The 113649-nt window shown below is 71.5% G+C and carries 99 protein-coding genes and 2 pseudogenes (1 of these 101 running past the window's edge); 43 read left to right on the top strand and 58 right to left on the bottom strand.

The features are described 5' to 3' along the window. From ACWGKT_RS09520 to ACWGKT_RS09510, 3 genes are all read right to left on the bottom strand, one after another. Positions 1-178: the 5' end (the start) of an amidohydrolase family protein gene (locus ACWGKT_RS09520; protein ID WP_453273123.1), read on the bottom strand. Its footprint begins 929 nt before the window's first position; only the first 178 of its 1107 coding nucleotides appear in the window; its start codon is at positions 176-178; the stop codon falls past the left edge of the window. 86 nt (positions 179-264) lie between these two features. Next, positions 265-597, bottom strand: a complete 333-nt coding sequence (locus tag ACWGKT_RS09515; protein ID WP_235456646.1) for a hypothetical protein — start codon at positions 595-597, stop codon at positions 265-267. A gap of 93 nt (positions 598-690) precedes the next feature. Beyond that, complete coding sequence (locus tag ACWGKT_RS09510) at positions 691-1644, bottom strand: heme o synthase (protein WP_356143189.1); 954 nt, start codon at positions 1642-1644, stop codon at positions 691-693. 376 nt (positions 1645-2020) lie between these two features. Here ACWGKT_RS09510 and tkt point away from each other — a divergent pair, with 376 nt between their 5' ends. The 5 genes from tkt to pgl are packed head-to-tail and all read left to right on the top strand — an operon-like array spanning position 2021 to position 8655. Next, positions 2021-4108, top strand: a complete 2088-nt coding sequence (tkt, locus tag ACWGKT_RS09505) for a transketolase (protein ID WP_356143163.1) — start codon at positions 2021-2023, stop codon at positions 4106-4108. Positions 4109-4141: 33 nt separating this feature from the next. Then, on the top strand, positions 4142-5260 hold the full coding sequence (gene tal / locus ACWGKT_RS09500; RefSeq protein ID WP_356143165.1) for a transaldolase: 1119 nt from the start codon (positions 4142-4144) through the stop codon (positions 5258-5260). A 4-nt stretch (positions 5261-5264) separates the two neighbouring features. Further along, positions 5265-6803: a glucose-6-phosphate dehydrogenase gene (zwf, locus tag ACWGKT_RS09495; protein ID WP_453273122.1), complete on the top strand. Its 1539-nt coding sequence runs from the start codon at positions 5265-5267 to the stop codon at positions 6801-6803. Beyond that, positions 6800-7876: a glucose-6-phosphate dehydrogenase assembly protein OpcA gene (opcA, locus tag ACWGKT_RS09490; RefSeq protein ID WP_453273121.1), complete on the top strand. Its 1077-nt coding sequence runs from the start codon at positions 6800-6802 to the stop codon at positions 7874-7876. The genes zwf and opcA overlap by 4 nt, the downstream gene beginning before the upstream one ends. After that, a complete protein-coding gene (pgl, locus tag ACWGKT_RS09485) occupies positions 7873-8655 on the top strand; it encodes a 6-phosphogluconolactonase (RefSeq protein ID WP_453273120.1) in 783 nt (260 codons plus the stop codon). Before opcA ends, pgl begins: the two co-directional genes overlap by 4 nt. 53 nt (positions 8656-8708) lie before the next feature. On the opposite strand, the gene ACWGKT_RS09480 is transcribed toward pgl, so the two are convergent. The 5 genes from ACWGKT_RS09480 to ACWGKT_RS09460 form a co-directional block, all read right to left on the bottom strand. Next, a complete protein-coding gene (locus ACWGKT_RS09480) occupies positions 8709-9548 on the bottom strand; it encodes a carbohydrate ABC transporter permease (RefSeq protein WP_453273226.1) in 840 nt (279 codons plus the stop codon). A gap of 20 nt (positions 9549-9568) precedes the next feature. Next, a complete protein-coding gene (locus tag ACWGKT_RS09475) occupies positions 9569-10933 on the bottom strand; it encodes an ABC transporter permease (RefSeq protein WP_356143173.1) in 1365 nt (454 codons plus the stop codon). 6 nt (positions 10934-10939) lie between these two features. After that, positions 10940-12268, bottom strand: coding sequence for an ABC transporter substrate-binding protein (locus ACWGKT_RS09470; RefSeq protein ID WP_453273119.1), 1329 nt, complete (start codon positions 12266-12268; stop codon positions 10940-10942). Positions 12269-12323: 55 nt separating this feature from the next. Beyond that, positions 12324-13946 (bottom strand): glycoside hydrolase family 13 protein, encoded by a 1623-nt coding sequence (locus ACWGKT_RS09465; protein WP_356143193.1) that lies wholly within the window; start codon positions 13944-13946, stop codon positions 12324-12326. A gap of 220 nt (positions 13947-14166) precedes the next feature. Continuing rightward, positions 14167-15435 carry an ABC transporter substrate-binding protein gene (locus tag ACWGKT_RS09460; RefSeq protein WP_453273118.1) on the bottom strand — a complete coding sequence of 423 codons (1269 nt, stop codon included), beginning with the start codon at positions 15433-15435 and terminating at the stop codon, positions 14167-14169. 128 nt (positions 15436-15563) lie between these two features. Between ACWGKT_RS09460 and ACWGKT_RS09455 the strand changes: the two genes are divergently transcribed. From ACWGKT_RS09455 to ACWGKT_RS09445, 3 genes are read left to right on the top strand one after another with little or no spacing between them, the layout of a single operon-like run. Further along, positions 15564-16079, top strand: a complete 516-nt coding sequence (locus ACWGKT_RS09455; RefSeq protein WP_453273117.1) for a PadR family transcriptional regulator — start codon at positions 15564-15566, stop codon at positions 16077-16079. Then, positions 16076-16825: an ABC transporter ATP-binding protein gene (locus tag ACWGKT_RS09450; RefSeq protein WP_453273116.1), complete on the top strand. Its 750-nt coding sequence runs from the start codon at positions 16076-16078 to the stop codon at positions 16823-16825. The genes ACWGKT_RS09455 and ACWGKT_RS09450 overlap by 4 nt, the downstream gene beginning before the upstream one ends. Positions 16826-16876: 51 nt before the next feature. Then, positions 16877-19159 carry an ABC transporter permease gene (locus ACWGKT_RS09445; protein ID WP_453273115.1) on the top strand — a complete coding sequence of 761 codons (2283 nt, stop codon included), beginning with the start codon at positions 16877-16879 and terminating at the stop codon, positions 19157-19159. Positions 19160-19247: 88 nt separating this feature from the next. On the opposite strand, the gene pgi is transcribed toward ACWGKT_RS09445, so the two are convergent. The 12 genes and pseudogenes from pgi to uvrC form a co-directional block, all read right to left on the bottom strand. Continuing rightward, on the bottom strand, positions 19248-20900 hold the full coding sequence (pgi, locus tag ACWGKT_RS09440) for a glucose-6-phosphate isomerase (protein ID WP_453273114.1): 1653 nt from the start codon (positions 20898-20900) through the stop codon (positions 19248-19250). Between the two features lie 74 nt (positions 20901-20974). Next, positions 20975-22182: pseudogene (locus ACWGKT_RS09435) on the bottom strand (MFS transporter). A gap of 181 nt (positions 22183-22363) precedes the next feature. Beyond that, entirely contained in the window at positions 22364-22699 is a 336-nt protein-coding gene (locus tag ACWGKT_RS09430) for an RNA polymerase-binding protein RbpA (RefSeq protein WP_003976875.1), read from the bottom strand. A gap of 205 nt (positions 22700-22904) precedes the next feature. Beyond that, on the bottom strand, positions 22905-23141 hold the full coding sequence (gene secG / locus ACWGKT_RS09425) for a preprotein translocase subunit SecG (RefSeq protein ID WP_235456625.1): 237 nt from the start codon (positions 23139-23141) through the stop codon (positions 22905-22907). A gap of 98 nt (positions 23142-23239) precedes the next feature. Next, on the bottom strand, positions 23240-24016 hold the full coding sequence (tpiA, locus tag ACWGKT_RS09420; protein WP_356153715.1) for a triose-phosphate isomerase: 777 nt from the start codon (positions 24014-24016) through the stop codon (positions 23240-23242). Positions 24017-24021: 5 nt separating this feature from the next. After that, the gene (locus tag ACWGKT_RS09415) at positions 24022-25233 is read right to left on the bottom strand and encodes a phosphoglycerate kinase (protein ID WP_453273113.1); all 1212 of its coding nucleotides are present in this window, start codon (positions 25231-25233) and stop codon (positions 24022-24024) included. Positions 25234-25377: 144 nt separating this feature from the next. Further along, a complete protein-coding gene (gene gap, locus ACWGKT_RS09410) occupies positions 25378-26385 on the bottom strand; it encodes a type I glyceraldehyde-3-phosphate dehydrogenase (RefSeq protein WP_235456622.1) in 1008 nt (335 codons plus the stop codon). A gap of 251 nt (positions 26386-26636) precedes the next feature. After that, a complete protein-coding gene (locus ACWGKT_RS09405) occupies positions 26637-29591 on the bottom strand; it encodes a M14 family zinc carboxypeptidase (protein ID WP_453273112.1) in 2955 nt (984 codons plus the stop codon). A gap of 149 nt (positions 29592-29740) precedes the next feature. After that, positions 29741-30730, bottom strand: a complete 990-nt coding sequence (gene whiA, locus ACWGKT_RS09400) for a DNA-binding protein WhiA (protein ID WP_453273111.1) — start codon at positions 30728-30730, stop codon at positions 29741-29743. After that, positions 30721-31815: a gluconeogenesis factor YvcK family protein gene (locus tag ACWGKT_RS09395; protein ID WP_453273110.1), complete on the bottom strand. Its 1095-nt coding sequence runs from the start codon at positions 31813-31815 to the stop codon at positions 30721-30723. The genes whiA and ACWGKT_RS09395 overlap by 10 nt, the downstream gene beginning before the upstream one ends. Then, positions 31812-32813, bottom strand: a complete 1002-nt coding sequence (gene rapZ, locus ACWGKT_RS09390) for an RNase adapter RapZ (RefSeq protein ID WP_356153726.1) — start codon at positions 32811-32813, stop codon at positions 31812-31814. Before rapZ ends, ACWGKT_RS09395 begins: the two co-directional genes overlap by 4 nt. Next, positions 32810-34948 (bottom strand): excinuclease ABC subunit UvrC, encoded by a 2139-nt coding sequence (gene uvrC, locus ACWGKT_RS09385; protein WP_356153728.1) that lies wholly within the window; start codon positions 34946-34948, stop codon positions 32810-32812. Before uvrC ends, rapZ begins: the two co-directional genes overlap by 4 nt. Positions 34949-35251: 303 nt before the next feature. Here uvrC and ACWGKT_RS09380 point away from each other — a divergent pair, with 303 nt between their 5' ends. Next, positions 35252-36199 (top strand): hypothetical protein, encoded by a 948-nt coding sequence (locus ACWGKT_RS09380; protein ID WP_453273109.1) that lies wholly within the window; start codon positions 35252-35254, stop codon positions 36197-36199. Positions 36200-36242: 43 nt separating this feature from the next. On the opposite strand, the gene ACWGKT_RS09375 is transcribed toward ACWGKT_RS09380, so the two are convergent. Beyond that, positions 36243-36671, bottom strand: a complete 429-nt coding sequence (locus ACWGKT_RS09375) for a Rieske (2Fe-2S) protein (RefSeq protein ID WP_453273108.1) — start codon at positions 36669-36671, stop codon at positions 36243-36245. Positions 36672-36855: 184 nt separating this feature from the next. Here ACWGKT_RS09375 and ACWGKT_RS09370 point away from each other — a divergent pair, with 184 nt between their 5' ends. Further along, positions 36856-37965 carry a LacI family DNA-binding transcriptional regulator gene (locus ACWGKT_RS09370; protein ID WP_453273107.1) on the top strand — a complete coding sequence of 370 codons (1110 nt, stop codon included), beginning with the start codon at positions 36856-36858 and terminating at the stop codon, positions 37963-37965. Next, positions 37962-38873, top strand: a complete 912-nt coding sequence (locus ACWGKT_RS09365; protein ID WP_453273106.1) for a carbohydrate kinase family protein — start codon at positions 37962-37964, stop codon at positions 38871-38873. The genes ACWGKT_RS09370 and ACWGKT_RS09365 overlap by 4 nt, the downstream gene beginning before the upstream one ends. A gap of 90 nt (positions 38874-38963) precedes the next feature. Here ACWGKT_RS09365 and uvrA read toward each other — a convergent pair whose 3' ends face one another. Next, positions 38964-42002: an excinuclease ABC subunit UvrA gene (uvrA, locus tag ACWGKT_RS09360; protein ID WP_356153743.1), complete on the bottom strand. Its 3039-nt coding sequence runs from the start codon at positions 42000-42002 to the stop codon at positions 38964-38966. Between the two features lie 223 nt (positions 42003-42225). On the opposite strand from uvrA, the gene ACWGKT_RS09355 reads away from it, so the two are divergent. Together ACWGKT_RS09355 and ACWGKT_RS09350 are read left to right on the top strand one after the other, a co-directional pair. Further along, positions 42226-42915, top strand: a complete 690-nt coding sequence (locus ACWGKT_RS09355; protein ID WP_453273105.1) for a maleylpyruvate isomerase family mycothiol-dependent enzyme — start codon at positions 42226-42228, stop codon at positions 42913-42915. A gap of 90 nt (positions 42916-43005) precedes the next feature. After that, entirely contained in the window at positions 43006-43662 is a 657-nt protein-coding gene (locus tag ACWGKT_RS09350) for an MBL fold metallo-hydrolase (RefSeq protein ID WP_235456603.1), read from the top strand. A gap of 437 nt (positions 43663-44099) precedes the next feature. Here ACWGKT_RS09350 and aroQ read toward each other — a convergent pair whose 3' ends face one another. Further along, the gene (gene aroQ / locus ACWGKT_RS09345) at positions 44100-44573 is read right to left on the bottom strand and encodes a type II 3-dehydroquinate dehydratase (RefSeq protein ID WP_235456601.1); all 474 of its coding nucleotides are present in this window, start codon (positions 44571-44573) and stop codon (positions 44100-44102) included. 101 nt (positions 44574-44674) lie between these two features. On the opposite strand from aroQ, the gene ACWGKT_RS09340 reads away from it, so the two are divergent. Both ACWGKT_RS09340 and ACWGKT_RS09335 read left to right on the top strand, forming a co-directional pair. Further along, positions 44675-45721: a S66 family peptidase gene (locus tag ACWGKT_RS09340; RefSeq protein ID WP_453273104.1), complete on the top strand. Its 1047-nt coding sequence runs from the start codon at positions 44675-44677 to the stop codon at positions 45719-45721. Between the two features lie 60 nt (positions 45722-45781). Next, on the top strand, positions 45782-47101 hold the full coding sequence (locus ACWGKT_RS09335; RefSeq protein ID WP_453273103.1) for an MFS transporter: 1320 nt from the start codon (positions 45782-45784) through the stop codon (positions 47099-47101). Here ACWGKT_RS09335 and ACWGKT_RS09330 read toward each other — a convergent pair. The 7 genes from ACWGKT_RS09330 to ACWGKT_RS09300 form a co-directional block, all read right to left on the bottom strand. Continuing rightward, positions 47091-48191: a calcium:proton antiporter gene (locus ACWGKT_RS09330; protein WP_453273102.1), complete on the bottom strand. Its 1101-nt coding sequence runs from the start codon at positions 48189-48191 to the stop codon at positions 47091-47093. The two genes, ACWGKT_RS09335 and ACWGKT_RS09330, sit on opposite strands and share 11 nt — an antisense overlap. A 117-nt stretch (positions 48192-48308) precedes the next feature. Next, on the bottom strand, positions 48309-48623 hold the full coding sequence (locus ACWGKT_RS09325; RefSeq protein ID WP_235459164.1) for a hypothetical protein: 315 nt from the start codon (positions 48621-48623) through the stop codon (positions 48309-48311). Between the two features lie 128 nt (positions 48624-48751). Next, the gene (locus tag ACWGKT_RS09320) at positions 48752-49753 is read right to left on the bottom strand and encodes a TerC family protein (protein WP_453273101.1); all 1002 of its coding nucleotides are present in this window, start codon (positions 49751-49753) and stop codon (positions 48752-48754) included. Between the two features lie 243 nt (positions 49754-49996). Then, positions 49997-51982, bottom strand: coding sequence for a TerD family protein (locus ACWGKT_RS09315; protein ID WP_453273100.1), 1986 nt, complete (start codon positions 51980-51982; stop codon positions 49997-49999). Between the two features lie 49 nt (positions 51983-52031). Continuing rightward, complete coding sequence (locus ACWGKT_RS09310) at positions 52032-52610, bottom strand: TerD family protein (protein WP_356153766.1); 579 nt, start codon at positions 52608-52610, stop codon at positions 52032-52034. A gap of 158 nt (positions 52611-52768) precedes the next feature. Next, on the bottom strand, positions 52769-54916 hold the full coding sequence (gene uvrB / locus ACWGKT_RS09305) for an excinuclease ABC subunit UvrB (RefSeq protein WP_356153769.1): 2148 nt from the start codon (positions 54914-54916) through the stop codon (positions 52769-52771). A 40-nt stretch (positions 54917-54956) separates the two neighbouring features. After that, positions 54957-55835, bottom strand: coding sequence for an MHYT domain-containing protein (locus ACWGKT_RS09300; protein ID WP_453273099.1), 879 nt, complete (start codon positions 55833-55835; stop codon positions 54957-54959). Between the two features lie 277 nt (positions 55836-56112). Here ACWGKT_RS09300 and ACWGKT_RS09295 point away from each other — a divergent pair, with 277 nt between their 5' ends. Then, positions 56113-56985, top strand: coding sequence for a glycerophosphodiester phosphodiesterase (locus tag ACWGKT_RS09295; RefSeq protein ID WP_453273098.1), 873 nt, complete (start codon positions 56113-56115; stop codon positions 56983-56985). Between the two features lie 77 nt (positions 56986-57062). Then, a complete protein-coding gene (locus ACWGKT_RS09290; RefSeq protein ID WP_453273097.1) occupies positions 57063-57617 on the top strand; it encodes a methylated-DNA--[protein]-cysteine S-methyltransferase in 555 nt (184 codons plus the stop codon). 28 nt (positions 57618-57645) lie between these two features. Here ACWGKT_RS09290 and ACWGKT_RS09285 read toward each other — a convergent pair whose 3' ends face one another. After that, positions 57646-58074 carry a VOC family protein gene (locus tag ACWGKT_RS09285; protein WP_453273096.1) on the bottom strand — a complete coding sequence of 143 codons (429 nt, stop codon included), beginning with the start codon at positions 58072-58074 and terminating at the stop codon, positions 57646-57648. 102 nt (positions 58075-58176) lie between these two features. Between ACWGKT_RS09285 and ACWGKT_RS09280 the strand changes: the two genes are divergently transcribed. Together ACWGKT_RS09280 and ACWGKT_RS09275 are read left to right on the top strand one after the other, a co-directional pair. Next, complete coding sequence (locus tag ACWGKT_RS09280; protein ID WP_453273225.1) at positions 58177-59082, top strand: pseudouridine-5'-phosphate glycosidase; 906 nt, start codon at positions 58177-58179, stop codon at positions 59080-59082. After that, entirely contained in the window at positions 59079-59993 is a 915-nt protein-coding gene (locus ACWGKT_RS09275; protein WP_453273095.1) for a carbohydrate kinase family protein, read from the top strand. The genes ACWGKT_RS09280 and ACWGKT_RS09275 overlap by 4 nt, the downstream gene beginning before the upstream one ends. A 41-nt stretch (positions 59994-60034) precedes the next feature. Here the strand turns inward: ACWGKT_RS09275 and ACWGKT_RS09270 are convergent, their stop codons facing one another. Further along, on the bottom strand, positions 60035-60829 hold the full coding sequence (locus ACWGKT_RS09270) for a methyltransferase domain-containing protein (protein ID WP_453273094.1): 795 nt from the start codon (positions 60827-60829) through the stop codon (positions 60035-60037). A 228-nt stretch (positions 60830-61057) separates the two neighbouring features. On the opposite strand from ACWGKT_RS09270, the gene ACWGKT_RS09265 reads away from it, so the two are divergent. Beyond that, positions 61058-62185: a magnesium and cobalt transport protein CorA gene (locus ACWGKT_RS09265; protein ID WP_453273093.1), complete on the top strand. Its 1128-nt coding sequence runs from the start codon at positions 61058-61060 to the stop codon at positions 62183-62185. Between the two features lie 25 nt (positions 62186-62210). Here the strand turns inward: ACWGKT_RS09265 and ACWGKT_RS09260 are convergent, their stop codons facing one another. From ACWGKT_RS09260 to ACWGKT_RS09250, 3 genes are all read right to left on the bottom strand, one after another. Next, positions 62211-62645, bottom strand: a complete 435-nt coding sequence (locus ACWGKT_RS09260) for a CBS domain-containing protein (RefSeq protein WP_235459152.1) — start codon at positions 62643-62645, stop codon at positions 62211-62213. Between the two features lie 97 nt (positions 62646-62742). Continuing rightward, positions 62743-63156: a PPOX class F420-dependent oxidoreductase gene (locus ACWGKT_RS09255; protein WP_453273092.1), complete on the bottom strand. Its 414-nt coding sequence runs from the start codon at positions 63154-63156 to the stop codon at positions 62743-62745. 81 nt (positions 63157-63237) lie between these two features. After that, positions 63238-63879, bottom strand: coding sequence for a uridine kinase (locus tag ACWGKT_RS09250; protein WP_453273091.1), 642 nt, complete (start codon positions 63877-63879; stop codon positions 63238-63240). Between the two features lie 140 nt (positions 63880-64019). On the opposite strand from ACWGKT_RS09250, the gene ACWGKT_RS09245 reads away from it, so the two are divergent. The 3 genes from ACWGKT_RS09245 (at position 64020) to ACWGKT_RS09235 (ending at position 67042) form a co-directional block, all read left to right on the top strand. After that, a complete protein-coding gene (locus ACWGKT_RS09245; RefSeq protein ID WP_453273090.1) occupies positions 64020-64736 on the top strand; it encodes a DUF2293 domain-containing protein in 717 nt (238 codons plus the stop codon). Between the two features lie 217 nt (positions 64737-64953). Continuing rightward, the gene (locus ACWGKT_RS09240; RefSeq protein ID WP_453273089.1) at positions 64954-65433 is read left to right on the top strand and encodes an anthrone oxygenase family protein; all 480 of its coding nucleotides are present in this window, start codon (positions 64954-64956) and stop codon (positions 65431-65433) included. A 121-nt stretch (positions 65434-65554) separates the two neighbouring features. After that, positions 65555-67042, top strand: coding sequence for a glutamate synthase subunit beta (locus ACWGKT_RS09235; RefSeq protein WP_453273088.1), 1488 nt, complete (start codon positions 65555-65557; stop codon positions 67040-67042). 28 nt (positions 67043-67070) lie between these two features. Here ACWGKT_RS09235 and ACWGKT_RS09230 read toward each other — a convergent pair whose 3' ends face one another. Then, entirely contained in the window at positions 67071-67580 is a 510-nt protein-coding gene (locus ACWGKT_RS09230) for a carboxymuconolactone decarboxylase family protein (protein ID WP_356140524.1), read from the bottom strand. A 47-nt stretch (positions 67581-67627) separates the two neighbouring features. Between ACWGKT_RS09230 and pdxR the strand changes: the two genes are divergently transcribed. From pdxR to ACWGKT_RS09210, 4 genes are all read left to right on the top strand, one after another. Continuing rightward, positions 67628-69064, top strand: coding sequence for a MocR-like pyridoxine biosynthesis transcription factor PdxR (gene pdxR / locus ACWGKT_RS09225; RefSeq protein WP_453273087.1), 1437 nt, complete (start codon positions 67628-67630; stop codon positions 69062-69064). 266 nt (positions 69065-69330) lie between these two features. Then, positions 69331-71610, top strand: a complete 2280-nt coding sequence (locus tag ACWGKT_RS09220; RefSeq protein ID WP_453273086.1) for a PEP/pyruvate-binding domain-containing protein — start codon at positions 69331-69333, stop codon at positions 71608-71610. After that, a complete protein-coding gene (locus ACWGKT_RS09215) occupies positions 71607-72521 on the top strand; it encodes a hypothetical protein (RefSeq protein WP_453273085.1) in 915 nt (304 codons plus the stop codon). Before ACWGKT_RS09220 ends, ACWGKT_RS09215 begins: the two co-directional genes overlap by 4 nt. Positions 72522-72617: 96 nt before the next feature. Continuing rightward, positions 72618-73319: a fused DSP-PTPase phosphatase/NAD kinase-like protein gene (locus tag ACWGKT_RS09210; RefSeq protein ID WP_453273084.1), complete on the top strand. Its 702-nt coding sequence runs from the start codon at positions 72618-72620 to the stop codon at positions 73317-73319. A gap of 6 nt (positions 73320-73325) precedes the next feature. On the opposite strand, the gene ACWGKT_RS09205 is transcribed toward ACWGKT_RS09210, so the two are convergent. From ACWGKT_RS09205 to ACWGKT_RS09195, 3 genes are all read right to left on the bottom strand, one after another. Then, a complete protein-coding gene (locus tag ACWGKT_RS09205; RefSeq protein ID WP_453273083.1) occupies positions 73326-74138 on the bottom strand; it encodes an SAM-dependent methyltransferase in 813 nt (270 codons plus the stop codon). Between the two features lie 90 nt (positions 74139-74228). Beyond that, positions 74229-74504 (bottom strand): DUF397 domain-containing protein, encoded by a 276-nt coding sequence (locus ACWGKT_RS09200; protein WP_453273082.1) that lies wholly within the window; start codon positions 74502-74504, stop codon positions 74229-74231. Next, positions 74505-75365 carry a helix-turn-helix domain-containing protein gene (locus ACWGKT_RS09195; RefSeq protein ID WP_453273081.1) on the bottom strand — a complete coding sequence of 287 codons (861 nt, stop codon included), beginning with the start codon at positions 75363-75365 and terminating at the stop codon, positions 74505-74507. A gap of 210 nt (positions 75366-75575) precedes the next feature. On the opposite strand from ACWGKT_RS09195, the gene ACWGKT_RS09190 reads away from it, so the two are divergent. The 3 genes from ACWGKT_RS09190 to ACWGKT_RS09180 all read left to right on the top strand — a co-directional run bounded on the left by ACWGKT_RS09190 (position 75576) and on the right by ACWGKT_RS09180 (position 78984). Beyond that, on the top strand, positions 75576-76406 hold the full coding sequence (locus ACWGKT_RS09190) for an ATP-binding protein (protein ID WP_453273080.1): 831 nt from the start codon (positions 75576-75578) through the stop codon (positions 76404-76406). Further along, positions 76397-76831 carry a hypothetical protein gene (locus ACWGKT_RS09185; RefSeq protein ID WP_453273079.1) on the top strand — a complete coding sequence of 145 codons (435 nt, stop codon included), beginning with the start codon at positions 76397-76399 and terminating at the stop codon, positions 76829-76831. The genes ACWGKT_RS09190 and ACWGKT_RS09185 overlap by 10 nt, the downstream gene beginning before the upstream one ends. A gap of 290 nt (positions 76832-77121) precedes the next feature. Further along, positions 77122-78984, top strand: a complete 1863-nt coding sequence (locus ACWGKT_RS09180) for an ABC transporter ATP-binding protein (protein WP_453273224.1) — start codon at positions 77122-77124, stop codon at positions 78982-78984. 6 nt (positions 78985-78990) lie between these two features. On the opposite strand, the gene ACWGKT_RS09175 is transcribed toward ACWGKT_RS09180, so the two are convergent. From ACWGKT_RS09175 to ACWGKT_RS09160, 4 genes are all read right to left on the bottom strand, one after another. Beyond that, positions 78991-79167, bottom strand: coding sequence for a hypothetical protein (locus ACWGKT_RS09175; RefSeq protein WP_453273078.1), 177 nt, complete (start codon positions 79165-79167; stop codon positions 78991-78993). A gap of 153 nt (positions 79168-79320) precedes the next feature. Continuing rightward, a complete protein-coding gene (locus ACWGKT_RS09170) occupies positions 79321-79965 on the bottom strand; it encodes a DUF899 domain-containing protein (RefSeq protein ID WP_453273077.1) in 645 nt (214 codons plus the stop codon). A 94-nt stretch (positions 79966-80059) separates the two neighbouring features. Continuing rightward, positions 80060-81226 (bottom strand): cytochrome P450 family protein, encoded by a 1167-nt coding sequence (locus ACWGKT_RS09165; protein ID WP_453273076.1) that lies wholly within the window; start codon positions 81224-81226, stop codon positions 80060-80062. 21 nt (positions 81227-81247) lie between these two features. Further along, on the bottom strand, positions 81248-82597 hold the full coding sequence (locus ACWGKT_RS09160) for an amidohydrolase (protein WP_453273075.1): 1350 nt from the start codon (positions 82595-82597) through the stop codon (positions 81248-81250). Positions 82598-82739: 142 nt separating this feature from the next. Between ACWGKT_RS09160 and ACWGKT_RS09155 the strand changes: the two genes are divergently transcribed. Next, positions 82740-83690 (top strand): endonuclease/exonuclease/phosphatase family protein, encoded by a 951-nt coding sequence (locus tag ACWGKT_RS09155; protein WP_453273074.1) that lies wholly within the window; start codon positions 82740-82742, stop codon positions 83688-83690. A gap of 12 nt (positions 83691-83702) precedes the next feature. Here the strand turns inward: ACWGKT_RS09155 and ACWGKT_RS09150 are convergent, their stop codons facing one another. Together ACWGKT_RS09150 and ACWGKT_RS09145 are read right to left on the bottom strand one after the other, a co-directional pair. After that, entirely contained in the window at positions 83703-85652 is a 1950-nt protein-coding gene (locus tag ACWGKT_RS09150) for an FUSC family protein (protein WP_453273073.1), read from the bottom strand. 585 nt (positions 85653-86237) lie between these two features. Next, entirely contained in the window at positions 86238-86969 is a 732-nt protein-coding gene (locus ACWGKT_RS09145) for a DUF7873 family protein (RefSeq protein WP_453273072.1), read from the bottom strand. Between the two features lie 211 nt (positions 86970-87180). On the opposite strand from ACWGKT_RS09145, the gene ACWGKT_RS09140 reads away from it, so the two are divergent. Next, a complete protein-coding gene (locus tag ACWGKT_RS09140; protein ID WP_356140551.1) occupies positions 87181-87594 on the top strand; it encodes a RidA family protein in 414 nt (137 codons plus the stop codon). Next, complete coding sequence (locus ACWGKT_RS09135) at positions 87591-88067, top strand: N-acetyltransferase family protein (protein ID WP_453273071.1); 477 nt, start codon at positions 87591-87593, stop codon at positions 88065-88067. Before ACWGKT_RS09140 ends, ACWGKT_RS09135 begins: the two co-directional genes overlap by 4 nt. Positions 88068-88074: 7 nt before the next feature. Here ACWGKT_RS09135 and ACWGKT_RS09130 read toward each other — a convergent pair whose 3' ends face one another. Next, the gene (locus ACWGKT_RS09130) at positions 88075-88782 is read right to left on the bottom strand and encodes a uracil-DNA glycosylase (RefSeq protein ID WP_453273070.1); all 708 of its coding nucleotides are present in this window, start codon (positions 88780-88782) and stop codon (positions 88075-88077) included. Positions 88783-89014: 232 nt separating this feature from the next. Between ACWGKT_RS09130 and ACWGKT_RS09125 the strand changes: the two genes are divergently transcribed. Then, positions 89015-89608: an RNA-binding S4 domain-containing protein gene (locus tag ACWGKT_RS09125; protein WP_453273223.1), complete on the top strand. Its 594-nt coding sequence runs from the start codon at positions 89015-89017 to the stop codon at positions 89606-89608. A 79-nt stretch (positions 89609-89687) separates the two neighbouring features. On the opposite strand, the pseudogene ACWGKT_RS09120 reads toward ACWGKT_RS09125, so the two are convergent. From ACWGKT_RS09120 to ACWGKT_RS09110, 3 genes and pseudogenes are all read right to left on the bottom strand, one after another. Next, a pseudogene (locus tag ACWGKT_RS09120) lies at positions 89688-90126 on the bottom strand (DoxX family protein). A gap of 134 nt (positions 90127-90260) precedes the next feature. Continuing rightward, on the bottom strand, positions 90261-90941 hold the full coding sequence (locus ACWGKT_RS09115; RefSeq protein ID WP_453273222.1) for a class I SAM-dependent methyltransferase: 681 nt from the start codon (positions 90939-90941) through the stop codon (positions 90261-90263). 114 nt (positions 90942-91055) lie between these two features. Continuing rightward, positions 91056-91994 (bottom strand): acyltransferase domain-containing protein, encoded by a 939-nt coding sequence (locus ACWGKT_RS09110; protein WP_453273069.1) that lies wholly within the window; start codon positions 91992-91994, stop codon positions 91056-91058. 64 nt (positions 91995-92058) lie between these two features. On the opposite strand from ACWGKT_RS09110, the gene ACWGKT_RS09105 reads away from it, so the two are divergent. Further along, positions 92059-92355, top strand: a complete 297-nt coding sequence (locus ACWGKT_RS09105; protein ID WP_453273068.1) for a DUF6343 family protein — start codon at positions 92059-92061, stop codon at positions 92353-92355. A 49-nt stretch (positions 92356-92404) separates the two neighbouring features. Here ACWGKT_RS09105 and ACWGKT_RS09100 read toward each other — a convergent pair whose 3' ends face one another. The 4 genes from ACWGKT_RS09100 to rpsA all read right to left on the bottom strand — a co-directional run bounded on the left by ACWGKT_RS09100 (position 92405) and on the right by rpsA (position 96389). Then, positions 92405-92785 (bottom strand): tetratricopeptide repeat protein, encoded by a 381-nt coding sequence (locus ACWGKT_RS09100; RefSeq protein WP_356140563.1) that lies wholly within the window; start codon positions 92783-92785, stop codon positions 92405-92407. A 62-nt stretch (positions 92786-92847) separates the two neighbouring features. Continuing rightward, the gene (gene coaE, locus ACWGKT_RS09095; RefSeq protein ID WP_356140565.1) at positions 92848-93459 is read right to left on the bottom strand and encodes a dephospho-CoA kinase; all 612 of its coding nucleotides are present in this window, start codon (positions 93457-93459) and stop codon (positions 92848-92850) included. 146 nt (positions 93460-93605) lie between these two features. Continuing rightward, on the bottom strand, positions 93606-94544 hold the full coding sequence (locus ACWGKT_RS09090; protein WP_453273067.1) for a PAC2 family protein: 939 nt from the start codon (positions 94542-94544) through the stop codon (positions 93606-93608). Positions 94545-94895: 351 nt separating this feature from the next. Next, positions 94896-96389 (bottom strand): 30S ribosomal protein S1, encoded by a 1494-nt coding sequence (gene rpsA / locus ACWGKT_RS09085; protein WP_067015219.1) that lies wholly within the window; start codon positions 96387-96389, stop codon positions 94896-94898. Between the two features lie 366 nt (positions 96390-96755). On the opposite strand from rpsA, the gene ACWGKT_RS09080 reads away from it, so the two are divergent. Together ACWGKT_RS09080 and hrpB are read left to right on the top strand one after the other, a co-directional pair. After that, the gene (locus ACWGKT_RS09080; RefSeq protein WP_453273221.1) at positions 96756-97568 is read left to right on the top strand and encodes a class I SAM-dependent methyltransferase; all 813 of its coding nucleotides are present in this window, start codon (positions 96756-96758) and stop codon (positions 97566-97568) included. 49 nt (positions 97569-97617) lie between these two features. Next, a complete protein-coding gene (gene hrpB, locus ACWGKT_RS09075; RefSeq protein ID WP_453273066.1) occupies positions 97618-100164 on the top strand; it encodes an ATP-dependent helicase HrpB in 2547 nt (848 codons plus the stop codon). Here hrpB and ACWGKT_RS09070 read toward each other — a convergent pair. The 3 genes from ACWGKT_RS09070 to ACWGKT_RS09060 all read right to left on the bottom strand — a co-directional run bounded on the left by ACWGKT_RS09070 (position 100154) and on the right by ACWGKT_RS09060 (position 103165). Next, complete coding sequence (locus ACWGKT_RS09070) at positions 100154-101146, bottom strand: DUF3068 domain-containing protein (RefSeq protein ID WP_453273065.1); 993 nt, start codon at positions 101144-101146, stop codon at positions 100154-100156. The two genes, hrpB and ACWGKT_RS09070, sit on opposite strands and share 11 nt — an antisense overlap. Positions 101147-101171: 25 nt before the next feature. Next, a complete protein-coding gene (locus tag ACWGKT_RS09065; protein ID WP_235460035.1) occupies positions 101172-101306 on the bottom strand; it encodes an SPW_0924 family protein in 135 nt (44 codons plus the stop codon). Positions 101307-101458: 152 nt separating this feature from the next. Next, complete coding sequence (locus tag ACWGKT_RS09060) at positions 101459-103165, bottom strand: lytic transglycosylase domain-containing protein (RefSeq protein ID WP_453273064.1); 1707 nt, start codon at positions 103163-103165, stop codon at positions 101459-101461. 328 nt (positions 103166-103493) lie between these two features. On the opposite strand from ACWGKT_RS09060, the gene ACWGKT_RS09055 reads away from it, so the two are divergent. After that, positions 103494-104357 carry a DUF4184 family protein gene (locus ACWGKT_RS09055; RefSeq protein WP_453273220.1) on the top strand — a complete coding sequence of 288 codons (864 nt, stop codon included), beginning with the start codon at positions 103494-103496 and terminating at the stop codon, positions 104355-104357. Here ACWGKT_RS09055 and ACWGKT_RS09050 read toward each other — a convergent pair. Next, the gene (locus ACWGKT_RS09050) at positions 104272-104685 is read right to left on the bottom strand and encodes a hypothetical protein (protein ID WP_453273063.1); all 414 of its coding nucleotides are present in this window, start codon (positions 104683-104685) and stop codon (positions 104272-104274) included. The genes ACWGKT_RS09055 and ACWGKT_RS09050 overlap by 86 nt on opposite strands. A 298-nt stretch (positions 104686-104983) precedes the next feature. Then, entirely contained in the window at positions 104984-107710 is a 2727-nt protein-coding gene (gene polA / locus ACWGKT_RS09045) for a DNA polymerase I (RefSeq protein ID WP_453273062.1), read from the bottom strand. A 268-nt stretch (positions 107711-107978) separates the two neighbouring features. On the opposite strand from polA, the gene ACWGKT_RS09040 reads away from it, so the two are divergent. The 5 genes from ACWGKT_RS09040 to ACWGKT_RS09020 all read left to right on the top strand — a co-directional run bounded on the left by ACWGKT_RS09040 (position 107979) and on the right by ACWGKT_RS09020 (position 113553). After that, positions 107979-110258, top strand: coding sequence for an FdhF/YdeP family oxidoreductase (locus tag ACWGKT_RS09040; RefSeq protein WP_453273061.1), 2280 nt, complete (start codon positions 107979-107981; stop codon positions 110256-110258). A 53-nt stretch (positions 110259-110311) separates the two neighbouring features. Next, positions 110312-110803 carry a PaaI family thioesterase gene (locus ACWGKT_RS09035; protein ID WP_356140581.1) on the top strand — a complete coding sequence of 164 codons (492 nt, stop codon included), beginning with the start codon at positions 110312-110314 and terminating at the stop codon, positions 110801-110803. A 165-nt stretch (positions 110804-110968) separates the two neighbouring features. Continuing rightward, positions 110969-111412, top strand: coding sequence for a hypothetical protein (locus ACWGKT_RS09030; RefSeq protein ID WP_453273060.1), 444 nt, complete (start codon positions 110969-110971; stop codon positions 111410-111412). Beyond that, positions 111409-112041, top strand: coding sequence for a Tat pathway signal sequence domain protein (locus ACWGKT_RS09025; protein ID WP_356140584.1), 633 nt, complete (start codon positions 111409-111411; stop codon positions 112039-112041). The genes ACWGKT_RS09030 and ACWGKT_RS09025 overlap by 4 nt, the downstream gene beginning before the upstream one ends. Before the next feature lie 273 nt (positions 112042-112314). Beyond that, entirely contained in the window at positions 112315-113553 is a 1239-nt protein-coding gene (locus ACWGKT_RS09020) for a branched-chain amino acid ABC transporter substrate-binding protein (RefSeq protein WP_235456932.1), read from the top strand. Positions 113554-113649 lie beyond the last annotated feature (96 nt).

The following is a 113649-nucleotide window of genomic DNA, read 5'->3' as shown; positions in this document are numbered from 1 at the left end:
CGAGCAGCGGGGGGCACCAGCGGCGTACGGCGAAACCCGTCTGGGTGTCGAAGAGCGTGGTGCCGGGCGCGGGCGGACCCTCGGTCCGCGCCAGCTGGGCCTCGAACGTGCCGAGGCCCAGCTCCGTCCTCAGTACGCCGTGGCAGTACTGGTCCACCAGGGACGACGTCTCGATCATCCGGTCACTCCCCGACTGGACCGCGCCCTCTTCAGGCTCTCTCAGGTCCTAACGGGTGAACCGGGTGTCAGGTGTTGCTCCGAGGCTCAGCTGTTGCTCGGGCCGCCGATCTGGATACCGGCCATCCGCTTCCACTCGTACGGGCCCGTCTTCACCTTGGCGGCGAACTCGCCGTCGAAGGACTCGTGGACGGTGATCCCGGACTTCTCCACCGCCTGCTCGGCGATGGCGTAGCTGGGCGCCACCAGGTCGCCCCAGCCGCCGTCCTCGCCGACGAGGACGATCCGGGCGCCGCGTTCGCCGATGTAGGCCACCTGGCCCTCGGCACCGCCGTGCGCCTTCGAGAAGGCGCTGATCTGCCGGGCGAGCCGCGCCACGGTGCGCTCGGCCTTCGGGTCAACCTGCTGCGTGTCTGCCATGGTCAGGATGCTACCGACGGGTAGATCAAACGGCGACGGGCGGGGTGCGTGGCCTTGGCCACGGACCCCGCCCGTCGGGCAAGTCTCGGTCGGTCACCGCAGGAAGGGGTCCACCGCCACCGCCACGAACAGCAGCGACACATAGGTGATGGACCAGTGGAACAGGCGCATCTCCTTGAGCTTCGTGCCCGTCACCTCCGCCTTCGCGCGGTTCTGCAGGGCGTGCGCCTCCCACAGCCACCAGCCGCCCGCGACCAGCGCGACCAGCGTGTAGAACCAGCCCGTGTAGCCGAGCGGGGTCAGCAGCAGCGACACACCGACCATCACCCAGCTGTAGAGCACGATCTGCTGGGCGACGACCTTGTTGGAGGCGACGACCGGGAGCATCGGCACGCCCACGCGCGCGTAGTCGTCCTTCACCTTCATCGACAGCGGCCAGTAGTGCGGCGGCGTCCAGAAGAACATCACCAGGAAGAGGATGACCGGGGCCCACGACATGGAGTTCGTGACGGAGGACCAGCCGATCAGCACCGGCATGCAGCCCGCGATGCCGCCCCACACGATGTTCTGCGACGTACGCCGCTTGAGGATCATCGTGTAGACGACGACGTAGAAGAGGAGCGCTCCGAGCGACAGCCAGGCGGACAGCCAGTTGACGGTCAGTCCGAACAGCAGCGTCGAGACGACCGCCAGCGTGATGCCGAAGGCGAGGCACTCGCGCGGGCTGACCATCCCGGTGACCAGCGGGCGCTGCGAGGTGCGGTCCATGAGCGCGTCGATGTCGCGGTCGATGTACATGTTCAGCGCGTTGGCGCCGCCCGCGGAGAGGTAGCCGCCGACGCAGGTCAGCAGCACCAGGCCCAGGTCGGGCACGCCCTGCTGCGCCAGGAACATCACCGGAACGGTGGTGATGAGCAGCAGCTCGATGATCCGCGGCTTGGTCAGCGCCACGAAAGCCTTGACACGGGCCCCGAACGGCCGGTGGCTCGGGCTCAGGCTCTCCCCGAGCACCCCCGCTGGACGGGATTCGACGGCCGTCACGCACACCCCTGACAGAGACATCCCAGCGAGCCCGCCGTGTGAACCGACGGTAAAGACTCGCGCGTACCACGCCACTGTAGACGTTGCCCAGACCCGGACATTCGCGGGGGTGGGGTCGTGTTGAAGGGCGTCCCGTACGAGCGGTGGGGGAGCCCGATTGAGCAGTCAGATGAGCGGCTCCGTATTCATGTGCCGAATGCGATCCGGAGTGGCCGGGAGGCGGATCCCCGTAAGGCCCGGCAGTCTGGAATGACTCGAAAAAATGCACGTCTTCACGGGGGTAGGCTCAGCGAAGGCCGGTGGGCACCCAGTGCACCGGCAGCCGGTGGGCGCGCGCCCGGAAGACCGGCGACCGACATGTGGAGAGGAGCCCTGACTCAGGGTGAGCACCAAGCCGACCACCACAGACCTTGAGTGGACCGAGCTGGACCAGCGGGCCGTGGACACCGCCCGAGTCCTTGCCGCCGACGCCGTACAGAAGGTCGGCAACGGCCATCCGGGTACGGCGATGAGCCTGGCGCCGGCCGCCTACACCCTCTTCCAGAAGGTGATGAGGCACGACCCGGCCGACCCCGAGTGGGTCGCCCGCGACCGCTTCGTACTGTCCGCCGGTCATTCTTCCCTGACCCTCTACACGCAGCTCTACCTGGCCGGCTTCGGCCTGGAGCTGGACGACCTGAAGGCCTTCCGCACCTGGGGTTCGAAGACCCCGGGCCACCCGGAGTACGGGCACACCAAGGGCGTCGAGACGACGACCGGCCCGCTCGGTCAGGGTGTCGCCAACGCGGTGGGCATGGCGATGGCCGCCCGCTACGAGCGCGGCCTGTTCGACCCGGACGCCCCGCAGGGCGAGTCCCCCTTCGACCACTTCATCTACTGCATCGCCGGTGACGGCTGCCTCCAGGAGGGCATCTCCGCCGAGGCGTCCTCGCTGGCCGGCCACCAGGAGCTCGGCAACCTGATCCTGCTGTGGGACGACAACCACATCTCGATCGAGGGCGACACCGAGACCGCCGTCTCCGAGGACACCGTCAAGCGCTACGAGGCGTACGGCTGGCACGTGCAGCGCGTCGCCCCGAAGCCGGACGGCGACCTGGACCCGCACGCCCTCTACAACGCGATCGAGGCCGCGAAGAAGGTCACGGACAAGCCGTCCTTCATCGCGATGCGCTCGATCATCGCCTGGCCCGCCCCGAACGCGCAGAACACCGAGGCCGCGCACGGCTCGGCGCTTGGCGACGACGAGGTCGCGGCCACCAAGCGCGTCCTCGGCTTCGACCCGGAGCAGTCCTTCGAGGTCGCCGACGAGGTCCTGGCCCACACCCGCCAGGCCGTCGAGCGCGGCCGCTCGTTCAAGGCGGACTGGGAGAAGTCCTTCCAGCTCTGGCGCGACGAGAACACCGAGCGCGCCACCGAGTTCGACCGCATCAGCAAGGGCGAGCTGCCCACCGGCTGGGAGGAGAAGGTCCCGGTCTTCGAGCCCGGCAAGGGCATCGCGACCCGCGCCGCCTCCGGCAAGGTGCTGCAGGCGCTCGGCGCGGTCGTCCCCGAGCTGTGGGGCGGCTCCGCCGACCTCGCCGGGTCGAACAACACGACCATCGACAAGGACAGCTCGTTCCTGCCGGCGGACAACCCGCTGCCGGAGGCGAACCCGTACGGCCGGACCATCCACTTCGGCATCCGCGAGCACTCCATGGCCGCGGAGATGAACGGCATCACGCTGCACGGCAACACCCGTGTCTACGGCGGTACGTTCCTCGTCTTCTCCGACTACATGCGCAACGCGGTGCGTCTGTCGGCCCTGATGCACCTGCCGGTGACGTACGTGTGGACGCACGACTCCATCGGCCTCGGTGAGGACGGCCCGACGCACCAGCCGATCGAGCACCTGGCCTCGCTGCGCGCCATCCCCGGTCTGAACGTCGTCCGCCCGGCGGACGCCAACGAGACCGCCATCGCCTGGCGCGAGATCCTCGGCCGCTACACCAAGGAGTTCGGCAAGGGCGCTCCGCACGGCCTCGCGCTGACCCGTCAGGGCGTGCCGGTGTACGAGCCCAACGAGGACGCGGCGCGCGGCGGTTACGTGCTGTTCGAGGCCGAGGGCGGCAACGCCCAGGTCATCCTGATCGCCACCGGTTCCGAGGTGCACGTGGCCGTCGAGGCCCGCGAGCAGCTGCAGGCCGAGGGTGTCCCCACCCGGGTCGTGTCCATGCCGTCGGTGGAGTGGTTCGAGGAGCAGGACCAGGGGTACCGGGACTCGGTGCTGCCGCCGTCCGTGAAGGCCCGTGTCTCGGTCGAGGCGGGAATCGGCCTCACCTGGCACAAGTACGTCGGGGACGCCGGACGCATCGTTTCCCTGGAGCACTTCGGTGCTTCCGCCGACGGCAAGGTGCTCTTCCGCGAGTTCGGCTTCACTGCCGAGAATGTGGCCGCCAAGGCCCGGGAATCCATCGCCGCCGCGCAGCGCTGACGCTCATATACGACACGTAGGAGATGTAATTCCATGACAGACGCACTCAAGCGCCTCTCCGAAGAAGGCGTCGCGATCTGGCTGGACGACCTGTCGCGCAAGCGGATCACGTCCGGCAATCTCGCCGAGCTGATCGACCAGCAGCACGTCGTGGGCGTCACCACCAACCCGACGATCTTCCAGAAGGCGATCTCTTCGGGTGACGGTTACGAGCAGCAGGTCTCGGACCTCGCCGCCCGCAAGGTCACCGTCGACGAGGCCATCCGCATGATCACCACGGCGGACGTCCGCGACGCCGCCGACATCCTGCGCCCCGTCTTCGACGCCACCGACGGCCAGGACGGCCGTGTGTCGATCGAGGTCGACCCGCGCCTCGCCCACAACACCAAGGCGACGATCGCCGAGGCCAAGCAGCTGGCCTGGCTGGTCGACCGCCCCAACACGCTCATCAAGATCCCGGCCACCAAGGCGGGTCTGCCGGCGATCACCGAGGTCATCGGCCTCGGTATCAGCGTCAACGTCACGCTGATCTTCTCGCTGGAGCGTTACCGCGAGGTCATGGACGCGTACCTGGCCGGCCTGGAGAAGGCCAAGGAGCGCGGCCTGGACCTGTCGCTGATCCGTTCGGTGGCGTCCTTCTTCGTGTCCCGTGTGGACACCGAGATCGACAAGCGGCTGGACGCGCTCGGCACCCCCGAGGCCAAGGCGCTGCGCGGCAAGTCCGCCGTCGCCAACGCGCGCCTCGCCTACCAGGCGTACGAGGAGGTCTTCTCCTCCGACCGCTTCAGCGCCCTGGACAGGGCGGGCGCCCGCAAGCAGCGTCCGCTGTGGGCGTCGACCGGCGTGAAGGACCCGGCGTTCCGGGACACCATGTACGTCGACGACCTGGTGGCGCCGAACACCGTGAACACCATGCCGGAGGCCACGCTGCTGGCCACCGAGGACCACGGCAACATCACCGGTGACACCGTGACCGGCGGCTACGAGCAGGCCCGCGCCGACCTCGACGCCGTCGAGAAGCTCGGGATCTCGTACGACGACGTGGTCCAGGTCCTGGAGGACGAGGGCGTCGAGAAGTTCGAGGCGTCCTGGAACGACCTTCTCAAGTCGACCGAGGCCGAGCTGGAGCGCCTCTCCCCTTCGGAGGGCTGACATCTTGTCCCCCTTTGCCGGTTCCGGAGCGAACCCGCTCCGTGACCCCGCAGACCGACGGCTCCCGCGTATCGCGGGGCCGTCGGGCCTGGTCATCTTCGGCGTCACGGGCGATTTGTCGCGTAAAAAGCTGATGCCCGCCGTGTACGACCTCGCCAACCGGGGTCTGCTGCCGCCGGGCTTTTCGCTGGTGGGCTTCGCCCGCCGCGAGTGGGCGCACGAGGACTTCGCGCAGGAGGTCCACGACGCCGTCAAGGCGCACGCCAGGACGCCGTTCCGTGAGGAGGTCTGGCAGCAGCTCATCCAGGGGATGCGCTTCGTCCAGGGCACCTTCGACGACGACGACGCGTTCGAGCGGCTGCGCTCCACGATCGAGGAACTGGACAAGGCACAGGGCACGGGCGGCAACTTCGCCTTCTACCTGTCCGTACCGCCGCGCTCCTTCCCGGTGGTCATCCAGCAGCTGAAGAAGCACGGCCTGGCAGACCAGCAGGGCGGCTCCTGGCGCCGCGCGGTGATCGAGAAGCCGTTCGGCCACGACCTGAAGTCGGCCGAGGAGCTCAACAAGGTCGTGCACGAGGTGTTCACTCCGGACCAGGTGTTCCGGATCGACCACTACCTCGGCAAGGAGACCGTCCAGAACATCCTGGCGCTGCGCTTCGCCAACACGATGTTCGAGCCGATCTGGAACCGGTCCTTCGTGGACCACGTGCAGATCACGATGGCCGAGGACATCGGCATCGGCGGCCGGGCCGGCTACTACGACGGCATCGGCGCCGCCCGTGACGTCATCCAGAACCACCTGCTCCAGCTGATGGCACTCACCGCCATGGAGGAGCCCGCCTCCTTCGACGCGGACGCGCTGGCCGCGGAGAAGGAGAAGGTGCTGGGCGCGGTGCGGCTGCCCAAGGACCTGGGCCGCAGCACCGTGCGCGGGCAGTACGCGGGTGGCTGGCAGGGTGGCGAGAAGGTCATCGGCTACCTGCAGGAAGACGGCATCGACCCGCAGTCGAAGACCGACACCTACGCGGCCATCAAGGTGGGGATCGACAACCGCCGCTGGGCGGGCGTCCCCTTCTACCTGCGCACCGGCAAGCGGCTGGGCCGCCGGGTCACCGAGATCGCGGTGGTCTTCCAGCGGGCCCCGCACTCCCCCTTCGACCACACGGCGACGGAGGAGCTCGGGCAGAACGCGGTGGTCATCCGCGTCCAGCCCGACGAGGGCATCACGGTCCGCTTCGGCTCCAAGGTGCCGGGCACCTCGATGGAGATCCGGGACGTGTCCATGGACTTCGCCTACGGCGAGTCGTTCACGGAGTCCAGCCCGGAGGCGTACGAGCGCCTGATCCTGGACGTGCTGCTCGGCGACGCCAACCTCTTCCCGCGCACGGAGGAGGTCGAGCTGTCCTGGAAGATCCTCGACCCGATCGAGGAGTACTGGGACAAGCACGGCAAGCCCGCGCAGTACCCGTCGGGCACGTGGGGTCCCGCGGAGGCCGACGAGATGCTCGCACGAGACGGACGGAGCTGGCGCCGGCCATGAAGATAGACCTCACGGACACCACGGCCAGCAAGGTCAACAAGGCGCTCGTCCAGGGCCGCCGGGCCATCGGCACGCCGGCCGTCGGCATGGTGCTGACCCTCGTCATCGTCACCGACGAGGAGAACGCCTACGACGCCCTGAAGGCCGCCAACGACGCCTCGCGCGAGCACCCCTCGCGCACGCTGGTGGTCGTCAAGCGCGTCTCCCGCTCGCCCCGCGACCGCACCACCTCGCGTCTGGACGCCGAGGTGCGGGTGGGCGCGGACGCGGGCACCGGCGAGACGGTGGTGCTGCGGCTGTACGGCGAGGCCGTCGACCACGCCGACTCGGTCGTCCTGCCGCTGCTGCTGCCGGACGCCCCGGTCGTCGTCTGGTGGCCGGTGAACTCTCCGCTCGACCCGGCCAAGGACCCGCTGGGCGCCCTCGCCCAGCGCCGGGTCACCGACACCTACGCCGCCGAGCAGCCGGTACGGGAGCTGTCCGCCCGCGCGGACACCTATACCCCCGGCGACACGGACCTGTCGTGGACCCGCATCACGCCCTGGCGCTCGATGCTGGCCGCCGCGCTGGACCAGGTCACCTGCGAGGTCGAGGCCGTCGAGGTGGAGGGCGAGGAGTTCAACCCGAGCTGCGAGCTGCTGGCGATGTGGCTCGCGGACCGGCTGAGCGTCCCCGTGAAGCGCTCGCTGTCCTCGGGCCCCGGTCTGACGGCGGTCCGCATGGACACGAGCTGCGGCCCGATCGCCCTGGACCGGGCGGACGGGGCGCTGGCCACGCTCACGATCGAGGGTCAGCCCGACCGGGCGGTCGCGCTCAAGCGGCGTGACACGGCCGAGCTGATCGCGGAGGAGCTGCGCCGGCTCGACCCGGACGACACCTACGCGTCGGCGCTTCGGTTCGGGGTGGACCGGCTGGGCGGCGTGCCCGAGCAGCCGGCCGCGGCCGGGGAACCCGCCTCGGCCGACGAGCCCGCCGCGGCCGGGGAACCGGTCGCGCGGGCCGAGCCGGCGCCCGCGAAGAAGGCGGCCGCCAAGAAGGCCACGGGCGCGGCGAAGAAGGCGGCGGCGAAGTGAGCACCCCGCAGCTGGTCGTGCACCGCGACAAGGAACTGATGGCACAGGCCGCCGCGGCCCGCCTGATCACCAAGATCGTGGACGCGCAGGCCTCCCGGGGTCACGCGTCCGTAGTGCTCACCGGCGGCCGCAACGGCAACGGGCTGCTGACCGCCCTGGCGGCCGCCCCGGCCCGGGACGCCGTCGACTGGGGCCGGCTGGACGTGTGGTGGGGCGACGAGCGGTTCCTCCCCGAGGGGGACCCGGAGCGCAACATCACCCAGGCCCGCGAGGCGCTGCTGGACGCCGTACCGCTGGACCCGAAGCGCGTGCACGCCATGCCCGCGTCGGGCGGAACGTACGGCGCGGACGTGGACGCGGCGGCCGAGGCCTACGCGGTGGAGCTGGCGCAGGCCGCCGGCATCGAGAACCACGGCGCGGTGCCCACCTTCGACGTCCTGCTCCTGGGCGTCGGCCCGGACACCCACGTGGCCTCGCTCTTCCCGGAGCTGCCCGCGGTCCGGGAGACGGAGCGCACGGTGGTGGGTGTCCACGGCGCGCCCAAGCCCCCACCGACCCGGGTGACCCTCACCCTGCCGGCGATCCGGGCGGCCCGTGAGGTGTGGCTGCTCGCCGCCGGCGAGGACAAGGCGAACGCCGTGGCGATCGCCCTGTCGGGCGCGGGCGAGATCCAGGCTCCGGCGGCCGGCGCGTACGGCCGCCAGCGCACCCTGTGGCTCCTGGACTCGACGGCGGCGGCCCAGCTGCCCCGCTCGCTGTATCCGCCGGCCTCACCGTGACCGAAGGGGCGGCGGCCCCCCGCGCCGCCGCCCCTGCTTCACGTTCTCGGCCGCTATTTCACGGATCCGGCCATCACTCCCTGCACGAAGTGCCGCTGGAAGGCGAAGAACACCACCACGGGCACGATCAGCGACAGGAACGCCCCGGGTGCCAGGACGTCGATGTTGCTGCCGAACTGACGGATCTGGGACTGGAGTTCCACGGTCAGCGGCTGGGACGAGCTGTCGGCGAAGAGCAGGGCGACCAGCATGTCGTTCCAGACCCACAGGAACTGGAAGATCGCCAGGCTGGCGATGGCCGGCCGGCCCACCGGCAGCACCAGGCGCGTGAAGATACGCCATTCGCTGCCGCCGTCCATGCGGGCGGCCTCCAGCATCTCCTTCGGCATCTCGGCGAAGTAGTTGCGCAGCAGGAACACCGCGAACGGCAGTCCGTAGGCCACGTGGAAGAGCACGACGCCGGGAATCGTGCCGAACAGGCCCAGCTGGCCGAAGAGTTTGGCGACCGGCAGCAGGCCGATCTGGACCGGCACCACCAACAGGGCGACCACCAGCAGGAAGATAGGCTCGCGCCAGGGGAAGTCCAGCCACGCGAAGGCGTAGCCGGCGAGCGCCGCGATGCCGACGACCAGGGCCGTCGTCGGCACCGAGATCAGCACGGTGTTCCAGAAGGCCTGCGTCATGCCGGCGTTCTTCAGCAGGGCCGAGTAGTTGTCGAAGGACAGCTGGCCCGGACTCGCCAGGGCCGTCCACCAGCCGCCCTTGGCCGTGTCCTGGGCGGACCGCATCGACGACACGAACAGCCCGGCCAGCGGGGTCAGCCAGATCAGGCCGATCACCACCAGGAACGCCTGCACCAGGCCGTTGCCCAGGCCGCGCCTGACCGTGTTCATCACCGGGTTCGTCGCCGGGTTCATCGCTGGCTCCTTCGAAAGCGGCGGACGTTGAAGACCATCGCGGGGATCACCAGGAGCAGGAGCAGCACGCCCAGCGCGCTGCCGAGGCCCTGGTTGTTGCCACCGCCGAAGGACACCAGCCACATCTGGGTCGCGAGCACGGTCGCGTCCTCCTGGACCGGGCCGGGCGCGATGATGTAGACGAGGTCGAAGACCTTCATCACGTTGATGACGAGGGTCACGAAGACCACGGTCAGCACGGGGGCGAGCAGCGGGACCGTGATCCGGCGGAAGATCTGCCACTCGTTCGCGCCGTCCATCCGGGCCGCCTCCAGCGCGTCCCGCGGCAGGGCCGCGAGGCCCGCGCCGATCAGCACCATGGCGAAGCCGGTCCAGATCCACAGGTACGCCCCGATGATCGCCGGTGTGACCAGCGCCGGGCCGAGCCAGGAGACGCCCTGGTACGGCGGTGCGAAGTTCGACGCGGGCAGCTTCAGCGTGTACGTGCCCTGGTCGAGCCCGGAGAAGCGGAAGGAGCCGTCGGAGGCGGTCGTCGCGCTCGCGACGGACCGTCCGTCGCGGACCGCCTCGACCTTCATGCCGGGCAGCCCACTCTCCTTCGGGTCCACCTTGCCCTGCTTGCCTCCCCCGCCGGGCGTGAAGTCCAGGTAGACGACACCGCGCAGTTCGTCGGGGGCGGCCGTGCGGGAGGCGGCCGGGTAGGCGGACGCGGCGCCCCGGGGCAGGTCCTTGGGCAGGACGCCGACCAGCCCGAGGGCCGCCGAGTCACCCGGGGACAGGCCGGCGCCCGTCAGGTAGGAGCCGTCCTGGCCCCGGGTGAGTCCCTGTCCGTCGCGGGCCCGTGCCGTCGGGTAGGACGACGTGCCCTGGAAGGCGTCGTGGACCGAGACGACGGCGGCGTTCAGCACGCCCTTGTCGGGGTCCTCGTCGTAGGCGAGCCGGAAGATGATGCCGGCGGCCAGGAAGGACACCGCCATCGGCATGAAGAGCAGCAGCTTGAACGCGGTGGCCCAGCGGACCTTCTCGACCAGCACGGCCAGGATCAGCCCGAGGCCGGTCAGCAGCGCCGGGGCGACGACGACCCAGATCGCGGTGTTGCGGATGGCCTTGAGCGTCGCCGGGTCGCGGAACATCTCGGTGTAGTTGTCGCCGCCGACGAACCGGTTGCCGGAGGCGTCGAAGAAGCTGCGGCCGACGGAGAACAGCACCGGGTAGACGACGAGCGCGCCGAGCAGGACCAGGGCGGGCAGGACGAACAGGAGGGCGATGATCCGTCCCCGCCGCCGGGTGCGGCGCTTGCGCGCCGCACCCGGGGCGGCCGACGGGCCCGCCGCTTTGTCAACGAGCGTGGTGGCGGTCATGGCAGGTCAGTCCTGGTATGCCTTGGCCGCAGCGGCCTCCAGGCCGGCCGCGGTCCCCTTCGGGTCGGACGGGTCGCGCAGGAAGTCCTGGAGGAGCTTCCACTCCCCCGCGCCCTTGGTGCCGCCGAAGGCCGCGGGCGCCTGGTCGGACATGTCGAAGCGGACCGAATCGCCCGCCTCGACCAGGGACTTGGCGGTGGCGCGGGTGACATCGTCGCTGTAGGAGGCGAGGTCGAGCTTCTTGTTCGGGGACAGGAAGCCGCCGGCCTTCGCCCAGACGGCCGCGGCCTCGGGGCTCGCGAGGTACTCCATGAGCTTCATGCCGGCCTTGGCGTTCTTGCCGTCCTTGAGGACCACCGCCGCGTCGCCGCCGCTGACGACCGGTGCCGTACCGCCGTCGACCGCCGGGAAGGGGAAGAAGTTCGCGTCCGTGCCGATGGTCTTGCCGAACTGGTCGTGTGCCACGCCGGCCACGAAGTCGCCCTCGTAGACCAGGCCGGCCTCGGGCTTGGGGCCGAACACCTTCTCCACGGAGCCCGGGAAGTCGGTGTTGAGGGCCCCCTTCTGGCCGCCCGCGATCAGCTGCTTGTCCTTGAACAGCTTGCCGAGCGTGGTGAGCGCCTTGACCACGCTCGCGTCGGTCCACTTCAGCTTGTGGGCCGCGAGGGCGTCGTACTTCTCGGGTCCGGCCTGGGAGAGGTAGATGTTCTCGAACCAGTCGGTGAGCGTCCAGCCGTCCTGTCCGGCGACCGAGAAGGCGGCGAGCCCGGAGTCGGAGACGGTGTGCCCGGCCTTGAGCATCTCGGCGTAGGTCGTCGGAGGCTTGACGCCCGCCTGCGCGAGGGCGTCGGGGCTGTACCAGACCGTCGACTTGTGGGCGGCCTTGAAGTAGAGGCCGTAGAGGGTGCCGTCGACGCTGCCGTACTTCTTCCACACGGGCGCGAAGTCGGCGTCGACCGTCTTCTCGGTGGCCGGGGACAGCGGCTTGAGCCAGCCCTTCTTCGCGAACTGCTGGAGCACGCCGACCTGCGGGACCATGACGACGTCGGGGGCGTTGCCGCCCTCGATCTTGCTGCCGACGACGGTGGAGACGTTGTCACCGGTGGACACGAACTGGGTCTTGGCGCCGGTCTTCTCGGAGAAGGCGTCCAGCACCTTCTGGAAGTTCTTCTGCTCGCTGCCGGACCAGACGCCGGCCACGGTGACCGTCTGGCCGTCGAGCGCCTTGTCGCCGCCGCCGGCGGAGACCGGGCCGCTGCCGCCACAGGCGGTCGCGCCGAGGGCCAGGGCGAGGGCGGTGCAGCCGGTGAGCAGGGTCGTACGTCGTCGCATCATCGTTGATGTCCCTTCGGGAGGTGGGAGTTGACGGCTGTTTCGGGATGCGGGGTGATCAGAGGTCGTTCAGCCACCAGGCCGCGGTCGAACCGGGCAGCACCCCGGCCGGACACGGACCGCTGGACAACAGGGGGGTGCCGGAGACCGGCGCGGGTGTGGGGGACGTACCGAAGTTGACGGCGCAGACCAGGTCGTCGCCGCGGGCGAAGGCCAGCACGCCGGGCGGGGCGTCCAGCCAGCGCAGCGTGCCCTCGCCGAGTTGGGGCAGGGCGGCGCGCAGTTGGAGGCCGTCGCGGTAGAGGTGCCAGAAGGAGCGGGTGTCGGCGAGGGCCCGGTCGGTGGCGTGCTCGGCGAACCACGCGGGCTGCGGCAGCCAGGGCTTCGCACCCTCCGCGCCCGAGGTGAAGCCGAACGGGGAGGCCTGTCCCGACCACGGCAGCGGCACCCGGCAGCCGTCCCGGATCCGGGCCCGGCTGCCGGTGCGGCGGAAGATCGGGTCGGTGAGCACGTCGTCGGGCAGGTCGACGACCTCGGGCAGGCCGAGCTCCTCGCCCTGGTAGATGTACGCGGCTCCGGGCAGCGCCAGCATCAGCAGCGCGGCGGCGCGGGCGCGGGCGGCACCGATGCCGCTGCCCTCGGTGGCGGGTTCTCCGTAGCGGGTGACGGTGCGGACCTGGTCGTGGTTGTTGAGGACCCAGGTGACCGTCGAGCCCGTGCCGGCTATGTCCTGCATGGCCTCGGCGATGACCTTGCGGAAGGCGTCGGCGTCCCAGGGGGCGCCGAGGAGGTCGAAGAAGAAGGCCTGGTGGAGTTCGTCCGGGCGGACGTAGCGGGCGTGTTCGCGGGCCGTGGGCACCGAGACCTCGCCGACCAGGAGGCGCTCGCGGCCGTCGCGGGCGGTGTACTCCTCGCACACCGAACGCCAGTGCCGCCACACGTCGTGGACCTCGGGCCGGTTCCAGGCGAGCGGGTTGACCGAGTCGCGGGTGCGGGCGTCGGCCTCCGGGTCCGGGGAGTCGGGCAGGTCCGGGTGCTTGAAGAGGCCGGCGGCGACGTCGATGCGGAAGCCGTCGACGCCCCGGTCCAGCCAGAAGCGCAGGACGCGGTCGAACTCGGCGGGGATCTCGGGGGTGCGCCAGTTCCAGTCGGGCTGCTCCGGCGTGAACATGTGCAGGTACCACTGGCCGGGGCGGCCGTCGGACTCGGTGACCCGGGTCCAGGCCGGGCCGCCGAACATGGCGTGCCAGTTGTTGGGCGGCTCGGCGCCGTCCGGGCCGCGGCCGTCGGCGAAGTGGAAGCGGGCGCGGGCCGGGCTGCCCGGCTCGGCGGCGAGCGCTTCGCCGAACCACGGGTGCTCGCTGGAGCAGTGGTTGGGGACGACGTCCAGCAGCACCTTGATGCCCAGCCGCCGGGCGGCGGCCACCAGCAGGTCGAACTCGGCGAGGTCGCCGAAGAGCGGGTCGACGCCGCAGTAGTCGGCGACGTCGTAGCCGTGGTCGTGCTGGGGCGAGGGGTAGAAGGGGCTCAGCCAGATGCCGTCGACGCCGAGCTTCTTGAGGTACGGCAGTCCGGCCCTGACCCCTGCCAGATCGCCGATTCCGTCGCCGGTGCTGTCCAGGAAACTGCGGACGTACACCTGGTAGATCACCGCGTCGCGCCACCAGTGGTGGGTGCGGATGTGCTTGGGACTCACCCCGTTGACCTGTCTGTGCGTGCCAACCGTTATGCATGCATGTTAAGTAGGTGTGTCGCGAGGGTGTCAATGAACTGTCCGCAAGCTACCGCGCAGTTGGGGATGTATGTCCCGATTTAATGGGGCACGGGGGAGCGAGATGAGACGTCCGCGTTACCTAACATGTAACTAGAGGATTCCGATAGAAGGGTCGGACGCGAGGGCTCTAGCGGTGGGAGACGGCCGCGAGTTCGCGGGCCAGCCGCCGTACCGCGCTCTCGGGCGTCTCCCGCCCGGTCAGCGCGTCGTGGACGACCGCCTGCACCACCAGGCTGACCTGGTCGTAGTGCGGGCTCTTGGGGCGCGGGGCGGCCGAGAGCACGGCGGTGCGCAGGGTCGGCAGATAGGGGAACCGTCGGACGAGCGCGGGATCGTCGTAGAGCGAGGCGCGTACGGGGGGCAGCGCGCCACGGGTGAGGACCTGGCGCTGGACGCGCTCGCTGGTGAGGTACGCGATGAGGCGCGCGGCCGAGTCGGGATGGCGGGCGTGCGCGTTGACGGCGAGGTTCGAGCCGCCGAGCACACTCCTGCCGCGTCCGTCCGGTCCGGGCAGCGGTACGGCGCCGATCTTCCCGGCGACCGGGGAGCCCGGGGCCGAGGCGACGGCGTACGCGTACGGCCAGTTGCGCAGGAAGAGCAGCCGGCCGTCCTGGAAGGCCTGCTTGGACTCCTCCTCCTTGTACGTCAGGGCCCGCTTCGGTATCCAGCCCTCGCGCACGCCGCGCGCGAGGAACCCGATGCCCTCGCGGGCCGCGTCGGAGTTCACGGTGACGCGCTCGCCCTCGTCGCCGAGGATGCTCCCGCCCGCCGAGTACACCGCCTCGGCCGCGTTCACGGTGAGGCCCTCGTACGGCAGGAACTGGCCCGCGTAGCCGTCGAGCCCGTACTTGGGCGCGATGGTCTTCGCGTCACGCTCCAGCTCGGCCCAGGTGCGCGGCGGCGGCACGCCCTCCTTGTCGAGGACGTCCTTGCGGTACAGGAGCAGGCCGGCGTTGGTGACGTACGGGACCGCGTACAGGCGCCCGTCGTAGGTGGCCGTGTCGACGACCGGCCGCAGGAAGCCGCTCAGCGGGAAGCCGTCGCGCGGCAGCGGGCGGATCCAGCCGGCCGCGGCGAACTCCGAGGTCCAGTTGACGTCGATGTTGAGGACGTCGAAGCGGCCGCCGTCCCCGCCGCGCAGGTCGGTGATCATCTGCGCGTGGGTCTCGTCGGCGGAGTCCGGGAGCTCGACGAGGGTGACCTTCTCGGCGGGATGGGCGCGGTTCCAGCCGTCCAGCAGCGGGCCGAGGTAGCCGGTCAGGTCCCCCGCGGTGGCCAGGGTGAGCGGGCCGCGGCCGTCGACGCCCTCGTCGGCGTGCGCGCCGGAGGCCACGTACCCGGTGAGGACCACGGCGAGAACGAGGAGCCCCCTACCGGCGGCGTGCATCCACCGCATAGGTTCCTCCCTAGCACGTACACCCGGCCACGGGCACCCTCGCCCGACGGTCAGAGGCCATGTATACCTGTTAGGTATGGGCGATACTAGGGCCTGGAGCACATTGAGCAGACAGGAGGACAGCACGAGTGCGCCTGCCCCTCCTGGCACTCCTCGCGCGCGGCCCCGCCCACGGGTACGAGCTGAAGCAGGACCTTGAGCAACTGCTGGGCTCCGCGTACCCTCAGCCGAACGTCGGCCAGATCTACGTGACCCTCGGTCGCCTCGAAAAGTCGGGACTGATCGAGGGCGAGGACGTCGAGCAGTCCAGCCGACCCAACAAGAAGGTCTACCACCTCACCGATGCCGGGCGTGAGGCGCTGCGCGCCTGGTTCGAGGTGCCCGAGGACGAGCCACGGGTCCGGGACGAGTTCTTCATGAAACTGGCCCTCGCCCCGCGGACCGGTCTCGCCGAACAGATCGCCCTCATCAACAGACAGCGGCGCCAGTACCTCAACACCATGCGCGACCTGTCGAAGCTGGCCGCCACCGAGAACCGGGACAACCACATCGCCCACCTGCTGATAGAGGGCGCCATGCTGCATCTGCAGGCCGACCTCGACTGGCTGGAGCGGTGCCAGGAGGAGCTGGAGGAGCTGGAGTGAGCGACACCCCCACTCCTCTGCTGCGTGCCGAGGGCCTGGTCAAGACCCACTACGGCGAGGGCGCACCCGCCCATGCCGTACGCGGGGTGGGCCTGTCCGTCGCACGGGGCGAGTTCGTCGCCGTCACCGGCCCCTCCGGCGCCGGGAAGTCCACGCTCCTGCACCTGCTCGGCGGGCTGCAGCGGCCGGACGCCGGCCGCATCTGGCTGGACGGCGAGTGCGCCGACTCCTACTCCGAGGCGCGCTGGGCGGTGGAGCGCAGGAAACGCATCGGGATCGTCTTCCAGTTCTTCAACCTGGTCTCCAATCTGTCGGTCGCCGACAACGTCGAGCTGCCGGCCCTGCTCGCCGGTGTCCCGCCGAAGCGGGCGCGGGTCGAGCGGGAGGAACTGCTGGCCGAGCTGGGTCTCGTGGGCAAGGAGCGCAGCATGCCGGGCGAGCTGTCCGGCGGTGAGCAGCAGCGCGTGGCACTGGCCCGGGCCCTGGTCAACCATCCCGCACTGCTGCTGGCGGACGAGCCCGCGGGCAGCCTCGACAGCAAGGGCACCCGCGAGGTGATGCGGCTGCTGTCCCGCTTCCACCAGCGCGGCCAGACCATCGTGCTGGTCACCCACGACGCCCGGCTGGCCAGCGCCGCCGACCGCGTCATCAGCTTCTTCGACGGCCGCATCGCCGACGACGCCACCCTCGACGGCACGCCGTCCCGGGGCGCCGGCATCTCGGGCGTGCTGGAACTGAGGGACTGAGGGACTTGGCCGCTGTGTACGACGCGTTGTCGCGGGCAAGGGGCTGAGGGCGTGCGGGCCACGTTGCGCTGGGCGCATTCGGATCTGCGCACGCACCGCGGCGAGGCGCTGTTCATGGTGCTCGCGACCGCCGGGATCGTCGCCTCGCTGCTGCTGGCCACGGCACTCTTCGGCTATGCGACCAACCCCTGGCAGCGGGTCTTCGCACAGGCCCGCGGCGCCCACGTGTGGCTGCACACCACCGCGTCCGCGGACACCGGCAGACTGATCGGCCTGGACGGCGTCCAGACCGTCGCGGGCCCCTACTCCACCGAGTCGGTCACCGTCGCCGACCGCGGCACCCGCGCCTTCGTCGAGCTGCGTGCCACGGCGGGCCGGCCCACCGTCGGCCGCCCGCTGCTCACCACCGGTCGCTGGCTGGATGCGAGCGACCCGGACGGGGTGGTCCTGGAGAGCCGCCTCGCCCGGTCCCTGCTGGCCGAGCCCGGCGACAGCCTGACGCTGCCCGGCACGGCCCGGACCCTGACCGTCGTCGGCATCGCCGAGAGCGCCGAGCCCCGCTACAGCCCGGGTGACCGGCCGGGGCTGGTCTGGGCGTCGCCGGCCGCCGTGCGCGCCCCCGGCGGCCGGGTGGTCGGGCTGCGCCTGACGGACCCGGACGACACCGACTACGTCGTCCAGCGCGCCGTCACGCTGCTGGGCGCCGGCGCGGTCAGCGAGGTCTCCACCTGGCAGCAGGCGCGCGGCGAGGCACAGGGCGACAACCGGCTCCTCGGCCAGATACTCGGCCTGTTCGGGCTGGGCGCGCTGCTCGCGGCCGGGTTCGCCGTGCACGGCGCCATCGCCACCCGGATCCGCGGCCATCTGCGAGACATCTCGGTGCTGAAGACGATCGGCTTCACGCCCGCCCAGGTGGTCCGGATCTTCCTGCTCCAGCACGTGGCGTACGCGCTGCTCGGCGCCGTCGCCGCGGCGGCGCTCACCTGGGGGCCGGGCAGCCGGCTCCCGGGACGCCTGGGCGACGCGGTCGGAGTGTGGCACGGGCTGCCGGGACACACCGCCGCGCTGGTCGCCGTACCGGTCGGCGCCGTGCTGTTCATCGGCGCGGTCACCGGGCTCGCGGCCTGGCGGGCGGGGCGGGTGCCCCCGGTGCCGGTGCCCCGCTCGGCGGCTCCGGCCGGCGGGCGGTTGACCTCTCTCGCGCGCCGGGCCCTCGGCCTGCGGGTGCCGCCCGCGCTGGTCCTGGGCTGGCACCGGGCGTTCCCGCGCCGCCCCCGGACGCTGGCCACGGTCGGCCGGCTCGCGCTGCCCCTGCTCCTGATCGTGGTCGCGATGAGCGCGTGGACCACCATCGACCGCTTCCAGAGCACTCCGGAGCGGATGGGCCTGCCGGCGTCACTCACCGTCCGCACCGACGGCGGTATCGGCGACCAGGAGACCCGCGCCCTGCTGGACCGCGCCCCGCGGGTCGCCGCCGCCTACCCGGGCGTCGAGGTGGCCGCCCTGGTCCCCGGCCAGACCGCCACGATCGCCCTGCGCGGTCTCGGCACCCACCGGGACCCGTACCCCTACACGGTCGCCGAGGGCCGGGCCCCGCGCGGCCCCGACGAGGCGGTGGCCGGGCAGGGCCTGCTCGACCTTCTCGACGTGCACGTGGGCGACTGGGTGCGGATGACCGTCGGCGACCAGCCGCAGATCCTGCACATCGTGGGCCGCAGCATCGAGCCGGAGAACGCGGGCCGGGTCATCTCGACCTCGCTCGACACCCTCCAGGACAACGACCCGAAGCTCGCCCCGACCCTGTACCAGCTGCGGCTGCGGCCCGGCGCCGACCCGCACGCCGTCGCCGGGGCGCTGGCCGCGGCAGGCCTTGGCCACCTGGACGTGCATCCCGTGACCAACCCGGCCGACGGGCTGTCCCCGCTGCGCGGTGTCGTCGTCGGGCTGATCGCGGTCCTCGCGCTCATCGGGCTCATCGAGCTGCTGACGGCGATCGGCGGCACCGTCCGCGAGAGCGAGCGGGACCTCCCGGCGCTCAAGGCGATCGGGCTGTCCCCGCGACAGATCACGGCGATCACCGTGACGGCGACCGGCTGCACCGCGCTGGCCTCGGCGCTCGTCGGCACGGCCGTGGGGCTCCCCCTCGCCCACTGGCTGATCGACGCCCAGGGCCACTCCAGCGGGATCGGCGCCGGGATCGCCCAGAGCCCCTCCTGGCGCCTGGTCCTGCTGCTGGGGTCGGCCGCCGTCCTGGGCGCCGTCGCGCTGTCCGCCCTCCCCGCGGCCAGGGCGACCCGGCGCCGGCTGGCGGACACCCTGAGCGCCATGGCCTGACCGGCCGCGCGGGGCGCCATGGTCTGACCGGCCGCGCGGGGAGCCCCTCGGGGAACTCCCCGCCACGGCCGGGCGGGACGGGCAGGGCCTAACGCCCGCGCAGCTCCCGGTACTTCGCGACCAGCGCCTTCGTGGACTCGTCCAGGCCGGCGACCTCCGCGCCCTCGGTCAGGGCCGGCTCCACCCGCTTGGCCAGCACCTTGCCCAGCTCGACACCCCACTGGTCGAAGGAGTCGATGTTCCAGATCGCGCCCTGGACGAACACCTTGTGCTCGTACAGCGCGACGAGTTGCCCGAGCACCGACGGGGTCAACTCGCGCGCGAGGATCGTGGTCGTCGGCCGGTTGCCCAGGAACCTCTTGTGCGGCACCAGCTCCTCCGCGACGCCCTCCGCGCGCACCTCGTCGGCGGTCTTGCCGAAGGCGAGCGCCTGCGTCTGGGCGAAGAAGTTGGCCATCAGCAGGTCGTGCTGGGCCTTGAGCTCGTCGGCGAGCTCGGCCACCGGCTCGGCGAAGCCGATGAAGTCCGCCGGGATCAGCTTCGTCCCCTGGTGGATGAGCTGGTAGTAGGCGTGCTGCCCGTTGGTGCCAGGCGTGCCCCAGACCACCGGACCGGTCTGCCAGTCGACCTCCTGCCCGTCCCGCGTGACGTACTTGCCGTTGGACTCCATGTCCAGCTGCTGCAAGTAGGCGGTGAACCTGGACAGATAGTGGCTGTAGGGCAGGACGGCGTGCGACTGGGCGTCGTGGAAGTTGCCGTACCAGATGCCCAACAGGCCGAGCAGGAGCGGCACGTTGGACTCGGTCGGCGCGGTGCGGAAGTGCTCGTCGACGAGCCGGAAGCCGTCGAGCATCTCCCGGAACCGGTCCGGGCCGATCGCGATCATCAGGGACAGGCCGATCGCCGAGTCGTAGGAGTACCGGCCGCCGACCCAGTCCCAGAACTCGAACATGTTGGCCGTGTCGATGCCGAAGTCCGCCACCTTCTCGGCGTTCGTCGACAGGGCCACGAAGTGCTGGGCGACGGCGTCCTGGCCGGCCTTCAGCTCGGTGAGCAGCCAGTTGCGGGCGGAGGTCGCGTTGCTGATCGTCTCGATCGTGGTGAAGGTCTTGGAGGCGATGATGAACAGCGTCTCCGCCGCGTCCAGGTCGCGGGTGGCCTCGTGCAGGTCGGCGCCGTCCACGTTCGACACGAAGCGGACCGTGAGGTCGCGGTCGGTGAAGCTGCGCAGCACCTCGTGGGCCATGGCCGGGCCCAGGTCGGAGCCGCCGATGCCGATGTTGATCACGTTCTTGATGCGCTTGCCGGTGTGCCCCGTCCAGGCGCCCGAACGGACCCGCTCGGCGAAGCCGCTCATCTTGTCGAGCACCGCGTGCACCGCCGGGACGACGTTCTCCCCGTCGACCTCGACCACCGCGTCGGGCGCGGCCCGCAGCGCGGTGTGCAGCACGGCCCGGTTCTCGGTGACGTTGATCTTCTCCCCGCGGAACATCGCGTCCCGCAGGCCGAAGACGTCGGTCGCGGCGGCCAGCTCGCGCAGCAGCCGCAGCGTCTCGTCGGTGACCAGGTGCTTCGAGTAGTCGACGTACAGATCACCGACCTGGAGCGTGTAGCCCGCGCCGCGCCCCGGATCGGCGGCGAACAGGTCCCGCAGATGAATGTCGGCGAGCTGTTCCCGGTGCTTGGCCAGAGCGGTCCACTCGGGCGTCTGGTTGAGCCTGGTACGGCCGTCTGCGTTCATTTCCGACGTCAGCCTTCTTTCCTACACCTGTCTTGCTGCGTACCTTGCCCCGCTGCCGGTCCCAACCTAATTGATCAGCGTGGGGCATCGCCTGTCGCCGCCCTGTCCCGCGGCGCAACAACAGGTACGTCCGGCTTGCGAGCCGGTATCAACGAGATGACGGCCGGCCCGAAGAGGGCGGCCGCCAGCAGAGCCGGGCCGTTCAGCCGTACGCCCGGGCCACGACTCCGCCGAGGAGGGCGCCGAGCGGGGCGCCGGACGTCGAGGCGGTGCGGAAGGCGGAGGCGATGCGGCCCACCATGGAATCCGGGCCGCGCTGCTGCATCAGCGTGACCTGGTTGACGTTCCACACCATGTTCATCGCGCCGAGCAGCAGCATGCCCGCGACGAGCGCCGGCAGCTGCCGTACGGAGCCGATGAGCAGCAGGGACGCCGTCTGGACGCCGCCGGCGACCAGCAGGGCCCGCGCCCGCCCGGTGCGGCGCGCGATCCGCTGCGCCAGGAAGCCGCCGGCGAGGCTGCCCACCGAGTACGCCGTCATCGCGGCCGCGTACCCGGCGGTGCCCGCGTGCAGCCAGCGGGTCACGTGCAGCACGAGCGTGGCGATCAGGGCGCCCATGCCGATGTTGCACAGCAGGGTGGCCGCGCAGACCGCGCGCAGCACACGGTCGTGCCACAGGGCGCGCAGTCCCGCGCCGATCTCCGCGCGCAGGGTGCTGCCGGCCGGGCGCGGCTCCCGCTCGGGCGGTCGTATCCGCAGGGACGCCACGAGGGCAGCGGCGGCCAGATAGGTGCCCGCGTCCGCCGCGAACGGCACGAAGGCCCCGGCCGTCAGCAGCAGCGGTACGAACGGGACCGCCAGCAGGCCGCCGGCGAGTTGCTGACCGGTCATCAGACGGGCGTTGGCGCCACCCAGGGTCTCGCGCGGCACCAGGGCGGGCAGCAGGGCCGTGGCGGCGTTGTCGAAGAGCGTCTGCAGGGTGGTCAGCGAGAACGCGAGGGCGAGCAGCAGGGGCACGGAGGCGTGTCCGAGGCCCACCGCCAGCGCGAAGGCGGCGACGAGCAGGCCCCGCACGGCGTCCACGGCCCACATCGCCCGCCGCTGGTCCACGCGGTCCGCCAGCGCGCCGCCGAGCAGCCCGAACAGCAGCCACGGGAGGTACCCGCACGCGGTCACGGAGGCGATGACGAGCGGCTCGTCGGTCAGGCGTACGGCGAGCAGGGGCAGGGCCGACGTACGCAGGGCGTCTCCGAACCGGGAGACCACGGCGGCGGTCCACAACCGCCCGAATCCCCCGCGCCAGGTGGGTGTGCCCACGCCTGCCGTCTCCACCGCCGTCACGCGTCCCCCTCACGATGCGTCGATGCACACACCGTAAAGGGAGCCACTGACAACGGGGCGTCGGTGACCGCGCGAAACAGCTCCGGCCAGACGCCCTTGGGCGCCCGGCCGGTCACAACTTCTAGATTTCGCCCCGCAGTTTGGCGAGCGCCTCGGCGAGGATCGCCTCGCCGTCCGCGTCGCTGCGCCGCTCCCGTACGTACGCGAGGTGCGTCTTGTACGGCTCGGTGCGCGGCGGGTCCGGCGGGTTGTCCCGGTCCTGTCCGGCCGGGAAGCCACAGCGCGGGCAGTCCCAGGTCTCGGGAACCTGCGCGTCGCTGGCGAAGCTCGGCTGCGTCTCGTGCCCGTTGGAGCACCAGAAGGAGATGCGCAGACGCGGCGCGGACTCGCCGCGCTCGGCCTCGCCCATCGGCCCCGCCCCGACCCGGCTTCCTCGGATCGCGTTGCCACTTGCCACGGTCGTAACTCCCTGCGTGATGGTGCCGCGAAGCGAGTCGGCGTTTCGCTCCGCTGCGAGCGCCTCAGTCTACGTAAGGCCCAACGCGCGTCCAGTGATTGGAGTTACAACCCTCACACCTAGACGCAAGCCCCATGATAGGCCGCGCTCAGGGGCGCGTACCGAACATGGGGCCTTACGTACGGAATGTGCGTACGGGACGTGATCAGCTGCTCGTCTTCATCAGCAGGCCGAGGACGACGATGCACGCGAACCACAGCAGACCGACCACCAGCGTGATGCGGTCGAGGTTGCGCTCGGCGACGGAGGAGCCGCCGACGGACGACTGCATGCCGCCACCGAACATGTCGGAGAGGCCGCCGCCCTTCCCCTTGTGCATCAGCACCAGCAGCATCAGCAGCAGGCTGAAGACGATCAGGGCGATCGAGAACCCCAAAACCACGGCTGGACCAACTTCCTCGGATTCGGATGGACGACGGGGACACGGTGGCGTACCACCATGCCCCCGCAAGGGTACGACGGATCCCCGCTACCGCATACTCACTGGTCGCGGAAGCGGACGATCTTGACGAACTCGTCCGCGTCCAGCGAGGCACCGCCCACCAGGGCGCCGTCGATGTCGGCCTGGGCCATGATCTCGGCGACGTTCCCGGACTTTACGGAGCCGCCGTACTGGACGCGGACCTTGTCGGCCACGTCCTGCGTGTACAGCTCGGCGATCTTGCCACGGATGGCGGCGCAGACCTCCTGGGCGTCCGCGGCGCCGCAGACCTTGCCGGTGCCGATGGCCCACACCGGCTCGTAGGCGATCACCACGGTCTCGGCCTGCTCGGCCGTGACGTCCTTCAGACCGCCCTCGACCTGGGCGAGCGTGTGCGTGACGTGGTCGCCGGCCTCACGGACGTGCAGTTCCTCGCCGACGCACAGGATCGGGGTCAGGCCGTGCTTGAAGGCGGCCTTGACCTTGGCGTTCACGAGCTCGTCGGTCTCGTTGTGGTACTGGCGGCGCTCGGAGTGGCCGATGACCACGTACGTGCACTTCAGCTTGGCCAGCATGGGGCCCGAGATCTCGCCGGTGAAGGCGCCCGAGTCGTGCGCCGAGAGGTCCTGGGCGCCGTACTTGATCTTGAGCTTGTCCCCGTCGACCAGGGTCTGTACCGAGCGCAGGTCGGTGAAGGGCGGCAGGACGGCGACCTCGACGGCCTCGTAGTCCTTGTCGGCCAGGGCGAAGGCGAGCTTCTGGACGTGGGCGATGGCCTCCAGGTGGTTGAGGTTCATCTTCCAGTTGCCCGCCATGATCGGCGTGCGCGTGCTCATCGAGGTCAGTCCTCCAGTGCGGCGAGGCCGGGGAGCGTCTTGCCCTCGAGGTATTCGAGGGAGGCGCCGCCACCGGTCGAGATGTGACCGAATGCGTTCTCGTCGAAGCCGAGCGTACGCACGGCAGCGGCGGAGTCACCGCCGCCGACGACGGTGAAACCGTCCGCTTCGACGAGAGCCTGGGCGACCGCCCTGGTGCCCTCGGCGTAGTCGGGGTGCTCGAAGACGCCCATGGGACCGTTCCAGAAAACGGTCTCGGCGTCGGCGAGCTTCGCGGCGTACAGCTCGCGAGTCTTCGGGCCGATGTCCAGGCCCTCCTGGTCGGCGGGGATCTTGTCCGCGTCGACCACGGTGTGCTCGGTGGGAGCCTTGGCCTTCAGGTCCGGGAACTCCCGGGCGACCACGACGTCCAGGGGGAGAAGCAGCTCGACGCCCTGCTTCTGCGCGCGCTCCATGTACTCGGTGACGGTCGGGACCTGGTCCTCCTGGAGGAGGGAGATGCCGACCTCGTAGCCCTTGGCCTTGAGGAAGGTGTAGGCCATGCCGCCGCCGATGAGGAGGCGGTCGGCCTTGCCGAGCAGCTCGTCGATGACGGCGAGCTTGTCGGAGACCTTGGCGCCGCCGAGGGCGACCACGTAGGGGCGCTTGACGTCCTGGGTGAGCTTCTTCAGGACGCCGACCTCGGTGGCGATGAGGTAGCCGGCGTAGTGCGGCAGGCGGGCCGGGAGGTCGTACACGGAGGCGTGCTTGCGGTGGACCGCGCCGAAGCCGTCGCCGACGTAGACGTCCGCGAGGGCGGCCAGCCGGTCGGCGAACTCGCCGCGCTCGGTGTCGTCCTTGGCGGTCTCGCCGGCGTTGAAGCGCAGGTTCTCGATGACCGCGACCTGGCCGGGCTGAAGACCGTTCACGGCGTCGTGGGCGGCGGGGCCGACGGTGTCCTGGGCGAAGGCGACCGGGGCGCCGAGGAGTTCACCGAGCCGCTCGGCGGCGGGCAGCAGCGAGAAGGTGAGGTCCGGAGCGCCCTTGGGGCGGCCCAGGTGCGAGGCGACGACCACCCTGGCGCCCGCCTCGGCGAGGGCCTTGACGGTGGGCAGGACGGCGCGGATGCGGCCGTCGTCGGTGATGACGCCGTCGGCGAGCGGCACGTTGAGGTCGGCGCGGACGAAGACCCGCTTGCCGTCCACGCCTTCCGCGAGAAGTTCGTCGATGGTCTTCATGAGGGGACTCCTGAGGAGGGCTCTTGATCGTACGAGGGCTGATCGACCGTACATAGAGGGTCGATCCGCACGTGCGTCAGGGCTCGGGCAGCGCGACGGTGCGCTGCCCGAGCCCTGCTGCACATCAGGTGCCTGCTCTGCCGATCAGAGCTGGTTGCCGACGAAGACCGTCAGGTCGACGAGGCGGTTGGAGTAGCCCCACTCATTGTCGTACCAGCCGATGACCTTCACGTTCTTGCCCTCCTGGACCATGGTCAGGGAGGAGTCGAAGGTGCAGGACGCCGGGGCGTTGACGATGTCGGAGGAGACGATCGGGTCCTCGGTGTACTCGAGGATGCCCTTGAGCTCGCCCTCGGCGGCCTTCTGGAAGGCGGCGTTGATCTCTTCCTTGGTGACCTCGCGGCCCAGCTCCAGGACGAGGTCGGTGACCGAGCCGGTCGGGACCGGGACGCGCATGGCGATGCCGTCCAGCTTGCCCTTGAGCTGCGGGAGGACCAGGGCGGTGGCCTTGGCCGCACCCGTGGTGGTCGGGATGATGTTCTCCGCGGCGGCACGCGCGCGGCGCAGGTCCTTGTGCGGGAAGTCCAGGATGCGCTGGTCGTTGGTGTACGCGTGCACCGTGGTCATCAGACCCTTGACGATGCCGAAGTTCTCGTCGAGGACCTTCGCCATCGGCGCCACGCAGTTGGTGGTGCAGGAGGCGTTGGAGATGACGTGGTGGTTCGCCGGGTCGTACTTGTCCTGGTTGACGCCCATCACGATGGTGATGTCCTCGCCGGAGGCCGGAGCCGAGATGAGGACCTTCTTGGCGCCACCGGCGATGTGCTTCGCGGCGTCTTCCTTCTTGGTGAAGATGCCCGTCGACTCGATGACGATGTCGACGCCCAGCTCGCCCCACGGAATGTCGGCGGGGTTGCGCTCGGAGAGGACCTTGATGGTGTGGCCGTCCACGGTGATCGTGTCGGCGGTGTGGGTCACCTCCTGCTTCAGACGACCCAGGATGGTGTCGTACTTCAGCAGGTGCGCGGTGGTCGCGGTGTCACCCAGGTCGTTGACAGCCACGATCTCGATGTCTGCGCCCTGCTCCAGCAGCGCGCGGAAGTAATTGCGACCGATACGACCGAAGCCGTTGATGCCTACGCGGATCGTCACGAACCGATCTCCTCGTTGGTACGCCGGCCATGCGGTGCCGGCGAGCTGTATTTGGGATGTCCCCGACCACCCCCGACCCTACCTCTCTGAGGCTCCCGAGGTGACATCCAGATGCCTCATACGCGGCAGGGCGGTCCGTACCCGTCAGTAGGGGTACGGACCGCCATTCTTCGGGGGGTTGATCGCCCCGCCATGTCAGGAAATGACGATGCCTTGCGGCGATGTTGTCACTCGTTCGTGAGCGGGTCGGCTCACTTGTCGAGTGACGCCAGCGCCTTCTTGACCAGTGCCGTCCGGTCGGCCGCCGCGGGGACCTGCTCCAGGCCGAAGCCCAGCAGCACCGTGTCCTTCGTGGTGACCGCTCCGTACGTCTTGAACAGGACTCCGGTGCGGGTCCAGTCCTTCAGGACCGCCGGGCTGCCGGCGGGCGGTCCGGCCACGCTCCAGGGACCCAGTGACGACTCGAAGCCCTCGGTCTCCTTGGCCGTGCCGCCGACCACGAGCGAGGCGTCGTCGGCGAGGACGCCGTGGCCGCCGCTGCCGGGGTCGGTGATGTAGCTGATCGAGACCTGGACGGACTTGCCCGCGTAGGCGCTCAGGTCGAAGCCGACCTGCTGCCAGCCGCTGGAGCTGCCGGTGAGGCTGTTCCAGGAACCGGTGGTCCCGGTCGCCGCGCAGGCGTTGTCCGCGAGCGTCAGATAGTGCTTGAGCCACGGGTGCTCGCCGATCAGGAATCCGGCCCCGCACTCCGCCGGGACGGCGGTGCTGGTGGCGCCGCCCGTCTCCGGGAGGGTCGTCCAGTCGTCGGCGCCGACGGTGTGCGCCTCGACCACGGCGTGGTCGTAGCCGGGCTCGGTGTCCCACAGCAGCCGGGTGCTCAGGGTCGGCTTGTCGGCTGCGCCGACGCCGGTCAGGTCGATGGTGCGGGTCAGGCGCTTGTAGGCGTCGTCGGTGTGGACCGCGGCGGCCATGGCCGAGCCCGCGAACGGTCCGTACGGGTTGACTGTTCCGGCGAACTGGCCCGCGCCCGCGCTGGCGAACTGCGGGTACTTGGCCACGGACAGCTCGTCGGAGGTGACGCCGTAGGTCCCTGCCTTGTCGAGCGCGTTGCCGGGAGCGTCGCCGAGGGCGCCGGTGAAGCCGTCGAGGTTGCCGGAGCCGGTGAAGCCGGTGGCTCCGGGGGTCGAGGTGCGCGAGTAGGCGCCCAGGTAGTACTGGCTGAAGTCGTCCGACGGGGTGCCGTCGGCGAGTTTCACGCTGCCGCCGGCCAGTTCGCCGGCCTCGATCAGCCTGCCGCCCTCGTTCAGGTAGGCGCGCAGTTGGAGCTGGGTGTCGTTGCCGGGGCCGGTCGCGCCCGAGTAGTGCACGACGGTCCTGAAGTACTTGAGCACGGCAAGCGCGTCGGGCGCGCCCTGGGTGGCGACGTCCCAGACGATCGCCCTGCGGCCGTTCGCCTTCAGCGCGTCCACGTACTTCTGGGCCTGTGTGGCGGCCGCGCCCTCCTCGGCGACGACGAGGGTGTCCGCGCGGGGCCGTTCGGCGACGGTGTAGGTGAAGTGCGTGCTGGAGACCTTCTTGCCGCCCGTGGACCGGCCGGTGAACCACACCTCGACCTTGTCGCCCGGCTCACCGTCCTGCACCTTGGCCCGGTACTCGTCGAAGTAGAGGTTGTCCTCGCCGCCGTAGGTCTCGCCGCCCTTCCAGGGCCGCAGCGCCCGGTCCTGCGTACGGCCGCCGTTGACGCGGTACTTGAGCTCCTTGTCGCGCACGGACTTCCGTACGACGACCGAGACCTGCTGGTCGGCGCCGCGCGCGTACGACGTGGAGAACGTCGCCGGGGTGAAGTCGGCGGCGCTCAGGCCGACCGAGGAGACCGGCCGGTCGGGGTGGGCGGCGGTCTCGGCGACGGAGAGCGCGAAGGGGACGTTCTTCTGGAACTCCTGCTGGATCAGCTTCTCGTCGTCGGGGAAGTTGAAGACCGACTGGCAGTCGGAGGCCTTCCAGGCGTCGTTCGGGTCGAGGTTCGAGGCGGTCTGACAGGTCGACATCTCGGGGGTGAACATCGACATGCCGTTGACGTTGGACGCGTGGCCGTCCGCCTCGCCGTTGGTGGTGTACAGCTCCGAGGAGACCTGCGGGTGGTAGCCCGGGACCGCGGAGTGCTCGGGGGTGCCGGCGAGCGCCCTGTACAGGACGTCGTCCGGGGTCGGGGTGGCCACCTGCCAGCCGACGCCGTAGAGGAGCAGTTCGGCGGCCGAGTGGTAGTTGATGCCGTACGTGAAACCGACGCGCTTCTCGAAGGCGTCCAGCGCCCGGGTCTCCGGCTCGGACCCGGGGCTCGCGCCCCGGTAGGTCTGGCTGGTCGGGTTGGGGGACGAACCCTCGTCGTCGTAGCCCCACTTGTAGGCGAAGTTGCGGTTGAGGTCGACGCCGTCGCCGGTGGAGATGACACCGTCGCCGTTGACGTCCCTGAGGTTCTTGCGCCACAGGCGGGTGTCGGAGTTCTTGAAGGTGTAGTCGTAGCCGTCGGGGTTGGCCGAGAGGACGAACCACAGCTCGGTCGAGTCGACGATCTTCTTGATCCGCTTGTCCGTCTTGTAGTTGTCCAGGTAGTAGTGCATCAGACGCCGGGTCATCTCCGGCGTGATCCACTCGCGCGCGTGCTGGTTGGACACGTACAGCACGGCGGGCTTCGAGCCGTCCTTCGACTTCTTCGCGTTCCGGGTCAGTTTGAGCGCGAGGATGTCCTGGCCGTCGACGGTCCTGCCGATGGACTCGACCTTGGTGAGATCCGGGTGGGCCCGACCGGTGCCGACGATCTCCTGCTCCAGACCGCCGCTTCCGCCGTACGGGCGGAACACGCCCTGGGCGGCGTCCTCGACGCGCGCCTCGGCCTTGGCCGAAATCGTGTGTTCGGTGAGGTCGACGCCCTGCTTCCGCAGTTTCCCGGCCTGTTGGTCGGTGAGGTAGACCTCGACGACGCTCCGGCCGTTCCCGGCCGGCCGTTCGTCCAACTCGTGGCCGTCCTGGCCCGCCTGGAGCAGCAGGGGTACCTGCTTCTGGGTGACTTCGGCACGGAAGACCTTGACCTCGTCGGGGTCGGACGGGGAGGAACTTCCGCTCTGCGCCTGGGCTATGGGCGCAAGGCTCGCTCCGCCGAGCAGGAGCGCGCCGACAGCGAGGATCGATCTCGCTCTGTGTCTCATGAACCCCCCTAGCGGTGGTCCGCCACGGCGGCGAACAGGTTGCCAGGCTCATGTCAGTCCATGATCGAGTCAAGAGCGCCTCAAAGACACACGAACGCCGGTGCCGACACCCAAACGGGCGTCGGCACCGGCCAGTTGTCCTGCTTCGCTCACCCCGCCAGGTTGTCGGCGAACTCCTCGGAGAGGTTGGCCTCCGTGCCCGGGATGCCCAGGTCGGAGGCGCGCTTGTCGGCCATCGCGAGCAGTCGGCGGATCCGGCCCGCCACGGCGTCCTTGGTCAGCGGCGGGTCGGCGAGGGCGCCCAACTCCTCCAGGGAGGCCTGCTTGTGCTCCATGCGCAGCCGGCCGGCGGCCGCGAGGTGCTCGGGGACCTCGTCGCCGAGGATCTCCAGAGCGCGCTGCACGCGGGCACCGGCGGCGACGGCCGCGCGCGCGGAGCGGCGCAGGTTGGCGTCGTCGAAGTTGGCGAGCCGGTTGGCCGTGGCACGGACCTCGCGGCGCATCCGGCGCTCCTCCCAGGCGAGCACGGACTCGTGCGCGCCGAGGCGGGTCAGCAGGGCGCCGATCGCGTCACCGTCGCGGACGACGACCCGGTCCACTCCGCGCACCTCGCGGGCCTTCGCGGCGATCGACAGCCGGCGGGCGGCGCCGACCAGCGCGAGCGCGGCCTCGGGACCGGGGCAGGTCACCTCCAGGGAGGAGGAGCGGCCGGGCTCGGTGAGCGAGCCGTGCGCCAGGAACGCCCCGCGCCAGGCCGCCTCCGCGTCACAGGTGGCCCCGGAGACCACCTGCGGGGGCAGGCCCCGGATCGGCCGGCCGCGACCGTCGACGAGACCCGTCTGGCGGGCCAGCTGGTCGCCGCCCGCCACCACGCGCACCACGTAGCGCGAGCCACGGCGCAGCCCGCCGGGCGCCATCACGATCAGCTCGGAACTGTGCCCGAAGATCTCCAGGATGTCCCGCTTGAGCCGCCGGGCCGCCATCGCGGTGTCCAGCTCCGCCTCGATCACGATGCGCCCGCTCACCAGGTGAAGGCCGCCGGCGAACCGCAGGATGGCGGAAACCTCCGCCTTCCTGCAGCAGGTCCGGGTGACGGGGAGCCGGGAGATCTCGTCCTTCACCGCTGCCGTCATCGCCATGGGCCGATCCTTCCATGCATCCGAAAAATACGGTCGTACGCGGCGGCCAGCAGCTCCGGGTCGTGCCGGGGGCTTCCGTCGGTCCGGGCCACCGGCGCCAGCTCGACCGCGGCTCCGAGCCGCTTGGCGGCCTCGGTGAGCAAGTCGCGGTCGGGCACCGCGGCCTCGTCGGCCAGCACCACGTCCAGGGCGAGTTTAGGGGCGTGTCGCCCCAAAACCTCCAAATGACGCTGCGGGGAGAAGCCCTCGGTTTCTCCGGGCTGCGGGGCGAGGTTCAGCGAGAGCACCCGGCGCGCCTTGGTCTGCGTGAGCGCGTCCAGGAGCTCGGGCACGAGCAGGTGCGGGATGACCGAGGAGAACCAGGAACCGGGGCCGAGGACCACCCAGTCGGCGTCCAGGACCGCGGCGACGGCCTCGGGGACCGCGGGCGGGTCGTGCGGCACCAGGTGCACAGACTGCACCTCGCCGGGGGTCAGGGCGACGGTGGCCTGCCCGCGGACGGTGTCCACCTCCTCCGGCCGCTCCGGGTCGTGCCCCTTGACCAGGGCCTGGAGCTCCAGCGGCACGGCGGACATGGGCAGCACGCGCCCGTGCGCGCCGAGCAGCTTGCCGACCAGGTCGAGGGCCTGCACATGGTCGCCGAGCTGCTCCCACAGGGCGACGATCAGCAGGTTGCCGACCGCGTGGTCGTGCAGGTCGCCCTTGGAGTGGAAGCGGTGCTGGATGACCCGGGCCCAGGTCTGGCCCCAGTCGTCGTCGCCGCACAGCGCGGCCAGCGCCTTGCGCAGGTCGCCGGGCGGCAGCACGCCCAGCTCGTCACGCAGGCGCCCGCTGGAGCCGCCGTCGTCGGCCACGGTGACGACGGCGGTGAGGTCGCCGGTGATCCGGCGCAGCGCGGCGAGCGAGGCGGACAGGCCCATGCCGCCGCCCAGGGCGACCACCTTGGGCTGAGCGCCGCGGCGGCGTGCCCGGCCGCCGCGGGCCTCGACCGGGCGGGCCGTCCGGGTCTCGGACCCGGTGCGGACCGGGCGTGCCTCGGGGACCATCCGGCGCAGCCTGCCCAGCCGCGGAGTGCGTTGCGTCATTCCCGTCCCATGTCCCGGTGCACGACCACCGTCTCCACGCCTTCGGCCGCGAGCCGCGCGGCGAGCTTCTCCGACATGGCGACCGAGCGGTGCTTGCCGCCGGTGCAGCCGATGGCGATGGTCACATAGCGCTTGCCCTCGCGCCGGTAGCCGGCCGCGATCAGCCGCAGCAGCTCGGCGTAGCGGTCGAGGAACTCCTTGGCTCCGGGCTGGTTGAAGACGTAGGCGGCGACCTCCTCGTTGAGGCCGCTGTACGGGCGCAGCTCTGGAACCCAGTGCGGGTTGGGCAGGAACCGCATGTCGGCGACCAGGTCGGCGTCGACCGGCAGGCCGTACTTGAACCCGAAGGACATCACGGTGGCCCGCAGCTCCGGCTCCTCCTCGCCGGCGAACTGGGCGTCCATCTTGGCCCGCAGCTCGTGCACGTTGAGGCTGGAGGTGTCGATCACCAGGTCGGCGTCGCCGCGCAGCTCGCGCAGCAGCTCGCGCTCGGCGGCGATGCCGTCCACGATGCGGCCGTCGCCCTGGAGGGGGTGCGGGCGGCGCACCGACTCGAAGCGTCTCACCAGGGCCTCGTCGGAGGACTCCAGGAAGACGATGCGGCGCGTGACGCTCTTCGCCGCCAGGTCCGCGAGGGAATCGCGCAGGTTGTCGAAGAAGCGGCGGCCGCGTACGTCGACGACGACCGCGATCCGCGCCACGTTGCCCTGGGAGCGGGCGCCGAGCTCCACCATGGTGGGGATCAGGGCGGGCGGCAGGTTGTCGACGACGAACCAGCCGAGGTCCTCCAGACACTTGGCCGCCGTCGACCGGCCGGCTCCGGACATGCCGGAGATGATCACCAGCTCGGGGATGGCCGCCTCGGGGACCCCGGCCGGGGTGGTGTCCGTGCTCACCTGGTCTCCGTTTTCCTGAACCGCCTGCTGCGGCTGATCCTCTCCCGTTTCCCTGGGTGCCTGATCTCGCTCGGCTGTGGGCTGTGCGTCGTGCTCGGTCATGTCTCCTGCCCCCGTCGTTCGTCCCGGGTGCCCGCGGTCACGGGCTCCCCCGAGGAACCCGCCGTCGTATCGGGTTCCTCGTCATCCATGATCTCTCCAGTCGCCGTGTTCACGGCGGGCGCGGCCGGAGCCGCCTGGGCGAGGGCCGCGGCGATGGTCTCGGCCGTCTTGCGGCCTATCCCGGGCACCTCCTGGATCTGGTCGATTGTCGCGGACCGCAGCTTCTTCACCGAGCCGAAGTGCTTGATCAACGCCTGTTTGCGTGTCTCGCCGAGGCCCGGCACGGCGTCCAGGGGACCGGCCCGGAAGCGCTTGGCCCGCTTGGTGCGCTGGTACGTGATCGCGAACCGGTGGGCCTCGTCGCGGACACGCTGCAGCAGATACAGGCCCTCGCTGGTGCGCGGCAGCACCACCGGGTCGTCCTCCCGCGGCAGCCAGACCTCCTCCAGGCGCTTGGCGAGGCCGCAGACAGCGATGTCGTCGATGCCGAGATCGTCCAGGGCGCGCTGAGCAGCGGCGACCTGCGGCTGCCCGCCGTCGACGACGACGAGCTGGGGCGGGTAGGCGAACTTCCGGGGACGGCCGTCGTCGTCCTTGAGGCCGTTGGTCGAGCCGTCGGAGTCCTGGAGGCCGCCGTTCGTCGAGCCTTCACCGCCCTGGAGACCGACGGCCGAGCCGTCACCGTCCTGGAGACCGTTGGTCGAGCCGGTCTCGTCCACCCACTCGCCGGTCCTCTCCTTCTCGGCGAGGTAGCGCCGGAAGCGGCGGGTGATCACCTCGTGCATGGAGCGGACGTCGTCCTGCCCCTCGAAGCCCTTGATCTGGAAGCGGCGGTACTCGCTCTTGCGCTGCAGCCCGTCCTCGAAGACGACCATGGAGGCCACGACGTCGTCGCCCTGGAGATGCGAGATGTCGTAGCACTCGATCCGCAGCGGGGCGCTGTCCAGGTCCAGGGCCTCGGCGATCTCCTCCAGGGCGCGCGAGCGCGTGGTGAGGTCGGAGGCGCGCTTGGTCTTGTGCAGGGCGAGGGACTGCTGGGCGTTGCGCTCGACGGTCTCCATCAGGGCCCGCTTGTCGCCGCGCTGCGGGATGCGCAGCGACACGTTCGAGCCGCGTCGGCCGGTCAGCCACTCCTGCACCGGCTCCACGGGGTCGGGCAGGGCCGGGACCAGGACCTCCTTGGGGACGGCGTCCCCGGTCTCCTCGCCGTACAGCTGCTGGAGGGCGTGCTCGACGAGGGCGGCCGTGGTGACCTCCTCGACCTTGTCGGTCACCCAGCCGCGCTGACCGCGCACCCGCCCGCCGCGCACGTGGAAGATCTGGACGGCCGCCTCCAGCTCGTCCTCGGCGACCGCGATCAGGTCGGCGTCGGTCGCGTCGGCGAGCACGACCGCGCTCTTCTCCATGGCCTTCTTCAGGGCCCCGATGTCGTCGCGCAGGCGGGCGGCCCGCTCGTACTCCATCGCCTCGGCCGCCTCCGTCATCTGCCTTTCGAGACGGCGGAGGTACGTGCCCGTGCGTCCGGCCATGAAGTCGCTGAACTCCTCGGCGAGTTCGCGGTGTTCCTCGGCGGAGATCCGGCCCACGCAGGGCGCGGAGCACTTGCCGATGTAGCCGAGCAGGCATGGGCGGCCGGTGCGGGCGGCGTTCTTGAAGACACCCGCCGAGCAGGTGCGCACGGGAAAGACGCGCAGCAGCAGATCGACCGTGTCGCGGATCGCCCACGCGTGCCCGTACGGGCCGAAATACCGGACGCCCTTCTTCTTGTGACCGCGCATCACCTGTACGCGCGGGAACTCCTCGTTCATCGTCACCGCGAGGTACGGGTAGCTCTTGTCGTCGCGGTACTTGACGTTGAACCGGGGGTCGAACTCCTTGATCCAGGAGTACTCCAGCTGCAGCGCCTCGACCTCGGTGGACACGACGGTCCACTCGACGGACGCGGCGGTGGTGACCATCGTCCGGGTGCGCGGGTGCAGGCTCGCCAGGTCCTGGAAGTAGTTCGCCAGGCGCTGGCGCAGGCTCTTCGCCTTTCCGACGTAGATCACCCGGCGGTGCTCGTCGCGGAACCTGTAGACCCCGGGAGAGTCCGGGATCTCTCCCGGCCTGGGGCGGTAGCTGGAGGGGTCGGCCATGTCTCACACCCTACTGGCGAGCGGTGACACTCCGGCGGGCCTGTGGACAACGCCGGACAGCCGGGCGCGGGCGGCCCCGCGCGAAGGGGTAGCGGCTCGGCCAGGTGCGCGGCCCCCTTGGGCACGAGGTGTTGTCGGGGCTTGGTCAACACGCTTCAATGCGGGGGAACTCGGGCCGTGAACGACGGCGTCCGGATACGGCGTACGGCTGCGCAGACGCCCCGGCGCCGACGGGGTGGCCCCGAAGCACCACGCGAACGGTCTGACCAACCGTAGTGAACCTTCACAGAGAGGCCCCTCGGCATGCGGCACGCCACACAGCACGCTGACGTCGCCACCGCGGAACTGGACACGGCCCTGCGGGGCGGCCCCTTCCACATAGCGCTGCGCGCCGCGATCGCCGCCCGCGGACTGCCGCTCCAGCGGGTGCAGCACCATCTGTCGCGGTACGGGGTGCGGGTGGGCGTCACCAGCCTGAGCTACTGGCAGCAGGGCGCCCGGCGCCCGCAGCGCCCGGAGTCGCTCCGGGCCGTACGGGCCCTGGAGGAGATCCTGCAGCTGCCGGACGAGTCGCTGATACGGCTGCTCGCCGAGGCCGACGAGCACACGGCCGCCCGGCGCCCGGCCGTCCGCTCGTACCGCTCCCTGATCGAGGCCTCCGGCGTCCTGGACCGGCTCCTGGCCGACCTCGGCTGGTCCCTCGACGGGGGCCTGCACACCCTCGGGCACCACGAGCGGGTGCACATCGGAGGCGGCCGTGAGCTGGCCGGACGCGAGTCGCACCACATCGTGCGGGCCCACCGGGACGGCGTCGACCGGTTCGTGGCCGTCCACCACGGCGACCCGGGCTGCGCGCCGGAGCGGATGCGGGTGCACGCCCTGGAGAACTGCCGCACGGGACGCGTCCGCCTGGACCGGGACACGGGCGTCCTCGTCACCGAGCTGCTCTTCGGCACCCGGCTGCGGTCCGGTGACACTTTCCTCTTCCGGTACGGCGTCGAGGACGGCACGGCCGGGATCTCGCGCGAGTACGTCCGCGGCTTCGGCTTTCCCGGGGGCCAGTACGCGCTCCAGGTGCGCTTCGACCCCGCCGCGCTGCCGACGCGCTGCCACCGGTTCGCCCAGCACTCGGCGGCGGCTCCGCGCAGCGGCCGGCAGGAGCTGCCGCTGAGCGGGGTGCACCGCTCGGTCCACCTGGTCGAGCCCCGGGTCCGGCCCGGCATCGTGGGCATCGGCTGGGACTGGGAGTGACCGGTCCGACGCGCGGGGCCGACGACGGCGCCGGGTGAGGTGATCAGGCGCCCGGGCCCGCCACGAGCTTCCCGTTCGCGGCCTTGACCGGCAGCTCGTTCAGCGGCTCGGTGGCCGGGGCCCGGACCACCTTTCCGGTCGCGGCGTCGAACTCGCTCCCGTGGCACGGACAGATCAGCTTCGTGCCCTCCAGCTTGTTGATGGCGCATCCCGCGTGCGTGCAGATCGTGCTGTACGCCTTGAGGGTGCCGTTCCCGTCCCGGCTGACCACCACGTTGTGGTCCCGGTACAGCTTGGCGCCGCCCTTCGCGACCTCGCTCTCGGCCCCGAGCTCGACCGGCCCGGTCGGCGTGGCGTCGGCCGTGACGCCGCCTCCCACTCCCGCGCAGGCGGTCAGGCCGAGTCCGGCGAGCGGAGTCACGGCGGCTCCGCGCAGGACGGTACGACGGCTCGCGGGGGATCGGCCGGGCATCAGGGTCTCCACTGGTCGGGGGCGGTGCAGGCCGACGATACCCGGGGGCGGTCCGCCCGCCGGGTGCCGGGTGGGGACGAGGGTGGGGTGGCCCGTAAACGTTTGCGCAATCGTTTACGTCGGGCGCCGAATGGGATACCGTCCCGGCCAGAAGGCCCCCACCGCGGCGCAGGGAGACAACGCGATGCCCACCATGGCCGACGTCGCACGGAGCGCCGGAGTCTCCGTGGCGACCGTCTCCCACGTGCTGAACGGCACGCGCCCGGTGCTGCCCCACACCCGCCAGGCGGTGCTCGACGCGATCGACGAGCTCGGCTACACGCCCAACACCCTGGCCCGCTCCCTGGTGACCTCCCGCACCCGCTCCATCGGGCTCGCGGTGTCGGCGATCAGCAATCCGTACTTCACGGAGATCCTCCAGGGTGTCGAGGCCAGTGCCCTGGAAGAGGGCTACAGCCTGCTCATCGCCGACCCGCACGACGACCCCGAGCACGAACGCAAGGTCGTCCAGCTGCTCCACGAGCGACGCGTGGACGGCATGATCGTCGCCCCGTCCGCGGACCCACGCGGGCTCCTCGCCTACCTGGGCCGCCACTGCGTGCCGACCGTGTTCCTGGACCGGGTGGTCGACGCCCACGCCGACGCCGACGGCGACGTGGGCGTCGACGGCGGAGCGCGCTTCGACCAGGTGTGCGCCGAGAGCACCGAACCGATGGCTCAGCTCGTCACCCACCTCTCCGGCCTCGGCCACCGCAGGATCGGCCTGGTCGCCGGCCTGCCCGGGCTGAGCACCACCGGTGAAAGGATCACCGGCTACCGGCACGGCCTCGCCGCGTCCGGGCTGCCGTACGACGAACGCCTCGTCGTGCCGGGCAACTCCGCGTCGACCGGCGCCGAGCAGGCCACGGCGGCCCTGCTGTCCCTGGCCACGCCGCCGACGGCGCTCATCACCGCCAACAACGCGATGACCATCGGCGCCCTGAGGGCTCTGCGCGAGCGGGGCCTGTCCGTGCCGGACGACATCGCCCTGTGCTGCTTCGACGACTTCGCCTGGGCGGACCTGTTTTCGCCCCGGCTCACCGCGATCGCCCAGCCCAGCAGGGAGATCGGCGCGCAGGCCGTGCGGGTGCTGCTGGACCGTCTGGCCGCGCCGGACGGTCCCGCCCGGACCGTGCGGCTCCCCTGCGCCTTCGTCCACCGGACCTCGTGCGGCTGCCCGGAGCGGCCCACGGCGTCCGCGGGGCGCGAGCAGCTCGACCGACCCGAACAGCCCAGGAAAGGAACCGTCTCGTGATCGTCGTCGCCGGTGAGGCACTGATCGACCTGGTACCGCAGGGCACGGGTGCCCTCGCCGGCCTGAAGCCGGCGCTCGGCGGCGGACCGTACAACACGGCCCTGGCCCTGGGCCGCCTCGGCTCCCCCACCGCCTTCTGCTCCCGCACGTCCTACGACGCCTTCGGTGAGGCCCTGCTCGACGGGCTGCGCGGGGCGGGCGTCGACGTCTCCGGTGTCCAGCGGGGCAACGAACCGACCACCCTCGCCGTCGCCACCGTCGACGGAAACGGCTCGGCCGCCTACTCCTTCTACGTCGAGGGCACCGCCGACCGCCTGTTCACGGCCCCCGCCGCCCTCCCCGCCACGGCGCGCGCGGTGTCCTTCGGCACCTGCTCGCTCGTCCTGGAACCGGGGGCGAGCGCCTATGAGGAGCTGATGCGGAGCGCCGCCGCGCAGGGTCTGTTCACCGCGCTCGACCCCAACATCCGGGCGGGCCTCATTACCGACGCGGACGCCTACCGGGAGCGCTTCAAGGGCTGGCTGCCCTCGGTGACGCTGCTGAAGCTCTCCGCGGAGGACGCCGAGTGGCTGGGCGGCACCCCGCGCGAGTGGCTGGCCGCGGGTCCCTCGGCCGTGGTGATCACCCGGGGCGGCGACGGCCTCACCGTCTTCACCCGGGACGGTGCGGAGCACTCCGTGCCGGGCGAGAAGGTCGAGGTCGTGGACACGATCGGGGCCGGCGACACGGTGAACGCGGCCCTGCTGCACGGTCTGTCCGCCCAGGACGCCCTCTCCCCCGAGGCGCTCGCGGGGCTGGGCGCCGACGGCTGGACCCGGCTACTGAGGTTCGCGGCCCGCGCGGCGGCGATCACCTGCTCGCGGGCGGGGGCGGAGCCGCCGTTCGCCGCCGAACTCGGGGAGTTCTGACCGAAACGCACGGCGCCCCGCGGACAGTTGCCGCGGGGCGCCGTGTTCTTCGTTCTTCCGGGACGCGTCAGGGCATGCGCGTCGCTGGGCTCACGCCTTGCGGGCCCGTGTCGTCTTCTTCGCGGGTGCCGCCTTCTTGGTCGCCCCGGCGGCCTTCGAGGTCGCCGTGTTGTTGGCGGCCTTGGCCGTCCGGGCCGTGGCCGTCTTCCGCGCCGTCGAACCGGCCGCGACCGTCTTCTTGGCCGCCGCCTTGCGCGGGGCCTTCACCGAGGCCGCGTCGCTGATCCGGTCGGCGCCGAGGATCTCGCGCAGGAACTTGCCGGTGTGACTGGCCGGTACCGCGGCGACCTCCTCGGGCGTGCCCTCCGCGACGACGAGTCCGCCGCCGGCGCCGCCCTCCGGCCCCATGTCGACGACCCAGTCGGCGGTCTTGATCACGTCGAGGTTGTGCTCGATGACGATGACCGTGTTGCCCTTGTCGACGAGGCCGGCGAGGACCTTCAGCAGCTTGCTGATGTCCTCGAAGTGCAGACCGGTGGTCGGCTCGTCCAGGACGTAGACCGTGCGTCCGGTGGAGCGCTTCTGCAGTTCGCTGGCGAGCTTGACGCGCTGTGCCTCGCCGCCGGACAGGGTGGTCGCGGACTGGCCGAGGCGGACGTAGCCGAGGCCGACGTCCTTCAGCGTGTTCAGGTGGCGGGCGATCGACGGGACGGCCTCGAAGAACTCGGTCGCCTCCTCGATCGGCATGTTCAGGACCTCGGAGATGGACTTGCCCTTGTAGTGGACCTCCAGCGTCTCCCGGTTGTACCGGGCTCCGTGGCAGACCTCGCACGGGACGTAGACGTCCGGAAGGAAGTTCATCTCGATCTTGATGGTGCCGTCGCCCGCGCAGTTCTCGCAGCGGCCGCCCTTGACGTTGAAGGAGAAGCGGCCGGGCAGGTAGCCGCGGACCTTCGCCTCGGTCGTCTCGGCGAACAGCTTGCGGATGTGGTCGAAGACGCCGGTGTACGTCGCCGGGTTGGACCGCGGGGTGCGGCCGATGGGCGACTGGTCGACGTGCACGACCTTGTCGACGAGGTCGTCGCCGTCCACGCGCGTGTGCCGCCCGGGGACGTTGCGCGCGCCGTTCAGCTCGCGGGCCAGGTGTGTGTACAGGATGTCGTTGACCAGCGTCGACTTGCCGGAGCCGGAGACACCCGTGACGGCCGTGAAGACGCCCAGCGGGAAGGACACGTCGATGTCCTGCAGGTTGTTCTCGCGGGCGCCGTGCACCGTGAGGCGACGGGAGGGGTCCTGCGGGCGCCGGATGTCGGGCAGCGGGATCGACTTCTTGCCGGACAGATACTGACCGGTCTGCGACTCGGCGTTGGTCAGCAGTTCCTTGAGGGAGCCGCTGTGCACGACCTTGCCGCCGTGCTCGCCCGCGCCGGGGCCGATGTCGACGACCCAGTCGGCGACCTTGATGGTGTCCTCGTCGTGCTCGACGACGATGAGCGTGTTGCCCATGTCGCGGAGCCGGACCAGGGTCTCGATCAGCCGGTGGTTGTCACGCTGGTGCAGGCCGATGGAAGGCTCGTCGAGGACGTACAGCACGCCGACGAGGCCGGAGCCGATCTGGGTGGCCAGGCGGATGCGCTGGGCCTCGCCGCCGGAGAGCGTGCCGGCCGCGCGGTTCAGGGAGAGGTAGTCCAGGCCGACGTCGACCAGGAACCGCAGCCGCTCGTTGACCTCTTTCAGCACGCGCTCGGCGATCTTCTTGTCGCGGGCGTTGAGCTTGAGTTCGCCCAGGAAGTCCGCGCAGTCGCTGATGGACATGCCCGCGACCTCGGCGATCGACTTCTCCATGATCGTGACCGCGAGGACGAGCGGCTTCAGACGCGTGCCCTGACACGTCGGGCAGGGCACCTCACGCATATAGCCCTCGAAGCGCTCGCGGCTGGCGTCGCTCTCGGACTCGCTGTGCCGGCGCTTGACGAACGGCACCGCTCCCTCGAAGGGCGTGGTGTACACGCGCTCGCGCCCGTACCGGTTGCGGTAGCGGACCTCGATCTGCGTCTTGTGGCCGTAGAGCAGGGCCTTCTTGGCGCGCTGCGGCAGGCCCGCGAAGGGGATGTCGGTCCGGAAGCCCAGGGCGTCCGCGAGGGCGCCGATCAGACGGCCGAAGTAGTCCTTGGTGTGACCGTGCGACCAGGGGTGGATGGCGCCCTCGTCGAGGGACTTGTCCTCGTCCGGGACGATCAGCTCCGGGTCGACCTCCATGCGCGTGCCGATGCCGGTGCACTCGGGGCAGGCGCCGAAGGGCGAGTTGAAGGAGAAGGAGCGGGGCTCCAGCTCCTCGAAGGAGAGGTCGTCGTACGGGCAGTACAGGTGCTCCGAGTACATGCGCTCGCGCTCGGGGTCGTCCTCGGGGAGGTCGACGAAGTCGAGCACGACCATGCCACCGGACAGACCGAGGGCGGTCTCCACGGAGTCGGTGAGACGGCGCTTGGCGGAGCCCTTCACCGTCAGGCGGTCCACGACCACCTCGATGGTGTGCTTCTCCTGCTTCTTGAGCGTGGGCGGCTCGGAGAGCTGGATCGTCTGGCCGTCCACCCGCGCGCGGCTGTAGCCCTTGGTCTGGAGGTCCGCGAACAGGTCGACGAACTCGCCCTTGCGCTCGCGCACCAGCGGCGACAGCACCTGGAAGCGGCTCCCCTCCGGCAGCTCCAGGACCTTGTCGACGATGGCCTGCGGCGACTGGCGCGAGATCGGGCGGCCGCACTCGGGACAGTGCGGCTTGCCGATGCGCGCGAAGAGCAGACGCAGGTAGTCGTAGACCTCGGTGATCGTGCCGACCGTCGAGCGCGGGTTGCGCGAGGTCGACTTCTGGTCGATGGACACCGCGGGCGACAGGCCCTCGATGAAGTCGACGTCCGGCTTGTCCATCTGGCCGAGGAACTGGCGGGCGTACGAGGAGAGCGACTCCACGTAGCGCCGCTGCCCCTCGGCGAAGATCGTGTCGAAGGCCAGCGAGGACTTGCCCGACCCAGACAGGCCCGTGAAGACGATGAGCGAGTCGCGCGGCAGGTCGAGCGAGACATTCTTGAGGTTGTGCTCGCGCGCGCCACGGACGATGAGACGGTCGGCCACGCCGGTCCGCACCTTTCTTGAGAGAAGCGACAGGGGCGGGGCCCCCGTGCGTCTTCAGACTAGGGGGAGCCACTGACAACGCCGGTCGGATTCCAGGTTCCACAACAATCCCCGGCCATCCAGCATGCCCGACGCCGCCCTCGACCATATAGCACGCGCATTCGATTTGCGGTGGCGGTCCACCACCTTCACCCGAAGGAGTGGCGGAGCTAGGGTCGGCCCCATGATTGATCACGCGCGTGACCTGGCGTCTGTACGTGACGCGACCGAACGCCTCCTGACCGCAGTCACCAAAATGGACAACGCCTCCGTCGCCGAGCCGTCACGGTTGCCCGGCTGGACCCGCGGCCACGTCCTCGCCCACCTCGCCCGTAACGCGGACGCGCTCGTGAACGTGCTCCAGGGGCGTCCCATGTACGCGTCCGCACAGGCCCGGGACGCCGACATCGAGCGGGACGCCCCGCGCCCCCTCGACGTCCAGCTCGCCGACCTGCGCGAGACCGCCGCCGGCTTCCAGGAGACCGGGGCCGCGCCGGCGGACTGGTCGCGCACGGTGGAGCTGCGCAACGGGGTCACCGACTCGGCGTCCCGGGTGCCGTTCCGGCGCTGGGTCGAGGTCGATCTGCACCACGTGGACCTCGGCATCGGCTACGAGCTGGAGGATCTTCCGGCGGAGTTCGTGGAGCGGGAGATCGGCTTCCTCACGGAACGCTTCGGCGGGCACGAGGCCGTGCCCTCGATCAGCCTGACCAGCGAGGACGGCCGGATCTGGACCACCGGCGGCGGTGCCGAGGTCGACCCGGTCGCGGTCGAGGGGCCGGCCGCCGAGCTGCTCGGCTGGCTCTCCGGGCGTCGCGACGGGTCCGGGCTGACGGTGAAGGGCGGTGCGCTGCCGGCGCTGCCTCCGCTCTAGCGCGCCGCCACTGCTCGTGCAGTACGCCTGCAGTACCTGTGCAGCACGGGTACAGCACCCGGGTCGTTCCCCCGCTATAGGCTGATCGTCATGACGTACAGCGGCGAAGTGACGGTCGGCGGACCGGCGGACGTGCACGAGCTGAAGGACCTGATGATCACCAAGATCGCGGTCGGTCCGATGGACAACAACGCCTATCTGCTGCGCTGCCGGGCCACGGACGAACAGCTTCTGATCGACGCCGCCAACGAGGCGCGGGCACTGCTGGGCATGATCGGTGACGACGGCATCGCGTCCGTCGTCACCACCCACCAGCACGGTGACCACTGGCAGGCGCTCGCCGAGGTCGTGGCGGCCACGGGTGCCCGGACGTACGCGGGCCGGGACGACGCCCCCGGCATCCCGGTGCCGACCGACGTCCTCGTCGACGACGGGGACGTCATCCGGGTGGGGCGCGTCGAGCTCACCGCGCGCCATCTCGTCGGGCACACGCCGGGGTCCATCGCGCTGGTCTACGACGACCCGCACGGCCACCCGCACGTCTTCACCGGGGACTGCCTGTTCCCCGGCGGCGTGGGCAACACGCGCAAGGACCCGAAGGCGTTCGCCAGCCTGATCCACGACGTCGAGACGAAGATCTTCGAGGCACTGCCGGACGAGACCTGGGTCTACCCGGGCCACGGCAACGACACCACGCTCGGCGCGGAGCGACCGCACCTGCCGGAGTGGCACGCGCGCGGGTGGTGAACGGGAGCGGGTGCTGAAGGGGTACGCGTGGTGAGCGGGCGCGCAGTGAACGGGGGCGCGCAGTGAACGGGTCCGCACAGTGAACGGGTCCGCACAGTGAACGGGTCCGCGCAGTGGACAGGGCGCGCGTGGTCGGCAGACGCGGGAGACCCGCGCGCGGGCGGTGAACCGGCGCGGGAGACACACGCGCGGGAGCAGAGCGCGCGTGCCCGGCGCGCACTCTGAACGCACGCCCCGCGTGGGCTCGTTGTGCGCGCCCCGTGTGAATCGTTCACACGCGCCGGTGGTCCGTGCGCGCTCCCCTGGGCCGTCGGTGCGCAGTCAACTGGAAGCAGCCCCGCGCAGGATGACGGCTCCTGAGCGGTAGGGGCCGCCGGCCTTCCGATCCCCGCCCTCGGCCGGCGGCCCAGGCGCAAGCCCGGTCGTCCGCGCACACCCTAGGCGTCGGCCTGCGCGGCCCCCACCAGCGCCGCGACCCGCTCCACGGCGAACACGTACCCTTGCACGCCGCACCCCGCGATGACGCCGTCGGCGCGCAGGGAGACGTACGAGTGGTGCCGGAACGACTCACGCCGGTGGATGTTGGAGATGTGGACCTCCAGCACCGGCATCCCGTCGCAGGCGTTGAGCGCGTCCAGAATCGCGACCGACGTGTGCGAGTAGGCACCGGGGTTGATGATGATCCCGCAGTGGCCGAGCCGCGCCTCGTGGATCCAGTCCACCAACTCGCCCTCGTGGTTGGACTGCCGGAAGTCCACCGTGCCCCCGTGCACGGCCGCTGCCGCGGCACACAGCACCTCGACGTCGGTGAGCGTGTCCTTGCCGTAGATCTCCGGCTGGCGCTGGCCGAGCAGGTTCAGGTTGGGCCCGTTGAGGATCATGATCGGGGCGTTGGCCAGGGTGCGGGGCACGGTTCCTCCGGTCCGTTCGGGTGCGCGGTCGGTGCGGGACCGCTGCTCAGACCCGGTTTATCACGGTGCGGCGGCCGGGCGAGGGGCCCTACGCTCCGGCCATGACCCTGCCTTCGTACCCTCCCAAGCCCGCGCCCGGCGACCGCATCGCCGTCATCTCGCCCTCGTCCGGCCTGCCCGGGCTCTTCCCGCGCCCCCACGAACTGGGCCTGCGGCGGCTGCGCGAGGAGTACGGACTGGAACCGGTCGAGTATCCGACGACCCGGAAGATGGGCGCGACACCGCAGGAGCGCGCCGACGACATCCACGCGGCGTTCGCCGACGCGGAGATCAAGGCGGTCATCGCCACGATCGGTGGCGACGACCAGATCACGGTGCTGCCGCTGCTGGACCGGGAGCTGATCCGGGCGAACCCGAAGCCGTTCTTCGGAATGAGCGACAACACGAACCTGCTCATGTTCCTGCGCAACACCGGGATCGTCGGCTATCACGGAGCGACGGTGATGTGCGAGCTGGGCCGCCCCGGCGCCCTGAACCCGCACACCGCCGAGTCACTCAGGGCAGCCTTGTTCACCTCCGGCGCGTACGAACTCCGGCCCGCCGAGCGCTGGAACGACGTCAACCGCGACTGGGCCGATCCTGCGACCTTCGACGCGGAACCCGAGACCCGACCCGGCACCGGATGGACCTGGCTGAACGCGGACCGGGTGGTCGAGGGCCGCGGCTGGGGCGGAAACCTGGAGATCCTCGGGTGGTTGCTGATGGCCGACCGCGAGATCGCGCACGACCTCGGCGAGTACGACGGCGGCGTCCTGTTCCTGGAGACGTCGGAGGAACTGCCGAGCGGCGCGGAGGTCTTCCGAACCCTGCGGAACCTCGGCGAGCGCGGCCTGCTGCAGCGGTTCTCCGCATTGCTGATGGCCCGGGCCAAGACCTGGTCCTTCGAACAGCCCAACAGTCCCGAGGAAGCGGCGCGTTACGCCACCGAGCAGCGCGAGGCCGTGCAGCGCGCGTTGAAGACGTACGCCCCCGACATGCCGGCCGTCTTCGATGTGGACTTCGGCCACACCGATCCCCAACTCGTCCTCCCGTACGGCGGCACGATCCGCGTCGACGGCCCGGCCCGGCGCATCACCGTCACCTACTGAAGATCGCCTCACCACCGCGCGCCCCCGTAACCCATGGTGACGCTGGGTAGTTGACGCGACATGCGCGATGTACGCACCGTAAGGGCACCCTCCATGCTGCGGCTCGCGGCGGCTTCGCTCGCCGGGACCGCGATCGAGTTCTACGACTTCTTCGTCTACGGGACAGCGGCGGCCCTCGTCCTGGGGCCGCTGTTCTTCCCGACGTTCTCGCCGCTGGCCGGGACGCTGGCGGCCTTCGCGACCTTCGGCGTGGGGTTCGTGGCACGGCCCCTGGGGTCGGTGCTGTTCGGGCACATCGGGGACCGGCGCGGGCGGCGGCCGGTCCTGGTCGCCTCGCTGCTGCTCACCGGCGCCTCGACGGTCGCGGTGGGCTGCGTGCCGTCGTACGGCTCGATCGGCGTGAGCGCTCCCGTGCTGCTTCTCGTCCTGCGCTTTCTGCAGGGCCTGGGGCTCGGCGGGGAGTGGGGCGGGGCGGTGCTGCTGACCGCGGAGCACGCGCCGCCCCGGCGCCGGGCCCTGTGGTCGAGCTTTCCGCAGATCGGGCCCGCGGTCGGGTTCGTGCTCGCCAACGGTGTGATGCTGGTGCTGTCGGCCGTCCTGACCGACGCGCAGTTCGCGCAGTGGGGATGGCGGGTGCCGTTCTGGGGCGCCGGGCTGCTGGCCGTGGCGGGGCTGTGGCTGCGCTCCTCGCTCGCCGAGAGCCCCCAGTTCCTCGACATCGAGGACCACGCGCGCGTGCCGCTCGCGGACGTCGCCCGTCACCACTGGCGGCTGGTCCTGCTGACCGCCGGGGCGCTCGCGGTCGGGTACGCGGTGTTCTACGCGGTCACGACCTGGTCCCTGGCGTACGGGACGGAGCGGCTCGGGGTGAGCCGTACGGTCATGCTGACCTGCATCATGGCCGCCGTGGTGGTGAAGGGGTCGCTCACGCCCCTGATGGCGCTGCTCGGCGACCGCTACGGGCGGCGCACCCTGTGCCTGACCGGGTGCACGGCCACCGCCCTGTGGATGTTCCCGATGGTCGCACTCCTGGCGACCGGCGAGCCGCTGCTGATGTTCCTCGGCTTCATGGGGGCGCTGATCGCCTTCATCGCCATGTTCGCGGTGATCGCCGCGTATCTGCCGGAGCTGTACGAGCCGCGGGTGCGCTGCACCGGAGCCGCGGTGGGCTACAACCTCGGCGGGGTCCTCGGAGGCGCGCTCACCCCGATCGTGGCGACGGCGCTCGCGGAGCGCGGCGGGCGCGTGCCCTGGGGGGTTGCCGCCTACTTGACCGGCATCGCGCTGCTCAGCCTCGTGTGCTTCGCGCTGCTGCCGGAGACCCGTCCGGTCTCGGCGGCGGAGCCGACCGGTCGCGGGGTGAGGACCGCTACGGATTGATCGCCAGCTCCAGGTACGCGGCGAACACCACCAGGTGGACGCCTCCCTGGAGCGGCGTGGCCCGCCCCGGAACGACCGTCAGGGAGGTCACCACCACGGTGAGGGCGAGCAGCAGCATGCCGGTGGCGCCGAGGCCGAGGACGAGGGGTCCGGAGAGCCAGACGGAGGCGAGGGCGACGGCGGGGACGGTCAGCCCGATGCTGGCCATCGCCGAGCCGAGCGCGAGGTTGAGGCTGGTCTGCACCCGGTCGCGGCGGGCGGCGCGCAGCGCGGCGATGGTCTCGGGGAGCAGTACGAGCAGCGCGATGATCACACCGACGACGGCCTGGTTCAGGCCGGCGGCGGCCACGCCGGACTCGATGGTGGGCGAGACCCCCTTGGCGAGGCCGACGACCCCGATCAGGGCGAGGCCGAGCAGGCCGAGGCTGGTCCAGGCGGCACGGGCGGACGGCGCCGCGGCGTGGTCGTCCGCGGTGATCACCTCGCCCTGCCGGGTGATGGGCAGGAAGTAGTCGCGGTGCCGCACGGTCTGGGTGGCCACGAACAGGCCGTACAGGATCAGTGAGGACAGCGCGGCGAAGGTCAGTTGCAGACCGGAGAACTCCGGGCCGGGCTTGCTGGTGGTGAACGTCGGCAGCACCAGGCTGAGCGTGGCCAGGGTGGCCACCGTCGCGAGGGCCGCGCCGGTGCCCTCCGCGTTGAAGACCGCGGTGCCGTGGCGGAGGGAGGCGACGAGCAGGCACAGGCCGACGATGCCATTGCAGGTGATCATCACAGCCGCGAAGACCGTGTCCCTGGCCAGGGTCCCGCTCTTGGCGCCGCCGTCGACCATGAGCGTGACGATCAGGGCGACCTCGATGATCGTCACGGCGATGGCGAGGACCAGGGAGCCAAAGGGTTCGCCCACGCGGTGGGCGATCACCTCGGCGTGGTGCACGGCGGCCAGGACGGATCCCGCGAGGACCAGGGTGACCAGGGCGACGACCGCCCCGGGCAGTTCACGTCCCCAGGTGAACGCGAGCAGGACGACCGCGAGCACCGGCACCGCGGCGGTCCAGTGCGTCGCGAGCGCGCGGAGCCGAGGGATCATGCGGTGATCTTCGCAGACGCGTACGGGCTCCGCATTCCGGCCGACGGAGCCGGTTTCCGGCCGCCGCCGCGGCCCTCCGGCCGACGGTGACCGGCCGGGGGACGCGAACCGACACGGCTACCCGAGCTCGGTCGACTCCACGACGTCGCAGTCGGTGAAGGACGGCGGCCGGGTGCACAGCGCCGCCATCTGTTCGGCGAACTTGCTCGTGTCCGGATGGTCACTGTTGCGCATGGCCTCCTCGTAGGAGTCGAACCCGATCAGCACCAGGTAGCGGCCCGGCTGGTTCCTGTCCTGGAGCACGATCCGGTGCGTCGGACCGTCCTCGCGGCCCGCGAGGCCCTGCTCCATGTCCTCGGAAAGGGCCCGCATCTCGTCGATACGGTCGGTCTGGAACTCGATGATCTGCATGAACTTCGTCGGTGCGTCCACGATGCCTCCACCCGGCCACCGCACCCCCGGGGCGGGAGCGCTCAGCGTCCAACGAAGCACCGGGAACCGTGGGTGGGCAATGCACCACGCACCGTTGCCCCGGCTGGTTGTTTCTACGTCCGACGTGGTCAGGCGTCGATGCTGTCCTTCGGAGCGCCTTCGCCGCCCACCCGCGCCATGTCGAGCGCCGCCTGCTTCCTGGACGCCATCAGGCTGGTGACCGTGGTGACGATCAGGACCGCGCAGATCACGCCGAGCGAGACCGGGATGCCGATCTCCGGGACGTGCACCCCGGACTCGTGCAGGGCGTGCAGCACCAGCTTGACGCCGATGAAGCCCAGGATGACCGACAGCCCGTACGAGAGGTGGACCAGCTTCCTCAGCAGGCCACCGATGAGGAAGTACAGCTGGCGCAGGCCCATGAGCGCGAAGGCGTTGGCGGTGAAGACGATGTACGGGTCCTGCGTCAGGCCGAAGATCGCGGGGATCGAGTCGAGCGCGAACAGGACGTCCGTGGTGCCGATCGCGAGCATCACGACCAGCATCGGCGTCATGAGGCGCTTGCCGTTCTGCTGGATCCACAGCTTGGTGCCGTGGTAGCGGTCGGCCACGCCGAACCGGCGCTCGGCGGCCTTGAGCAGCCTGTTCTCCTCGTACTCCTCGTCGTCCGCGTCGGCACGCGCCTCCTGGATCAGCTTCCAGGCGGTCCAGATCAGGAAGGCCCCGAAGAGGAAGAACACCCAGGAGAAGCTGGCCAGGATCGCGGCACCCGCGGCGATGAACACGGCCCGCAGGACCAGGGCTATGAGCACGCCGACGAGCAGCACGCGCTGCTGGTACTGCGAGGGCACGGCGAACTTCGCCATGATCAGGACGAAGACGAAGAGGTTGTCGACGCTCAACGACTTCTCGGTGATGAAGCCGGCGAAGAACTCGCCGGCGGGCTCTCCGCCGCCGAAGAGCAGGAGGCCGAGGCCGAAGAGCCCGGCCAGGGCGATCCAGACGACCGTCCAGATTCCGGCTTCCTTGATCGATACGTCATGGGGCTTGCGGCCGATGAAGAAGTCGACCGCGATGAGGGCGGCGAGGCCCACGATGGTGAGGACCCACAGGGTCACGGAAACATCCACTGCGCCTCCGGCAGCACGTAGCAGTACGTAACGGCAAACAGTCAGCGTTGTCGCTGCCGGAGGTCTCTTCCACCCACGAGGGGCCGGCGCCCCGGGATCTGATCCGATCCGTATTGACGGGCACGCCGCATTGGATGCAGCAGATAGGGAGTACTCCCCTCCGTACGGAAAACAGTACCTCAATCACCAAGGAAAGGTAAAGGGCTTAGTAAAAGAAAGACCAAGCTGCCTGGTCAGAGGACTTTACGTGTACTTGGTAGCCGCTGCGGCGACCTGGGTAAGCACCTGGTGGAGCACCTCGCTGCCGGGCGGGACGAGTGCCGGTTCGTAGGTCCAGGCGTGACCGACCCAGGGGTCGGCGAGGTGGTCGTCGGGCAGCGGGGTGAGTCGCATCAGCGAACGCCACAGCGGGTCGAGCAACGAGCCGTAGGCGGTGGCGTCCTCACGGTCCGCGACCATCAGCAGGTGGACACCCACGGACGGGCCCTCGTCGGCGAGGTAGCGCAGCTGGGTCACGGCCCGGTCGTCGAAGCCGTGCGGGAAGTCGTTGACGATCAGCAGCTGCTGGGCGGTGTCGAACCCGGGCGGCAACGACTCGGCGGCCCCGCCGCGCAACGCCATCTGCACCAGGTCGACCCGCTGCGTGAGCCGGCCCAGGACGTCCGCGACCCCGGCGGCGCCCGGCGCGGGCGGCGAGGCCAGCACACCGGTGCGCACCAGCGGCGCGAGTGCCCGCGCCGCCGAGCCGGCCGGGTCGATCACGTGCACACCGAACGCGCCGGCCGGATGCACCGCGAGCAGCCGGGCGGCGATCGCGACCGCCGCCTCCACCGCACGGTGCCGCAGCTCGCCGGAGTCCGGGAGGGTTCCGTCGACCGTCTCGAACTGGCCGCTGTCGATCCACAGTCCGCGCTCCATCGGCAGCCGGACCAGCATCGGGATGCGCAGCGGCGCGCTCTCGGGCAGGTGGAGGTCGCCCAGGCGCAGCGCCATCGGGGTCTCCGTCGGCACCCGGTAGCCGTGCCAGACGGGGTTGTCCCAGCCGGCGTACGCGGGCGGGAGCGCGGGCTCGACGACCTCGGCCTCGGCGGTCAGCTGCGCCAGGTCACGGTCGAGGACCGCCTTCGCCTGGTCGACGAGCTGAGCCCGCCGGACACTGGCCGCCTCGCGGGCGGCGCCGCCCGCCGCGCCAAGCCGGTTGCGCGGGTCGGACAGGGCCTGTTCGAGCTCCTTGTCCATGCGGGACTCGGCGAAGTCGACGGCGCTGCGGTAGGCGGCGGCGGTGCGGGCCAGGTCCTCGAACATGCCCCACACCTGGTTGTACAGCCGCTCGTCCATGGACCAGCCGACCGCGTCACCGGCGACCGGCGACGGGGCGTCCGCCGGGGAGGCAGCGGGCCCCTGCGGCCCGGGCGGTGGGGGCGGGGAGGTCTCGGACCGGCGATTCGGGTGCGTGTAGTCGATGGAGCCGCCGCCGAGGGAGGACGTCGCGGGACCCTGAGTGGAGGGTGTCTGGGACACGGGGGCAACGGGCTGCTGGGCCTCGGCCGGGCCCGGGCCCTGGTGGGAAGCCTGCGTCGCCTCTCTGGCCGCCGCGCCGGGATACGTCGGCTGCGCCGGGCGCCGCGACGCGTCGCCGTCCGCCGTGGGCCGGGGAGGCGCCGGGATCGAGCGGGCCAGGCCGCGGGAGACCGCCTCCTGGATGCTGCCCGCGAGCTCGGCGGCCTGGGGCAGCCCCTGGTCGGCGAAGAGTTCGGCGAGCCCGCCGGAGTAGCCCTGGCCGACGGCGCGGACCTTCCAGGCGCCCTGCCGGCGATACAACTCCAGGGCGATGACGGCCGATTCGGCGTCCAGACCGACGAGGGTGTAGCGGGCGATGCCCGTGCCGTCGAGGCCGGTGACCGCGACGGAGGGGGCGGCGACGGCGCCGAAGCGGACCGGACCGCCCGCTCCGGCGGGCAGGGCGAGCAGCACGTTGACGCGGTGCGCGGTTTCGGGCATCGCGGCCAGGTCCACCGCGAGGCGATGGTCGGCGGCCGCCTGCCGGGAGACTTCGAGCCCGGGCAGCGCCGACGCGCCCGGGTGGGCCACCCAGTCGACGCCGTGCGCCTTGCCGCTCTCGTCGCTGAGCGTGGCCGCCGCCACGACCGGTACGCCGGCCGAGATCCGGATCTCGACCCGGACCTGGGACAGCGGGTGGTTCTGCCCGCGCACCAGCTCGGCCGTCATCGCCTTGTCCCCCTGTGTCGTGGTGTCGTGCGCCGCTCGCCGGTACGTCCTACAGGTGCGGCAGGATCGCCGGCATCAGGTCCTGGAAGGTACGGCCGTTGGCCGGGGTGCCCAGGGCCGTCATCGCCCAGCCACCTCCCGAGCGGTGCACCTTCGCCATGATCTGCGCCGTGTAGGTGCCGCCGCCGTCCAGCGTGTAGCGGGCGAGCTCCTGGCCGTTGGTCTCGTCGACCAGGCGGCAGAACGCGTTCTGCACCTCCTGGAAGGTCTGGCCCGTGAAGGAGTTCACGGTGAAGACGATCTGGTCGATGTGGACCGGCACGCGCTGCAGGTCGACCAGGATGGCCTCGTCGTCACCGCCCTGGCCCACGCCGCCGACGAGGTTGTCGCCGGTGTGGCGCACGGAGCCGTCGTCGCTCACCAGGTGGCGGAAGAACACGACGTCCACCGGCTGCTTGTCGGCGAACAGCACGGCCGAGGCGTCGAGGTCGATCTCCCGGGTGCGCGAGCCGAACAGGCCGCGCCGGGGAGCCGCCTGCCAGCCGAGACCCATGCGGACCGCGGTCAGAGTGCCCCCGTCCTGCTTCGCCAGACTGATGGCCTGACCCTTGGTCATGTTCACGGTCACGGCTGTTCCCCTCTCGAATTTCCCCAGTTGCCGCATGGTTCGCGGTTGACCAGCACCCTACGCAGGGGCACCGACAGTGCCGAACCCCGGCCCGCGGTTTGTGTCGGTCTTGCAACACTGAGCGCATATGCCGAGGTCCGGCAAGGGGGCGCAGCGGCTCAGGCCAGCCCCGCCTCCTTCATCTGACGCAGTTCCTTCTTCATTTCGGAGACCTCGTCGCGCAGCCGGGCCGCGATCTCGAACTGCAGGTCCGCGGCGGCGGCCCGCATGCGCTCCGTCATCTCCTCGATCTGCTCGGCGAGTTCGGCCGCGGGCCGGTCCGTGGGCACCGTTTCCTTGGCCTTGCCCTTGGCGGACTTGGCGGCCTTCGCGCCCTTGGCCGCCTTGTCGCCGAGCGACGGGACGGGGGCCTTGGCGCCCTTGCCGTCCTTCAACTTGCGGTAACCGGAGCCCAGGAGCTGCTCGGTGTCGACCTCCTCGCGCGCGATCTGCGCGACGATGTCGTTGATCTTCTTCCGCAGCGGCTGCGGGTCGATGCCGTTGGCCTTGTTGTACGCGACCTGCTTCTCCCGGCGCCGGTTGGTCTCGTCGATGGCCTTCTCCATCGCCGGGGTGATCTTGTCCGCGTACATGTGGACCTGGCCGGAGACGTTGCGCGCCGCGCGGCCGATGGTCTGGATCAGCGAGGTGCCGGAGCGCAGGAAGCCCTCCTTGTCGGCGTCGAGGATCGCCACCAGGGACACCTCGGGCAGGTCGAGGCCCTCACGCAGCAGGTTGATGCCGACCAGGACGTCGAACTCGCCGGAGCGCAGCTCGCGCAGCAGCTCGACGCGGCGCAGGGTGTCGACGTCGCTGTGCAGATAGCGCACCTGAATGCCGAGTTCGAGGAAGTAGTCCGTGAGGTCCTCGGCCATCTTCTTGGTGAGCGTGGTGACCAGGACGCGCTCGTCCTTCTCGGTCCGCTTGCGGATCTCGTGCACCAGGTCGTCGATCTGCCCCTCGGTGGGCTTGACGACGACCTCCGGGTCGACGAGGCCGGTGGGGCGGATGATCTGCTCGACGACGCCGTCCCCGCGGGACAGCTCGTACGCGCCCGGGGTCGCCGACAGGTACACCGCCTGCCCGATCCGCTCCTGGAACTCCTCCCACTTCAGGGGGCGGTTGTCCAGGGCGGAGGGCAGCCGGAAGCCGTGGTCGACGAGGGTGCGCTTGCGGGAGGCGTCGCCCTCGTACATGGCGCCGATCTGCGGCACGGTGACGTGCGACTCGTCGATGACGAGCAGGAAGTCGTCCGGGAAGTAGTCCAGCAGCGTGTTGGGCGGGGAGCCGGGCAGGCGGCCGTCGAAGTGCATCGAGTAGTTCTCGACGCCGGAGCAGCTGCCGATCTGGCGGAGCATCTCGATGTCGTACGTGGTGCGCATCCGCAGGCGCTGGGCCTCCAGGAGCTTGCCCTGCTTCTCCAGCTCGGCGAGGCGCTCACCGAGCTCCTTCTCGATGTCGTTGACGGCCCGCTCCATGCGCTCGGGGCCGGCGACGTAGTGGGAGGCCGGGAAGACGTACAGCTGCTGGTCGTCGCTGATGATCTCGCCGGTGAGCGGGTGCAGGGTGGACAGCGCCTCGATCTCGTCGCCGAACATCTCGATGCGGACCGCGAGCTCCTCGTACACCGGGAAGATCTCGATGGTGTCGCCGCGCACCCGGAAGGTGCCGCGGGAGAACGCGATGTCGTTGCGCGTGTACTGGATGTCCACGAAACGGCGCAGCAGCTCGTCGCGGTCGATCTCCTCGCCGACCTTGAGGGGGACCATCCGGTCCACGTACTCCTGCGGGGTACCGAGGCCGTAGATGCAGGAGACGGAGGCGACCACGACGACGTCGCGGCGGGTGAGCAGCGAGTTGGTGGCGGAGTGGCGCAGGCGTTCGACCTCCTCGTTGATCGAGGAGTCCTTCTCGATGTAGGTGTCCGACTGGGGGACGTACGCCTCGGGCTGGTAGTAGTCGTAGTACGAGACGAAGTACTCGACCGCGTTGTTCGGGAGGAGCTCGCGGAACTCGTTGGCCAGCTGGGCGGCCAGCGTCTTGTTCGGCGCCATCACGAGCGTGGGGCGCTGGAGCTTCTCGATCATCCACGCCGTGGTGGCGGACTTGCCGGTGCCGGTCGCGCCGAGGAGGACGACGTCCTTCTCACCGGCCTCGATGCGTTTGGCCAGCTCGGCGATGGCCGCCGGCTGGTCACCGCTGGGCTGGTAGGAGCTGACGACCTCGAAGGGCGCCACCGTGCGTTCGATGTGGGAAACGGGCCGCATGGGATCCACCGTACGACCCCGCACTGACAACGGGTCCGGATCAGCGGTTTTGCGGGGTGCGCGAACCGCGGTGTCCCGGCTGCCGCACGTGCGGGCGGCCGTGGCTCAGCTGGGGGCGGCGGTCCGGGTGCGGGGCGAGGTCGGCGGCCGGGACGCCCGGCTTCTGCTCGACGCGGGTCCCGTCGGGCTTGCCCATGACCATCAGCGGGTCGAACATCACGACGACGCCCGCGAGCAGCAGGAAGGCGAGGGGGCCGATGAGCATGGGGGCGAGCAGGGAGGCGGGTGCCGTGCCGGAGGGGGTCGCTGCGGTGCCGTGCAGATGGACGCTGAGGGCGGCCATCCCGGTGTAGTGCATGCCGCTGACGGCGAGCCCCATGACGAGGCTCGCGCCCACGCTCCACAGGAAGCCGCGCACCTGTCCGGCGGCCCACAGGGCGGCGGTGGCGGCCACGACGGCTATCACGACGGAGGCGGCCACGGTGAGCGTGTTGTACTCGAACCGGCCGTTGAGGTGCATGGCCGCCATGCCGAGGTAGTGCATCGAGGCGATGCCCAGACCGGTGACCGTGCCGCCGGTGAACAGTGCCGTTCCGGTGGCGCCGCGATAGCCGACGATGAAGATCCCCACTCCCACCATGACGACGGCGAGACCGAGGCTCGCGTACGTCATCGGCATGTCGTAGTGGATCGGCGTCTCCTTGACGGTGAATCCCATCATGGCGACGAAGTGCATGGTCCATATGCCGGAGCCGATCGCGGCCGAGCCGAGGGCCAGCCAGGCGGGCCGCCAGGAGTGCGCCACCAGCATCGATCTCGTGGTGCAACGCAGGCCGAGGGCTCCGCCGAGGCAGGCCGTCAGGTAGGCGACCAACGGGGTGACGACCCCGTAACTGAATCCGTCGACCGTGCCCTGCATGCGCGGCTGCCCTTCCGCCCTTTGCGTCCCGGAATACCTGAAATGTGCCCCCGTCCCAGGACCGGCGAGCGGTCAGGGTTGACGCAGAGAGTATGACCCCCACCGGAATGGTCGAACGATTTTCCGGCAAAGAAACACGGCTCTGCCCCAGATGTGCGGCATCGGTGAGCGGGCAGGGGCAACACCATTCAATGTGTGGTCATCCCGTACCCGCTCGCCGTTGTCACTCTGCTGTCACTCTGGTGCTGTCCGTATTCGCTCGTCGCGAGGAGTACGCATGCACGCGCGCGTTGTTGCCGCCACGACCACCGCGCTCCTGGGGGCGGCCACCCTGCTGGCCCCGACGCACGTCGCCACGGCCGGTGCCGTCGGTGAGCAGCCCACGATCGTCGCCCACCGGGGTGCCCCCGCCCGCGCGCCCGAGAACACCCTGCCCGCCATCGACGAGGCGGCACGACTGGGCTTCTCCTGGGTCGAGAACGACGTCCAGCGCACCAAGGACGGCGAGCTGGTCGTCATCCACGACGACAGCCTGCGGCGCACCACGAATGTGGAGGACGTCTTTCCCGGCCGGGCGCCCTGGAAGGTGAAGGACTTCACGGCCGCCGAGATCGCCCGCCTGGACGCGGGCAGCTGGTTCGGCCCCGGGTACGCGGGCACGCGCGTGCCGACGCTGGCGCAGTACATGCGCCGCGTCGAGCACAACCACGAGAAGCTGCTCCTGGAGATCAAGAATCCCGAGCTGTACCCGGGCATCGAACAGCAGACCCTCAAGCTCCTCGGCAACGAGGGCTGGCTGGACCGGCCGCATCTGGGCCGGCTGATCGTGCAGAGCTTCAGCGCGGACAGCGTGCGCGCCGTGCACGACCTCAAGCCCGCCGTGACGACCGGTTTCCTGGGCACACCGGCGGTGGACCAGCTGCGCGAGTACGCCGACTTCACGGACCTGGTCAACCCGACATACACCTCCCTCACCGTCGGCTATGTCGCCGCCGTGCACGCGTACGACGGACCGCACGGCAGGCCGCTGGGGGTGTTCGCCTGGACCGTCGACGACGCGGCGACCGCCCGGACCGTCGCCCGCTACGGCGTCGACGGTGTGATCACGAACAAGCCGGACGTGGTGCGGGCGGCGCTCGCCGCGTCCTGAGCCGTCGCGGACGCCGTCGGCGGCCCGGTGCCCGGCCTCGCCCGGGCATTGTCAGTGACGGGCCGTACGGTGGGCGCATGGACAGCCATGGGCAGTACGAGCGGCAGGTCGTGTGGACCGTCGTGGGTACGGGCATCGGTCCGCTGCTCCTCGCGGCGACCCGCGACGGCCTGGTCAACGTCGTCTTCCACGCCACCGACGCGGTGCGCGAGCGGGCGGTCGAGGGACTGGCGGTCCGGTTCGGCACCGAGCCCGTCGAGGCACCCGACTCGCCGCTGCTGGCCGAGGCGATACGCCAGGTCGAGGCGTACTTCGCGGGTGAGCGGCACGCCTTCGAGCTGCCCCTGGACTGGTCACTGATCTCCGGCTTCAACCGGCAGGTGCTGCGCGAACTGGCGTCCGGCGTCCCGTACGGCACGGTCGTGGGGTACGGCGATCTGGCCGGGCGGGTCGGCCGGCCGGGCGCGGCGCAGGCGGTGGGCGCGGCGATGGGCTCCAATCCGCTGCCGGTCGTCGTGCCCTGCCACCGGGTCGTGGAGAGCGACGGCGCCATCGGCGGGTTCGGGGGCGGACTGGAGACCAAGCGGAAGCTGCTCGCCCTGGAGGGCGTCCTGCCCGAGCCGCTGTTCTGACGGCTCGGGGGCGCGGGCTGCTCGCGGCCTACTCGTAGTGCCGTGCCTCGAACACGTTGCCGTCGGGGTCCCGGAAGTAGAAGCTGCGCGTGGCCTTGCCACGGGCTCCGTAGGCGTCGCGGTCGATGGGTGAGACTGGGACGGAGTGTTCCTCCAGGCGGGCGCGGAGGGCGTCGAACCGCTCGGCGGGCAGGGCCAGACAGACGTGGTTGACCGGGTGACCCGCGCTCTCGACGGAGCCGGGGAGCATCCTCATGCGCTCGGCCATGGTGAGCGGGGCGAGGTCGAGGATGGTCTCCTCGTTGACCCGCACGGACGGGAACGACGTCTTTCCTTCGGCGAATTCGACGACCCTCAGGGGCTCCAGGCCGACCGCCTTCTCATAGAAGTCGGCCGCGGCGAGCGGGTCGCTCACCCACAGGACGACGTGGTCGAGACGTGCCGTGTTGTTCGTCATGCCGCCCAGGCTGGTGGCGGCCCCCACAGCCCGCAAGCGTTTATCCGGGTGCGCGGCCCGCCAGAGATGAGGGAGAACCGACCGACAGGAGGCAGGCGCGTGGTGCTGGTGGTGTCCGAAGAAGTACGGGAGGCGATCGACGCGCGGCGCCCCGTGGTGGCCCTGGAGTCCACGATCATCGCGCACGGGCTGCCGCGCCCGCGCAATCTGCGGGTGGCCCTGGAGCTGGAGGACGCGGTACGGCAGGAGGGTGCCGTGCCCGCGACGATCGCGGTGCTGGACGGCCGGCCCCACGTCGGCCTGGACAAGGAGCAGCTGGAGCGGGTCGCGAACGAGGACGGGATCCGCAAGCTGGGCCACCGGGACCTGCCGCTCGCCGTGGCGGCGGGGGCGAGCGGGGCGACGACGGTGTCGGCGACCGCGCTGCTGGCGGCGCTGGCGGGCGTGCGGGTGTTCGCGACGGGCGGCCTCGGGGGCGTGCACCGGCAGTGGACGGTGACGCAGGACGAGTCCGCGGACCTCGGTCTGCTGGCGCGCACGCGGATCACGGTGGTGTGCGCGGGGGTGAAGTCGATCCTGGACGTGCCGGCGACGCTGCAGCGTCTGGAGACCCTGGGCGTGGCCGTCGCCGGATACGGCACGGATCGCTTCCCCGGCTTCTACTTGTCCGACTCCGGGTATCCGGTCGACTGGACGCTGGACAGCCCGAAGCAGGTGGCGGGGGTCATGCGGGCGCAGGACGCGGTCGACGGGCCCGAGTCGGCGCTGATCGTCGCCAACCCGGTCCCGCAGGAGGAGCAGCTCGATCCCGAGCTGCACGCGCGTGTGCTCACCGAGGCGCTGCAGGCGTGCGAGGCCGAGGGCGTCACCGGCCAGGCCGTCACGCCCTTCCTGCTCGACTACCTGGTGCGCCACACGGACGGCGCCTCGCTGAGCGCCAACCTCGCGGCGGTGCGCGGCAACGTACGACTGGCGGCGCGGATCGCGGCGGCGTGGGCCCGGGGGTGACGCAGGGCCGTCACGGGGCGCTGCTGGTCGTCGGGGACGTCGTCACCGATGTCGTCGCCCGGCACCGGGGGCCGCTCGCGCCCGGCACCGACACGGCGGCCGCGATCCGCACGGTGCCCGGCGGTGCGGGGGCCAACGTGGCCTGCTGGGCGGCTCACGCGGGCTGTGCGGACGTACGGCTGCTGGGGCGCGTGGGGGCGGACGCGGCGGCGTGGCACGAGCGGGAGCTGGTCACGGCCGGGGTGCGGCCCCGGCTGGTGATCGACCCGGAGGCGGCGACGGGCACGGTGATCTGTCTCGTCGACACGGGGGCTTCGGCCGAGCGTACGTTCCTCACGGACAGCGGCGCGTCCCTGTGGCTCGAACCCGCCGACTGGTCGGACGCGTTGCTCGACGGGGTCGGCCGGCTGCACCTGTCGGGCTATCTGCTGTTCTCCGAGCCCAGCCGGGCGCTCGCGGCGCTGGCCCTCGGGGCGGCACGTGCGCGTGGTGTGCCGGTGAGCCTGGATCCCGCGTCGGCGGGCTTCCTCAGGGAGCTGGGGGTGGACCGCTTCCTCGCGTCGGTCGAGGGGCTGGACGTGCTGCTGCCCAGCCGTGACGAGGCGTGCCTGCTGACCGGGCTGCCCGATCCGGCGGACGCGGCGGCCAAGCTGAGCCGTCACGTCCCCTGGGTGGTGGCCAAGCTGGGGGCGGACGGCGCGCTGGTGGCCCGGGGCGGCAGCGTGCTCGCCCGCGTTCCCGCCGCGCCGGCGTCACCCCGGGACACCACGGGTGCCGGTGACGCCTTCACCGGGGGGTTCCTCGCGGCGCTCGTCGCGGGCGCGGGTCCCGAGGACGCGGCGGCCGAGGGATGCCGGGCGGGTGCGCGGGCGGTGGAACGGGTGGGCGGCAGGCCTCCCCTGCCCGGCTGACGTCGGGCGGCCCCACCCGGTGCGCGGGGAGGGCGGACCGCCTACTCCTTGCGGCCCCACGCCGAGATCATCGGCGCGGTGGCCAGGTCCATGCCGCCGGCGGCGACGTTGGCCAGGTGCTGGTCGATCTCCTGGTCGGTGGCCAGGCCCGCGGCGACGAGCTGGTCGCGGATCTGCTGGACGGTGGCGGTCTCCAGGGCGGCGCAGGCGGGCGAGGTGACCGGGAAGTACGCGTCGGCCTCGACGTGGCGCAGTCCGGCCTCGCGGAGCAGGCGCGGGAGTTTGCGGCCGTACGAGAGGTCGGCGCCGCGGGCGGCGAGCAGTTTGCGGAAGCCCTGCCGGAGCCGGTTGGCGAGTTGCTGCTCGGGACCGTACTCGTCGGGGCAGATCAGGGGTTGGAGGGCGGGGTCGGCGTCCTCGATCAGGAGTCGTCCGCCGGGCCGCAGGGCCTTGATCATCGATCGCAACGCCCTTTCCCGGTCCGCCACATGGACCAGGACGAGCCGGGCGTGCACCAGGTCGAAGCCCTCCGCGGGCGGCTCCTCGGCGCCCACGTCGTGGACGCGCACCTCGACCGGAGGGCGGGCGGCCGCGGCGAGGAGCGTGGTGTCGATGTCGGTCGCGACGACCTTGCCGGTCGGGCCGACCTTCTTGGCCAGCCAGGACACCACGGAGGTACCGCCGGCGCCGACCTCCCAGCAGCGCCAGCCGGCTCCGAGACCGAATCCTTCGAGGTGCCGGAAGGTGGTGGGGTCGAAGAGAGTGGCGAAGGCGTCGAAGCGCCGACCCGCCTCGGTCTGCCGGTTGTCGAGGAGATACCCGTGGGTTCGCGTCATACCGCGATCATCCCAGTTGCCCCGCTTGTCCGGAACGGCCGACGCTCCGGCACCGACGGCGAGCCGGACCACGACCGGTCGGCCACGGCAGGAATGCACTGTCCACAGCCGGGAACAAAGCGGAATGAGCTGTTCCCACAGGCTTACCCGCGCCTCACGTCGAACTGGCAGACTTTCCCGCCAAGGCGCGGCAGGACGGCGCGAGGAGAGCCACGCAAGGAGAGTCGAATGTCCATGGCGGGAAATCTGCGCAAGGTCAGGGACCTGAGCAGGGTCGGCAGCCTGCGCAAGGTGGCGCAACTGACCCGGCGGCGGCCGCGGGTCGACCTGAGCCATCCCGCCCGGTCACCGCTCGGCTCCTCGGTCGTCAACTGCGTGACGTACCGGGACGGCGTCCGGATGCCCGGCGGCGGCGACCTGGTGGACATGGTGGAACGGGTACGCAAGAGCGGACACGGGTTCGTCTGGCTGGGGCTGCACGAGCCGACGGACCGTGAGTTCGCGGGCATCGCCGAGCTGTTCGACCTGCACCCGCTGGCGGTCGAGGACGCGGTCGAGGCCCATCAGCGTCCCAAGCTGGAGCGGTACGGCGACACGCTGTTCGCCGTGTTCAAGACAGTCTGCTACGTCGAGCACGAACAACTGACGGCGACCAGTGAGGTGGTGGACACCGGCGAGATCATGATGTTCGTCGGCCGCGACTTCGTCATCACGGTCCGGCACGGGCGGCACGGCTCGCTGGGCCCGCTGCGCGAGGAGGTGGAGGCGGATCCGCAGCAGCTCGCCAAGGGACCGGCGGCGGTGCTGCACGCCATCGCGGACCACGTGGTCGACGACTATCTGAACGTCACGGACGCGGTGCAGGCCGACATCGACCAGGTCGAGACGGACGTGTTCGCGGAGAACGGCGCGCGGGCCGACCCCGGACGGATCTACCAGCTCAAGCGTGAACTCCTGGAGCTGAAGCGGGCGGTGGTGCCGCTGGCCCGCCCGGTCGAGGATCTCGCCACGCGGCCGATACGGGTGGTCGACCCGGAGATACAGGCCTACTTCAGGGACGTCCTCGACCACCTGATGCGGGCCAAGGAGCAGATCGCCGCCTTCGACGAACTGCTCAACTCCATCCTGCAGGCGCACCTGGCACAGGTGACGGTCGCCCAGAACGAGGACATGCGGAAGATCACGGCATGGGCCGCGGTGATCGCCGTACCGACCATGGTGTGCGGGGTCTACGGCATGAACTTCGATCACATGCCGGAGCTGCACTGGCGGTTCGGCTATCCCTTGGTCATCACCGTGATCTCCGTGGCCTGTCTGGCGCTGTACCGGGGGTTCCGGCGCAACGGCTGGCTGTGACCGGGCCCGGGTACGCGGGCGGTTGTCAGTGCCGGGCCGGGGTGGTCCTGGCGTAGACGCTCTCGGCGAAGGCCGCTATCTCGCCCTCGCTGAGGCTGCGGGCGAGATCCGCCTCGCTGATCATGCCGACCAGGCGCTTGTTCTCGATGACGGGCAGCCGGCGTATCTGGTGCTCGCGCATCTCCTTGAGCACCTTGCCCACGTCGGCGCTCGCCTCGACCCAACGGGGTGTGCCCTGGGCCATCTCCCCGGCGGTGATCTTGGACGGGTCGCGGCCCATGGCCACGCAGCCGACCACGATGTCCCGGTCGGTGAGGATGCCGCAGAGCCGCTCGTTCTCGTCGCTGATGGGCAGGGCTCCGACGCCCAGTTCGCGCATCAGCTGAGCGGCGCGGTCCAGGGTCTCATGGGCGGGGATCCACTGAGCGCCGCGGTGCATGATGTCTCCGGCCGTGGTCATGGTGTACCTCCCGGTGCCGCACGAGTCGGCGCGGCGCGGGACGCACCGCAGGTCCCGACGCCTCACATTCTTCCGCGCGCGACCCGGTCGGCGCACCTCAGGCGGAGAAGGCCACGATCCTGCGCGGGACGATCCTGACGATCACGCGGACCTCGTCGCCCTTCTCCGCGGGCGGGTCGATGCCGAGGTACTTGTGCGAGAGCTCGTACGGGAGCCGCTTGCCCTCGTCGGGGAGGATCTCGGCGGTGCCGCGGATCTCGGCCGAGGTGTAGGGGTTGGCCAGGTCGAAGACCGACAGGCTGATGCGGGGGTCGCGGCGGAGGTTGCGCACCTTCTGGCGTCCGTCGACGGAGGAGAAGAGCACGGTGTCGCCTTCGCGCTTGATCCAGACCACCGAGTTCTGCGGGGCGCCGTCGGGGCCGAGGGTGGCGACGCCGGCGAAGTTCTTGCCGTCGAGCAGCGCACGAAGGGAGTCGTCGAAGGACACGGGACCGCTTGAGAAGGTCGTCATGACACCAGCGTAATTAAATGCACGCGCATATAAAAGGGCTCTTTCGATCTTTCCGGAGCCCGGCCGGGGTCCCGAGCCGGATCAGCCGTTCCACGCGGGGTGGCGCGGGTCGTCGGTACGGACGAGGACGTCCGCCGTCGCGGCGGGGTCGGTCTCGTCCGCGTAGCGCTCGAAGGCGGGCAGCGTCCAGTGGTCGGCCTCGGGCGTACGGCGGCGCAGAGCGCCCGGCGACAGGAGGAGGTGAACGGTCAGATCGAACGGGAACCAGTGCCGCAGGAGGAGGGGACCGTGCATCAACAGCAGTCCGCCAGGAGGCAGTTGGACATACGCGCTGCGGGTGGCACGGTCGGTGACGGGGTCCCAGAGGTCGGGCAGGACGCGGCCGTCCGCGCCGGGCTCCAGCGGGCCGAAGACCTCGCGCCACAGGGCGGCGGTGTCGAACCAGCCGCTGTAGTACGACTCCACGTCCCGGTGGCCATGCTCCAGCCGGACCGAGGCCGGACGCAGGAACCCCTCGGCGCCCACGACGAGCGACGGACGACCACGAACCCGCAACTCCTCCGCGACACGCTCCGCGAGGCCGCCCGGCCGGGCGGCGGGCGCGCCGTCGAAGGCGACCCTCGACCAGCGACCGCCGTCGGCGGGCTTCAGCTCCAGCAGCCGCTCGGCCAGCTGCTCGCCGAGCCTCTCCCAGGTGATCGCTTCGAGTCGCACACGGGCCATGATGCCGGGTCGCCGCGGATTCACCGGGGGGGTGGGGACCGGCCGGGCGGGCTCCGCTGCGTCGCTACGGGTGGGGCGATGTCGTGGAGGGGATCTCGGGAGGTACGGGTCTCGGTGCCCGGACGGGGAAGTAACCGCGTATGGCTCGCCTCGCAACTCCCCCGGCCCCGGCCGGGCTTGGTGGACTCCTTGTCGTCCAGCCGCTTCGGCGGAAGCAGTGTGCCGCCTGCCGTCGCGGGCCGTTGTCCCTGCTCGTGCTCGAAGACGGGGCACCGCGCTGCATGGACTGTGCCGATCTCGGGCACCTGGTGTTCCTGCCGCGCGGCGACACGGCGCTGACCCGTCGGTCGCGGGAGGAGAGCGGCCTGTGGGCGGTGGTGGTGCGGTTCAACCGGCGCAAGAGCAGGTACGAGCGGCAGGGTCTGCTCGTGGAGGAGGCGGCCCTCGCCCGGGCCGAGCAGCGGTGCCTGGCCGACGCGGAGGCCCGGCGTCGCCGCCGGGCGCGGGACGCACGGCGCCGGGCGGCCGAGGACGTGCGGTTCGCGCAGGCGTTCGCGGCGGAGATCCAGCGGCTGTTTCCCGGATGCCCGAACGACCGGGCGCGGGCGATCGCCGCGCACGCGTCGCTGCGCGGCAGTGGGCGGGTCGGGCGGAGCGCGGCCGGACGGGCGTTGTCCGAGGGGGCGGTGATCTCGGCGGTCGTGGCGGCCGTACGGCATGTGGACACGCCGTACGACCAGCTGCTGATGAGCGGGGTGCACCGGTACGAGGCACGGCGACGGATCTCGGCGGCCGTGGAAAGGGTGCTCATGGGGTGGGCGGAGGTGGGAACGGAGGTGGGAACGGACGCGGGGTGACGTCGAGGCCGACGTGGGACGCGCCGCCAGAGGTGGCTCCCCCGGGCGCCGGCACGCCCGAACCGCCCCCGCCCTGCGCCGCCCCGCTCCTCCCCGCTGGACGCTCACGTATGTTTCGGCGTTCCTCGGCCATGGTCACCGTTCTCGGAAGGGAATTCACTAGAGGTGACGAAGGGTGCCGGGCGGGGCTCGGCGGGACGTGGGAGTGGGCGTGGTCATGATCGATGGGCCGTATTTCGTGCTGGTCGTGCTGGGGGTGGTGGGGACCGGGCTGGCGGCCGGGGTCTTCTGCGCGTTCTCGACGTTCGTGATGAGGGGGCTCGCCTCGCTGCCGCCCGCGCAGGGCGTCGCCGCGATGAACGCGATCAACCGGGCCGCCGTGAAACCAGCCTTCATGCTGCTGTTCGCCGGGTCGGCGGTGCTGTGCGCGATGATCGCCGTGGTGACGTTCGTGCTGTGGCCGGAAGAGGGCAAGGCGGAGCTGCTGCTGGGCAGCGCGCTGTATCTGTTCGGCTCGTTCGGGCTGACCGTCGTGGCGAACGTGCCCCGCAACGACAAGCTGCTGCGGATGGACCCCGGCACTCCGGAGGCCGCCGCGTACTGGCCGACGTACGTGCGCGAGTGGACCGGGTGGAACCACGTCCGCACGGTCGCCTCGGCCGCCGCCACCGTGGTGTACGCGCTCGCGCTCACCTGAAGGACCAGGGAGAAAGCGCTCTCCACCACCCTGCGCACGCGGCGCATGAGACGTATCGTGGCCGAAAGAGTGCCGCCCGATGGCGCACGGCCCGTCGTACGCGTACGCAAGGAACACGACCATGGCCGATCCCAAGGGTTTCATGACCACGCCCCGCCAGGAGTGGCCGCGCAGGCCGGTCGAGGAACGGGTCCGGGACTGGGACGAGGTGTACGTTCCGGGGGCGCTGCTGCCCATCATCAGCAAACAGGCCGACCGCTGCATGGACTGCGGCGTCCCGTTCTGCCACGACGCCTGTCCGCTGGGCAATCTGATCCCCGAGTGGAACGACCTGGTCTCGCGCGAGGACTGGCGGGCGGCGAGCGACCGGCTGCACGCCACGAACAACTTCCCGGAGTTCACGGGACGGTTGTGTCCGGCGCCGTGCGAGGCGGGGTGTGTGCTCGCGATCAACCAGCCGGCCGTCACGATCAAGAACGTCGAGTGCGCGATCGGCGACCGGGCCTGGGAGGAGGGTTTCGTGCCGCCCAGGCCGCCGGACCGGCTGTCCGGGCGGACGGTCGCGGTGATCGGGTCGGGACCCACGGGGCTGGCCGCGGCCCAGCAGCTGACCCGGGCCGGGCACACCGTCGCCGTGTACGAGAAGGACGACCGGCTCGGCGGCCTCATGCGGTACGGCATTCCCGAGTTCAAGATGGAGAAGCACCATCTGGAGCGGCGGCTGGAGCAGATGCGCGCCGAGGGGACCAAGTTCCGTACGTCGACGCTGGTCGGGCGGGATGTCGGGGCGGCCGACCTGCGGTCGCGGTACGACGCCGTCGTGCTCGCCACGGGAGCCACGGCCTGGCGGGAACTGGACGTGCCCGGGCGGGAGTTGGCCGGCATACACCAGGCGATGGAGTATCTGCCGCTCGCCAACCGGGTGTGCGAGGGAGATCTGGAGGTCTCGCCGATGTCCGCCGCCGGCAAGCACGTCGTCATCGTGGGCGGCGGTGACACCGGGGCGGACTGTCTGGGGACCGCGGTGCGGGACGGCGCGGCGTCCGTGTCCCAGCTGGACATCTACGCCCAGCCGGGTGCCGAGCGGGACGAGGACATCGAGCCCTGGCCGACGTACCCGAAGATCTACCGGCTGTCGGCCGCGCATGAGGAGGCGCGCGAGCTGCGGACCGCACCGGCGGCGGACGCCGACGCGCGCCTGTTCGCGGCGTCCACGCTGCGGTTCACCGGGGACGGGAGCGGGCACGTGCGCTCGCTGCACCTGGTCGAGGTGGACGCGGCGCGGCGGCCGCTGCCGGACACCGGACGCACGCTCCCCGTCGACCTCGTCCTGCTCGCCCTCGGCTTCTCCGGGCCCGACCGGGAGGACGGGCTGATCGACCAGTTGGGGGTGGCGCTGGAGCCGCGCGGCACGATCTCCCGGGACCGCGGCTTCGCGACCAATGTCCCCGGGGTGTTCGCGGCGGGCGACGCGGCGCGCGGGCAGTCGCTGATCGTGTGGGCGATCGCCGAGGGGCGGGCGGTGGCGGCGGCCGTCGACCACTATCTGACCGGAAGCTCACGACTGCCGGCGCCGATATCGCCGTACGACCGCCCCATGACCGTGTGAGGGAGCCGGCGGCCGCCCCGGCCGGGGGTCAGCGCCGGCGTTCGTCCGTGCCCGCCACCTTTCCCGTCGACAGGGCCACCCGGTTCCATGTGTTGATCGCGAAGATCAGGGCCAGCAGGTGGGCCAGTTCCGCCTCGTCGAAGTGGGCCGCGGCCTCGGCGTAGACGTCGTCGGGGACGCCGCCGTCGGCGACCAGGGTGACGGCCTCCGTCAGGGCGAGGGCCGCCTGTTCCCTCGGGGTGAAGAAGTGCCGGGCCTCGCGCCACACGGCGACCATGTGCAGGCGGTCCTCGCTCTCGCCTGCCTTGCGGGCGTCGTTGGTGTGCATGTGCAGGCAGTAGGCGCAGTGGTTGAGGTGCGAGCTGCGGATCTGGACGAGTTCGACGAGGGCGGGGTCGAGGCCCTCGCGGGCGGCGGCGTCGAAGCCGATGAGGGCGCGGAAGACCTTCGGGGCGGACTTCGCGAAGTCGAGACGGGTGGGCGCGGCCTCGACGGCGGCGACGGAGGAGGCGTTGGCGGTGGTCGTGTTCGTCGTCATGACCTTGAATCTACGGGCCTGAAAGACCCTCTGTAGGGTGCATTTCCATGACGGAATCGTGGGTCAATTCGGCGGAGCGGATCGGCGCCGACCTGCATCTGGAGCTGTCCGGGCCGGGCGGGCGGCGCGCCGCGCTGATCCGAGCGCTGCGGGAGGCCGTGCGCGGCGGCCGACTCGCTCCGGGCACCCGGTTGCCGCCGTACCGGTCGCTCGCGGCCGACCTCGGCGTGGCGCGCAACACCGTCGCCGACGCGTACGCGGAACTCGTCGCGGAGGGCTGGCTGACCGCCCGTCAGGGGTCCGGCACCCGGGTCGCGGAGCGCGCCGAGCCGCTGCGACACGCCGCTCGCGTGCCCGTAAAGGCACCTCCACGCGCGCGTGGGCCACGGCACGACCTCAGGCAGGGCACTCCGGACGCCTCGGCGTTCCCCCGGGCGGCCTGGGCGGCCTCGTACCGGCGGGCGCTCCAGGCGGCGCCCAACGAGGCGTTCGGGCCGGGCGATCCCGCCGGGCGCCGGGAACTGCGGGAAGCGCTCACGGAGTACCTGGCACGCGCGCGTGGCGTGCGCACCGAGCCGGACCGGATCGTGATCTGCTCCGGCTTCGCGCACGCGCTGCGGCTGCTGTTCGGCCAGGGCGGCGGCGGTGTGCTGCGCGGTCCGCTGGGCGTGGAGGCGTACGGGCTGGGGTTCCACCGGGGGCTGCTCGCGGCGGCCGGGGTGCGGACCGTGCCGCTCCCGCTGGACGAACACGGTGCGCGGGTCGAGCGGTTGGGGCGCGAGCGAGCCGTGCTGCTGACGCCGGCGCACCAGTTCCCGACCGGTGGGCCGCTGCACGCGGAGCGCCGGAGCGCGGTGATCGACTGGGCACGCGCGCGGGGCGGCGTGATCCTGGAGGACGACTACGACGGGGAGTTCCGGTACGACCGCAAGCCGGTCGGGGCGGTCCAGGGCCTCGATCCCGAGCGGGTGATCCACATCGGCTCGGTCAGCAAGAGCCTGTCGCCGGCGCTGCGGCTGGGGTGGATGGTCCTTCCGGAGCGGTACGTCGACGGCGTCCTCGCGGTCAAGGGCGAGCGTGAGGCGTGGGCGAGCGTCCTGGATCAGCTGGCGCTCGCCGACTTCGTCGTCTCCGGGTCGTACGACCGTCATGTGCGGCGCATGCGGCAGCGCTACCGGCGCCGCCGTGACCGGCTCGTCGAGGCGCTCGCCGCGCACGCGCCGCACGTCGAGGTCACCGGGATCGCGGCGGGCCTGCACGCGGTGCTCAGGCTCCCGCCCGGCACCGAGCGGTCCGCCGTCAAGGCGGCCGCCTGGCAGGGCGTCGCCCTGGACGGACTCGCCGGCTTCCGCCATCCGCAGGCGACGGACATGGCGGCGGACACGGCGGCGTACGACGGGCTCGTGGTCGGGTACGCGACGCCCTCCGAGTACGCGTACGGAGCGGCGCTGGAGGCGCTGTGCGCCGCGCTGCCGCCGGGGTAGCCCACTCCGCCCGCTCGGCGCTTCCTGGGGCGGGAACGGTGATCCGGCGGAGCGGCGCTGGACATCGTGTACGGAACAACTCGGGAATATGACTCTCCGTCGGCATGGATCTGAACGCGGGTGGGATCCTCGCGGCAAGAGGTGCGCGCCGTCGCGCCGGCCGAGCCCGGCCGGGTGCCGGCCCGCCCGATCCTTCGTTCCGCCGTCAGGCGCGGGGCCACCTCCGCGCGTCCCCCCTGTTGGCGGCCGGTCCCGGAGGGTGTTCGATGACGACACTCGACGAACGTCACGCGGCGCGCCGCCCGGCCGCCGTCCCGCTGGACGAGCCCACCGCGGAACTCCCCCTGTCCGCGGGGTCCAAGGCCTCGAACCTCGCCCGCGCGGCCCGCGCCGGACTGCCCGTCCTGCCCGGGTTCGTGATCCCGTACGGGGCGGGCGGCGACCCGGCGGACCTGCGGCAGGCGTGGCGGGAACTCTCCGACGACGGCACCCGTTCCCTGGTCGTACGGTCCTCCTCCCCGCAGGAGGACACCCAGGAGTCCTCTCTGGCGGGCCAGTTCGCGTCCGTGCTCGACGTCTGCGGCTGGCAGGACTTCCGTACGGCGGTGCGCACCGTCCTCGACTCGGCGCAGTGGCCCGACGGGTCCAGGGCGCCCATGGCCGTGCTGGTGCAGCCGATGCTGACGGCCCGGGTCGGCGGCGTGCTGTTCGGGGCGGATCCCGTCGAGGGGCGGGCCGACCGGCTGCTGGTGAGCGCGGTGCACGGCGGACCGGACCGCCTGGTCGGCGGCGAACAGGCGGGCACGACCTACTGGTTGAGCAGACGCGGCCGGGTGCTGCGCACCGAGCCGTCCGAGCCGTCCCGGGCGGGCGGGGTCCTCACCCACGCCGAACTGGTCCGGCTGGCCCGGCTCGCGCGGCGCGCCCGGCAGGTCTTCGGCGGGCCGCAGGACATCGAGTTCGGGTTCGACGGAGAGGGACGGCTGTGGCTGTTCCAGAGCCGTCCCATCACGGCGATGGCGGCCCGGCCGCCGCGTGGCGCGCGGCTGCTCGGGCCCGGCCCGGTGGCGGAGACGCTGCCGGACCAGTTGGAGCCGCTGGAGGAGGACCTGTGGGTCGCGCCGATGGCCCGCGGGCTCGCCGCCGCGCTCGACATCGGGGGCAGCGCGCCGCGCCGGCTCCTGCGCCGGGTACCGGTGGTCACCGTGGTCGGCGGGCGGGCCGCCGCCGACCTGCGCCTGCTCGGTGCCGCGCCGCCCGCGCACCGGTGGCTCGCGCTGCTCAACCCGGCGCCGGGTGGTCGCCGGCTCGCCGCGGCCTGGCGGGTCGGCCGGCTCACGGCGGCGCTGCCCGGCCTGGCGACGGACCTGGTGGCCGATGTCGACCACCGGCTCACGGCCACCCCGCCGCCCGCCGTCCTGCCGTCCCACGCCCTGGCCACGACCCTGCGCTGGACGCGTGCGGTCCTGGTCTCCCTGCACGCGCAGGAGGCCCTGGCGGGCGCCCTGCTCCGCGAGCCGGACCTGAGCAGCACGGCGGCCGGAACGGCCCTCGCCGCGCTGACGCGGGCCCGCGCACAGGGGGTGCCGAAGGAGCGGGTGGTGGCCGACAGTCCGGTGGTGCTGGCGCTGGTGGCACCGAGCCTTCGGGGACGGGGCGAGCTGCCGTGGGAGGCGACGGCGTCGGCTCCGGGCACGGAGGCGGACGGGGCGGCGGAGTTACCGGGGCTGCCGGAGGCAGCCACCGCCACGGAGTTATCGGCCGGTACTGGGGTACGCGGGGCCGCGGAGTTACCGGCCGGGGCCGAGGCACACACGCCCGCTCGCATCACCGCGGAGTTATCGAGCGGCGCCGGCGCGCACCAGGCCACCGCGCCGAACACGAGCACAGGGCAACACACGCCCACCACGCCCACCAGAAGCCCGGAGCAACACACCACCACGCCCAACACAAGCCCAGGGCGCGCCCTGCCGACGCGGGAAGCCCTGCGGCTGCGTATTCGGTGGGTGCAGGAGCTTCAGGTGCGGCTCGTGGGCGAGGGCGCCCGGCGGCTCGGGATCGACATGGGCCGGGCGGGGCTGTTGCGCTGGGCGGAGTTCGTCACGGCGGTGGAGGGCGGGCCGCTGCCCGCGGATGTCCCGGAGCGGATGCCGGCGGACCCGACACCCGCGTTGCCCGACGCGTTCCGGCTCGCCGACGGCTCGGTCGTCGTCGCCGAGCGCACCACCGCTGACGGCGCGGACGGCGCGCGGGGCGTGTCCGGTGGGCGCGGCGTCGGCACGGTGTGGGACGGGCAGGGGCCGCGGCCGCCGCACGCGGTGCTCGTGGTGCGCACCCTCGACCCCGGCCTCGCTCCGCTGCTGCCCGGACTGACCGGCCTGGTCGCGCAGACCGGCAGCCCGCTCTCCCACCTCGCCGTCCTGGCCCGCGAGTTCGGGCTGCCGACGGTCGTCGGCGCCACCGATGCCGTGCGCCGGTTCCCACCGGGCTCCCGGATCGCCGTCGACGGCACGACCGGTGACGTACGGCCGGAGGACGGGCGATGAGGCGGATCGCGTACCTCTTCGGGGGCGCGGCGGCCGCCGGCGCCGGGGTGTATGTCGTCGTCTACCTGTACCGGTGGCAGTGGCAGCGGGCGATCCTGTGCGGGGTACTGCTGCTGGTGGTCGAGGTGATGCTGCTCGGCATCGTGCTCCTGGGCCGACTGACCCGGATCGAGGAGCGGCTGCGGGACGCCGACCGGCGGCAGCGGGAGTCGGCGGCACGCCAGGAGGACGTGCTGGCCCGGCTCCGGAACACGCCGGACACCGGGAGCAGGTTCCGCTGGCTGGAGGACCCGGCCGAGCGTACGTACGTCTTCGTTCCGGTCCTCATGGTCACCGGCGTGCTGCTGTCGGGGCTGGCCTGGCTGGTGCAGCGGATCGCGTCGAAGACGGCCCGGCCGGTGGCCGAGCGGCGGCTGGCCGGGCGGCTCGCGGTGCTCGCCGCGCCCGGCCCGGACGAGGACCGTGACCTGGAGGAACTGTCACCGCCCGGGGCCACCCGCACCCGCGGCCGTACCGTACGCCTGGCCGTCGCCACCCTCGTCGGGGCCGCGCTGCTCGGCGCGCTCGTCGTCGGGCTCGCCGAGCTCACCCAGACCCGTGAGGAGCGGGCGAACGAGAACGAGGCGACCTCGCTGCTCCTGCGCGTCGACATGCGCGGTTCGGGGATGACGGCCGAGCGGCGGTCGCTGGCCGCGCAGCAGGTGTGGGAGCGGTGCCGGGACGCGACCTCCGTGCCGTTGAACCACGCGTCCCTCGGCAGTCTCGGCGAAGGCCTGTTCGCCGGGGTGGTGCGGCCGGCGCTCACCGACCACGACCGGATGCGGCTGCGCGGCTGCCTGGAGGACACGGTGCTGGACCGGGCGCACCTGACGGTGGTGGGCGTCGGGGACGCGGACGCGGACGACGACTGACCGGAGGCTGACGTCGCTGACGTCAGGACGGCTCATCCGTCGGTGACCGGGGTTACGATGCGAACACGTCCCCGTCCCCCACCCGTTGGGTCGTCCATGGCTGTCCTCGTCGCGCCCCGTCCCACCACCGGCGGAGCCCGATTACCGCGTCGCGCCCTGCGCGCCCTCGGCGCCCTCGCCCTCGGTTACCTCGTCCTGTGGGCGAGCGGCGCGCTCGGCATTCTGGCCCTGTCGTACTGGGCGCGGGAGGAGACCCCACCCCCCGCCGGGACGCGCGCCGTGCGCGGCGTCCACCACTTCCAACCGGTCGACTCCGAAGGCCGGTTGTGGCGGGGCGGCGCTCCCTCCCCCGAGGGCTACCGCTCCCTCGCCTCGCTCGGCTTCACCACGGTCGTGGACCTGCGTGCCGAGGACTATCTGACCGCGGCCCAGCTCGACGAGCCGCGCAGGGTCGGACTCGACGTCGTACGTCTGCCCATCCGGGACGGGCAGACGCCCCGGCCGGAGCAGGTGCGGCGGTTCCTGAACCTCGTCGCGGCGGCTCCGGGGCCGGTGTTCGTGCACTGCGGCGCGGGTGTCGGGCGTACGGGCACGATGGCGGCCGCGTATCTCGTACGGACCGGGCGGGCGTCGCCGGTGGCGGCGGTGCGGCGCAATCTCGCCGTCGGACCGCCCTCGTTCGAGCAGATCTACTACGGCCTGACGCTGGACCGCGAGCGGGCTCAGCAGCCGCCCTTCCCGGTGGTCGCCCTGAGCCGCCTGGTGGACGCGCCCCGGCGCATCTGGTCGCGGTTGTGACACCCGCTAGGGCTTGCGGCCCACCGCCCCGTAGCCGGGGATGACCCCGTCGTCCTGGCCGGGGACCGGCTCGCCCAGTTCGGGGTGCCACTTGTGCACGACCTCGACGCCGGGCTCGATCAGGTCGAGTCCGTCGAAGAAGCGGGTGAACTCGGCGCGGGAGCGCAGCGCCAGGGTGACGCCCGCCGCCCTGAGCTTCTCGGTGGCCGCCGCCGAGTCCTCCGGGCTGAAGTCGGCGGTGGCGTGGGTCATCATCAGGTAGCTGCCGGAGGGCAGTTCGGACAGCAACCGGCCGACGAGCTCGTGGGCGCCGTCCTCGTCCGGGACGAAGTGGAGCAGCGCCACGAGCGAGAGGGCCACCGGCCGGTCGAGGTCCAGGACCTGCTTGGCGCCCTTGAGGATGGCGCCCGGGTTGCGGACGTCGGCCTCCAGGTACTCGGTCACCCCCCGGGGCGTGCCGCGCAGCAGGGCCGCCGCGTGGGCCAGCACGATCGGGTCGTTGTCGCAGTACACGATGCGAGCGTCGGGCGCGACTTCTTGGGCGACCTGGTGCAGGTTCGGCTCGGTCGGTATGCCCGTGCCGATGTCCAGGAACTGCCGTACGCCCTGCCCGGCCAGCCAGCGCGTGGCGCGGTGCATGAAGGCGCGGTTGACCCGGGCCATCACCGGCACCCGGGGGTCGAGGGCGAGCATCTGCCGGCCCATTTCCTCGTCGACGGGGTAGTTGTCCTTGCCGCCGAGATACCAGTCGTACATGCGTGCGGGGTGCGGCCTGCTGGTGTCGATCCGGATGGCGGCCGAGGGATCCTGCCCGGTCATGAGGCACTCCGTAAGCTGCGGACACGTTGGATGATCAAGTCAGCACCAAGATAGGGAGGTTGAGAAGGAAACCAAAAAACAACGGGCCGGTCAGGAGAGGAGGAAGTCCGCCTCCCCCGCCTTCGCGCCCTCGATGAAGGCCGTCATCTCGTCCGTGGTGTAGATCAGCGCCGGTCCGTCCGGGTCCGTCGACTGGCGGACGGCGATACGGCCGTCGGCCAGCTTCATCGCCTCCAGGCAGTTGCCTCCGTTGCCGCCGCTCCACGGCCTGTGCCAGCCCTCACTGCCCAACTCCCGCGCGGGCATGCCGTTGTAGATCCGCTCGGTGCGGTTCCGCGGCCCGGACTGGGGCTTGATGCGATCCATTCACAGCTCCTTGCGGAGATCCCGGAGGATCTCCTTCGTGCGTTGTGCCGTAGCGGCCTGCGCCGCCATGCGGTCCATGACCTCCAGGTGGCTGGCCACCTCGGAGCGCGCGTCCAGGTAGACGGCGCCGGTCAGGTACTCGCTGTAGACCATGTCCGGCAGTTCTGACATGGCAAATCGGAACAGCACGAAGGGCCCGTACGTGCCGGGGTGCGGCCCGTTGGCGAACGGGGCGACCTGGATCGTCACGTTGGGCAGCTTCGTGGCGTCGAGCAGCTTGTCGACCTGCGCGCGCATCACCTCCGGTCCGCCCACCGGGCGACGCAGGGCCGTCTCGTCCAACACCGCCCAGAAACGGGGGGCTTCGGGACGGGTGAGCAGTTCCTGACGCTGCAGGCGCAGCGCGACGTGGCGCTCGATCTCCTCGGGGCTGGTCTGGCCGATGGCGCCCGACTTCAGGACGCCACGCGCGTAGTCCTCGGTCTGCAGCAGCCCGGGCACGAAGTGCGGTTCGTACGAGCGGATGAGGGCGGCGGCGCCCTCCAGGCTGACGTACATCGAGAACCAGCCCGGCAGGATGTCGTGGAACCGCTGCCACCAGCCGGGCCTGTTGGCCTCCTCGGCCAACTGCACGAACAGGTCGGCCTCTTCCTCGGCGACGCCGTAGGCCTGCAGGAGCAGTTGGAGATACGGGATCTTGAAGGCGACTTCCGCCATCTCCATGCGGCGGACGGTGGCGGGGGCGACGCGGAGGACGCGGGCGGCTTCCTCGCGCTTGAGCCCGGCGCGTTCCCGCAGGTCCAGCAGGCGCCGTCCGAGGACGACCTGTCCCACCGTCGGCGCGGACCGCGGTTCGCTCACGCTCCCACCTCCACGAATGAATCCGGACAGCCCTGCGGCGCCATGCGAAGACACATTCGAGGATCCGGCCGATCCCCGATGATCCCAACTGGCGCCGCTCAGGATGCTGTTGCGAGCAGTGTGCCACGGCCCTTCACCGCGTCACACAGCACTCTGCATTTTTCAGAGTGACACTTGCCAAGTGTTCACGCCGGGGAGATAGTGGCAAGCGTGATTCCGTCCGCGCCCTTAGGAACAGACGCCGCCGCAGACCGCCCCGGTCTCGGCGCCGCCGCGGGAGTCGCCCCGGTCGGGGCCGCTGCCGGGCGCCGGTTCCGCTTCGAGCTGGCCGCACACCCAGGCTCGCCCGCCCAGGCGAGACGCCTGGCGCGCGCCCGGCTGACCGGCTGGTCCGTGTGCGAGGACACCTGCGACACGGCGGCTCTGGTCATATCCGAGCTGGTCACCAACGCGATACTGCACACCGCGAGCAGTCGTGTGATGTGCGAGTTGCACGACCACGACGACACGGTGCGCATAGCGGTGCGCGACGAGGGCTGCGCCCCGGGCGAGCCCCACCCGTTCCCGCAGCGGCCGGAGGAGGAGCACGGGAGGGGATTGCTCCTCGTCGACGCCCTGTGCCGGGCCTGGGGGGCCCAGCAACACGGGCTCGGTCTGCTGGTCTGGGCGGAGCTGCCGCGGCAGACCGACGTCGCGCACGACACCACCGGCCCTCACAACGATCTGGGCTGGGGGGCCCGTCCCAAGACGGGCTCGTCCCACGGCTCGGGCGAGGAGGAGGAGTCGGAGGTCCGGCGCCGTATCGGCGTTCCTGGGCAGGGGCAGCACCGATTGCCGTCTCGGGGGGAGACGCGCAGCCGGGCTGTTCAGGGGGCGGCCCAGGAGGACGGCGGGGCCGGGGTGGGGACCCCGGCCCGGTCCCAGTCCCGGGAGGAGAGTCACGACATGGGCTCCCGCGTGGGGCACCAGGGGGGAGAGCCCCGGTTCGGTCCGGGGGGCCAGGTGCCGGTGCGAGAGCGGATGGGGTCCGCATGGCTGTGAGCGGCTGCCCCGGTTCCGGCCAGGTGCTCGGGCTGGACACGCTGGTACGACTGCGGCGCGAGCAGCGTGCGCCGGGCACGGGCGAACGCCTGATGCTGCCGGAGGGCATGACGGTGCCGCTGGGCTGCGACGCGGTGGCCGTGCCGGCCCGCTTCGGGCCGCTGATCGTGCCCCGGCTGCCGCGCGTGGGATGCGTGTACGCCGACGAGACGCGCTGGTGGTGGATCGTCCCGGCCGACTCCGACTACGCCCTGTCCTGGCCGGACCCCGTCCACTACGCCACCGGCGCCCAGCTCCCCGACACGGCCCGCCTCATCCACCGTCCCGACGGCACGGTCCCGTACACCCCCCCGATCCCGCTGTACCTGGCGCTGTGCCGGGTCACGGGGAACACGCCGGAGTGGACTCGCCCCCTCAGCGCGTGAACGCCGCGCCTGCTCGGCCGAGGAGGTGAGTGGGCGGGGCGTTCTCAGGGCCGGGCGGTGGAGAGCGTCGGCACCGCGCCTGCACGAACCGCACCCCCGACCCCACACCCGGCGTACGCCCGCACTCCCCCCATCCCCTCTCGCGCCCTGCCCCCGATCCGGTTCGCCCGCGATAGTGGCCGTTCGGGGTTTTTCGGGGGAGGTTCGTGGTGGGGAAGAGGCACGGCCGGGTCGCGCCCGAGGTGTCGGAGTCGGAACGGCTGTTGTTCGGGGGGCCGTTGCGTTACGACATGGGGTGGAACCAGCACCGGGACGCCTTCCTGGAGCTGGACTTCCGGGCCATGGTCAGAAGGCTGCCCGGGATGCTGGCGTCCAGTTTCCGGCTGGCGAGGCAGGCCGATCCCAAGGCCGCGCGGACCGTGCTGGCGGCCGAGACGGGGCGCGGCCTGGTGCAGGCGGTGAGCCTGCTGGCCGTCAACAGCGTGCTGGGCCGGCTGATCGGCACCGGCACGATCGAGGCGCGGCTGCGCGGCGCCGCCCCCGCCCTCGTCGCCCTGGCCACCGTCCTGCTCGTCGGCACGCTGCTGCGGGCCGCGTCCACGTACGCCACCGGCCGCCTGGAGCCCAAGGTGGAGCGGGTGGCGACCGAGCAGTACCTGGAGCGCGCGGCGGCTGTCGAGCTGGCCGCCATCGAGGACCACGCCTTCCACAAGCTGCTGGACACCGCGCAGTACGGCGCCGGATCCGCCCGCCGCATGATCATGTACGGCACGCGCGTCGTGAACGCGGTCATCTCGCTCATCGCGGCGGCGGGCGTGCTGACCGTGCTGCACCCGGCCCTGCTCCCGCTGCTGGTGACGATGACCCTGCCGAGCGCCTGGGGTGCGCTGACCAACGCCCGGCGCCGCTACGAGTCGTTCCACATCTGGGTGCAGCACGCCCGCGCCGGACACCTGATCAGCAGCCTGCTCACGGAACCCGCCGCCGCCCCGGAGATCCGTGTGCACGGCGTCGGCCCGTTCCTGCTGCGGCACTTCCGGGCGATGTCCGAGACGGCGGAGGCGGAGCAGGCCCGGCTGGCCCGGCTCGCCGCGCGCACGGGCCTGATCGCGGCGGCCTGGACGGGCCTGGCCACGGTGGCGACGTACGCGACGCTGGGCGGGCTGCTGCTGTCCGGGGCGATGGCCCTGTCCGTGGCCGGTACGGCGGTGATCGCGATCCGGACCGGCTCCGCGAGCCTCGACACCCTCGTCCTGGAGATCAACCAGCTGCACGAGGAGGCCCTGTTCGTGGGCGATCTGCAGCGGCTGTACGTCGAGGCGTCCGAGCGCGCCATCCCGGTCGGCGGGGAACGGCTCCCGGAGAATCCGAAGGAGATCCGGTTCGAGAACGTCACGTTCAACTACCCGGGTGAGGCCACCCGCCCCGCCCTCGACGACGTCACGCTCACCCTCCCGCTGGGCCGCATCGTGGCGCTCGTGGGTGAGAACGGCTCCGGGAAGACGACCCTGGTCAAGCTGCTCGCGGGCCTGTACAAGCCGGAGCGGGGCCGGATCCTGTGGGACGACGTCGACGCGGCGGCCGCCGACCGGCACCAGCTCGCCGAGCGCATCGCGATGGTCGCGCAGGACTTCAAGCGCTGGCCCTTCACCGCCCGCGTCAACGTGGCCGTCGGCCGCTCCTCGGCACCCCTGACCGAGGAACGCCTGGCCACCTCGGTCGCCGAGGCGGGCGCTCAGGAGGTGGTCGCGGACCTCCCGCGCGGCCTGGACACCCTGCTGGCCCGCAACTTCAGCGGCGGGCACGAGCTGTCCGGCGGCCAGTGGCAGCGGCTCGGCATCGCCCGGGCCGCGTACCGGCGCGGGCGCATCCTGATCGTGGACGAACCGACGGCGGCCCTGGACGCCCGGGCCGAACTGGAGGTCTTCGAGAAGATCCGCGCGCTGGCCGGCAACGGGCAGACGGTCGTCCTGATCACCCACCGGCTGGCCTCGGTGCGCCATGCCGACCTGGTGCACGTCCTGGAGCACGGGCGGCTGGTGGAGTCCGGCACGCCCGACGAACTCCTGGCCAGGGGCGGCGTCTACGCGGAGCTGTACGGGCTCCAGGCGGAGCAGTTCACCGCGAGGCTGCCCGCCCCGAAGGCGGGCTGAGCCCTGCTACTCCACGCCCTCGCCGCCGCGGACGATCACCAGGAACGTGTCCGTCGCGAGGTCCATGACGACCTCGGCGGGCAGACCTTCCAGACGCCGCGCGTGAGCGAACTCCTCGGCCGGCCACGATCCCCGCGGGCCGCCGGCGGGAAAGCGTTCGAGCACTGTTCGCCCGTTCACCATCCTGCACCTCCAGAAAGCGTCGTACGTGTAGGAGTTAACGCCCTGGAGAGGAAAAAGGCCTCGCTCAGTTGCCGGACTGAGACGTACTTGACACGCACTCAACGCGGAGCGTGAGGATCCGTTGACTTTCCGGCAACTCGGACACCGTCGGTGTCAGTCCTCGTACTCGTCGTGATACCGCACCCGATCGCTTCCTTCCGGTGCCCGGCCCAGCGCCGTCAGGTCCAGCAGGCCGACGGTCGCGCCCAGCGTGTCGAGGGCGCGCCCGAACGCCGAGTAGGTGTGGAAGACCCGCTCACGCTCCCGCAGGAAGCAGCTGACACCGGGCCGCTCGACGTACCTCCCGCCCCACTCCAGGGTCGCCTCGAAGTCCTGGTTGAACTCGTTGTCGTACGAGGAGAACCAGGGCACCGCCCACCCCATGCGCGCCTTGAACGGCAGGATTCTCGTGAACGGGGCCCGGGACACGACCGCGAACGACGTGCCGCGCGCGTGCAGATGCGCCAGGTGTCCGATCTGGTCCAGGAACGCCGCGCAGTTGGGGCAGCCGGCCTCCCACCGGGGCGCGAACATGAAGTGGTGCAGGACGAGTTGGGTTCGCCCCTGGAACAGGTCCAGGAGGGGCGCCTTCCCGTCGCCGCCCTCGAAGACGTACTCCGTCTCGACCTCGACCATGGGCAGCCGGCGCCGTTCGGCGTTCAGCGCGTCACGCGCGCGTGCGGCCGCCTCTTCCTTCGCGAGCAACTCGGCGCGCGCGGCGAGCCACCGCTCGCGCGAGACGATCTCCGGAAGCGACATGGGCCCCTCCTGTACGACGGTCCGTTCGGGGTGGTGACCGACGGGAGGGGCCGAACTCATCGCCGCGCCGCGAGATTTTCCGGACGGGTTTCGTTCAGTACGTCACCGGAAGCGCGACCAGCCCGCGGGCACGCAGGGACGGCCGCCAGCGCACCTCGTCCGCCGCGAGGGCGAGGTCCGGGAGCCGTTCCAGGAGGGCCGCCAGGGCGATCTCGGTCTCGGCGCGGGCCAGCGGCGCACCCAGGCAGTAGTGGATGCCGTGGCCGAGGGCGAGGTGCCCGGAGGTGTCGCGGCCGAGGTCGAGCCGGTCGGGGTCGGGGAACCGGTCGGGGTCGCGGTTGGCGGCGGACAGGGACACCCAGACCGTCTCGCCGGCCGGGACGGTGACGTCGCCGATGATCACGTCCTCGGTCGGGAAGCGCCGGATGGCGAGCAGGGTGGGGCCCTCGTGGCGGGCGAACTCCTCGACGGCGGCCGGGAGTCGCGCGGGGTCCTCGCGCAGCGCGGCCAGCTGCTCGGGGTTCCGCAGCAGGCCCAGGATCGCGTTCCCGATGAGGTGGACGGTGTTCTCGTAGCCGGCGAAGAGGATGAGGAAGGCGAGCGACATCAGCTCGTCCTCGCTGAGCCGGTCGCCCTCGTCGCGCACCGCGATCAGATCGGAGAGCAGGTCGTCGGCGGGCTCCTTGCGCTTGTCGGCGAGGAGCCCGGTGAGGAAGCCGAGCATGGACACCATCGCCTGCCGGCCTGCTTCGGGGTGTGCCGGGTCGGGGGCCATGAGGGTGTCGGTCCAGCCGCGGAAGTCCGGGCGGTGGTCCTCCGGAATGCCGAGCAGGTCACAGATGACGGCGATCGGCAGGGGTGCGGCGTAGGAGGCGATCAGGTCGGCGCTGCCGTGCGGGCCGAGCGCGTCGAGGAGGCGGTCGGCGGTGCGCCGCACGGGCGCGCGGAGTTCCTGGACGCGGCCCGGGGTGAAGGCGCGGCCGACGAGGCGCCGGATACGGGTGTGGTCCGGCGGGTCCATGTTGAGGAGGTTGGCGTCGAGCGCGGGCGGCAGGGCGAATCCCTTGTACGTGCCCGCGGTGGCATGGCTCCGGTCCAGCGAGAGCCTCGGGTCGGCGAGGGCGGCGCGGACGTCCTCGTACCGGGTGACCAGCCAGGCCGGGGTTCCGTCGGGCCCGGCGATGCGGTGCACCGGCGCGCTGTCGCGCAGGCGCCGGTAGACGTCGTGGGGGTGGTCGATGAGGCCGTCGGCAAGATCCATGGCTTCCACCCTAGGGAACCGTCAGGTGTCGTACTCCTGGATGCGCCGCCCGTGGCTCCGGTCGACGAGCGCGGGCAGCCGCCCCTCCAACTCCCGTACCACCTCCGGCACGTCGATGGTCAGCAGCTCGCGGTCGCGCATCAGGATCCGTCCGTCGACGATGGTGGTGCGGACGTCGCAGGAGCGGGCGCTGTGCACGAGGGTGGCGGCGAGGTCGTGGACCGGCCGGGTGTGCGGGCCGGTGATGTCGACCAGGACGAGGTCGGCCCGGCGTCCGGCCGCGAGCGTGCCGATGCGGTCGCCGAGTCCGACCGCCCGTGCGCTCTGCACGGTCGCGTGGTGCAGGGCCTGGCGGGACGTCAGCCAACGCGGGTCGCCCTCGGTGGACTTCTGGATCAGGGACGTCAGGGCCATCGACTCCCACACGTCCAGGGAGTTGTTGGAGGCAGCGCCGTCCGTGGCGAGTCCGACCGGGACGCCGGCCGCGCGCAGGGCCCGTACCGGTGTGGTGGTGGGCCAGGCGAACTTGAGGTAGCCGCGCGGCGCGGTCGCCACCGCCGTACGGCCCGCCGTGCGCTCCAGCAGGGGCAGGTCGCGTTCGAGGATGCCGGTGCCGTGGGCGAGGAGCAGGTCGGTGTCGAGGAGTCCGGTGCGGTCCAGGACCTCGATCGGGGTCACGCCGTGCCGGGCGAGGCTGGTGTCGGTCTGGTCGCGGTTCTCGGCGGCGTGCAGGTGAACGGGCAGGCCGTGCTCGCGGGCCAGTTCGGCGGTGGCGGTGAGGTCGGCGTCGGTGACGGTGTAGGGGGCGTGCGGGGCCAGCGCGGTGGTGATCCGGCCGTCGGCGCTCCCGCGGTGCCGCAGCGCGAACTCCACCGACCTCTCCCGCCCTTCGGCCCCCTGCGAGGAGAAGTACGCCTCCCCCAGATGGGCCCGGATGCCGCACTCGGCGACGACGGCCGCGACCGCGTCCATGGCGAAATAGTGGTCGGCGAAGCAGGTCACGCCACCGCGGATCATCTCGGCGCAGGCCAGCCGCGCCCCCAACTCCACGTCCCGCTCGGTCAGGTTGGACTCGACGGGCCAGACGACGTCGTTGAACCACTCCTCGGTCGGCAGGTCCTCGGCGAGGCCGCGCAGGGCGACCATCGGCGCGTGCGTGTGACAGTTGATCAGACCGGGCATCGCGACCTGGCCACGGGCGTCGAGTCGCTCGGCGGCGGCGAGGTCCCGGACCGCCGCCGACCCGGTCACCGAGGCCACGACCCCGTCCCGTACGACGATCGCGGCGTCCTCCCGGAACCCGATCCGTTCCTGATCGTCGTGCACGAGCGCGGTGCATCCGGTGATGACGAGGTCGGCGGGTGCGGTCATCGCGCCAACGTACGGCAGTGTCGTCGCACCGCGTGAGCCGAACCGCGCATCCTGTCACGGCTCTGTCGCCGGACGGGCCGGGCGAGCACCGTGGGACCTGTCGCAGCCCCGCCCGCCTCCCGGCTTCTGGAAGGAGCCCGGCATGCTCCTGGGTACCTGGAACCTAGAGAACCTCTATCGCCCCGGCGGCCCGTACGGCCCCAAGGACAAGGCCGCGTACGAGACGAAGCTCGCCTCCCTCACCGCCGTCATCACCGAGCTCGGCCCGGCACTGCTCGGCGTCCAGGAGGTCGGGGAGCCCGGCGCCCTGGAGGACCTGGCCGGGATGCTGGACGGCGACTGGCACCTGGCCCTGTCCGCGCACCCCGACGGCCGTGGCATCCGCGTCGGCTTCCTCAGCCGTACGGAACTGCGGGTGGTGGCCGACACGACCGCGTTCCCGGCGAAGCTGCGCCCGGTGCAGGAGGACGACTCGGGCGAGGGGGTCTCCCAAGCGGGACGCGGTTTCCTGGCGGTGGCGACGGAGACCGGGGCGGGGCCGCTGACGGTGGCGGTGTCCCACCTCAAGTCGAAGCTGCTGTCGTATCCCGGAGGCCGGTTCGTGCCCAAGGACGAGGGCGAACGGGCGCGCTTCGGGGCGTACGCCCTCTACCGGCGGGCCGCCGAGGCGACGGCCCTGCGCGCGCTGGCCGACGAGCTGCTGGCCGGCGAGGGCCGTACCCGCGACGTGGTCGTCCTCGGCGACTTGAACGGCGAGGTCCTGGCCGCGACCACGCAGATCCTGCTCGGCCCGCCCGGCTCCGAGTTCGGCACGCCCGGCTTCGACCGCCCCGACAAGGGCGACGCGGTACGGCTGTGGGACGTGGCCCCGCTGATACCGGCCGACCAGCGTTACTCCCGCGTCAGCTCCGGCCGCCGCGAGCTGATCGACCACATCCTGGTCAGCCATCACCTGGCCCACCGGATTGCGGAAGCCGGCACCGGGCTCCCCGGCGCTCAGGCGCCGCGCCTGCCGTCGGTGGGCCCGGATCCCGCCGAGCGGCGGGACGCGCCGGGGTCGGACCACGCGCCGGTGTGGGTGCGGATCGGCTAGCCGATCCGATGGTCAGGCTGCCGCGGGCGTCCCGGTGCGCGGAGCCGGGAGCCCCAGCCTCCCCCATCGCCCCCGCTCCAGCTCCAGCTCCGCCAGGAGTTCGTCGAGGCGCCGGGTGTGGTCCGGCGTGAGGCCTCCCGTGTCGTCGAGGTGCACGGCGCACCCCGTGGTCGTGTCCACGAGCCGTTCGAGGACGGCCGCGACGGCGTCCGTGCCCTCGGTGTGCCGGGCCAGGGCGGGCAGTTCGGCGGCGGCGAGGGCGATGGCGGTACGGGCCTCGGCGAGGGTGCGGTAGGCCTCGCGCCGCAGGGCCCAGCGCCCGGTGCGGTCGCCGGAGTCGTTCAGGACGTGGACGAGGTAGGCGTGCGCGGCGCCCCCGGCCGCGGCGAGCCGCGCCCGTACGCCGCCGCCCCGCTCCCCCGGCATCGGCAGATGCCCCACGATCAGCACGATCGCACAGGCCAGCAGCGTCTCCCCGATCCGGCTGACGGAGGCCTGCGGCTCGCCGCCGACCATGACGAGGGCCAGGACGAGCACCGTGACCACGGCGGTCAGGGCGGCGAAGTGCCGGATGGCGACGGGGATGAGCGCCCCGCTGACGGCCACCAGCGCGACCAGCCCCGTCGGCCGGGGCAGCACGGCGGCGAGGGCGGCGAAGACGAGCGCGCCGAGCACGGTCCCCGCCGCCCGGCACAGGACCCGGGACACGAGCGGCCCGAGGTCGGGCTTGACCAGGAAGACGGCGGTGACGGGCAGCCAGTACCAGTGCTGGTGCTGGCCGTACCAGCGGGCGTGGTGCAGGGCCTGGGCGATGGCGGCACTGGCGCCCAGGCAGAGGGCGACGCGCAGGCCGTACTCGCGGCCGCCGGTGCCGAGGGCGATGCGGAGGAGGGCTCGGGCGTCGCGGGGGCGGGTGTGGAGGCGGTGCTCGTGCCGGTGATGGTGCTCGGGCCGGTGTGGGTACTGGCGCCGCGTGCCCCCGGCGCGGTCGAACGCCTCGGCGGCGTGCAGGAGGGCGTCGTCGAGGGCGCGGAGAGCGGGCACCATGGGGATCCCCCCGCGCGAGCGAAGCCGAGCGTGGGCGAGGTCGGGGGCGGGCAGGGGCCCGGTGTGCGTGTTGTCGCGTACGGCGGCGGCGAGCCGTCGGGGCCCGTCGGCGGCCCGCTCGCAGACGCTCTCCCCCGCCCAGGCGAGGGCGGTCGCGGCCTCGGCGAGGGGCAGCGCGGCGGCGTACTGGGCGTGCAGCCGGCGCTCGGCCGAGGAGCTCGCGCAGCGCCGCAGCCGGGGCCCGGTGAGGGCGTCCTGCGCGTGGTCGAGGGCGGCGGTGAGCGCGGCCCGCCGGGCAGTGGCGCGGTCGGTCCCCGCGGCGTCGAGCAGCGCGGCGACGGCGTCGTACACCTCGGCGACGGCGGCCCGCTCGCCGTCGAACCGGTAGTCACCGGCGAGGGCGCCGGGCGTGGGCAGCGCCAGCCGCAGCGCGAGCAGCCAGCCGGCTCCGGCGAGGAAGGCGAGGGCCCGCAGCCGGCCCGGCTCGGGCAGCGGCATCCCGGCGCCGATGGCGGCGGCGACCAGCAGCTGCGTACCGGCACCGGAGGCGACGGGCCCGACCGCGCTCATGCCGCCGGCGACGAGACCGAGCACGGTGAGCAGGAGGGTCAGGGGCACGGCGCCGAGCTGCTGCCCGGCGTACGTCCCCACGAGCAGCCCGGCGGCCCCGGCCAGCGCGGGCACCCCGAGCCGCTCGACCGACACACGCCGGCTGCCCGGCCGGTCGTTGATCCCGGCGAGCATGGCGGCGATGGCGGCGACGACACCGAGGGAGGTGCGGCCGGCGAGGACGGCGGCGAGGAGCAGCGGCCCGGCGGCGAGGGCGCCCCGCGTCACCGCGCTCCAGGGAACGGGCCCGCGCTGTGCGCGCAGGGCGTGGGCGAGCCAGGGAGGCAGGGCGGTGCTCCGGGACACGGGGCTCCTGTCCGGACGAGGGCGGGGTGTGCCTTCGGACGACGGTGGCCGGGCGGGTGGGTGTGTCCACCGTAGATCGTGTTTCCGGACGGAAAGCTGAATTCGTGTTTCCGCGGTGTGACAACCGGCTGGAGAGCCGCGGTCTTTATGAACGCAATGACGGCGTGCGGAACGCGAAGACGGCGTGAACGTAGGTGGACCCGGGGGCGTAGCCTGCCCCCGGGCCCGGAAATGCCGCCCATGTTCGCACGCCGGCACACTTGAGAACCCGGGTCAGTCGTTATCGCGCCGCGTCCTGCCTTTGGACCACCGCGCATCGAGCTGCGCGGGCAGGACTTGAACCTGCATTTCGACGTGCTGGGGCCCGGGCCCGTTCGATCCGGCGATCGGCGGCGAATGCTGAGTCTGGAGCGAGAGTCTGAGATTGAACGCGGTCTGCCTCTGCCGATTGGGCTACCGCGGCACGGGATGAATGCCGCGGGGAGGACTCGAACCTCCACTGGAACCGCTCCGTCACGACAAGCTTCAGCTTCAGCTTGCGCTCCTCGCGCACCCCGGCCTCAAGGGACCGGGGATTCTTGAAGGCTACCCGAACAGGTAGCCGAACACAGCGTCCCCGACCCGCTGGTCGACGACGTCGACACCGTTCGCCGCCTCGCGGGCGAACTTCACGGCCTGCTGCAACTTCTCGACGCGGTCGAGGAGTTCGTTGACGCGCCGGGCGGGAAGGGAGCCGGAGAACTTCACGGTGGTCCAGTACCCGACGGGGATGTCCTCGTAGTAGACCTCGACCTGGGCCGGGTGCTTCTCGGTGGCCTCGGCCTTGACGTGGTTGCGCGGCACCTTCTTGGTCCGCAGCGTCCGCACGGGCTCGGTCTTCCACGCGTCGGTGGACGGGTCCTGCACCCAGGACTCGGAGGCGTCGAGGACGGGCAGCTTCCGTACGAAGGTGTTGAGGTCGACGAGCTGCTTCTCCAGGAAGAGCAGGTAGGACACGGGCACGTCGGCGACGAGCACCCGCCCGTCGACCGACACGTCGGCCCTGGCCGCGCAGTTGGCCCAGTCCTTGGTGGCGGTCACGTCGAAGAGCCGCGTCAAGGTGGCCGCGGTCTCGCGCAGCACGTCCTCGGCCTTGACCTGCACCCGCGTGGACTCGGGCGGCAACTGCTCGCCCTCCTCGTCCTTCGGCTGGTACGTCCGCGAGATGCCGGCCAGCAAGGCGGGCTTCTGCAACCCGTGATGAGCGGCCGTCAGGTCCTGGTGCGCCTTGGACTTGATGCCTTTCTCGACTGCGATGATCTGATTGAGTTTCGCCACGGAGGTGACGTTAGCAACGACAACGTCTTTGCTTCGAATGATTATTCGGCGGCCGGGGCGGCTCCCCGCGCGGCACCCGGTTGCGGGGTGTGCGGGTCGCCGGAAGCGTACCTGGGGCGCGCGAGGGGCAACCGCCGGAAATTCGGATGCGCTCGCAGGCCTGCGCTGCGGATGATCGGCAGGTTGCCCGTTCCCCACCTCAGGAGCTCGCATGATTCGGCGTGTCACCGCGGCCGGGTTGTTTCCGCCGCCCACCTACTCGCATGTCTCCGTGGTCGAGTCGGGCTCGAAGCTCGCGTTTCTCGCCGGGGCCGTGCCGCTGGACGAGAAGGGGGAGATCGTCGGGCCGGGGGATCCGGTGCGGCAGGCCGAGCGGGTGATCGCGAACCTGCGTGAGCAACTACGGTCGGTCGGGAGCGACCTGGCGCATGTGGTGGCCACGGACGTGTACGTGGTGAGCAGTGAGCCCTCGGTGCTCTCCGAGGTGTGGGAGGTGGTCGAGGCGTCGGGGCTGAGCGCCGGGCCGCATTCGTCGACGCTCCTCGGGGTGGCCTGCCTGGGGTACACGGGGCAGTTGGTGGAGATCACGGCCACGGCCGTCGTCCCCGAGCAGGCGCGCTCGTGAGTGACGAGGCCACGGTCGTTCTGCGGCGGGCGGCCGCGTCAGACGCCCTGGACGTCGCCGATGTCTGGCTGCGGTCCTTCGCCGCCGCGCTGCCCACGGTCGTACGACCCCGTTCCGACGACGAGGTGCGCGCGTACTTCCGGGACGTGGTCGTGCCGCTGCGGGAGACCTGGTTGGCCGAGGCGGCCGACGGTGGCGGGACCGTGGGGGTGATGGTCCTCGACGGCCATCTGCTGGCCCAGCTCTACCTGGCCCCCGACTGGCGTGGACGCGGCATCGGCGACCGGTTCGTCGCGCTCGCCAAGGAGCGCGTCCCTCAGGGCCTCACGCTGTGGACGTTCCAGGTGAACAAGCCCGCCCACCGCTTCTACGAGCGGCACGGATTCGTCGCCGTCGAGTTCACGGACGGTGCGGACAACGAGGAGCGGGAGCCGGACGTGCGGTACGTGTGGAAGCCATGTGCCTCCTCGTGAGCCCGCCTCATGGTCCGAGCCCCGCCGTCTCCGCCGCCGTGCGCAGCACCTCCCGCAGCATCTGGGGAGTGAGGCGGCCGGTGAAGGTGTTGCGCTGGCTGACGTGGAAGCAGCCGAACAGGTCCAGGCCGTCGAGCCGCACACGGGTGCCGTGGGCGAAGGCCGGACGGGGGCGGGGCACGGTCCAGCCCGCCTCGGCGAAGGCCGGCAGCGCGGCCTGCCAGCCGAAGGCGCCGAGGACCACGGCGGCCCTGAGCGTCGGGCGCAGCAGGTTCAGCTCCTCGACCAGCCAGGGGCGGCAGGTGTCGCGCTCCTCGGGGGTCGGCTTGTTGGCGGGCGGGGCGCAGTGGACCGGCGCCGTGACCCGTACGCCGTACAGCTCCAGCCCGTCGTCGGCGCTGACGGAGGTGGGCTGCGAGGCCAGTCCGACCTCGTACAGCGCCCGGTACAGCACGTCTCCGGAGCGGTCGCCCGTGAACATGCGGCCGGTGCGGTTGCCGCCGTGGGCCGCGGGGGCGAGCCCGATGATCAGCAGACGGGCGTCCGACGGGCCGAACCCGGGCACCGGGCGGCCCCAGTACGTCCAGTCCGCGAAGGCGGCGCGCTTGGTACGGGCCACCTCCTCCCGCCAGGCGACCAGCCGCGGACAGGCCCGGCAACCGGCCACACGCCGGTCGAGGTCGGACAGGCCGTCGGGCCGGCCGGTGCTTCCCATGGCTCCACGGTAGGCCCGCGGCCCGCCCGGGCCTGAGTGAGGGCCTCCCGGCACCCCCGGAAAATCACGTCCGGTTCACCCGGCTCTGCGCGCTAAGGTCGGCTGCATGGCTTCCGAGTATGCGGATGAGAACACGGGCCGCGGAACCCGCAGGACCGGCAAGACCGGCGGGCGGGCCGGGGGCAGGGCCGGCGTGCGGGCCGGGGGCGGCCTCGACGCGGGTGCCGACGAAGTGACCGGCACCGGTGATGCCGACGAGACCGCCGGAACCTCCCGCGCTGAGGGCACCGCCGAGGTCCCTGGCAGCGCCGACGCCGCCGGAGCTGCCGGCACCAGTGACACCGACGGCACGGACGAGGCGCAGACCCCCGACCCGAAGATCGCCGCCGCGGTGGCCGCCGCCGAGGCCGCCGGGCCGGCCAACGGCGAGAACGTCCGCATCGACAGCTGGATCTGGGCCGTACGTCTGATCAAGACCCGCTCCCAGGGCGCCACCGCCTGCCGTGGTGGACACGTCCAGGTGAACGGCGAGCGGGTCAAGCCCGCGTACTCCGTGCGCATCGGCGACGAGGTGCGCCTGCGCCAGGAGGGCCGGGAGCGGATCGTCATCGTCAAGCGCCTGATCCGCAAGCGGGTCGGCGCCCCCGTCGCCGCCCAGTGCTACATCGACAACTCCCCGCCGCCTCCGCCCCGCGAGACCACGGCCCCGGCCGGTATCCGGGACCGCGGCACCGGCCGCCCCACCAAGCGGGACCGCCGCGAGCTGGAACGGCTGCGGGGGTCGGGCGGATTCGGCGGATTCGGGGGGCGTCCCGAGGGGCGGTGACCTTGTCCCCTCCCCCGCCCAACGGTGACGTCCGGTCGAGCCCCTCGGCCCGCCGGACGTCACCGTCGTCGCATGTGGATCACGCGCGTCGCCGGATCAGTCGGAGCAGGTCCGCGTTGTGGCCGCGTCGGGCCCAGGCGATGAGGGCCAGGGGCACCATCAGGATGAGCGGGGTCGCCGCGTACTGACCGTCGAAGACGGTGAGCTGGACGATGAACGCCCCCACCATGAGCGCGCTCAGCGCCATGGCCGCCACCGACTGGAGGACCGGGATCAACAGGGCGACGGCACCCGCCAGTTCGAGCGCACCGATGGTGTACATGCCCGCACTGCCCCAGCCGATCCTGTCGAAGGACTCCACGGCCGACGGATGCGCGATCAGCTTGGGCAGGGCGCTGGCGATCCCGTAGAAGAGGGCCAGCACTGACCTGCAGCGCGCGCAGGGCGAGGTGGGCACGGCGGCCGCGGGCGGAGGAGGCGGAAGTGACGGAGGTGAGGGGGGTGGTGGTCTCGGACATGGGGGGTCTCCCGGGTGATGATGCGGTCCCTGTTGTTGTCACAGAGGTAGACCGGTCCCCGTCCGAGAACTCATCGCCGCCGCCCGACGGGATTCCGCGGAGTTTCCCGTCCGGCCCTGCACCAGCCCCTTCCGCTAGGCCGCCCGCACCGCCCGCACCCAGATGCCGTCCGGGGTCAGATACTCGTCCACCTCCAGTCCCGCCTCCGCCAGCGCTTCCTCGAACTGTTCCTTCGTCAAAGGACGGGCCAGGAACGTGTGGGTCCATGCCGCGTCCGGGAACTCGTACTCCGCGCGGACCGAGTTGACGCCGTCCCCGACCGGCTCCGTCGACGCGATGCGGATGGTGAAGCCGCTGGGGTCGACGCGCTCGCGCGGCACGTTGGAGTGGTAGTCCTCGCCCTCCCGCTGGATCAGCACGCAGCCGCCCTCCGCCACGTGCCGGGCGCAGGTGCGCAGCAGGCCGCGCCGCACCTCGACGTCGCCGGTGTGCACGAGGAACGACGCGAGCATCACCACGTCGAACGTCTCGCCCAGATCGAGGTCTTCGATCGGGCCGCATATCGTGCGTGCCCCGCGGACCCGGGCCAGCATCTCGGCGGACTCGTCGACCGCGGTGACCGTGAACCCGCGTTCCAGCAGGGGATGGGTCATGCGTCCGACCCCGCTGCCCAGTTCCAGGATGTGCGCGCCCGGCGGTACGGCCGCGGCGATGATGTCCGGCTCCGCTCCCACCGGCAGCCGCGAGTAGAGCTCGACCGCGCAGCCGTCCGGTGTGATCGCACCGGGTCCTGTTCCCTCGTACCCCTCACGCATTTCGACTGTCATGCCCGAACAACGGCCCGTCTCCGCACGGCCGTTCCCCTTCGCCGACAGTTCACTCGTTCGAGTAGTTCGAGGCCTGGTCGGGAACTCCGGGGTCGGCGGCCGTCAGCGGAGAGGAAACCAGCCGTGCCCGACGTACCAGTGGCCGCCCGCCCGCAGATGATCCCCGACGGCCCGCTCCACGGAGGTGCGCCGGGGCAGGTCCCGCGGCGGGATGTCGGGGTCGCCGAAGACGTACTGGACCGGCTCGGTGTCGGCGGGCTCGGTGTCCTCGTGAGCGACGCGGAACCGTTCCTGGAAGCGGATGACGTTGGCGTCCGCCGACAGGTACCGCTTCAGCTGCGGGTCGAGGAGCCAGGAGTGGCAGAGCAGGGTCCCGTGGTGCTCCTCGGGGAAGTGCCGGGCGAAGAACTCCCGGGCCAGGTCCAGCGAGCGGTCGCAGGCGCTGGGGGTCAGCGGTCCGTGGAAGTCGGGGATGTGGAGGTTCAGGCAGGGCGCACCCGCGGCCGCGTCCAGTCCGGCCGCCGCGACCGTCGTCGCCGTGTGCTCCGCGAGCCGGGCCCGCTCGAACTGGAGCCGGCCCAGCTGGTAGAGCCGGCCCTGGAAGTGGAGGGTGAGCCAGCGCGGTGACTGCACTCCTCCCCTGCCGTGCCGCCTGCGGTGGACGGCCATGCGGCGGCCGAAATCGGCGAGGGTGCGCCGGGTGATCTGGGCCGGGACGCCGCGGGCGCGGTGGTACGCGCGCGTGTGCGGGAGGGCGGCGAGGAAGACGTACGCCGCGAAGTAGGGGCCCAGTGGCGTCGGGCCGGACGCGTCCAGGGCCGTCGTGGCCTCGGCCGCCTCGGCCAGTCGCTCGGTGAGCCGTGAGGGTCGGTCGGGACCGCCCATGTCCTCGACCAGTTCCTCGACGCACTCTTCCAGGAGCCGCAGTACCTCGGCGTCGCGCGTCACCGTGCGGCGCAGCCCGACCAGTTCGTTGATGTCCTCGTGGGGCACGCAGAGGTCGAGAAGCAGCTCGGGCAGGTCGTCGGCGTCGGGCAGCACGGTGCGGTCCCCCCTTATGAACGTCCTGATCGAAGAGTACGTTGAGGAAGGAGGCGAGATCCCGATGCGTACGGGCAGTGAGCCGGCGACAGCACGCAGTGCGCTGCGGGCACGGTTGTGGCTGAGCCTGTGGGGACTGGGCTGGGCGATCTTCGGTACGGCGGCCTTCGCGCTCGTCGGGCGTCCCGGCTGGGCGGCCGCCTGCGGTGTGCTGTGGCTGGTGGCCACCGTCGACATGATGATGATCCTGAGGCACATGCGGCAGGGCCCGCACTACCAGCCGGGACGGGACATCCCGCCGTACCGCCCGGTGGACAGCCGCCCGCCGTACCGACGGCCCCCGCAGCACCGCCACCCCTAGGGCACCTCTGGCTCCCTCTGGCCTCTTCGGCACCTGTGGCCCCTCCGGGTCAGGACTCGAACCGTGCCGCCTTCAGGTATTCGGGGTTCGGGTCCAGCGCGGCGGCCAGGCGGAAGTGGCGTTTGGCCTGGTCCGGGCGTCCCTGGCGTTCGTAGGTGCGGGCGAGCGCGAAGTGCGCGAAGGCGTTGTCCGGCTCGCGTTCCAGAACGATCGTGAACTCAAGCTCCGCGGGCCGCAGTTGCGCCGCGGCGAAGAAGGCACGCGCGCGCAGCAGGCGCGCGGCCGTGTTCTCGGGATGCGCGGCGATGACTCCGTCGAGCAGCTTCACCGCGCCACGGGGATCCCGTGCGTTGAGCAGTTGCTCGGCGGCACGGAAGTCGATGACATGCGTCTCCGGAGTTCGTCCGGTCGAACCGCTGGTCTCGGGCACGGCAAAGTCCTTCCCTCACTGGGGCGGTTCAACGCCCGGCCGGGTGGCCGCTATTCCCACGCCTATTCCCGCGCCCGCTCCCGGGCCCGGGTGAGGAGGTCGGTCCACACCTCGGTCACGCGCCGCTGCAGCGCGTCCAGGGGTACGTCGTTGTCGATCACGATGTCCGCGATCTCCAGGCGCTTCTCGCGCGTCGCCTGGGCGGCCATGCGCGCGCGTGCGTCCTCTTCGGTCATGCCCCGCAGCCGCACGAGCCGGTCCAGCTGGGTCTCGGGGCTCGCGTCGACCACGACCACGACGTCGTACAGCGGTGCGAGGCCGTTCTCCGTGAGGAGCGGGACGTCGTGGATCACGACGGCGTCGTCGGCCGCGGCGTTCTCCAGTTCGCGGGAGCGCAGGCCCACCAGGGGGTGCACGATCGCGTTGAGGACGGCGAGCCTGTCCGGGTCGGCGAACACGATCGACCCGAGCCTGGGCCGGTCCAGGCTGCCGTCCGGGGCGAGCACCTCCTCGCCGAAGGCCTCGACGACCGCCGCGAGTCCGGGGGTCCCCGGCGCGACGACCTCGCGCGCGATACGGTCCGCGTCGATCAGTACGGCACCGTGCTCGACGAGCCGCTGGGACACCTCGCTCTTGCCGGCGCCGATCCCGCCGGTGAGGCCAACTTTCAGCATGAGCGGAAGCTTAGGCCCTGTCGGTGATGGCGCACCCACCGGCCGAACCGGCCGGTGGTCGCCCGCCACGCCCGCTACTGACGGTCGCCCGGTACCTGCTGCCGGCGGTCCTCCGCCCCGCCGGCTCCTGATGGTCGGCCGCCGGTCTAGTTCTCGCCCTCCCGCTCCGCCAGGAAGCGTTCGAACTCGAGCCCGATCTCGTCCGCCGACGGGATCTCGACCGGCTCGGCGAGCATGTTGCCGCGGCTCTCGGCGCCCGCGGCGGCGTCGTACTGGTGCTCAAGGCCCTGGACGAGGGAGGTGAGCTCCTCGTCGCCCTCCTGGACCTGCCGGTCGATCTCGGTCTGCGTGCGATGCGCGTCCGTGCGCAGGGCGTGCGCGATGCCGGGCAGGACCAGTCCCGTGGCGGCCGTGATGGCCTCCAGGACGGTCAGCGCCGCGTCCGGGTAGGCGGAGCGGGCGATGTAGTGCGGGACGTGCGCGGCGACGCCCAGGACGTCGTGCCCTGCCTCCATGAGGCGGTACTCGACGAGCGCCTCGGCACTGCCGGGTACCTGCGCCTCGTCGAAGGGGCTGCGGTGGCCCGGGACGAGGTCGGTGCGGTTGCCGTGCGGGGTCAGGCCCACGGGGCGGGTGTGCGGGACGCCCATGGGGATGCCGTGGAAGTTCACGGACAGGCGGACGCCGAGGCGCTCGACGATCTGCCGTACGGCTACGGCGAAGCGCTCCCACTCCACGTCCGGTTCGGGGCCGGACAGCACCAGGAAGGGCGCGCCGGTGGTGTCCTGGACGAGGCGCACCACGATCTCGGGCTCCTCGTACTCGGTCCAGCGGTCCCGCTTGAAGGTGAGCAGCGGGCGGCGGGCCCGGTAGTCCACGAGCCGGTCGTGGTCGAAGCGGGCCACGACCTGGTAGGGCTGCGAGTCGAGGAGCCGGTCGACGATCTGGTCGCCGGTCTCACCCGCGTCGATGTATCCGTCGAAGTGGTAGAGCATGACAAGACCGGCCGACTCCTGGGCGAGCGCCATGTCGACGACTGCCAGCCCCTTCGGCTCCCATGCGTACAAACCCTGCGGATCAAGCACTGTGACCGCTCCTCCTCGTGTTCGTACTCCACAACGCGGGCGGGGACTTGGGCATTCCCACCCTTGTCCCTGATCAGGCAGCTCTCACCGCCTTTTCATGCGCCGGTCCACCGCGCCACGACGACATCACGAGGTCATGTCGTGCCCCGCTTGGACATCACGCGCGCGTGAAGGGCCGGTTCCGGTGCGTTGCTTGGCGCCGCCGATCCTCATGCCGGCCGCTACAGCACGCTTCTCGCGCTGCTGGGGCGTCGGCCTTGCGCGGGGCGGGTTCCCCCGGACATGCCTGAGGGCCCGCACCTCGAAAGGTACGGGCCCTCGGAGCTATCGGCTAAGCCTCAGTGGCTGAGCTCAGCTCTGGCCACCCGCCAGCTTCTCGCGCAGAGCGGCCAGCGCCTCGTCCGAGGCCAGGGCACCGGAGGTGTCCGCACCCTCGGAGGAGTACGAACCGCCACCCGACGCGGCCGGAGCCGCAGCCTCGCCGCCCTCGGCCGCGGCAGCGGCGTCGGCCTCGCGGGACTTGATGACCTGCTGCTGGTGCTGCTCGAAGCGGGTCTGCGCCTCGGCGTACTGGCGCTCCCACTCCTCGCGCTGCTTCTCGTAGCCCTCGAGCCAGTCGTTGGTCTCGGGGTCGAAGCCCTCGGGGTAGATGTAGTTGCCCTGGTCGTCGTAGGACGCGGCCATGCCGTACAGGGTCGGGTCGAACTCGACCGAGGCCGGGTCGGCACCGAAGGACTCGTTGGCCTGCTTGAGGGACAGCGAGATCCGGCGACGCTCCAGGTCGATGTCGATGACCTTGACGAAGATCTCGTCGTTGACCTGGACGACCTGCTCCGGGATCTCCACGTGGCGCTCGGCCAGCTCGGAGATGTGGACCAGACCCTCGATGCCCTCGTCGACGCGGACGAACGCACCGAACGGAACCAGCTTCGTGACCTTACCGGGCACGACCTGGCCGATCTGGTGGGTGCGGGCGAACTGCTGCCACGGGTCTTCCTGGGTCGCCTTCAGCGACAGGGAGACGCGCTCGCGGTCCATGTCGACGTCGAGAACCTCGACGGTGACCTCCTGGCCCACCTCGACAACCTCGGACGGGTGGTCGATGTGCTTCCAGGAGAGCTCGGAGACGTGGACCAGACCGTCGACGCCACCCAGGTCCACGAAGGCACCGAAGTTGACGATCGAGGAGACGACGCCGGAGCGGACCTGACCCTTCTGGAGGGTCGTGAGGAACGTCTGGCGGACCTCGGACTGGGTCTGCTCCAGCCAGGCACGGCGGGAGAGGACCACGTTGTTGCGGTTCTTGTCCAGCTCGATGATCTTGGCCTCGAGCTCCTTGCCCACGTAGGGCTGGAGGTCGCGGACGCGGCGCATCTCGACCAGGGAGGCCGGGAGGAAGCCACGGAGGCCGATGTCGAGGATGAGACCACCCTTGACGACCTCGATGACGGTACCGGTGACGATGCCGTCCTCTTCCTTGATCTTCTCGATGGTGCCCCAGGCACGCTCGTACTGGGCGCGCTTCTTCGAGAGGATCAGGCGGCCTTCCTTGTCCTCCTTCTGGAGGACCAGGGCCTCGATCTCGTCGCCGACGGCAACGACCTCGTTCGGGTCGACGTCGTGCTTGATCGAGAGCTCGCGGCTCGGGATGACACCTTCGGTCTTGTAACCGATGTCGAGTAGGACCTCGTCCCGGTCGACCTTCACGATGACGCCGTCGACGATGTCGCCGTCGTTGAAGTACTTGATCGTCTCGTCGATCGCTGCGAGGAAGGCTTCCTCGTTACCGATGTCGTTGACCGCAACCTGCGGGGTGGTGGCGGTGGTCTCGGTGCTGCTCGTCATGTGGGAAAGGGCTCCGGTACGGACATTGAAGTCGTAGGCACTGCTTACGCCGGGAGCCCGTTTCGCTCTGCAGAAGCCGGACAGCCAAGGAAGCGCCACACCGGATACAGCCTGTGGCGCCTCGACAACCGAGGGGACATACAACAGATGCGAGCGCAGCCTGCTACGTCTGAGGTGCGCAGGCCCGCAGCGCAACTTGTAGCATACGGGGGCAGCCGGGCAGGGTCAATGCGCGAAGGCGCACACCCGGGGCGGATCGCCGCATACCCGGCACAAGTTCCGTCCCACGAGGCCACGAGGGCCTGACGGACCTCTTGCGCGACACGCCCCAGACGGGTTGCACGGAAGAGTACGACGAGGGAGCCGATCATCCAAGAGCCAGAAGCCTTCGAACCGGAAGCCACCCGGCGCGAGGCCGGGGCCACGGAAAGCTCCCGGGCCAACCGGGGCTGGTGGGACCGGAACGCGGACGAGTACCAGGTCGACCACGGCACGTTCCTGGGCGACGACCGCTTCGTGTGGGGGCCCGAGGGCCTCGACGAGGTGGAGGCCGAGCTGCTGGGCCCTGCGAAGGACCTCAAGGGCAGGGACGTCCTGGAGATAGGCGCGGGCGCGGCGCAGTGCTCGCGCTGGCTGGCCGCCCAGGGGGCCCGCCCGGTGGCCCTGGACCTCTCCCACCGCCAGCTCCAGCACGCCCTGCGCATCGGCGGATCGTTTCCGCTGGTGTGCGCCGACGCCGGCGCGCTGCCCTTCGCGGACGGCTCCTTCGACCTGGCGTGCTCCGCGTACGGGGCGCTGCCCTTCGTGGCGGACCCGGTCGCGGTGCTGCGGGAGGTGCGCCGGGTGCTGCGGCCGGGCGGGCGCTTCGTGTTCTCGGTGACGCATCCGATCCGGTGGGCCTTCCCGGACGAGCCCGGGCCCGAGGGGCTGTCCGTGTCGGCCTCGTACTTCGACCGCACGCCGTACGTCGAGCAGGACGAGCAGGGCCGGGCGGTGTACGTCGAGCACCACAGGACGGTCGGCGACCGGGTCCGGGACGTCGTGGCCGCGGGCTTTGGGCTCGTGGACCTGGTGGAACCGGAGTGGCCGGCCTGGAACTCGTCCGAATGGGGCGGCTGGTCCCCGCTGCGCGGGGGTCTCATCCCCGGGACGGCGATCTTCGTGTGCGAGCGGGACTGACCCACGCGCGCGTGAGGGGCCGTTTTCGGGGCGTACGACACTAGGGGGCGTGATCCGTTACGACGCCCTGGACGCCCTGCCCGTACGTGGTGCCCTGCCCGCCCTGGACGACGCTCTGGAGGGGCACGGCACCGCGGTCCTGGTGGCGCCGCCCGGCACCGGCAAGACGACGCTGGTGCCGCTGGCGTTGGCCGGGCTGCTGGGCGAGGGGCCGGCGCGGCGGGTGGTCGTGGCCGAGCCGCGCCGGATCGCGGCGCGGGCCGCGGCGGGCCGGATGGCGTGGCTGCTGGGCGAACAGGTCGGGCAGAGCATCGGCTACACCGTGCGCGGCGAGCGGGTCGTGGGGCCACGCGCGCGCGTGGAGGTCGTCACGACCGGCGTGCTGCTGCAGCGGCTGCAACGGGACCAGGAGCTGACGGGCGTCGACGTGGTCGTGCTCGACGAGTGCCACGAGCGGCATCTGGACGCGGACACCGTGGCGGCGTTCCTGTGGGACGTACGGGAGGCCCTGCGGCCGGAGCTGCGGCTGGTGGCCGCCTCGGCGACGACGGACGCGCAGGGGTGGGCGCGGCTGCTGGGCGGGGCGCCGGTGGTGGAGGCCGAGGGTGTCTCGCACCCCGTGGAGGTGGTGTGGGCACCGCCGGCGCGTCCGGTACGGCCGCCGCACGGGATGCGTGTGGATCCGGCGCTGCTGGTCCACGTGGCCTCGGTGGTGCGGCGGGCCCTGGCCGAGCGGTCGGGGGACGTGCTGTGCTTCCTGCCCGGCGTGGGCGAGATCGTGCGGGTCGCGGGGCAGCTGGGGGACCTGGGCGGCGTGGACGTGCTGCAGGTGCACGGGCGGGCGTCGGCGGCCGTGCAGGACGCGGTGCTGATGCCCGGCGAGCGGCGCCGGGTGGTGCTGGCGACATCGGTCGCGGAGTCCTCGCTGACGGTGCCCGGGGTGCGGGTGGTCGTCGACTGCGGGCTGGCGCGGGAGCCGCGTGTGGACCACGCGCGCGGGCTGAGCGCGCTGACGACGGTGCGGGCGTCGCAGGCGGCGGGACGGCAGCGGGCGGGCCGGGCCGGGCGTGAGGCGCCCGGGGCGGTGTACCGGTGCTGGACGGAGGCCGAGGACCTACGCCTGCCGCGCTTCCCGGCACCGGAGATCAAGGTGGCCGATCTGACGCCGTTCGCCCTGCAGGCGGCCTGCTGGGGCGACCCCGACGCCTCGGGGCTCGCGCTGCTGGATCCGCCGCCGGGCGGGGCGATGGCGGCGGCGCGCGAGGTGCTGACGGCCGTGGGAGCGGTGGACTCCGCCGGGCGGGTCACGGAGCGGGGGGTGCGGCTGGCGCGGCTGGGGCTGCATCCGCGGCTGGGGCGGGCACTGCTGGACGCCGCGCCGCTCGTGGGGGTGGAGGCGGCCGCCGAGGTTGTCGCCCTGCTGAGCGAGGAGGCTCCGCGGGAGTACGGAGACGATCTCGGCGGTGCGCTGCGGACGGTCCGGCGCGGAGGTGACGCCTATGCGGGGCGGTGGCGGACGGAGGTGCGGCGCCTGCGGGCCGTCGCCGGGGAGTTTTCCGACCCGCCGGCCCTCGGCAGTCGGCTCCAGGTGGGCGTCGGCGGCGGATCGGGCGCGGGGCGTGGCGAAGGGTTCGCCGCCGGGCTTGTTGTCGCGCTCGCGTTTCCCGAGCGGGTCGCCCGGCTGGACGGTGGGTCGTATCTCATGGTGTCCGGGACACGGGCCGAGGCGGGGGACGGGTCCGCCCTCCACGGGGTCCCGTGGATCGCTGTCGCCGTGGCCGATCGGCCCGTGGGACAGCGGCACGCGCGCGTGCGGCTCGGGGCCGTGGTGGGTGAGGAGGTGGCGATGAGCGCGGCCGGCTCGCTGCTGGACGCGCGGGACGAGGTGCACTGGGCTGACGGGGACGTCGTGGCCCGGCGGGTCGAGCGGCTCGGGGCCGTCGAACTGGCGGTGCGGCCGCTGAGGGACGCCGACTCCTCTCTCGTACGCGAGGCGCTGCTGGAGGGGTTGCGGCAGGAGGGGGTCGGGCTGCTGCGGTGGTCCGCGGAGGCCGGCGTCCTGCGGCAGCGGCTGGCGTTCTTGCGGCTGCGGCTCGGCGAGCCCTGGCCGGACGTGTCGGACGCCGCGCTTCTCGCGCGCGTGGACGAGTGGTTGGAGCCCGAGCTGGGGCGCGCCCGGCGGCGGGCCGATCTCGCGCGGATCGATGCCGGGGCGGTGCTCGACCGGTTGCTGCCCTGGGCCGGTGGTGAGGCCGCCCGGCTCGACGAACTCGCCCCCGAGCGGATCGTCGTCCCCAGTGGGTCCAGAATCCGGATCGACTACCAGAACCCCGAACAGCCCGTCCTCGCCGTGAAGTTGCAGGAAATGTTCGGTCTGCGGCAGTCGCCGGAGGTGGCCGGGGTGCCGCTGCTCGTGCATCTCCTGTCCCCCGCCGGTCGGCCCGCGGCGGTGACGGCCGACCTCGCCTCCTTCTGGAAGGACGGCTACAAGGGCGTACGGGCGGAGTTGCGCGGCCGGTATCCGAAGCATCCGTGGCCCGAGGACCCGGCCACCGCCGAGCCCACCCGGCACACCAACGCCCGCCTCAGGCGCTGACCGGTTCCGGTTCCGTCGTCTCGGCGGGTGCGGGATCCGCGGGGCGCCTGCCGCGCGCCTCCAGGTAGAGCGCGAGCGCCAGCAGCAGGATGCCGAGGACCAGGAAGCCCCAGGGCAGGTACGAGGTCATCAGCAGGACGAGGGTGCGGTTGTCCTTGACCAGGGCCACGGTGTGCTCGATGTAGTCCTCGCGCATCTTCACGTCGCCCGCGAACGCGGTCACCTTGGCGCGCCCGCCGAGCAGGGTGCCGCCGCGCAGCTCCTCCTGGTGCAGTTCCTCGCCGTACACGGGCGCCCCGGTGACGGGCTCGACCCAGAACTTGCGGACCGTGGTGTACCAGCGGGTCGTCCCGGTCTTGGCGACCGACTCGGGGGTGATGCCCCGCACGGGCATGGTCTTGGGGAAGGGGACCTTGGTCCAGGGGATGGTCTGCTCGAAGTAGTAGACGCTCAGACCGCGGAAGTTCCGGGTGCCCTTGTAGTGGATGGGGCTGGTGGTGCGGGTCTGTGCGTCGAAGTACTCGTAGTCGCGCTTCTCCGTCAGGAAGGGCCACTTGAACTCGATGCCGTCCCGCTTGACCGGGTCGCCGTCCACCATCTCCCCGGTGGCGTGGACGGGTTCCTGGGAGTGGGCGTCGAAGATGTAGCGCTCGGGGATCCTGGAGACCATCTTGCCGTCGGGGCCCTGCACATAGGACAGGCCGTCCCAGACGACGACGTCCTTCCCCGCCGTCCTCTCGATCCTCTCCGAGGCCTCCACGTTGCCCTTGAGGGTCTGCACGACGGTGACCTTGGGGACCTTCCTCGCCTTCATCGTGCCGTAGTCGAGGAGGGTGGCGTCCTTGGCCTCCAGGACCATGTCCTGGTACTGGTTCGCGGGGATCTTGGCCAGGCGCGGGAAGGCGTACCAGCGCAGCAGCGGGGACAGCGCCGCGAAGAACACGGCGAGGGCGAGCAGGATCAGACCGGCCTTGCGGCGCATCTCGGCCTCCCTCCCGGACGGGCGGTTACGGGTGTGCGGGCACCGTCGTCAGCAGCGGCTTCGGGGAGGTCCTGCCCGCCGGTGAACCCATGGCGGTGACGGTCAGGACCAGGGCGAGCGCGACGGCGAGACCGGTCGCGGCGGCGATCAGGGCGCGCATGCGGGGCCTCCGGACGGACGGTTCCTGATAGGGCGTCAGGTCCGGCACCGTAGCAACGGGGGGCCGAGATGAGAACACGTTGCGCACACAGACGAGGGCGCCCCTCCGCCGAAGCGGGAGGGGCGCCCTGGGGTGTGCGGCCGACCGGGGCCCTAGGGGGTGGCGGACGCCGTCGCCGACGGGCTCGTCGACGGGCTCGCGGAGGTGCTGGGCGAGGGGCTGGGCGACGAGTCGGCCGCGGCGACCTTCAGTTCGACGGTCAGCGTCGCGCCGCCGGTGGTGACGATGCGCAGCAGGAAGGTGCCGGTCGCGTCGTCCGCGTACAGCTTCGGCAGCTTGATCAGGCCGTTCGCGTCGGTCTGGAGGTTCGACAGGGTACGGACGGCCTTGCCGCTGGCGTCCTTGAAGTAGGGGCCCTGGTCGTTCTCGGTCGCGTCGCTCGCTGACTTCACGAGGGTCGCGGTGGCGGCGACCTTGTCCGCGACGGCGCCCTTGTAGGTGGCCTTCACCTCGACCTGGTCGGCGAACTCGCCGCCCGGGGTGCAGGTGAGCGGGGTGTCGCTGGTGCGGGCGAGGGTGTCGGCGGCGCGCGCGGTGACCGTGGCCTTGTAGTCGACACCGCCGACCGAGCGGCCGACGACGGCGACGTGGACGGTGAAGTCGCCGGTCTTCTCGCCGGCCTGGAGCGCGGGGGCGACCGCCACGCCCTTGCTGTCGGTGGCGACGGTGGCGACGCTCTCGCCGCCGGTGAAGGTGGCGTCCGTGTCACCGACGACGGTGAAGCGGACCCGGACCTTGCCGACGGTCTTCCCGGCCTTGTTCTCGGCCCGCGTGCTGATCCTCTTGTCGAACGCGTCGCCGGCCATCGCGGTGAGCTCGGCGGTGCCGGCGTCCTCCAGGTGGTCCACCGTGTCGGTGGGCGTGGGCGACGGCGTGCCCGGCGTGGACGGGAGGGGGCTGGGCTTGCCCGGGTTCGGCTTGGTCTTGGGCCGCTTCGAGTGGGACGGGTGTTTGCCGCCCTTGTCGTCGCTGCGGCCCGAGGGGAGGGTGCCGGTGCCGTCGGGGATCGAGTGGGTGCCCTCGCGGTAGTACTCCAGCCACGACAGGACCGTGTTCAGGTAGTCCTGGGAGTTGTTGTAGCTGAGGATCGCGCTGTGCAGGTTGTCCTGGGCGGACAGGTCCCAGCCGTTGCGGCACAGGTAGTGGCCGGCCGCGAGCGCCGCGTCGTAGACGTTGTTGGGGTCCTTGACGCCGTCGCCGTTGCCGTCGCGGCCCGCCCAGGCCCAGGTCGACGGGATGAACTGCATGGGGCCGACGGCCTGGTCGTACTCGCTGTTGCCGTCGTACCGACCGTGGTCGGTGTCCTGGATCAGCGCGAAGCCGTTGCCGTCGAGCTGCGGGCCCAGGATGGGGCTGAGCGTGGTGCCGTTGGCGTCGACGTTTCCGCCGCGGGCCTGACCCGACTCCACCTTGCCGATGGCGGCGAGCAGTTGCCAGGGCAGGTTGCAGCCCGGCTTGGCGCCGCGCAGTTCCGAAGCGGCCCTCTTGTACGCGTCGAGGACCGTCGCGGGGATGCCCGCCTCTATCTCACCCCGGGCGACCGGGGTGCCTATCGTGGACGACGGGCTGGGCTTGGGGCTGCTGAGCGGCGGCAGGTCCGTGTAGTACGGCGAGTTGCCGGTGGCGTTGCTCTCGGGGACCGCGTCCGGCACGGGAGCGCTGGATCCGGCGGCGGCCTGTCTGCCGTTGTCGGCCGTCACGCCCGGTGCCTGGGACGCGGAGAGAGCCGCGACCGCTGCCGCGGCCACGGCGGTCGTCGCCGCCCCCTTGCGCAGTCGCATGCCGAATTGCGCCGCCATAAGGTGATTCCCTCCCCTGGACGACTGAGCGCCCGTCGTGTAATTCCGCTCGCCCTGTTGTGACGGTCGACCCGGTGCTGTGGTTGCCTCCGCTGCGACGTTCGATTCGTGCGCCGGTGTTTTTCGACCGGAGCCCGGCAAGGCAACCCAAGTGACCCTACGACAACTTGCTTTACAGGGGCACCCGGTGATACCGGCTTTTCACCAGCCGGCCATGCGCTGTTGTCGTGAGCGTCCGGCAGGTGGCCGTCCCCCATACTGGACAGAAGTGATCACGGGTCGGCCCGTCGCACTCGGGTACGGCCGACCACCGCCCCGGGGGGACCAGTTGCCGTTCACGCTCAGCCATGCGGCCGCCGTCCTGCCCGCCGTCCGCGGGGACGGGACCGGCCGGGGCCGGCTGGTACCCGCGGTCCTCGTCGCGGGCTCCTTCTCGCCCGACATGACCTACTACGCGGCGAGTGTCCTGCCGGGTGCGATGCCCTTCGGGGACGTCACGCACTCCTTCGCCGGTGTCTTCACCGTCGACGTGCTCATCACCTGGGCCCTGGTCGGACTGTGGCTGCTCGTGCGCGAGCCGTTGATGGCGCTGCCGCCCCGGGCCCGGCAGGGGCGGACGGCCGCCCTGCTGCGCTGCGGGGCGCCCCGCGCGCGGGTGCAGCCGGCCACGGTGGCGTGGTGGTACGTCTCGGCGGCGCTCGGCGCGCTGACGCACGTCGTGTGGGACGCGTTCACGCACCTGGACCGGTGGGGGATGCGCGTGTTCCCGGTCCTGGGCCGGGAACTGGCGGGCATGCCGGTGTACTGGTACCTGCAGTACGGCGGTTCGGCGGTGGCCGCGGTCGTGATCGCCGTGTTCGTCACGTACGCGGTACGGCGGGCGCCCGCGGGTGACCCGGTGGGGGTGCCGGTGCTGTCGGTACGGGACCGGTGGTGGGCCGGTGCCGTGATCGGGGGCTGCGCGGTGCTCGGGGCGGCGCAGCGGCTGTCGCGGTGGCCGGCGCACGGCAGCGGTGGCGCGGTGAAGCTCCTGGATGTCGTCCCGACCGTGTGCTTCGGGGCGGGCGCCGGGCTGGTGCTGGGGCTCGTGGTGTACGCCGTGGGGGTCAGGGCGTGGCGTCCGGCCCCGGTTGCCGTTGCCGCTCCGGCCGGCGGGGATCTCGCGGAGCGCGGCCGTCCGGTCGCTCGGTGAGGGTCGCCACGAAGACGGTGATCGTGCGCGGCGGGCGTGTTCTCGGGAGCAGGGTGAGAAGCAGCGCGAGATAGCCGCGGACGAGGTCGGCCCACTGGCGCCAGAGGTGGGCCAGGTCGACCCCGGCGGCCCGGGCCGTGAGCCGGCGCCTGAGGGCTGCCGCGGCTCGGCGCAGGACCGTCGCCGGGTCGGTGGGGATGCGGGCGGTGCTTGCGTCGGCCGCGAGGGCCGGGAGCCGCACGGGCGGCAGGGCCGGGACCGCGGCGGCGTTGGCCTGCGCCGTGGTCCGTGCCTGGGCCGGCCGGCGGTGGAGCATGCGTATACCCATGCCCGCATCCTGACTGGCGGGGTGGGTGGGGGCGTTTTGGCGGGGGCCACGTGAGTGACGGGCCCCTGCGGGGCTTGGGCCGGGGTTGGGCGGGTGGGGGCTTGGCGGGGGTGGCGGAGGGTTCGGCACCGCCGGGACGCGCCGTGGGGGTGTTCGCCGTTGCGGCGGTGATTTTTCCGGGGCCGCCCGCACGTCCCGGGCCCGCCGCAAGATCCCAGGTCCGCGCAGAGGGCGTGGCAGCGTCGGGAGCCGGGGGGCCCGAGTGGTCGGCGCACGCCCTCTGTCGGACCGCCGAGGGCTAGTGCGCGGCGGACTCCCAGTCCGGGCCCGCGCCCACCGAGACGTCCAGGGGGGCTCGGAGGTGGACGGCGTCGGCCATTTCGTGGCGGACGATCTCCTCCGTGGCCGTGCGCTCGCCGGGGGCGATTTCCAGGACGATTTCGTCGTGGACCTGGAGGAGCATGCGGGACTTGAGGTCCGCCGCCCGCAGGGCCCGGTCGACGTTCAGCATGGCGATCTTGACGATGTCCGCCGCGGTGCCCTGGATCGGCGCGTTCAGGGCCATGCGCTCGGCCGCCTCGCGGCGCTGGCGGTTGTCGCTGTTGAGGTCGGGGAGGTAGCGGCGGCGTCCGAAGAGCGTCGCCGTGTAGCCCGTGGCCCGGGCCTCGTAGACCGCCCGGCGCAGATAGTCCCGTACGCCGCCGAAACGCTCGAAGTAGGTGTCCATCAGGGCGCGCGCCTCGGCCGCCTCGATGTTCAGCTGCTGGGAGAGGCCGAAGGCGGACAGGCCGTAGGCCAGGCCGTACGACATCGCCTTGATCTTGCGGCGCATCTCCGCGTCCACCGCGTCCCGCTCGACCGAGAAGACCTGCGAGGCGACCGTGGTGTGCAGGTCCTCGCCGGAGGTGAACGCCTCGATCAGGCCCTCGTCCTCGGAGAGGTGGGCCATCACGCGCAGCTCGATCTGGCTGTAGTCGGCGGTCATGAGGGACTCGAAGCCCTCGCCGACCACGAAGCCGCGGCGGATCGCCCGGCCCTCGTCCGTGCGCACCGGGATGTTCTGCAGGTTCGGGTCGGTCGAGGAGAGCCGGCCGGTGGCCGCCACCGTCTGGTTGAAGGTGGTGTGGATCCGGGCGTCGGCGGCGATCGTCTTGATCAGGCCCTCGACCGTGACGCGCAGCTTCGCCTGCTCGCGGTGGCGGAGCATGACGACCGGCAGTTCGTTGTCGGTCTGGGTGGCCAGCCAGGCCAGGGCATCGGCGTCGGTGGTGTAGCCGGTCTTGGTCTTCTTCGTCCTGGGCAGTGCCAGCTCGCCGAAGAGGACCTCCTGGAGCTGCTTGGGCGAGCCCAGGTTGAACTCGTGCCCGGCGGCCGCGTGGGCCTCCTTCACGGCCTGCTGCACAGCCCCGGCGAACATCTGTTCCATGGCTTCCAGGTGTGCCCGGTCGGCCGCGATGCCGTGCCGCTCCATCCGGGCGAGCAGCGCGGAGGTGGGCAGCTCCATGTCGCGCAGGAGGTCCGCCGCGCCGACCTCCTGGAGGCGGCCCTCGAAGGCCTGGCCCAGGTCGAGGATGGCGCGGGCCTGGATCATCAGGGCCTCGGCCTCGGCGCCGTCGTCCGCGCCGAAGGCCAGCTGGCCGTCGGCCGCCGCGGCGGGGGCCAGCTCCCGGTGCAGGTACTCCAGGGAGAGGGCGTCCAGGTCGAAAGAGCGGCGGCCCGGCTTGACCAGGTAGGCGGCGAGCGCGGTGTCCATGGTGACGCCCTCGACGCTCCAGCCGTGCTCGGCGAAGACGCGCATGGCGCCCTTGGCGTTGTGGAACACCTTGGGGCGGTCCGCGGCGGCCAGCCAGCTCGCGAACGCGTTCTCGTCGGCCTCGTCCAGCTGGGACGGGTCGAACCAGGCGGCGGCCCCGCCGGCCGTGGCGAGCGCGACCTCGGCGACCGAGCCGGTGCCCAGCGCCCAGGTGTCCACGGTGGCGACCCCGAGGGTCTGCGTGCCGTGCTCGGAGAGCCAGCCGGCCAGCTCGCCCGTGCCGAGCACGGTGCCGTCCAGCTCCACGCCCTCCGCGGCGACCGGGGTGGTCTCGGCCTCCTCGGCTCCGGGGTCGACGGCGAACAGACGCTCGCGCAGCGACGGGTTGCGGATCTCCAGGGTGTCCAGGACCATCGCGACGGTCTTGCGGTCGTACGCGGCCCGCTCCAGGTCGGTGACCGTCCGGGGCAGCTCCACCTGGCGCTCCAGCTCGGTGAGCCGGCGGTTGAGCTTGACCGCCTCCAGGTGGTCGCGGAGGTTCTGCCCGGCCTTGCCCTTGACCTCGTCGACGCGCTCGACCAGCTCCTTGAAGGAACCGAACTGGTTGATCCACTTCGCGGCCGTCTTCTCGCCGACGCCGGGGATGCCCGGGAGATTGTCGGACGGGTCGCCGCGCAGCGCCGCGAAGTCGGGGTACTGGGCCGGCGTCAACCCGTACTTCTCGAAAACCTTCTCCGGGGTGAAGCGGGTCAGCTCCGAGACGCCCTTCGTCGGATACAGCACCGTCGTGTTCTCGGTGACCAGCTGGAAGGAGTCGCGGTCACCGGTGACGATCAGCACCTCGAAGCCCTCGGCCTCGGCCTGGGTGGCGAGGGTGGCGATGACGTCGTCGGCCTCGAACCCCTCGACGGCGAAGCGCGGGGCGTGCATCGCGTCGAGGAGCTCGCCGATCAGCTCGACCTGACCCTTGAACTCGTCCGGGGTCTTGGAGCGGTTCGCCTTGTAGTCCGTGAACTCCTCGGAGCGCCACGTCTTGCGGGAGACGTCGAAAGCCACCGCGAAGTGCGTGGGCGCCTCGTCGCGCAGCGTGTTGGCCAGCATCGACGCGAAGCCGTAGATCGCGTTCGTCGGCTGGCCCGTCGCGGTCGTGAAGTTCTCCGCGGGCAGCGCGAAGAACGCGCGGTAGGCCAGCGAGTGCCCGTCCATGAGCATCAGTCGGGGACGGTCGCCGCCGGAGGTCTTGTCGGTCTTCTTCGATGCTGTCTCTGCCACGCCTCCGATCCTGCCACGGCCCACTGACACTCGGGGATCCCGGTCGCTCCGTCCGCCCGGGCCCCCGGTGAGAGCGGCACAGAGGCACGGCCGGTTCGGCACGGCCGGTTCGGCACCGCCGGACGACCCCCGAGCGGAGCCGCTCACCTATCAATAGATTTGCCCGATATGCCCAACTTGCTCACGATGCCCGGCCGATGTCGTTGTCACTGCCGCATGGGAGGATCGTCGCCGTACTCCCATCACACAGTCGTAAGGAGAGCGTGCGATGGCAACGAAGCCGCCCCAGGGTGACCCGGTTCAGGACGCGCCGCAGGTCGCCGAGCCGAAGCACGCGGCGGCGGGGCTGCCGGCCATCGGGCACACGCTGCGGATCGCCCAGCAGCAGATGGGTGTGAAGCGCACCGCGCTCACGCTCCTGCGGGTCAACCAGAAGAACGGCTTCGACTGCCCCGGCTGCGCCTGGCCGGAGCCGGAGCACCGGCACAAGGCGGAGTTCTGCGAGAACGGCGCGAAGGCGGTGGCCGAGGAGGCCACACTGCGCCGGGTCACCCCGGAGTTCTTCGCCGCGCACCCCGTCGCCGACCTGGCCCACCGCAGCGGCTACTGGCTGGGGCAGCAGGGGCGGCTCACGCACCCCATGTATCTGCCCGAGGGCGCCGAGCACTACGAGCCGGTCTCCTGGGAGCGCGCCTTCGACATCATCGGGGAGGAGATCGCCGAGCTCGGCTCCCCCGACGAGGCCGTCTTCTACACCTCGGGGCGTACGAGCAACGAGGCCGCCTTCCTCTACCAGCTGTTCGCGCGCGAGCTGGGCACCAACAACCTGCCGGACTGCTCGAACATGTGCCACGAGTCGTCCGGCTCGGCGCTCTCCGAGACCATCGGCATCGGCAAGGGCAGCGTCCTGCTGGAGGACCTCCACCGGGCCGACCTGATCATCGTCGCCGGGCAGAACCCCGGCACCAACCACCCGCGCATGCTCTCCGCCCTGGAGAAGGCCAAGGCGGGCGGCGCGAAGATCATCAGCATCAACCCGCTGCCCGAGGCGGGCCTGGAGCGGTTCAAGAACCCGCAGACCGCGCAGGGCATGCTCAAGGGCGCGGCGCTGACCGATCTGTTCCTGCAGATCCGCATCGGCGGCGACCAGGCCCTCTTCCGTCTCCTCAACAAGCTCGTCCTGGAGACGGAGGGCGCGGTCGACACGGACTTCGTCCGCGAACACACCCACGGGTACGAGGAGTTCGCCGAGGCCGCCCGCGCCGCCGACTGGGACGAGACGCTGACCGCGACGGGCCTCACGCGCGCGGAGATCGACCATGCCCTGCGGATGGTCCTCGCCTCGAAGCGCACCATCGTCTGCTGGGCCATGGGACTCACCCAGCACAAGCACTCCGTCCCGACCATCCGCGAGGTGGTCAACTTCCTCCTCCTGCGCGGCAACATCGGCCGCCCCGGGGCCGGCGTGTGCCCGGTGCGCGGTCACTCGAACGTGCAGGGCGACCGCACGATGGGCATCTTCGAGCGGCCCGCCCCCGCCTTCCTGGACGCCCTGGAGAAGGAGTTCGGGTTCGCGCCGCCGCGCGAGCACGGCTTCGACGTCGTCCGTGCCATCCGTGCGCTCCGCGACGGCGAGGCGAAGGTGTTCTTCGCCATGGGCGGCAACTTCGTCGCCGCCTCCCCCGACACGGACGTCACCGAGGCGGCCATGCGGCGGGCCCGGCTGACCGTGCACGTGTCGACCAAGCTCAACCGCTCGCACGTCGTCACGGGCGCGCGGGCGCTGATCCTGCCGACGCTGGGCCGCACCGAGCGGGACCTCCAGGGCGGCGGGGAGCAGTTCGTGACCGTGGAGGACTCCATGGGCATGGTGCACGCCTCCCGGGGGCGCCTGGAGCCGGCGAGCGCGCACCTGCTGTCCGAGCCGGCCATCGTGTGCCGGCTGGCGCGGCGGGTGCTCGGCGAGGACAGCGTCGTCCCGTGGGAGGAGTTCGAGAAGGACTACGCGACGATCCGTGACCGCATCGCGCGCGTGATCCCCGGGTTCCAGGACTTCAACGCGCGCGTGGCCCACCCCGGTGGCTTCGCACTGCCGCACGCCCCGCGCGACGAGCGGCGTTTTCCGACGGCCACCGGGAAGGCGAACTTCACGGCGGCGGCGGTCGAGTACCCGGCGCTGCCCGCGGGCCGGCTGCTGCTGCAGACGCTGCGCTCGCACGACCAGTACAACACCACGATCTACGGCCTCGACGACCGCTACCGGGGCATCACGAACGGCCGCCGGGTGGTCCTGGTGAACCCGCAGGACGCGCGGGAGCTCAAGGTCGCGGACGGGTCGTACGTCGACCTCGTGAGCGAGTGGCGGGACGGCGTGGAGCGGCGGGCGCCCGGGTTCCGGGTCGTGCACTACCCGACGGCGCGGGGCTGCGCGGCGGCGTACTACCCGGAGACCAACGTGCTCGTGCCGCTGGACGCCACCGCCGACACCAGCAACACCCCGGCCAGCAAGTCCGTCGTCATACGTCTGGAACAATCGGCGACCGACTGAGCGTTTGCTCAGTCGAGCTGGAGCGAATGATCACGACGAACGGAGCCGGGTCCATGGGCGAGCAGCAGAGGGTGCAGTTCCCGCAGGAGGTCATCGACGAGTACGCCGCGCTCGGGGTCGACCTGCCGGCGTTGTTCTCCGCGGGGCACCTCGGGACGCGGATGGGCGTGCAGATCGTCGAGGCGTCGGCGGAGCGGGTCGTCGGGACGATGCCGGTGGAGGGGAACACACAGCCGTACGGACTGCTGCACGGGGGCGCGTCCGCGGTGCTGGCGGAGACCCTGGGCTCGGTGGGCTCGATGCTGCACGGAGGCATCTCCAAGATCGCGGTCGGTGTGGACCTCAACTGCACGCACCACCGCGGGGTGCGCTCGGGATCGGTCACCGGGGTTGCCACGCCCGTGCACCGGGGGCGGTCGACGGCGACGTACGACATCGTGATCAGCGACGAGGAGGGCCGGCGGGTGTGCAGCGCCCGGCTGACCTGCCTGCTGCGTGACGTGAGGCCGGGCGACGAGGCCCACATCCAGACCCCCAAGGCCTGACCCCGGCCCCGCGGCGGCCCCCACCGGGCCGCCGCGGCTCACCGACCGTCACTCCCCGCCATGCGTCACTCCCCGCCATCCGCCATTCCGGGCCAACCGCCACTCCGCGCCGCAACGCCCCGCCGAGCCGTTGCCCCGCGGCCCCCGTCGGCTTAGCGTCGGCGCATGGGACGGCGAGGGGGCACCCGGACGAGGGTGACCGCACGGAGGCTGGGACTGGCGCTGCTGGCAAGCGTGTTGGCCGCCGGATGCGACGCGACCGGGTCCTCCGCCGACGGATCCGGTCGCCCCGGCGGCACCCCGCCCCCCTCCGCCCCGGCCCCCTCGGCGACCTCCTCGGCGCGGCCGGCCTCCGATGCCGAGCTGTGCGCCACGATCGTCGCCCACTGGTCGCGCACGGTGCTCGACAGCGGCACCTACGGCGACTACCAGTCCATGGGGCTGTCCAACGGGCAGTACGAGATCCTGCGGAACGTCGTGGACGCCGCCCGTGACGTGAAACGGCGTCAAGGGGCCGTGGCAGCCGACGAGTTGATCGACCGTGAGGCACGCGCGGCCTGTGTCGACCGGTACCGGGACGGAACCCCGAGCGGAGGCCCCTGGCGATGAGCGGCGTCGGTCCAGTCGAGCCGGGAGAAGGCACGCGCGCGCGGGAGGCGCACGACACGGACGCCGTCCGGGCCCCCGGCCGTACCCGTACACGCCTCACGGAGGCGTACGCCCGCCACCGTCGCGCCGCCCTGGCCCTCGCCGTGGCGGCCGCCGTCCTCGCGGGCGGCGGCTACCTCTACGCCACCCGGCCGAAACAACCGCCGCCGCCCGAACCGCCATACCCCGCACAGGCGGTGGAGATGGCCTTCCTGAACGATCGGCCCACCGCGCCCGGCGCCCCGCCCCGCAGCTTCAGCTTCGAGGTGTCGCTGACCGTGCTGTCCGGACCGCCCGTCACCGTGACCCGGGTGACCCAGCCGTACGCCGGCCTCTGGTTGTCCGTGGCGCCGCGCGCGCCCTTCCGAACGAAGGCGGGCGCCCCCCGCAAGATCACGATAACCATGCATGTGACGGATTGCGGAAAAGTACCGAAGGACGCCGGACTACCTTTCCTGGAAGTAACTCTACGTAATGCGCGCGCAATGCAGGCGCAGAGTTTCATCCTCGGGGAGCGCTACGCACAACACTTGTCCGAGGCCCTGCAAGTCGCCTGCGGCAACGGCCCGCGTAATCACCAAAACGCCTGAGACGCCTGAACAGAACTCGGCGAGTCCTGCGGGTTCTCAGCATGCGGACAGGGCGAATCAGTCCGAATTCAGGCCTTCCCCCCACGGTGTACCGCTGTGCATTACCTCGTGTCATAACAAGAGCGTCACAGCATTCGTCAGACCCTCCTCGACGTTCCCCACCCGCGCTTAGAGTCACGGCCAGTCACCGCGCCAGTCGCATTCTCACTTCTGCTCCGCGGACGACTCGACCGTCTCCACGGGGATGCGGTTGCGCCAGGGAAAGGACTGACCGTGCGTCAACGTTCGCTCATCGCCATCACCGCCGCGCTGGCAGCGGGAGCACTCACCCTCACCGCCTGCGGCTCGCGCGACAGCGGCGACAAGGGATCCGACTCCGGCAACGGTGGCGGCACCACTGTCGTCATCGGCGTCGACGCCCCGCTGACCGGCGACCTGTCCGCGCTCGGCCTGGGCATCAAGAACTCGGCGGACCTCGCGGCCAAGCAGGCCAACAAGAAGAGCTACGTCAAGGGCGTGACCTTCAAGATCGAGGCCCTCGACGACCAGGCGCAGCCCTCCTCGGGCCAGTCGAACGCCTCCAAGTTCGTCAGCGAGAAGGAGGTCCTCGGTGTCGTCGGCCCGCTGAACTCCTCCGTGGCCCAGTCGATGCAGAAGGTCTTCGACGACGCGAAGCTGGTCGAGGTCTCGCCGGCCAACACCAACCCGGCGCTGACCCAGGGCGACAACTGGCAGACGTCGAAGGCGCGGCCGTACAAGTCGTACTTCCGCACCGCGACCACGGACGCCATCCAGGGCCCGTTCGCCGCGCAGTACGTCTACAACAAGGCCAAGCGCACCAAGGTCTTCGTCATCGACGACAAGAAGACCTACGGCGCCGGCCTGGCCGCCACGTTCACCGACGAGTTCAAGAAGCTCGGCGGCAAGGTGGTCGGCACCGAGCACATCAACCCCGACACCAAGGACTTCTCCGCGGTCGCCACCAAGGTGAAGAACTCCGGCGCCCAGGTGGTCTACTACGGCGGCGAGTACCCGCAGGCCGGCCCGCTCAGCAAGCAGATCAAGGCCGCCGGCGCCAAGATCCCGCTGGTCGGTGGCGACGGCATCTACGCCGACGACTTCATCAAGCTCGGCGGCGCCAGCGCCAAGGGCGACCTCGCCACCTCGGTCGGCGCGCCGGTCGAGACGCTGCCCTCCGCCAAGGAGTTCGTCGCCAACTACAAGGCGGGCGGCTACAGCGAGGCGTACGGAGCGTACGGCGGTTACTCCTACGACTCCACCTGGTCGATCATCGAGGCCGTGAAGAAGGTCGTGGACGACAACGGCGGCAAGCTGCCCTCCGACGCCCGCGCGAAGATCACCGAGGCCATGCAGAACGTCTCCTTCGACGGTGTGACCGGCAAGGTCTCCTTCGACGAGTACGGTGACGCGACCAACAAGCAGCTCACCGTCTACTCGGTCGAGAACGGTGCCTGGAAGGCCGTGGAGTCCGGCACCTACAACGGCAGCTGACCCACACCCGCACCATCGAGCCGCGGGGGGGGGGGGGGCACAGGCGCCCCCCCCCCCCAACCCTCCCCCCCCACAAGAAGAACAAAAAAAAAACAA

Source organism: Streptomyces sp. NPDC054794 (assembly GCF_053611585.1).
Note: the sequence above shows the minus strand (reverse complement) of the source record. Positions and strands in the feature narration are given on the sequence as shown.

What these genes read in the sequence shown, in the direction of transcription:
- ACWGKT_RS09515 (WP_235456646.1), bottom strand. Translation starts at nt 597, where the DNA reads ATGGCAGACACGCAGCAGGTTGACCCGAAGGCCGAGCGCACCGTGGCG.
- tal (WP_356143165.1), top strand. Translation starts at nt 4,142, where the DNA reads ATGACAGACGCACTCAAGCGCCTCTCCGAAGAAGGCGTCGCGATCTGG.
- opcA (WP_453273121.1), top strand. Translation starts at nt 6,800, where the DNA reads ATGAAGATAGACCTCACGGACACCACGGCCAGCAAGGTCAACAAGGCG.
- ACWGKT_RS09480 (WP_453273226.1), bottom strand. Translation starts at nt 9,548, where the DNA reads ATGAACACGGTCAGGCGCGGCCTGGGCAACGGCCTGGTGCAGGCGTTC.
- ACWGKT_RS09475 (WP_356143173.1), bottom strand. Translation starts at nt 10,933, where the DNA reads ATGACCGCCACCACGCTCGTTGACAAAGCGGCGGGCCCGTCGGCCGCC.
- ACWGKT_RS09470 (WP_453273119.1), bottom strand. Translation starts at nt 12,268, where the DNA reads ATGATGCGACGACGTACGACCCTGCTCACCGGCTGCACCGCCCTCGCC.
- ACWGKT_RS09460 (WP_453273118.1), bottom strand. Translation starts at nt 15,435, where the DNA reads ATGCGGTGGATGCACGCCGCCGGTAGGGGGCTCCTCGTTCTCGCCGTG.
- pgi (WP_453273114.1), bottom strand. Translation starts at nt 20,900, where the DNA reads ATGAACGCAGACGGCCGTACCAGGCTCAACCAGACGCCCGAGTGGACC.
- tpiA (WP_356153715.1), bottom strand. Translation starts at nt 24,016, where the DNA reads ATGAGCACGCGCACGCCGATCATGGCGGGCAACTGGAAGATGAACCTC.
- ACWGKT_RS09415 (WP_453273113.1), bottom strand. Translation starts at nt 25,233, where the DNA reads ATGAAGACCATCGACGAACTTCTCGCGGAAGGCGTGGACGGCAAGCGG.
- ACWGKT_RS09405 (WP_453273112.1), bottom strand. Translation starts at nt 29,591, where the DNA reads ATGAGACACAGAGCGAGATCGATCCTCGCTGTCGGCGCGCTCCTGCTC.
- whiA (WP_453273111.1), bottom strand. Translation starts at nt 30,730, where the DNA reads ATGGCGATGACGGCAGCGGTGAAGGACGAGATCTCCCGGCTCCCCGTC.
- ACWGKT_RS09395 (WP_453273110.1), bottom strand. Translation starts at nt 31,815, where the DNA reads ATGACGCAACGCACTCCGCGGCTGGGCAGGCTGCGCCGGATGGTCCCC.
- rapZ (WP_356153726.1), bottom strand. Translation starts at nt 32,813, where the DNA reads ATGACCGAGCACGACGCACAGCCCACAGCCGAGCGAGATCAGGCACCC.
- uvrC (WP_356153728.1), bottom strand. Translation starts at nt 34,948, where the DNA reads ATGGCCGACCCCTCCAGCTACCGCCCCAGGCCGGGAGAGATCCCGGAC.
- ACWGKT_RS09380 (WP_453273109.1), top strand. Translation starts at nt 35,252, where the DNA reads ATGCGGCACGCCACACAGCACGCTGACGTCGCCACCGCGGAACTGGAC.
- ACWGKT_RS09375 (WP_453273108.1), bottom strand. Translation starts at nt 36,671, where the DNA reads ATGCCCGGCCGATCCCCCGCGAGCCGTCGTACCGTCCTGCGCGGAGCC.
- ACWGKT_RS09370 (WP_453273107.1), top strand. Translation starts at nt 36,856, where the DNA reads ATGCCCACCATGGCCGACGTCGCACGGAGCGCCGGAGTCTCCGTGGCG.
- ACWGKT_RS09355 (WP_453273105.1), top strand. Translation starts at nt 42,226, where the DNA reads ATGATTGATCACGCGCGTGACCTGGCGTCTGTACGTGACGCGACCGAA.
- ACWGKT_RS09350 (WP_235456603.1), top strand. Translation starts at nt 43,006, where the DNA reads ATGACGTACAGCGGCGAAGTGACGGTCGGCGGACCGGCGGACGTGCAC.
- ACWGKT_RS09340 (WP_453273104.1), top strand. Translation starts at nt 44,675, where the DNA reads ATGACCCTGCCTTCGTACCCTCCCAAGCCCGCGCCCGGCGACCGCATC.
- ACWGKT_RS09335 (WP_453273103.1), top strand. Translation starts at nt 45,782, where the DNA reads ATGCGCGATGTACGCACCGTAAGGGCACCCTCCATGCTGCGGCTCGCG.
- ACWGKT_RS09330 (WP_453273102.1), bottom strand. Translation starts at nt 48,191, where the DNA reads ATGATCCCTCGGCTCCGCGCGCTCGCGACGCACTGGACCGCCGCGGTG.
- ACWGKT_RS09315 (WP_453273100.1), bottom strand. Translation starts at nt 51,982, where the DNA reads ATGACGGCCGAGCTGGTGCGCGGGCAGAACCACCCGCTGTCCCAGGTC.
- uvrB (WP_356153769.1), bottom strand. Translation starts at nt 54,916, where the DNA reads ATGCGGCCCGTTTCCCACATCGAACGCACGGTGGCGCCCTTCGAGGTC.
- ACWGKT_RS09300 (WP_453273099.1), bottom strand. Translation starts at nt 55,835, where the DNA reads ATGCAGGGCACGGTCGACGGATTCAGTTACGGGGTCGTCACCCCGTTG.
- ACWGKT_RS09295 (WP_453273098.1), top strand. Translation starts at nt 56,113, where the DNA reads ATGCACGCGCGCGTTGTTGCCGCCACGACCACCGCGCTCCTGGGGGCG.
- ACWGKT_RS09290 (WP_453273097.1), top strand. Translation starts at nt 57,063, where the DNA reads ATGGACAGCCATGGGCAGTACGAGCGGCAGGTCGTGTGGACCGTCGTG.
- ACWGKT_RS09285 (WP_453273096.1), bottom strand. Translation starts at nt 58,074, where the DNA reads ATGACGAACAACACGGCACGTCTCGACCACGTCGTCCTGTGGGTGAGC.
- ACWGKT_RS09270 (WP_453273094.1), bottom strand. Translation starts at nt 60,829, where the DNA reads ATGACGCGAACCCACGGGTATCTCCTCGACAACCGGCAGACCGAGGCG.
- ACWGKT_RS09265 (WP_453273093.1), top strand. Translation starts at nt 61,058, where the DNA reads ATGTCCATGGCGGGAAATCTGCGCAAGGTCAGGGACCTGAGCAGGGTC.
- ACWGKT_RS09260 (WP_235459152.1), bottom strand. Translation starts at nt 62,645, where the DNA reads ATGACCACGGCCGGAGACATCATGCACCGCGGCGCTCAGTGGATCCCC.
- ACWGKT_RS09255 (WP_453273092.1), bottom strand. Translation starts at nt 63,156, where the DNA reads ATGACGACCTTCTCAAGCGGTCCCGTGTCCTTCGACGACTCCCTTCGT.
- ACWGKT_RS09250 (WP_453273091.1), bottom strand. Translation starts at nt 63,879, where the DNA reads ATGGCCCGTGTGCGACTCGAAGCGATCACCTGGGAGAGGCTCGGCGAG.
- ACWGKT_RS09245 (WP_453273090.1), top strand. Translation starts at nt 64,020, where the DNA reads ATGGCTCGCCTCGCAACTCCCCCGGCCCCGGCCGGGCTTGGTGGACTC.
- ACWGKT_RS09240 (WP_453273089.1), top strand. Translation starts at nt 64,954, where the DNA reads ATGATCGATGGGCCGTATTTCGTGCTGGTCGTGCTGGGGGTGGTGGGG.
- ACWGKT_RS09235 (WP_453273088.1), top strand. Translation starts at nt 65,555, where the DNA reads ATGGCCGATCCCAAGGGTTTCATGACCACGCCCCGCCAGGAGTGGCCG.
- ACWGKT_RS09230 (WP_356140524.1), bottom strand. Translation starts at nt 67,580, where the DNA reads ATGACGACGAACACGACCACCGCCAACGCCTCCTCCGTCGCCGCCGTC.
- pdxR (WP_453273087.1), top strand. Translation starts at nt 67,628, where the DNA reads ATGACGGAATCGTGGGTCAATTCGGCGGAGCGGATCGGCGCCGACCTG.
- ACWGKT_RS09220 (WP_453273086.1), top strand. Translation starts at nt 69,331, where the DNA reads ATGACGACACTCGACGAACGTCACGCGGCGCGCCGCCCGGCCGCCGTC.
- ACWGKT_RS09215 (WP_453273085.1), top strand. Translation starts at nt 71,607, where the DNA reads ATGAGGCGGATCGCGTACCTCTTCGGGGGCGCGGCGGCCGCCGGCGCC.
- ACWGKT_RS09210 (WP_453273084.1), top strand. Translation starts at nt 72,618, where the DNA reads ATGGCTGTCCTCGTCGCGCCCCGTCCCACCACCGGCGGAGCCCGATTA.
- ACWGKT_RS09205 (WP_453273083.1), bottom strand. Translation starts at nt 74,138, where the DNA reads ATGACCGGGCAGGATCCCTCGGCCGCCATCCGGATCGACACCAGCAGG.
- ACWGKT_RS09200 (WP_453273082.1), bottom strand. Translation starts at nt 74,504, where the DNA reads ATGGATCGCATCAAGCCCCAGTCCGGGCCGCGGAACCGCACCGAGCGG.
- ACWGKT_RS09185 (WP_453273079.1), top strand. Translation starts at nt 76,397, where the DNA reads ATGGCTGTGAGCGGCTGCCCCGGTTCCGGCCAGGTGCTCGGGCTGGAC.
- ACWGKT_RS09180 (WP_453273224.1), top strand. Translation starts at nt 77,122, where the DNA reads ATGGGGTGGAACCAGCACCGGGACGCCTTCCTGGAGCTGGACTTCCGG.
- ACWGKT_RS09175 (WP_453273078.1), bottom strand. Translation starts at nt 79,167, where the DNA reads ATGGTGAACGGGCGAACAGTGCTCGAACGCTTTCCCGCCGGCGGCCCG.
- ACWGKT_RS09170 (WP_453273077.1), bottom strand. Translation starts at nt 79,965, where the DNA reads ATGTCGCTTCCGGAGATCGTCTCGCGCGAGCGGTGGCTCGCCGCGCGC.
- ACWGKT_RS09165 (WP_453273076.1), bottom strand. Translation starts at nt 81,226, where the DNA reads ATGGATCTTGCCGACGGCCTCATCGACCACCCCCACGACGTCTACCGG.
- ACWGKT_RS09160 (WP_453273075.1), bottom strand. Translation starts at nt 82,597, where the DNA reads ATGACCGCACCCGCCGACCTCGTCATCACCGGATGCACCGCGCTCGTG.
- ACWGKT_RS09155 (WP_453273074.1), top strand. Translation starts at nt 82,740, where the DNA reads ATGCTCCTGGGTACCTGGAACCTAGAGAACCTCTATCGCCCCGGCGGC.
- ACWGKT_RS09140 (WP_356140551.1), top strand. Translation starts at nt 87,181, where the DNA reads ATGATTCGGCGTGTCACCGCGGCCGGGTTGTTTCCGCCGCCCACCTAC.
- ACWGKT_RS09130 (WP_453273070.1), bottom strand. Translation starts at nt 88,782, where the DNA reads ATGGGAAGCACCGGCCGGCCCGACGGCCTGTCCGACCTCGACCGGCGT.
- ACWGKT_RS09115 (WP_453273222.1), bottom strand. Translation starts at nt 90,941, where the DNA reads ATGCGTGAGGGGTACGAGGGAACAGGACCCGGTGCGATCACACCGGAC.
- ACWGKT_RS09105 (WP_453273068.1), top strand. Translation starts at nt 92,059, where the DNA reads ATGCGTACGGGCAGTGAGCCGGCGACAGCACGCAGTGCGCTGCGGGCA.
- coaE (WP_356140565.1), bottom strand. Translation starts at nt 93,459, where the DNA reads ATGCTGAAAGTTGGCCTCACCGGCGGGATCGGCGCCGGCAAGAGCGAG.
- rpsA (WP_067015219.1), bottom strand. Translation starts at nt 96,389, where the DNA reads ATGACGAGCAGCACCGAGACCACCGCCACCACCCCGCAGGTTGCGGTC.
- ACWGKT_RS09070 (WP_453273065.1), bottom strand. Translation starts at nt 101,146, where the DNA reads ATGCGCCGCAAGGCCGGTCTGATCCTGCTCGCCCTCGCCGTGTTCTTC.
- ACWGKT_RS09065 (WP_235460035.1), bottom strand. Translation starts at nt 101,306, where the DNA reads ATGCGCGCCCTGATCGCCGCCGCGACCGGTCTCGCCGTCGCGCTCGCC.
- ACWGKT_RS09060 (WP_453273064.1), bottom strand. Translation starts at nt 103,165, where the DNA reads ATGGCGGCGCAATTCGGCATGCGACTGCGCAAGGGGGCGGCGACGACC.
- ACWGKT_RS09050 (WP_453273063.1), bottom strand. Translation starts at nt 104,685, where the DNA reads ATGGGTATACGCATGCTCCACCGCCGGCCGGCCCAGGCACGGACCACG.
- ACWGKT_RS09040 (WP_453273061.1), top strand. Translation starts at nt 107,979, where the DNA reads ATGGCAACGAAGCCGCCCCAGGGTGACCCGGTTCAGGACGCGCCGCAG.
- ACWGKT_RS09035 (WP_356140581.1), top strand. Translation starts at nt 110,312, where the DNA reads ATGGGCGAGCAGCAGAGGGTGCAGTTCCCGCAGGAGGTCATCGACGAG.
- ACWGKT_RS09030 (WP_453273060.1), top strand. Translation starts at nt 110,969, where the DNA reads ATGGGACGGCGAGGGGGCACCCGGACGAGGGTGACCGCACGGAGGCTG.
- ACWGKT_RS09025 (WP_356140584.1), top strand. Translation starts at nt 111,409, where the DNA reads ATGAGCGGCGTCGGTCCAGTCGAGCCGGGAGAAGGCACGCGCGCGCGG.